This window comes from Paraburkholderia polaris, from assembly GCF_012927345.1.
Taxonomy (GTDB): domain Bacteria; phylum Pseudomonadota; class Gammaproteobacteria; order Burkholderiales; family Burkholderiaceae; genus Paraburkholderia; species Paraburkholderia polaris.
This window is the reverse complement of sequence record NZ_JABBGJ010000014.1, coordinates 57672-173014: the sequence shown is the minus strand read 5'-3', so window position 1 is coordinate 173014 and position 115343 is coordinate 57672. Positions and strand designations below refer to the sequence as shown.

Here is a 115343-nt window from a genome sequence, read left to right as displayed (position 1 = left end):
AGGTGAGCGTGGCCTGCAACATGGACAGCACGGCGATCAGCAGCAGCAGGTTGACCGACAAGCCGATCATCGAGATCACGCCGAACAGCATGTAGTACGCGATCATGAAGACGGCGATTGCCACGAAGCCCCACACCACCGAGTGGAAGCCCTTCTTGATGTTGTCCGCGCCGAGGCTCGGGCCGATCGTGCGTTCTTCGATGATGTCCATCGGCGCGGCGAGCGAACCGGCGCGCAACAGCAGCGCGAGGTCGGCGGCGCCTTGCGGCGTGGCCTGGCCGGTGATCTGGAAGCGGTCGCCCAGTTCCGACTGGATGGTCGCCACCGTCAGCACTTCGCCCTTGCCCTTTTCGAACAGCACCATCGCCATCGGTTTGCCGATGTTGTCGCGCGAGACGCTGCGCACCGCGCGGCCACCCGCCGAGTCGAGGCGGATGTTGACCGACGGACGCTGATGTTCGTCGAAGCCGGCCGACGCGTCGATGATGCGGTCACCCGTGAAGATGATCTGCTTGCGCAGCAGCACCGGCGTCTGGTTGCCTTGCGTGAACAGCTCGTCACCCGGCGGGACCGGATCGGACGGGTTCGGATGCGTGTTCACCGGGTCGGCGAGGCGCGCTTCGAGCGTTGCCGTGCGGCCGATGATGTCCTTTGCCTTCGCCGTGTCCTGCACACCCGGCAGTTCGACGACGATACGGTCCGAGCCTTGCTGCTGGATCACCGGCTCGGCCACGCCGAGTTCGTTCACGCGGTTATGCAGTGTGGTGATGTTCTGCTTGAGCGCGGCGTCCTGCACGGCTTTCTGCACCGCCGGCGTGAACGTGCCGACCAGTTGCACACCGCCGTCCGGGTTCGCTTGCGAAGCCCACTGGAGTTCGCTGATGCCGCGGCCCAGTTGCTTGGATGCCGCGTCCGCCGTGGCCTGGTCGGCGAAATTGATCACCACCGTCTGGTTGACGCGGTTCACGCCGCCGTCGCGGATGTTGTTGTCACGCAGCATGGTGCGTGCATCCGAAGCGTCGGAGTCGAGCTTCTTGTTGAGCGCGCCGGCCATGTCGACCTGCAGCAGGAAGTGCACGCCGCCGCGCAGATCGAGACCGAGGTACATCGGCAGTGCATGCAGTGCGGTCAGCCAATGCGGCGACGCGCTTTGCAGGTTCAGCGCAACGATGAACTGCGGATCGGTCGGGTCGCTGTTCAGCGACTTCTGCAGCAGGTCCTTCACGCGCAACTGCGTGTCGGTGTCCGGCAGACGCACGCGGATGTTCGCGTTGGTCGACGAGTTGTCGAACGTGACGTCGTCAGGCTTGATCTGATTGGCAGCAAGCGCCGCTTCGACTGCCGACAGCGTGGTCGAGTCGAGCTTGACCGTTGCCTTGCCGCTCGACACCTGCACCGCCGGCGCTTCGCCGAACAGATTGGGCAGCGTGTACACGAGGCCGATGACCAGAGCCACCAGCATCACGGCATATTTCCAGAGGGGGTAACGATTCATGAGTGGTCCAACGGGAAGGTTGGCTTGGAAGCGATGCGTCCGGCGATGAGCGCGGGCAGTTCAGCGTTGTTCTGCGAGAACCGCCGGCGAGGCCGCGCCGGACGCGAGAGAGCAGGCCTTACAGCGACTTGATCGTGCCCTTCGGGAGAATCGTCGTGACCGACGCTTTTTGCACGGTGATTTCCGTGCCTTCCGAGATTTCGACGCCGACGTAAGCTTCACCCACCTTGGTCACCTTGCCGACGATGCCGCCGTTCGTGACCACTTCGTCGCCCTTCGCCATCGCGGAGAGCATGTTGCGATGTTCTTTCTGGCGCTTCATTTGCGGGCGAATCATGATGAAGTACAGCACGCCGAACATGAGGATCAGCGGCAGGAAGCTCATCAGGTTCGATTCAATGCCACCTGTTGCTGTGCCTTGGGCGAAGGCATCTGTAATGAACGACACGTTGGTCTCTCCGTTATAAATCGAAACAATCAAAAAAATCAGCCGGTTATTCTACCACCGGCCTGACAGGGGTCGGCGCGGCGAATCGGCTTTCCGATCAACCGTTTAAAGCCTTTTTCACTGCACGCGAAAGTTAATTGTAAGGTTTTCCGCGCCAAGCCGATGGATTCCTCCGGCCAATTCGTCAGCTGATTCCCGATTGCCGGCTAATCGATGCCGCGCGCGCGGTTCTCGTGGAAGCGCTTGCGGAAAGGCTCGAACAGCTTTGCATCGATCGCGTCGCGCATTTCCTGCATCAACTCGAGGTAGTAGTGCAGATTGTGAATCGTGTTCAACTGCGCACCGAGGATTTCCCCTACACGATGCAGATGGTGCAGGTAGCCGCGGGTGAAATTTCGGCAGGTGTAGCAACCGCATTGCTCGTCGAGCGGGCGCAGCGAGTTCTTGTGTGCGGCGTTGCGGATCTTGATGTCGCCGAAACGGGTGAAAAGCCAGCCGTTGCGCGCGTTACGGGTCGGCATCACGCAGTCGAACATGTCGACGCCGGCGGCCACACCTGCCACCAGGTCTTCCGGCGTGCCGACGCCCATCAGGTAGTGCGGTTTGTCGGCCGGCAGCTTCGGGCCGATATGGTTCAGCACGCGCATCATGTCTTCTTTCGGCTCACCGACTGAGAGTCCGCCGATTGCGAGACCGTGGAAATCCATCTCCGCGAGACCCGCCAGCGACTCGTCACGCAGGTCTTCGAACATGCCGCCCTGGACGATGCCGAAGAGGGCGTTCGGGTTGCCGAGGCGGTTGAATTCGTCGATCGAGCGTTTGGCCCAGCGCATCGACATGCGCATCGAATCGGCGGCTTCCTGATGCGAGGTCGGCACGTTATTGGTCGCGTACGGCGTGCACTCGTCGAACTGCATGACGATGTCCGAGTTCAGCACCTTCTGGATCTGCATCGACACTTCCGGCGACAGGAAGAGCTTGTCGCCGTTGATCGGCGATGCGAACGTGACGCCATCTTCGGTGATCTTGCGCAGATCGCCAAGCGAAAACACCTGAAAACCGCCGGAGTCCGTCAGAATCGGCTTCTTCCAGCCCATGAAGCTGTGCAGTCCGCCGTGCGCCTCGATCGTTTCCAGGCCCGGGCGCAGCCACAGGTGGAAGGTGTTGCCGAGGATGATCTGCGCGTGCATTTCTTCGAGCTCGCGCGGCTGGACCGCCTTCACCGTGCCGTACGTACCGACCGGCATGAAGATCGGCGTTTCGACCACGCCGTGATTCAGCGTGACGCGACCGCGCCGGGCTTGACCGTCGGTGCCGAGCAGTTCGAATTTGAGGCCGTTTTCAGGACGCTCGGGGCTGCTCGCGCAGGTGTTGCAGGTACCGCTTGTATCGTGGGTATGACCGTCGGTCATGGGGACTCCTGTGCTACCGGAAAACAGTCCGGCGCAAATGATGAATGCCGCCGGGTAGGCCACGGCGGCTGGGTAAAGAAAACTCAAGATGCAGCATGAATCTGCCGCTGCACGCCGGGGCAGGAGGGCAGCAGCAACTGCCGCTACATCAACGCAGCGAGGAGCGGCAGACTACCGCGCCCGCTGCTAGCGCGCAACGCTATCCGGCGGTACATCGCCGCACGACCTGGAACGTATCAGGCGTCGCGGCGCGTAAGGAGCATCGCATCGCCGTAACTAAAGAAGCGATAACGCTGTTCGATCGCATGCCGGTACGCCTCGCGAATCGTCTCGACACCGGCGAACGCCGACACCAGCATCAGCAACGTCGACTTCGGCAAATGGAAATTGGTCACCAGCCGGTCGACCACGCGGAATTTGTAGCCCGGCGTGATGAAGATGTCGGTTTCCGTGCTGGCCGCGCCGAGCGGGCGGCCGACCGCTTCAGCATCACGCGCGGCGGCTTCCAGCGCGCGCATCGACGTCGTGCCTACCGCGATCACGCGGTTGCCGCGTGCACGGGTCGCCGCGATCTTCTCGGCGAGCGATTGCGGCAGGTGATACCACTCGCTGTGCATCTTATGCTCGGCCAGATTCTCCACCCGCACCGGCTGGAAGGTGCCCGCGCCGACGTGCAGCGTCAGCGTTGCGCGCTCCACGCCGCGGGCGTCGAGCCGCGCGAGCAGCGCTTCGTCGAAGTGCAGGCCGGCGGTGGGCGCAGCCACGGCGCCCGGGTTTTGCGCGAACACCGTCTGGTAGCGGGTTTCATCCGTTGCATCGGGATCGTGCTCGATGTAAGGCGGCAGCGGCAGGCGGCCGAATTGCTCGATCAGCGTCAGACAGTCGTCCGGGAAATGCAGCGTATAGAACGGCTCGACGCGTTCGCCGATCGTCACGTCGAAAGCGTCGGCGAGACGGATCGTGGTGCCGGGCTGCGGGCTCTTGCTCGCCCGGATCTGCGCGAGCGCCGTGCGTTCGCCGGTCAGACGCTCTACCAGCACTTCGACCTTGCCGCCACTGGCCTTCTGGCCGAGGAAGCGCGCCTTCAGGACTTTGGTATCGTTGAAGACCAGCAGATCGCCGGCCGCGATGCACTCGGGCAACTCGGCAAAACGGCGATCGATCAGGCGTGCGGCGTCGGCTGAGCCGGCCGGGTTGGCCACTTCGAGCAGACGGCTGGCGCTGCGCTCGGGCAGCGCGACTTGTGCGATCAGCTCGGGTGGCAGATCGAAATCGAAATCGGAAAGCGTAAACATGCGGACGACTGGGAGCGAATTGGGACTGAATTGAGCCGAAGCCGGAGCCGGGCGGCTATGATTGCGGGACGCCAGAGCGGCCCGCGAGCCCGCGCGCTGTATCGCGGCGACACCTTTGACAGCCGATATTGTACTTGCGAAGCAACCCATGCCTTTGTCCGAACGCCGATTGCCCTCCGCTACCGATGAAGTGAGCGCCGAGCCGAAGCGCCGCGTCTCGCGGGGCAAAGCAGCGGCGGCGGACGTGAACGACCTCGGCGCGGGTGTCGCGCTGGAGAGCGACAACGCCGCGCGTGAAGGTGAAATTGTTGACCCATTCGGTGACAAGCCCGCCGGCAAACCCGCGGGCAAAGCCACCGGGAAGCCTGCTGCCAAGGCCGCCGCCAAAGCCGCAGCCAAACCCGCCGACAAGCTCGCCAAACTCGGCCTCACGCGCGACATCGATCTGGTCCTGCATCTGCCGATGCGCTACGAAGACGAGACTTCGCTGACGCCGATCGGGCATCTGCTGCCGGGCGGCATCGCGCAAACGGAAGGCGTGGTGTTCGACAACGAGATCGCCTATCGCCCGCGCCGGCAGTTGCTGGTGAAACTGCGCGACGACGCCGGCGACGAGCTCGTGCTGCGCTTTCTGAATTTCTACGGCTCGCAGGTCAAGCAGATGGCGATCGGCGCGCGCTTGCGAGTGCGCGGTGACGTGCGTGGCGGTTTCTTCGGCATGGAGATGGTGCATCCGGCGGTACGCGTAGTCGACGAAGACACGCCGCTGCCGCAGGTGCTGACGCCGGTGTATCCGAGCACCGCGGGCGTGACGCAGGCGTATCTGCGCAAGTCGATCGATAACGCGCTGTCGCGCACGTCGTTGCCGGAGTTGCTGCCCGGGCCGATCGCGCAAACTTATATGCAGCCGCTCGGCGTGCCGACGCTGATGGACGCAGTGCGCACGCTGCATCATCCGGGCGTGCAATCCGATGAAACCGCGTTAATCGACGGCACGCATCCCGCGTGGGTGCGTATCAAGTTCGAAGAATTGCTGGCGCAGCAAATGTCGTTGAAGCGCGCACATGAAGAGCGCCGCACGCGCGCGGCGCCGGCTATGCCACGCCGGAAGCTGGGCGATGAATCGGCGCTGGTGGCGCGCTTGCTGAAGGCGTTGCCGTTTTCGCTGACGGCGGCGCAGGAGCGCGTGGGCGGCGAGATCGCGCTCGATCTGACGCAGCCTCATCCGATGCAGCGGCTGCTGCAGGGCGATGTCGGCAGTGGCAAGACGATCGTGGCCGCGCTGGCTGCGGCACAAGCGATCGACGCCGGCTACCAGGCGGCGCTGATGGCGCCGACCGAAATCCTCGCCGAACAGCACGCGCGCAAATTGCGCGGCTGGCTGGAGCCGCTGGGCGTGAGCGTCGCGTGGCTCGCCGGCAGTCTGAAGACCAAGGAAAAGCGCGCCGCGATCGAAGCGGCGGCGCTCGGCACGGCGCAACTCGTGATCGGTACGCACGCGATCATCCAGGACGCGGTCGAGTTCGCGCGGCTGGGGCTGGTGATCGTTGATGAGCAGCATCGCTTCGGCGTGGCGCAGCGTCTCGCCTTGCGCGCCAAGGCGCAGAACGCCGCCGACGGCGCGAGCGATTTCCAGCCGCATCAATTGATGATGTCTGCGACGCCGATTCCACGCACGCTGGCGATGACCTATTACGCCGACCTCGACGTCTCGACCATCGACGAACTGCCGCCTGGGCGCACGCCGATTCTGACCAAGCTGGTCTCCGACGCGCGGCGTGCAGAGGTAATCGGCCGAGTCCGTGAGGCCGCGCTGACTGGGCGGCAGGTGTATTGGGTGTGTCCGCTGATCGAAGAAAGCGAGACCTTGCAGCTGCAGACGGCGGTGGAAACCTACGAAACGCTGGTGGCCGCGTTGCCCGAGTTGAATGTCGGTCTGGTCCACGGACGTCTCGCGCCGGCGGAGAAGGCTGCTGTGATGGATGCGTTCACGCGCAACGAGGTGCAGTTGCTGGTGGCGACGACGGTGATCGAGGTGGGTGTCGATGTGCCGAATGCGTCGCTGATGGTGATCGAGCATGCCGAGCGGTTCGGCCTCGCGCAGTTGCACCAGTTGCGCGGGCGGGTGGGGCGCGGAAGTGCGGCTTCGGTTTGCGTGTTGCTGTATACCGGGCCGCTGTCGATGACGGCGCGGGCGCGCTTGCAGACCATGCGGGAGACGACTGACGGGTTCGAAATCGCCCGGCGCGACCTTGAGATTCGTGGTCCGGGGGAGTTCCTTGGTGCCCGGCAGTCGGGTGCGGCCATGTTGAGGTTTGCCGATCTCGAGAATGATCAGTGGCTCATCGAGCCGGCCAGAGAGGCCGCCGCGGCTTTACTCCAGAAGTATCCCGAGGTGGTGATGCAGCATCTGGCCCGGTGGCTTGGTGCCCGCGAGCAGTATTTGAAGGCCTAGGATGCGCCATTGGTCGCGGGGCGCCTGCCGCCAGGAGGACCAAAAGGTTGGCGAACCGACCCTATAGGTGTATAACTAGAACCTATCGAACTCATCGCACTGATTGGTCCCCCAATGACGCTCACCGAATTGAAATACATCGTCGCGGTCGCCCGCGAGCGGCACTTCGGCCGGGCCGCCGAAGCGTGTTTCGTCAGCCAGCCGACCCTGTCGGTGGCCATCAAAAAGCTCGAAGACGAGCTCAACGTGCAGATTTTCGAGCGCGGCACCAGCGAAGTCAGTGTCACGCCGATCGGCGAACAGATCGTCACGCAAGCCCAGCGCGTCCTCGAACAGACGCTCGCCATCAAAGAGATCGCGAAACAGGGCAAAGACCCGCTGGTCGGACCGCTGCGCCTCGGCGTCATCTATACGATCGGGCCGTATCTGCTGCCTACGCTCGTCAAGCAGATGATCAAGCGCGTCCCGCAGATGCCGCTGATGCTGCAGGAAAATTACACGGTCAAGCTGATCGAACTGCTCAAGCAGGGCGAAATCGACGTCGCCATCATGGCGCTGCCATTCCCGGAAACGGGCCTGATGCAACGCCCGCTCTATGACGAACCGTTTGTTGTCGCACTGCCGTCCGGTCACGCGTGGGAAAACCGCGCGAAGATCGATGCCGAGGATCTCAAGCAGGAAACCATGCTGTTGCTCGGCAGCGGCCATTGCTTCCGCGACCACGTGCTGGGCGTTTGCCCAGAACTGATGCGTTTCTCGCAGAATGCGGACGGCATCCAGAAAACCTTCGAAGGTTCGTCGCTGGAAACGATTCGGCATATGGTGGCGAGCGGCGTCGGCATTACCGTGCTGCCGCGCATGTCGGTGCATGAAGTCAAGCCGCACGCTGGCGGTATCGACGCGGGCTTGCTCAGTTACGTCGCATTTGACGAGCCGGTGCCGGATCGCCGCGTCGTGCTCGCCTGGCGCAAGAGTTTCACGCGGATGCCCGCCATCGAGGCCATCTGCGACGCCATCAACTCCTGCGATCTGGCGGGCGTCAAAAAGCTCGATCTGCCGGTCGCTGTCAATTAAGAGCGCGCTCCGCGCTTAAGCCGGCCGGCCGCGTACTCGCGGCTGCCGGTCCGGCGACCGCCCAAGGTGCCGATAGTCGCAGTCCCTATCGAATAGATAAAATTAATCAAACACGAAAACTCGATAGGATTGTTATAGTTTCCTCCATGGATCGCCCGATCCGATCAGACCCGGAGGAAATCATGACGCAATCGAACTCGCAGCAAGTCCAACCCGCCGCTGCCCCATCCGCCCGCGTGACCACCGGTAGCTTCGCCGCCTCGGTGAGCAGCCTGCGCACGGTTGCGCTGTCCTTGCTGGTCGATCGGGCCTTGTCCGCATGAGCCGTAGGCCTCAGCGCGCCGCACCTCTCCCCACATTCTGTTTCCGATAAAAGCCATTCAGGAGTCACGCATGTCCGAACATAAGCTCACCACCGCAGCCGGCGCACCTATCGCCGACAACCAGAATTCGATGACCGCCGGTGCGCGCGGTCCGGTCGTCCTGCAAGACGTCTGGCTGCTCGAAAAACTCGCTCATTTCGATCGCGAAGTGATTCCGGAACGTCGCGTTCACGCCAAGGGTTCGGGCGCATTCGGCACGCTGCAGGTCACGCACGACATCTCGCGTTACACGAAGGCGAAGGTGTTCGCCCAGGTCGGCAAGGACACTCCGGTCTTCATGCGCTTTTCGACGGTGGCGGGCGAACGCGGCGCCGCCGACGCGGAACGCGACGTGCGCGGCTTCTCGATCAAGTTCTACACGGAAGAAGGCAACTGGGACGTGGTCGGCAACAACACGCCGGTATTCTTCATCCGCGATCCGCTGAAGTTCCCGGACTTCATCCACACGCAAAAGCGCGACCCGTACACCAACATGCGCAGCAATATCGCGGCATGGGATTTCTGGTCGCGGCATCCGGAGTCGTTGCATCAGGTCACCATCCTGATGAGCGATCGCGGCATTCCGCAGAACTACCGCAAGATGCACGGCTTCGGCTCGCACACGTATTCGTTCATCAACGCGAACAACGAGCGCTTCTGGGTGAAGTTCCACTTCAAGTCGCTGCAGGGCATTGAGAACTTTACCGATGCCGAAGCGGCGCAAGTGGTGGCACAGAACCGTGAAAGCGCGCAACGCGATCTGCTCACGAGCATTGAAGCAGGCAACTTCCCGAAATGGCGTTTTGCCATTCAGGTGATGCCGGAAGCGGAAGCCGCGAACTATCGCTTCAATCCGTTCGACATCACGAAGGTGTGGTCGCAGAAGGACTACCCGTTGATCGACGTCGGCACGATCGAGTTGAACCGTAACGCGGCGAACTACTTTGCGGACGTAGAGCAGGCAGCGTTCACGCCGGCCAACGTGGTGCCGGGGATCGGCTTCTCGCCGGACCGTCTGTTGCAGGGCCGTTTGTTCTCGTATGGCGACACGCAGCGCTACCGTCTCGGTGTCAATCACCATCAGATTCCGGTGAATGCAGCGCGTGCGGCCTGCCCGTATTCGTTCCATCGCGACGGCGCGATGCGCACGGACGGCAACCTCGGCGGCAACGTGAACTACGAGCCGAATCGCTTCGGTGACTTCGCGCAGGACGGCAACGCGTCGGAACCGCCGCTCGCAGCGGGTACGGTCGATCGTTACGACCATCGCCTGGACGACGACTACTACACGCAGCCGGGTATGCTGTTTGCGCTCTTCGACGCGGCGCAACGCCAGCGTCTGTTCGGCAACATCGCACGCCATATCAACGGTGTGCCGCAGGAGATCGTCGCGCGTCAGATCGAGCATTTCCGCCGTGCCGATCCGGCCTATGCGGAAGGTGTGATCGCCGCGATGGCCGACCTCGCTGAAGGTAGCAAGAAGTGAGCAGTTGAAGTGAATTGATGCAGCAGGACGGGGCGCATCGGCGCCCCGCCGGTAATGATACGAATCGAGGAAGCACGATCATGATCCAGATGATGATGTCCACCATTGGCGGCTCGTCGGCCGAACGCGGCGCGCAACAGCGGCAAGCTTTGATGCTGCGCAAGTTAGTGGGATTCGCGATCGTCACTAGCGGATTGGCCGTGATCGTCGCGCAAGCCCTCCAGCACACGCTCGGCGGCTGATTGAGCACGAGACCGTGGGTGCGGCAAGTGACCACGCGTCACACGAACGCAGCTGCGTTCTAAGATAAACTGGCGGGCGCTCGATGTGCCGGATTTGCTATCCGCACACGGTCACTTTACCGACCGGTTCGTATCACTCTTTAAAGGAGTCATCATGGCCAAGAAAGAAGCCGTACAGCACGTCAATATCGGGATCAGCGACAAGGATCGCAAGAAGATTGCAGAAGGGTTGTCGCGACTGCTCGCCGACACCTACACGCTGTACCTGAAGACCCACAATTTCCACTGGAACGTGACGGGTCCGATGTTCAACACGCTGCATCTGATGTTCGAAACGCAGTACAACGAGTTGTCGCTCGCGGTCGATTCGATCGCTGAACGTATTCGCGCGCTGGGCGTGCATGCGCCGGGCAGCTACAAGGAATTCGCGAAGCTGTCGTCGATTCCGGAAGCGGACGGCGTGCCGGCTGCGGAAGAGATGATCCGCCAACTGGTGGAAGGTCAGGAAGCCGTGGTGCGTACCGCACGCGCGATTTTCCCGTCGACGGAAGCCGCCAACGACGAGCCGACCGCCGACCTGCTGACGCAACGCATGCAAACGCACGAAAAGACTGCGTGGATGCTGCGCTCAATGCTGGCTTAAATGCCTTGGCGTTCTGGGCGTTTCGCCTGGGTTCAACGTAGCGCATCGGCACTTGCGGTGAACTGAAACACACACAAAGCCTCCCCTCGCGGGAGGTTTTGTTTTTGCGGCGCCGGTTTTGCACGCTAACGTGGGCTTTGATCTCGGACTCGGACCCGGACCCGGACCCGGACCCGGACCCGGACCCGGACCCGGACTTGGACCCGGACTTGGACCCGGACCCGGACCCGGACTTGGACTTGGACTTGGATTCGGACTCGGACTCGGACTCGGACTCGGACCCAGATACGGCATCAGCATCAGCATCAACTTCGGCTTCGGCGTCTGCCTCGGTTTGCGAGCTAAGCTTTTTGAGCCCCGCCCGGCCGTCGAGTGCCGGCCACCCACATCCCGTAAAATAGCAGCACCGTCTGCACTTCACCGAATCCGCCCATGTTCGCCCGACTTCCTCTGTATCTGCGCCTCGTCCGTATGGACAAGCCGATCGGCAGCCTGCTGCTGCTGTGGCCGACGCTCAACGCTTTGTGGATTGCGTCCGACGGCCATCCTTCGTGGCCGCTGCTGGTGATCTTCACGGTGGGTACGGTGCTGATGCGCTCGGCGGGTTGCGCGATCAACGACTACGCGGATCGCGACTTCGATCGCTACGTGAAGCGCACGGAAAACCGTCCGATCACGTCGGGCAAGATCAAGGCATGGGAGGCAGTGGCGCTGGCGGCCGGTTTGTCGCTGCTGGCGTTTCTACTGATCCTGCCGCTGAATACGTTGACGAAAGAGTTGTCGGTGGCAGCGCTGTTCGTCGCCGGTTCGTATCCGTTCACGAAGCGCTTCTTTGCGATTCCGCAAGCGTACCTTGGCATTGCGTTTGGCTTCGGCATTCCAATGGCGTTCGCCGCGATTCAGGACCACGTGCCGATGCTCGCCTGGGTCATGCTGCTGGCTAACGTGTTCTGGTCGGTTGCGTACGATACCGAATACGCGATGGTCGATCGCGACGACGACATCAAGATCGGCATCCGCACCTCGGCGCTGACATTCGGCCGCTTCGACGTGGCGGCGATCATGCTTTGCTATGCGGTGACGCTGGGAATTTACGTTGGCATCGGCGTGATGCTCGGCTTCGGCGTGTTGTATTGGCTGGGATGGGCGGCGGCGGTGGGCTGCGCGATCTATCACTACACGCTGATCCGCAATCGCGAGCGGATGGCGTGCTTCGCGGCGTTCCGTCATAACAACTGGTTGGGCGGCGCGTTGTTTGTCGGCATTGCCGCGCATTACGCGGCTGCTTCGTTTTAATCTTCCGCGCCAACCCGACCGCCAACCCGACCGCCAACCCGCCGCTAACCCGATCGCAAACCAACCGCTAACCGCGCTTACAGCTTGCCGAACTCGTCGCCCATTTCCTTGGCGCGCGCATCGGCAGCGAGCGCGCCGCGCACGATCGCATCCTTGATCCCGCTTGCCTCGAACGACGCCAGCGCGGCCGCTGTGGTGCCGCCCTTCGACGTCACACGTTCGCGCAACAGGCTCGGCGGCTCGTCCGAGTTCGCGGCCAATTGTGCCGCGCCGGTGAAGGTCGCGACCGCCAGCGCGCGGCCTTGCGCTTCATCCATGCCGAGTTGGCGCGCGGCTTCCTGCAACGCCTCGATGAAATAAAACACGTAAGCGGGACCACTGCCCGAGATCGCAGTGACGGCGTCGATCTTCGCTTCGTCGTCGAACCAGACTGTTTCGCCGACTGCGCCCAGCACCTGCGACGCGAGCGCGCGGCCGGTTTCGTCGACGCTGCCGGTCGCGACGAGGCCGGTTACGCCCATGCCGATTAGCGCCGGCGTATTCGGCATCACGCGCACGATGCGCGCATGGCCGTTCAGCCAGCGCGACATGTCATCCATGCGAATGCCCGCGACGATGCTGATTGCCAGTTGCGCGGCCTGCAGATGCGGCGCCAGTGCCTCGGCGACGCTCTTCAGAATCTGCGGCTTCACCGCCAGCACGACGGCGTCGTATGACGCGAGCTCGGCGTCCGCAGCGGCGCCGGTCTTGATGCCGAATTGCTGCTCATTGCGCTTGCGCGCGTCTTCGTTGGGGTCGATCGCGTACAGGTCAGCGGGCGCGACGCCGCGCTTGATGAGACCGCCGATCAACGCGGCCGCCATGTTGCCACCGCCAATAAAAGCAATTTTCATGATGTTCCGAAAGATGTCCCGCGGGGCCCACGAAAGGCCGAACGGTTAGTTGGAGTAATCTCGCGCGCCGAAGATCGCGGTGCCGACGCGCACGATCGTCGCGCCTTCCAGCACGGCGGCTTCGAGGTCGCTCGACATGCCCATGGAGAGCGTATCGAGTTCGAGGCCGTCGTTGCGCAGGCGCTCGAACAGTTCGCGTAGTTGCCGATGCGGCACACGCTGTTCTTCGATGCTGCCGCCCGGCTCCGGAATCGCCATCAGACCGCGCAGATTCAGCTTCGGCAGCGCGGCAATCTCCTGCGCGACTTCCACGGCCTCGGGAATGCTCACGCCGCTTTTCGACGCTTCGCCGCTAACGTTGACCTGCAGGCACACGTTCAACGGTGGCAGGTTGTCCGGGCGTTGCTCCGACAGCCGCTGCGCGATCTTCAGGCGGTCGACCGAATGTACCCAGTCGAAATTCTCGGCAACCGGCCGCGTCTTGTTCGATTGCAATGGTCCGATGAAATGCCATTCGAGCGCTGCCCGCAGATCGGCCAGTGCTTCGATTTTGGTGATGGCTTCCTGCACATAGTTCTCACCGAACGCGCGTTGACCGGCTGCGTGGGCGGCGCGCACGTCTTCGGCGGGAAATGTCTTCGAGACCGCGAGCAGGGTGATCGAACGCGGGTCGCGTGCGGCCAGCTGCGCGGCAAGGGCGATGCGCTGCTGCACCGCTTCGAGGTTGTGAATCAGATCGGGCATGGAACGGAACCGGAAGTCCAGCGAAAGGCAATGGTCGAATTATACGGACGCCGCCGCTTCATGCCGCCGCAGGATGGGCGAAGGCGCTTGCGGCGATGTACCGCAAGCCATCTGCCGCGCTTCTCGTCAAAATCGATCGCCTCAAGCGGACATCATGTGCTCCACCAGTTCGATCCAATGCGCGACCGGCGTGGATGTGCCGCTTTGCAGATGCGCAATGCAGCCGACGTTCGCCGACAGGATCACCTGCGGCTCCTGCGCCTGCAGCCGCTCGAGCTTCTGATCGCGCAATGCGTACGAGAGCTTGGGCTGCGTCAGCGAATAAGTGCCGGCCGAGCCGCAGCAGAGATGATTGTCGGCGGGCAGGCGCACTTCCACGCCGAGCGCTGCCAGCAGATGTTCGACCTTGCCGCGCACCTGCTGACCGTGCTGCAACGTGCACGGCGGATGGAACGCCACCGTATGGATCGCGCGGCGGCGCGTCACGGCGACGAGCGCCTCTTCGAACTCCGGCAGGATCTCCGCGACGTCGCGTGTCAGTTCGGTCACGCGGCGCGCCTTCTCCGCATACGCGGGATCGTTGCGCAGCAGATGTGCGTACTCCTTGACTGTCGCGCCGCAGCCGGACGCGTTCATCACGATCGCTTCCACGCCTTGCTCGACATAGGGCCACCACGCGTCGATGTTGGCGCGCAGGTCGTCGAGCGCTTCGTCGTTGTAGCCCAGGTGCAGACGGATCGCGCCACAACAACCTGCTTCGGGCGCGACCAAGGTTTCCACGCCGAGCGCGTCGAGCACCCGCGCGGTGGCGACGTTGACGTTCGGCATCATCGATGGTTGCACGCAGCCCACGAGCATCAGCATCTTGCGCGGATGTTTCGCGGTCGGCCATTCGAGCGGACGCTGCCGCGCGGGTACCTTGTCGCGCAGTTTTTTGGGCAGGAGCGGGCGGATGTGCTGACCGAGGCGCATGGTCGGCGTGAACAGCGCGCTGTTCGGCACGAAACTCGCGAGCAGCCGGCGCACCATCCGCTGACCGAACGGACGCGTGACTTTTTCCTCGGTGATCTTGCGGCCGATCTCGACCAGCCTGCCGTATTGCACGCCGGATGGGCAGGTCGTCTCGCAGTTGCGGCAGGTGAGGCAGCGGTCCAGATGGACTTGGGTGCTGCGCGTGACCGCCGCGCCTTCCACCATCTGCTTGATCAGATAGATGCGTCCGCGTGGGCCGTCGAGTTCGTCGCCGAGTATCTGATAGGTCGGGCAGGTCGCCGTGCAGAAACCGCAATGCACGCAATTGCGTAGGATGGCGTCGGCTTCGTCGCCATCGGGCGTGTTGCGAATGAAGTCCGCGAGGTTGGTTTGCATCCCGTCGCTCAGAAGTCGGGGTAGAGACGGCCGCGATTGAAAATGCGGGCTGGGTCGAAGGCGGTTTTCAGGCCGCGATGGATTTTCATCAGCGGTGCGGGCAGTGGCGTGAATACCCCGGCGCTGCGATCGTAGCCGTGGCCGGTCCGGAAGATGGTGGCATGGCCGCCGGCCTGTTTGGCGCTGATACGCACGGTTTGCGCGTCGGTATCAGTGATCCACCAGCGCTGGCTGCCGCCCCATTCCATCAGTTGCGCGCCAGGTAATTGCAGCGGCTCGGTGATCGACGGCAGCGCGAGGCGCCACAGCGCGGCCTTTGGCGGGATGGCCGCAAAGAACGAGTCCGTCTGTTCACGCAGGCCGGCCCAGAAACGCTCCGCCTCGACGGCGTCGACGACTTCGCCGCCAAGCGCCGTGCGTGCCGCCTTGACCGCGGCTTCCGCGCCGGCCATCCGCACGGCCAACGTGCCGTGACGCCATGCGCTCGCCGTGATCGGCAGCGGCCGGCCGCCCCATTCGTTGAGCTTGCGGACCGCGTCTGTGCCGTTCATATCGAATTTGAGCGTGGCTTCGGCCTGCGGCAGCGGCAGCACTTTGACTGACAACTCGAGGATCAGCCCAAGGGTGCCGAGCGAGCCTGCCATCAAACGGGAGACGTCATAACCGGCGACGTTTTTCACCACCTGGCCGCCGAAATGCAACTTCTGGCCCTGGCCGTTCATGACGACGGCGCCGAGCACGAAGTCGCGCGCCGCACCGGCGGAAGGGCGGCGTGGACCGGCGATGCCCGCCGCGACGCAGCCGCCGAAGGTGGCCTGCGGCCCGAAATGCGGCGGTTCGAAGGCGAGCATCTGATCGTGTTCGGCGAGCGCGGCCTCGATCTCCAGCAGGGGCGTGCCCGCGCGCGCCGTGATGACCAGTTCGGCCGGATCGTAAGCGATGATGCCGCGGTAAGCGCGCGTGTCGAGGATGTCACCTTCCAGCGTCTGGCCGTACCAGTCTTTGGTGCCGCCGCCACGGATGCGCAATGTGCGCCCTTCGGCGCTGGCTGAACGCACGCGTTCAGACCAAACGGCGACGATGTCGTCCTCTTCCATGGTGTCCTGCTTCGTTGTGTTTCGACTGATTGTACCGGGCGGCGGCTCGCTGGCAACCCGGAGCGGACCCGCATCGGGTAATCAGGGTGGGAGCCGGGAAGAAGCGCGGGCGCGGGCTATGCGCGGTGCGTCGGAGGGAGATAGCGAGCGGAGAGGGCGGCTGAAGGAACTGCGAAGGGCAGAGGAGAATAGGTGGCGCGGGCCGTGCGACGGTGGAGTAGTGGGGGAACGGCCAAGGGCAACTGGCGCCGCACGAGTGACGATGGCGCATCCCGTGATGTGGACGGGTGTGACGCGGCCTGTGGTTCGCTGTCGGCAGCGCGCCGCCGACAGCGTCATAGATTCCTAGTCGCGCGGGCAAGCCCGCAGACGCCTTAAAACCGCGGCAGGTCCGGATGCGGCAGCAAGCCGCCGCGCACATGCATCTTGCCGTACTCGGCGCAGCGCGCGCGGGTGGGAATGCCCTTGTCGGGATTGAGCAAGCCCGGCGCGTCGAAGGCGCGTTTGACCGCATGGAATGCGTCGCGCTCTTCGGGCGAAAACTGCACGCACATCGAATTGATTTTCTCGATGCCCACGCCGTGCTCGCCGGTCACCGTGCCGCCCAGTTCGACGCACGTTTCGAGAATGTCACAACCGAAGGCTTCGGCCCGATGCCACTCGTCCTGATCGTTGCCGTTAAACAGGATCAGCGGGTGCATATTGCCGTCGCCGGCGTGGAACACGTTGATGCAGCGCAGGCCGTATTTCTTCTCCATCACTTCGATGCGCGCCAGCAGCGGCCCGATACTGCGGCGCGGCACGGTGCCGTCCATACAGTAGTAGTCAGGCGAAATGCGGCCTGCCGCCGGAAACGCATTCTTGCGCCCGGACCAAAAGCGCAACCGTTCATTTTCCGAGCGTGAAATCTGGATGCGGGTTGCGCCCTGTTCTCGCAGCACCGCGGTCATGCGCACGATTTCGTCGGCCACTTCTTCAGACGTGCCGTCCGATTCGCACAGCAGGATCGCCGCTGCGTCGAGGTCGTAGCCAGCATTGACGAACTCTTCAACGGCGCGCGTAGCCGGTTTGTCCATCATCTCCAAGCCGGCCGGAATGATGCCCGCTGCAATGATGCCGGCGACTGCATTACCGCCTTTCACGACGTCGTCGAAACTAGCCATGATGACTTGCGCCATTTGCGGCTTCGGGATCAGCTTGACGGTGACTTCGGTGACGATCGCGAACATGCCTTCGCTGCCGATCAGCACCGCGAGCAGATCGAGCCCCGGCGCGTCGGGCGCGAGCGAACCGAATTCGACGATTTCGCCTTCCATCGTCACGGCGCGCACACGCAGCACGTTGTGCACGGTGAGGCCGTATTTGAGACAGTGCACGCCGCCTGAATTCTCGGAGACGTTGCCGCCGATCGTGCAGGCGATCTGTGACGAGGGATCGGGTGCGTAATAAAGGCCGTAGGGCGCGGCGGCTTCGGAAATCGACAGATTGCGCACACCCGGTTGCACCGTGGCGGTCCGGGCGTACGAGTCGACTTCGACGATCTTCCTGAAGCGCGCGAGCGACACCACCACGCCGTGACGAATCGGCATCGCGCCGCCGGATAAACCGGTGCCCGCGCCGCGCGGCACGATCGGCACGTCGAGCCGGTGACAGATTTGCACGATGCGCTGGACCTGCGATTCCGTCTCGGGCAATGCGACCGCGAGCGGCAGACGCCGATAGGCGGCGAGGCCGTCGCACTCGTAGGCGACGGTGTCTTCTTCGCGATACAGCAGACAGTGGGTCGGCAGCACCGCCATCAGCGCTTGCACGACTTCGCGCTGGCGCTGGGCGAGCACTTCGGCCGTCAGTTCGACGGGTGCGTTCATATGACTTGTCTCCTGATGTCTTTCACCCTGCGTGCCCGTTCTAGCCCGGTTGTGCGGCAGCAGGCGTTGCTGCTGCCGCCGCTGCCGCTGCCGCTGCCGCTGCCGCTCCGGACACTGAACTGAGCTGAGTTGAGTGTCGATGACGCCTCAAGCTGCCCAGGAAAAGATCTTGCCCGGGTTCATCAGATTATGCGGATCGAGCGCGTGCTTGATGGAGCGCATCGTGTCGACGGCGACTTCACCGTGTTCTTCGAGCAGGAAATTCATCTTGTGCAGACCGACGCCGTGCTCGCCCGTGCAGGTGCCGTCCATGCGCAGCGCGCGCTGCACGATGCGATGGTTCAGGCGCTCAGCTTCGACGAGCTCTTCCGGCTTGTTCGGGTCGATCAGGATCGCGACGTGGAAGTTGCCGTCGCCGACATGCCCGACGATCGGGCAGGGCAGCGGCGACGCGTTCAGATCCTGCTCGGTTTCCACGACGCATTCCGCGAGGCGCGAGATCGGCACGCAGACATCGGTCGTGACGGCGCGGCAGCCGGGCTTCAGTTGCAGCATCGCGAAATAGGCGTTGTGGCGCGCGTTCCACAGGCGGCTGCGGTCTTCCGGCCGGGTCGCCCATTCGAAGCCTTCGCCGGCATTCTGTGCGGCGATCTCCTGCACCAGTTCGGCTTGCTCTTTCACACCGGCTTCGGTGCCATGGAATTCGAAGAAGAGCGTGGGCGCCTCGCGCAACGTGAGATTCGAATGGCGATTGATCGAGCGGATCGCGAGCGAGTCGACGAACTCGACGCGCGCAATCGGCACGCCCATCTGAATCGTTTCGATGACCGCGCGCACCGCATCGCCCATCGACGGAAACGTGCAGACCGCAGCCGAGACCGCCTCCGGCTGCGGATACAGCCGAACAGTGATTTCGGTAATCACGCCGAGCGTGCCTTCCGAGCCGACGAACAGACGCGTGAGGTCGTAACCCGCCGACGACTTGCGCGCGCGCGTGCCGGTTTTGATCACGCGGCCGTCGGCGAGAACTACCGTCAGCCCGAGGACGTTTTCGCGCATCGTGCCGTAGCGCACGGCATTGGTGCCCGAGGCCCGCGTAGCCGACATGCCGCCGATACTCGCGTCAGCACCCGGGTCGATCGGGAAAAACAGGCCGGTGTCGCGCAGCGCTTCGTTCAACTGCTTGCGCGAGATGCCGGGTTCGACCGTGACCGTCAGGTCTTCGGCGTTGATCGACAACACGCGGTTCATTTCCGACAGGTCAATCGATACGCCGCCTTGCACCGCCAGCAGATGCCCTTCGAGCGACGAACCGTTGCCGTAGGGAATGATCGGTACGTTGTATTGGCCGCACAGCCTGACGATGGTTTGCACGTCTTCCGTATTGCGCGCGAACACGACGGCATCGGGTAGCTGGGGATCGAACGGTGACTCGTCGCGGCCATGGTGAGCACGCACGGCTTCTGCCGTGGACACGCGTTCGCCGAAAGCGGCTTTGAGGGCAGTCAGCAACTCGGCGGGAAACGGCCGGCGCAGCGGGGCCGGCGGCACGGGATGATTCACGCATGTCTCCTGATATTGGGGCGGAGCTGTTCTACAGCATGTGCTTCATTTTACGCCGATCGCCTGCGGGCCGGCGTCGGGCCCGCCTGCCGCTCCTATAATGGCGGCGACCTCACGATGCGCGCAATATGGATAAACGCGGTGGCCAACCTGGTGGTGGCTTACCCACCGGATTCGCCGGATGGATTCAACGGCGCCGCGCTGACGCATCGTCACTGAAAGAATGCATGGGAGACATCATGGGCAACCGCTTGAGCAAGATCGCCACCCGCACGGGCGACGACGGCACCACCGGTCTCGGCGACGGCCGCCGCGTGCGCAAAGACAGCGCGCGCATTGCCGCAATCGGCGACGTCGATGAACTCAATTCCAATCTCGGCGTGTTGCTGTGCGAAACGCTGCCCGACAACGTGCGGGCGGCGCTGGTCGCGATTCAGCACGACCTGTTCGATCTCGGCGGTGAGCTCTGCATTCCCGGCCATACGATGATTACCGACAAGCATCTCGGCCAACTCGACGACTGGCTGGCCGACTACAACACGACCCTGCCGCCATTGAAGGAGTTCATTCTGCCCGGCGGCTCACGCGCAGCCGCGCTTGCGCACGTATGCCGCACGGTGTGCCGACGCGCCGAACGGTCGATCGTCGCCCTGGGTGAAAGCGAGGCGGTCAATGAGGCGCCGCGCCAGTATGTGAACCGGTTGTCCGACCTGCTGTTCGTGCTGGCGCGCGTGCTCAATCGCGCGGACGGCGGCAGCGACGTGCTATGGCAGCACGATCGTAGCGCCGGCTAATACCGCGCTTCGGTCCCTTTAAGAGCTGTGACAATCTGTCCGGGGCAAAACGCCTCCTTGAAGATGTATTTTAAATGCATCTTTAAGGAGGAATCGTTATGACCGCTCTCACCGCCGACCAGATCGCCCGCGTCAAAGCCACCGTTCCCGTGCTCGCCGTACACGGTTCGACCATCACCAAACACTTCTACAAGCGCATGTTCGCGCATCATCCCGAGTTGAAGAACGTGTTCAACCAGACTCACCAGAAGAGCGGCAATCAGCCGGAAACGCTGGCGAATGCAGTGTATGCGTATGCTGCCAATATCGATAACCTCGGCGCGCTGGGCCCGACCGTCTCACGAATTGCTCATAAGCACGTGAGTCTGAATATCCGGCCGGAACAGTATCCGATCGTGGGGCGCCACCTGCTGGGCGCAATCGTTGATGTGCTCGGTGACGCAGTCGATCAGGAAACGCTCGGCGCATGGGAGGTCGCTTATGGGCAGCTCGCGGATATCTTCGTCGGCGCGGAGGCAAAGCTCTACGAAGGTGCGGCGTGGAGCGGCTACCGGCCGTTCAAGGTTGCACGCAAGGAAGTGGAGAGCGATGAAATCACCTCGTTCTATTTGACGCCCGCCGACGGCTCGCCAGCCTGCGGCTTCGAACCCGGCCAATATCTGAGCGTGAAGCGTTTCGTGGATGAACTCGGCGTCGATCAGCCGCGGCAGTACAGCTTGTCGGATGCACCGAACGGTAGCTGGCTGCGCATTTCGGTGAAGCGCGAGGCCGGCCGCGAAGATACGGCGCCCGGCCATGTATCGAACCTCCTGCACGACGGTGTGGAAGTGGGCGCGGTAGTACATGTCAGCGCGCCAATGGGTGATTTCACGCTGGAGCGCAAGAAGACGACGCCCGTGGTGCTGATGAGCGGCGGTGTGGGCGTGACCCCGATGACCTCGATGCTGTCCACATTACTCGCCGAGCAGAGTGAGCGCAGCGTGACTTTCGTGCATGCCTGCCGGAATGGCCGCGTGCATGCGTTCCGGCAGTGGCTTAACGATACGGTCGCAGCTCATCCCAACATCGCGCGTGCGGTGTTCTACGAAGCCCTTGAAGCGTGCGATCGCGCTGGGGTCGACTATGATTTCGAAGGTCGCCTCGACCTCGCGAAAATCGCCGACAAGGTGATCGTTCCCGAAGCGGATTACTACATCTGCGGGCCGGCGCCGTTCATGCGCGCGCAATGCGAGGTGTTGGCCTCGCTCGGTGTGGATGCGGCGCGGATTCACACCGAAGTGTTCGGTTCGGGCGTGGTGCAGTGAAGCGAGGGCGCATGGCGAGCTACGTGTGAAAGCACGCGATGACGTGCCGTGCGCCTCACCCAACAGCCAGGGTGACCGGTTTGCCGATCCGGCTCATCATTTCAACCAGGGTATCGATAGTGAACTTGGTGGTCTTCTTGTTGACCACGTCTGACACGCGCGGACGCGACACCATCAGAATCTCAGCCACCTCGGCCTGCTTCAGATGATGTTGTTCGATCCAGCTGGACAACTCGGTCATCAACTGCTCCTTGAGCAGCCGCGTGTCGTTGATCTGTTTTTGCGACGCGGCGTGCAAGCGCTTCGCTTCTTCGGCGGAGAAGCCGAGTTCGAGAAACAGATTTGCGCCGGGTTTTGTTACGTGACGGATTTTCGTGTCGATCGTCATTTGTTAAGTTTTCCTATCATTAATAATGGCGCGGTACCGCGTCTCGGCAATCTTTCTATCCTGCGGCCCTAGCTTCTGCGTCTTCTTCTGGAAGCAATGCAGCACATACAACGCCTCCACGAATTTGGTGACATACATCACGCGGTAAATACCGTCAGCTTCCCTGATGCGAATCTCGCGTGTTCCAGCGCCGATTGAATCAAACGGCTTCCAGTCATCAGGGTCCAGTCCTGCCTGAATCTTGCCAAGCTGAAACCCGGCCCGGCGACGTGGCTCTTCGGGAAAGGCGAGTAAATCGTGATAGCTGGAGCCCATCCAGCGAATTTCTTTTTCCTGCTCCATAGCCGCCTTTCGTGTACAAAATCTTATACGCAACACTCAGCCTGGTCAAGTCGTATCCGACCCGGCAACGAGTTGTTACGGTACAGAGGCGGCTCGTCGAACACCATTCGTCCGTTTGGCTAACAACTAACAAAAAACCCGGCTGGATGAGCCGGGTTTTCGTTGAGTCAACTACAGCAATCGCACGAAGGTGCGCAGAGACTTTTTAATTGCCGCTGCCGCGCGCCACACGCCGTTGCTTGACCGCTTCGGCAAGACCTTCCAGCACAGCAACGCTTTCATCCCAGCCGATGCAGGCATCGGTGATGCTCTGGCCGTACGTCAGCGCGCAGCCTTCCTGCAGATCCTGGCGGCCCGCGATCAGATGCGATTCCACCATCACGCCGACAATCCGTTCGTCACCCGAAGCAATCTGGCGCCCGATGTCCGCGCACACCGGAATCTGGTTCTCGTGCTTCTTCGAGCTGTTCGCGTGGCTCGCGTCGATCATCAGACGCGCCGCGAGACCCGCCTTGCCGATGTCGGCACATGCCGCATTGACGCTGTCCGCATCGTAGTTCGGCGTCTTGCCGCCGCGCAGGATGATGTGGCAGTCCTCATTGCCGGCGGTCGAGACGATCGCCGAGTGGCCGCCCTTGGTGACGGACAGGAAATGGTGCGGCTGCGACGCGGCCTTGATTGCGTCGACGGCGATCTTGACGTTGCCGTCCGTGCCGTTCTTGAAGCCGACCGGGCACGACAGTCCCGAAGCCAGTTCGCGATGCACCTGCGATTCGGTCGTACGCGCGCCGATGGCACCCCACGAGATCAGATCGGCGATGTACTGCGGGCTGATCATGTCGAGGTATTCGGTGCCGGCCGGCAGGCCGAGTTCATTGATACGCAGCAGCAACTCGCGCGCCGTGCGCAGGCCGTCATTGATCTTGAAGCTGTTGTCCATGTGCGGGTCGTTGATGAGACCCTTCCAGCCCACCGTCGTACGCGGCTTTTCGAAATACACGCGCATCACGATTTCGAGTTCGCCGGCGAAGCGCTTGCGCTGTTCGACGAGACGTCCAGCGTATTCCAGCGCCGCCTTCGTATCGTGAATCGAGCACGGTCCGATGATGACGATCAGACGGTCTTCCATGCCGTGCAGGATGCGATGCATCGCGTTGCGCGAGTTGTAGATCACGTCGGACACCGTTTCGTCGCAAGCGAATTCGCGGATCAGGTGAGCGGGCGGCGTGAGTTCTTTCAATTCGCGGATGCGGACATCGTCGGTGTTGTGCGGGGGCATGCTTGTTCTCCTGAATCGGGTCGTAGCGTGTTCGCGCGGGCAACGAAGGCTGGGATCAGACAGCGATCAGGCAGCGATGCCAGGGCGGACAACAATCAAAAAGGTTTCAACGGCAAAAGTTTCAAAGGCGTGAGGCGAAAAAAAACCGCCAGGCTAGCTGGCGGTTTTCGTGAATTCTGGGTGTCTTGCGTGCACTAACACCCCTCTCGATCCGCCAGCGGTCTGAGATGCCAAAAAAAGTAAAAGTAAAACTTGGCGGACATGGCGAAATAGGTCGCTGGTCAAAAAGGGTGAGTGACTTTATAACCCGTGCAAGCTCGGCTGGCAAGCCGCGGGGTGCAAAAATGCGGTAAATCCGCATACTTCGCACATTGTATGCACGAAGTATGCGCCTACGCCAAAATCAGGCCGTGCCGCCGACCGTCATCCGGTCGATGCGCAGCGTCGGCTGACCGACGCCGACCGGCACGCTCTGGCCTTCCTTGCCGCATACGCCGACGCCCGAATCGAGCTTCATGTCGTTGCCGATCATGCTGACGTACTTGAGGGATTCCGGGCCGCTGCCGATCAGCGTGGCGCCCTTGACCGGGTAGGTGACCTTGCCGTTTTCGATCATGTACGCCTCGGAGGCCGAGAACACGAACTTGCCGTTCGTGATGTCGACCTGGCCGCCGCCGAAATTCACCGCGTACAAACCGTTCTTCACGGACGCGATGATTTCCTGCGGGTCCTTGTCGCCGTTGAGCATGTACGTGTTGGTCATGCGCGGCATCGGCAGCGCGGCGTACGATTCGCGGCGCGCGTTACCCGTGACCGGCATTTTCATCAGGCGCGCGTTCAGCGTGTCCTGGATGTAGCCCTTCAGGATGCCGTCCTCGATCAGCGTCGTGCACTGGGTCGGATTGCCTTCGTCGTCGATATTCAGCGAGCCGCGGCGATTCGGCAGCGTGCCGTCGTCGACCACCGTCACGCCCTTCGCCGCAACCCGCTCGCCGATTTGACCCGCGAATGCCGACGATCCCTTGCGGTTGAAGTCGCCTTCGAGGCCGTGGCCGATCGCTTCGTGCAGCAGTACGCCCGGCCAGCCCGGCCCGAGCACGACGGACATCGCGCCGGCCGGAGCCGGGCGGGCGTCGAGGTTCACCAGCGCCGCATGCACGGCGTCGTCGACGTAACCCGACAGCACTTCGTCAGTGAAATATCCGTAGTCGAAGCGGCCACCGCCGCCGCCGCTGCCGATTTCGCGGCGACCGTTCTGCTCGGCGATCACCGTGACCGACACGCGCACGAGCGGACGGATATCGGCCGCAAAGCCGCCGTCGCTGCGCGCGACCAGCACCACGTCGTATTCACCGGCGAGGCCTGCCATCACTTGCTGAATGCGCGGGTCACGACCGCGCGCCATCTGTTCGATGCGCTCGAGCAGCTTGACCTTGGCGGTTGCGTCGAGGGAGTGCAGCGGATCGGACGGCAGGTACAGATCGCGCCCGGCAATGCCGGTCAGCGACGAGGCCGCCTTGATCTTCTGCTTGCCGCCGCCCGCCTTGGCAATCGAACGGGTGGCGAGCGCCGCCTGACGGATCGCTTCGGGCGACAGATCGTCCGAATACGCGAAAGCCGTGCGATCGCCCGACACGGCGCGCACGCCGACACCCTGGTCGATGCTGAAGCTGCCCGACTTCACGATGCCTTCCTCGAGACTCCACGCTTCGCTGCGCGTGTACTGGAAGTACAGGTCGGCGTAATCGATCTTGTGCGTGAAGATGTCGGCGAGCGTGCGGGTGAGCAGGGATTCGTCGAGACCGTAGGGCGTCAGGAGGATGTCCTTGGCGGTGGCGAGATTACGGATACCGGGTTCGATGATGTTCATGCGAAGTATGTTCTGCTCGATACGAAGGATTCGGTTAGCGCTTCTATCACTCTATGAGTTGATATATGAGTGACAAGCGCCGCACTTTCAATGTCAGGTAACACATCAGCAACTCAGCACGCGGTGACGCCAGGCGGGCAGACTCTGCCGCACTTCGTCGATGCGCGCACGCTCGAGGTTGCCGGCCACCACGCCGGCGCCTTCGTCGCGCACCGCGACGATTTCGCCCCACGGGTCGATCAGCACGCTGTGGCCCCATGTCCGGCGGCCGTTTTCATGTTTGCCGCCTTGCGCGGCGGCCAGCACGTAGCACTGGTTTTCGACCGCCCGGGCGCGCAGCAGCATTTCCCAATGCGCGCGGCCGGTGGTGTAAGTGAACGCCGACGGCACCACGATCAGCGCGCAGTCGCCCATGCGCCGGTACAGCTCGGGAAAGCGCAGATCGTAGCAGACCGATAAGCCGACCCGGCCGAACGGCGCTTCAAAGGTTCGGACCTCGCCGCCGGGGCAGATGGTGCGTGCCTCGTCGAACGATTCCGCGCCCTTTTCGAAGTTGAACAGGTGGATCTTGTCGTAGCGCGCGGCCTCGTTGCCTTGCGGGTCGAATACCAGCGTGGTGTTCAGCACGCGCGCCGGTTCCTGCGACATCAACGGCAAGGTGCCGCCGATTACCCACACCTTATGGCGGCGCGCGGCGTCGGCGAGAAAGCGCTGGATCGGGCCGTCCTGGTAGGGCTCGCGCACGGCGAGCTTGTCCGTGTCCTTGAAGCCCATAAAGCAGAAGTACTCGGGCAGCAGGACGAGTTGCGCGCCGTCGGCGGCGGCTTCGGCGATCAGGTGTTCCGCTTCGGCGAGATTGCGCTCGCGATCCGGCGTGCTCACCATTTGCAGCGCGGCAACGCGGAAGGTGCTTTCGGAAGACCCGCTGGACGCCGCAACAGGCGAGGCGGTGGACGAAGATGGAGAGACGTGTGTTTCGCTCATGAGCGTTTCGAAAAACTCCCGGCAAGGCGGCGGCGCGAACCGCTGGCGCCGCATACGTCGTTCAAGGCTGGCTTGGGCCTGCGGCGCGGCACGGCGCTCTTCTGATCAAACAAAGGATCGGATCGGGCTTAGTGCGCTTCCACGGTCGAAGCCGGAGCGTCCATCTTACCGCGATCGCTCTTCACCCGCTCGATGTGCGGTTTCGACCACGGACCGGTAATCGCGTATTCGCGCGCAAACGCCGTGGAGACCGATTTGCTGAACGCCAGATCGGCCACCAGCGCGCCAAGCCCGAGCAGCGGATTGATCACGGTCGCGGCGATCACGGCGGCGCCGGCGCTGACGGTCGGCACGATCTGCACGTGCAGATCCTGGGTTTCCTGCGCAAGGTCCACCGAGCCCTTCATCTCAGCGCGGGCCGGCGCCGTCACCATCTCAAAGTTTTCGGTGCGGCCAATGCCATTGTTGATCTGGCCCGTGCCGGTGACGCGCTCGAACGGCAGCCCTTCGCCGATCACGTCGCGGAAGTTGAGCGTGGCGAAGCGCGCGAGGCTTTGCAGGCTGAGCACGCCGAGCAGTTTCGCGACGCCCGGGTCGACCTTGAGAATCTGCCCGTGACGCAGATCGACGGCCAGATTGCCGTTGAGCGTCGGGTAGTCGATGGTGGTCGGGCCGCCGCGCCACACGACCTTGCCCGACAGCGTGCCGCTACCGGCCTTGAGCGTGTGCGGCTGGCCGAAGCGCTCCAGCAGCGCGCCCGCATCCTTGATGTCGAGTTTGAAATCGAACACGGTACGGCGCGGCGTTGTTTCGTCGGCGGTGTTGCCGAGGCCCGTCGAGGTGCGCCAGTTCGCGGTGGCGGTCAGCGTGGCGGCGGGGTTGGTGATGTCGAGCTTGTCGAGTTGCCAGACTGGTACACCCTCTTCGTCGAAGTTGTGTGCGTCGACTTCGAGCCGGCCTATGTTGCGATCGCGCACGATCAACTCATTGACCACCAGATCGATCGACGGCATGTTCTGTGCCGGCGCCGACATGGCCTGGCCGAGCAGGTCTTTGTCGGTGGCGGAGGGAATCACCACACGGGCGAAGCGCGCCTGTAGCGTACCCGGTGATTCCTTATTGGCGCCCGGCAGCCAGGAAACGTGACCCGACACCTGGTTCGACGCAATGTTGGCCTGCCATTTACCGTCCGCATGCGACGCGCCGACGATCACGCTGTCCCAGTGCCGTTTGAGCAGCGTCAGCGTGCCGATGTGCAGCGCGAAGCGGCTCGGCAGGAATTGCGCGAGGGTCGGATTTGGCGCAGCCGGCGCTGCTGCGGCGGCGGGCAGGGGTGTTGGCGCTTCCTTGCTGCGCATCTGTGCGACGAGCGCGCGCCAGGCGTCGGCGTCGAACGCCTCGACGTCGACGGCGGCGATCACGCCACCGGACGGCAAGTCGGCGGGTTTGTTGACGCCGATCGCGCCGCTCACGACCGTCGGTGGCGTTTTTGGCTGGTAACGCAGCAGATAGGTGGCGGCGATCGGGCCGAAGGTGAGGTCGGCGCGTTCCAGACCGGCTTCGCTCGCGTCGGTCGACGGGCTGACCGCGAAGTGCAGCGGCATTGGCGTGCCGACCGGTTTGTCGAACGGCGCGGGGAAGTCGAGCGCGAGGCCGGTCAGATCGGAGTTCGCCGTAACCTCCGGCAACCGCCCCTTGGCGCCGCGCAGGTTGAGCGCGTAGGGCGCGCTGCCGCTCATGCGCGTCAGCACCTGTGCGGCCGGGCCATGCAGATTCAGGCCGCGCGCGGCATCGACGGCGATGTGGCCGCCGAGATCAAGTGCATACGTGCCGTCCTGCTTCAGGCCACCGTTCGCGTGCACGTCGCCGCCGAGGAACTGGCCCGAGAGCCGGTCGAGCTGCGCCGTATGTTCAGTAAAGCGCACCTTGCCGTTCAGTTGCGACAACGGCGGCACGTTATCGACCGTCAATCGATTGTTCTGGAAGCCCACCGCGCCTTCCACGCCGATATGCGGCTTCGGCGTGCGCGGCACGGTCAGCTTGAGCGCCAGCGACGCCGGCCCTTCGGCGCGCACTTTCTCGGTCTCATGTTTGGCCATGATGCCGAGCGAGCTTTCGTTGACGTAGTCGAGCATGTCGGCAAGCGGACCACGGCCGTTGCCATCGATGATCAGGTCGGACGCCCTGGTGCCGAGATCGTCGATCTTGCCGTTTACACGGGTCAGCGCGACCTGCTTGTAATGGGCGCGGTCGATATCGAAGCGCAGGACGTTCTGCTTGAGTTCGAACACGCCGTCAATGCCGTCCAGCGGCGGCCACACGTTCGGTGTGCCGTTCTTCATCTTGCGCGGCGGGTACGGCGACGGATCGAACTTGCCGCCCTTGAACGGCGCGACGATATGGAAGATCCCGGCCTCCGGGGCGCGGGAGTACGGGAATTTGGTCAGATCGCCGCGTATTTCGATCGTCGCGCCGTGCGATATGCCGGCTTGCAGCCCATGGCCCAGATAGATGCGCAGCTTTTCGCTGATGCTGGTCGGCAGATAGCGGACGATGCGCGTGACCTGCGCCCGCTGGAAATCGGCCTTCAGATCGAGCGAGCCACGCCCATGGCCTGGGTTGCTGTAATCGGCGGTGGCGGTGGCGTCAGCGTCCGCGTTCGAGATGCCGAAGTCGGCCAGCTTGACGGCGAAGGCCGGGTGATTTTCGCCCGGCGCCTTCGGTGTGATGGTCCAGTCTGCCCGGCCATGCAGATGGTCGAGTTTCAGGCGCGGGTCGTCGAACACCCCCGGCAGCGTAATCGCGACGTTGGAGGTGTTGAGTGTCGCCGTGCCGTGGTTTTCGTCGGCATCGACGCTGCCCCACAGGTTTTCGATGCCGGGAATCCCCGCGCGCGGGTGATTCAGCGGGGTGAGCCCCGGCGGCGGTTCCTGCGCGGCGAAGCTGATGCCTTGCAGGTCGCCCTTGAAACGGTAGCGCTCGATCGGCTCGGCGCCGCTTGGACGGTGGTCGCTGCCCGCTTCGCCCGACTCGGGTTTACCGCGTTCGACTTCGATCACATAGTTCGACACCATGCCGCGTGGATTGAAGCGCACCAGATTGTTCAGCAGGGGGCGCGGTAATGGCAGCGCGCGGCTGAATTCGGCGAGGATGCCCAGGTCGACGCGGTCGCCACTGACGCTGACGAGTTGCCCATGCTGCAGCGAGGCGGTCCGGTAGCGGCCGTTCAGCGTGGATAGCGCGAGGGTGCGGGTGAGGGGGGTGCCGTCGTCGAGCGGCGGCTGGCCGAGCTCGGCGTGCAAGTCGTTCAGTTGCAGCGTGTAGTCGCCCTGGTCGACTTCGACATGCCACGAGAAATTGGCGATCGGCACGACCAGCTTGGGCTGGGTCGGGCGGACCCGCATCGAGACGTCCGTGCCGGCTAGTTGTCCGCTCGCCGACTTCATATGGCCATCGGCGAAGTCGGCCCAGATCGCATTGTCGATGCGGCCGGCGAACATCTCGATCGGGAAATTGATGTAGCGCGCAAGGGTCGGCAGATTGACCGGACCTGTCGACATATAAACCTGGCCGGCCCAGTTGATCGGCTTGCCGATCGCGGAGAGCCGGGCGTGTTTGAAATGTGTGCGGAAGTCGATCGGCCCGTCCAGGACATGGCCGTCGGCGGGCGCTTGCAACGCGAGCCGGTGATCGTAGCCCTCGTTGAGAATTGCGATCCGGATGTCGCGCAAGGCGAGTTCCGGCGCGTCATGCTGGGCATCGCGCCAGCGCAGCACGCCGCCGCGCACCACGATCGCCTGTTGGCGCAACAACCACGTGGACAGGGTGTCATTGCCGCTGTGGCGGGTCGGCACCGGCACGCCGGCCACCGAGATCACGCCGTCGCCGCTGCGCGACACCAGCACGTCGGGCTGATCGACGATCAGGCTGGAAAGCGCGGGATGGAATTGCCAGAGCGACTTCCACGAGAGCGTGGCGGTGGCGTGCGGAATGGTCAGCGCCGCTTTGCCTTCTGGGTCGCGGATGACGATATCGGTAGCATCGAGGCCCGGCTGAAAGCCGCTCCAATGCGGCGCCAGCTTACCGATGGTGAACTGCGTGTGCAGCTTGTCGGAGACGGTGGCTTCGATGCGCGGCCGGAACGAGTCGATGTGCGGCAGCAGCACGTAACGCAAACCGAGAAGCAGACCCGCCGCGATGAAGTAGAAGGCGAGTGCGAGCGCCATCACCACATGGGACGTCCGATGCAGCACCACATGGGCGCTTCCGCTCGCGGGCCGGACCTGCCTGGTTTCGTGCGGGTCGGCGGATTCGTTTCGCTCGGACATGCTGCGGCGGGTGGGCGTATGGTAGTTTTGCGAATTAACGACGAAATGTAACACACGGGAAAGCGTCGGCGGACCTCCGGCAAACCCTTTCTGCATGCCGTCTCGCGACCTGCGCGAGGCCGCCGGACCCCGCATGGACCGTGTGTTGCAGCGAACTGAACAACGCTGATAAAGCAACGAGCGAGCCAGACCCTTGATGACCGACGCCACTCTCCTGAGTTCCAGCTATTCACATTACGCGGCGCGCGCCGCTGCGGCCCGTCCGCAAATCGTGGCGCATGTGGCGGCGCTCGCGTCCGCACCCCTCACACGCGAACGGATCGACGCGCGCTTTGACGTGCTGTGCGCCGAGGCAGCCGGCGCGGGCGGCGGCCCGTTAAGCGAGGATGCACTCAAACGGGCCTTGCGCCAGTTGCGCACCGAGGTATTTTGCGCCGTGATGGAGCGCGACCTGGCGGGCGAGGCGGATATCGCCGAAGTCACCGGCGCGATGACCGATCTGGCGGAGACGACGATCCAGCGTGCTCTCGCGGTCGTGTCCGCCGAGCTCGAAACGCTTTACGGCGAGCCGCGCGGACCGCAGGGCGAGCGGCTCGCGCTCGGCGTGGTCGGAATGGGCAAGCTGGGCGGGCGTGAGCTGAACGTGTCGTCGGATATCGACCTGATCTTCATCTATGAAGAAGACGGTGAGACCGCGGGCGGTCAGCGTTCGCCGATCGCGACACAGGATTTTTTTACGCGCCTCGGTAAGCGCCTGATTGGCGCACTAGCCGAGGTGACTGCCGACGGTTATGTGTTCCGGGTCGATATGCGCTTGCGGCCAAACGGCGATTCGGGACCGCTCGTGTGCAGCCTCGGCATGCTCGAAGAGTATTTCTACGTGCAGGGCCGCGAGTGGGAGCGCTATGCGTGGATCAAGGGCCGGCTCGTATCCGAAGGCGCGAGCGAGGCGGCGCGGCGGTTGCAGAAGCAGCTCGACGCGATCGTCACGCCGTTTGTCTATCGACGTTATCTCGACTTTGGCGTGATCAGCGCGATTCGCGCGCTGCATTTGCAAATTCGCCAGGAAGCGCAGCGGCGCGCCTCGATGCGGCCCGACAAGGCCGACGACATCAAGCTGGGCCGCGGCGGCATCCGCGAAATCGAATTCAGCGCTCAGGTATTTCAGCTGATACGGGGCGGCCAGGATGCCGGCTTCCGGGTGCGTCCGACGCTCGCCGTCTTGCGGCACGCGGCCACGCACGGGCTGATCGATACCTCGGTCTGCGTGAAGCTTTCACAGGCGTACCGCTTCCTGCGCGAGCTCGAACACCGCCTGCAATACCGCAACGACGCGCAAACCCACGCGATGCCGGTCGATCCCGAGGAACGTGTGGCGCTCGCGCACGCCATGGGTTGCGACGACTATGCCGCGCTGATGCTCAAGCTCGACGCGCACCGCGAATTCGTCGAACAGCAGTTTGACCAGATTTTCGCCGACAAGGTGAGCGGACGCGACGGCTGCGGCGCACCGGAAGACGGCGCGGCGGCATGGGTCTGGAGCAGCGCGCTCGCCGACGACAGCGCTGACGAAGCGCTTGCGACGCGCCTGATCGAGCTGGGTGTGCCCGAGCCGGGCGAACTGCTGGCGCGCTTGCGCGGGGTGTGGCAGTCGTCGCGTTATGCAGGGCTCGCCGAGCGTAGCCGGCAGCGCTTCGACATCGTCGCGCAGCGTGCGCTGGAAGCCGCGCGTACGTTGGAGCCGCCCGAACGGCGCGGCGATACGGTGGCGCGTTTCTTCGACCTGCTCGAAGCCGTGAGCCGGCGCGGCGCGTACCTTGCGCTGCTGACTGAATATCCGCAGGCGCTGCATCGGGTGCTCTCGGTGCTGGGTGGTTCGCGCTGGGCCGCCGGCTATCTGATCCGCCATCCGCAGTTGCTTGACGAACTTCTCGATGACGAGGCGATGGACAGTCCGTTCGACTGGCCTGAATTCAAGCGCACGCTGCGCTTGCGGCTGGCCGCAGCGGATGGCGTCGAGCAACAGATGGACCTGCTGCGTCATGCGCACCAGGCCGAGGTGTTCCGCATCCTGTTGATCGATCTGGCCGGCAGGCTGAGTGTCGAGCATGTGAGCGACCGTCTGTCCGAACTCGCCGACGCCGTGCTCGACGTCACGCTCGAAGCCGTCTGGAAGCAGTTGGCCAAACGTCACCGCGAGATGCCGAAGTTTGCGGTGATCGCGTACGGCAAGCTGGGCGGCAAGGAGCTCGGTTACGCGTCCGACCTCGACGTCATCTTCCTCTACGACGATCCGGACGATGCCGCCGCCGACGTCTACGCCACCTACACCCGCCGTCTCATCACCTGGCTGACGACGGCGACCGGCGCGGGCACCTTGTTCGATGTCGACTTACGGCTGCGGCCGAACGGCGAGTCGGGCCTGCTTGTCACCGATCTGGATGCGTTCCGCCGTTATCAACTGCGCGAAGGCGATGCCGCCAATACAGCCTGGGTGTGGGAGCATCAAGCGTTGAGCCGGGCGCGCTACTGCGCAGGCGACGCCGAAATCGGCGCGAAATTCGAGCAGATCCGCGAGCAGGTGCTGACCACGCCGCGCGAAGCCGGGCCGCTCGCGAAGGAAATCGTCGAGATGCGCGAGCGCGTCGAGGCGGGGCATCCGAACCATACGGCGTTGTTCGACCTGAAGCACGATCGCGGCGGCATGGTCGATATCGAATTCACCGTGCAGTACTGGGTGTTGCTGCATGCGGCGAGCGATCCTGAACTGATCCGTAATACCGGCAACATCGCGCTGCTGCGTGAAGTGTCGCGCTTCGGCCTGATGAGTGAGGCGGAAGCGGAGACGGTCGGCGCGGCTTATCGGACCTACCGGAAGTTGCAGCACAAGCTGCGGCTGGATGGGATGGAGAAGGCGCGGGTCGATCCGGCGCTGGTGGTGACTGAGCGTGAGGCGGTGCTGGGGCTGTGGAAGCGGGTGTTTGGCTGAGGCTGAAGGGGGTGAGGTGCCAGACGCCAAGGGCCAGCTACCGGTGCGTCGCGCTGCCCGGCGCGCCGCGGTTCACTGAGTTCGCTTGGCACTGCCCGTAGCGGCGGCACGCGTCACGGCTCAGCGTGCGCCGCTCGGGCGGCCGGTGGCGGATTTGCACCTCGTGCCGACGCTTGAGTCGCGGGTCCGCAATTCCTCACGCGCTGCCCGTGGGCGTTGCCTTGGATTCGCAGAATGCCGCGATGATGTCCAACCCGAGTTCCTAAGCTGCCAGCATTTCCTTCGCATGCTTGCGCGTAGTCGCGGTGATCTCCAGTCCGCCTAGCATCCGCGCGACTTCCTCGACACGGCTTGCGCGGTCCAGCGAAGTCACGCTGCTAACCGTGCCGCCCTTGCCGTTGCCCGCCTTGGCCACCTGGAAATGATGGTCGCCACGCGCGGCGACTTGCGGCAAGTGCGTGACGCACAGCACCTGACGCGCCTGTCCCAGTTGATGCAGCAGCCGTCCAACCACTTCAGCGACGCCGCCGCCGATCCCCGTATCCACTTCGTCGAAGATCAGGGTTGGTGTCGGACTCGCGGCGCTCGCGATGACAGCCAGGGCGAGACTGATCCGCGCCAGTTCGCCACCTGAGGCAACCTTCGCGAGCGGCCGCAGTGGCACGCCGGCATGACCGGCGACGCGGAACTCGACCTGCTCGAGCCCATGCGCGCCGCCTTCCGGCAATTGCACCAGCGCCACTTCGAAGCTGCCGCCTTTCATCGACAGTTCCTGCATGCCAGTGGTGACAGCAGAGCCCAGAGCCTTTCCGGCCTTGGCGCGCGCCTTCGATAGTTTTTTCGCTTCACTAAGGAAGGCTTCTTTAGCTTTGCTTTCGGCCGCGTGGAGGCTGTCGAGATCGGCGGCGGCGTCGAGCGCGGCAAGTTGGGCGCGGCGCGCTTCGTGTTCTTCCGGCAGTGTCTCGGGTTGCAAGCGGAATTTGCGCGCGGCAGAGTGCAGCGCGTCGAGACGCTTTTCGACCTGGGCGAGCCGGTCCGGATCGAGATCGAGCTTCTGAGCGTAGTGACTGAGCGAATAGGCCGCTTCCTGCAACTGGATTTCGGCCGGCTCCAGCGCCGCGAGCACGTCGTTCAGCGCCGGGTCGATCTCGGCCAGGTCGCGTACCTTCGACACGATCGAGGCGAGATGCGTGATCATTGCCTCGTCCGATTCGGACAGCGCGCTGAGCGCCCCTTGAACGCCGTCGATCAGATTGGCTGAATGCGACAGGCGCCGGTGCTCGGTGTTGACTTCTTCCCATTCGCCCGGTTGCGGCGAAAGTTTATCCAGTTCGGTGAGCTGCCAGGCGAGGCGCTCGCGCTCCAGCTGTAGTTCGCGGTCGCGCGTTTGCGCATGTTCGACGGCCTGAACCTTTTCGCGCCACGATCGCCATGCGCGCGTGACGGTTGCCGCGGTTTCCGTGAGGCCGGCATGGGTGTCGAACAGTTCGCGTTGTGCGTCCGGGCGCATTAGCAACTGGTGCGCATGCTGCCCGTGAATATCCACCAGCATCTCGCCGACTTCGCGCAACTGCGCGAGCGTGGCCGCCGTGCCGTTGATGAACGCACGCGAGCGGCCGTTCACATCCAGCACGCGACGCAGCATCACGGTGCCGCCGTGGTGGCCGTCGTCGGCGGTCGTGCCGAGCGCTTGCTCGTCGAGCCATTGCTCGACTTGCGCATGCGTCTCGAACTCCGCCGTAATGTCGGCGCGGCTCTCGCCGGTGCGCACCACGCTCGCATCGGCACGGGCGCCGAGCGCGAGGGCCAGCGCGTCGATCAGGATCGACTTGCCGGCGCCTGTTTCGCCTGAGAAAACGGTAAAGCCGCTGTCGAATTCGAGATCGAGCGCGGCGACGATGACGAAGTCGCGTATCGAGAGGTGGCGAAGCATGGAGGTCGTCTGATGAGCTTGATATTCAGGGTTCGGCAGCGGTGGCGTTCGCGTTCCGGGGGCCGGCCTTCCGGGGGCCGGCCTTCGGAAGGCCGGCGTTCCAGGGTTCCGGCGGTCCGGCCGCTCAGGGCTTGGTATCTTCTTCGTGCGACGGGTATTCGTTCCAGTGCAGCTTCTTGCGCAGCGTGGCGAAGTGGCTGTAGCCGACCGGGTGCAACATCGGTACCGTATGGCGCGAGCGCCGCACTTCGATCGTGTCGCCTAATTCCAGCGAGGTGAACGACTGCATGTCGAAATTGACGTTTACTTCGCGGCCCGAGACGATCTGGATGCTCACCTTCGAGTCGTCCGGCAGCACGATTGGCCGGTTCGACAACGCATGCGGCGCGATCGGCACCAGCACGATGCCTTGTAATTGCGGATGCAGGATCGGCCCCTGCGAGGACAGCGCGTAGGCGGTCGAACCCGTAGGCGTGGCGACGATCAGGCCGTCCGAGCGCTGGTTGTACATGAAGCGCCCGTCCACCGAGACATGCAGTTCCGCCATCCCGGAGAAACCGCTACGGTTGACCACCACGTCGTTGAAGGCAAGCGCGTGATAGATCGGGTTGCCGCCGCGCATGATGCGCGCTTCAAGCAGCATGCGCTCTTCGCGCTCGAAGTTGCCGGAGAGCATTTGCGGCACGATCTCGCGCATGTCGGAGATCGGAATGTCGGTAATGAAGCCGAGCCGCCCGTGGTTGATGCCGATCAGCGGCGTGCGGTAAGGCGCAAGCTGGCGGCCAATGCCTAGCATCGTGCCGTCGCCGCCAAGCACCACGGCAACGTCGGCACGCGCGCCGATCTCGGCGGGACGCAGCGCCGGATAGTCGGTGATGCCGATCTCGGCGGCGGTGTCGGCTTCGAACACGACCTCGAAGCCGCGCCTCGCGATGCACGAGGCGAGCGCGGTCAGCGGCTCGCCGATGCCCGGGGTATTGTTGCGCCCGACGAGCGCGACGGTCTTGAACTGGCTAGTCACTTGCATGCCGGCATTACACCATAGGTAGGGCCTGAAAAGAACCGTAGACAGACCCGGTAGCGGGCCTGCGCGAGCGGGCTGCCAGCGCATTGGGCGATTATCGTTAGAATGGTGAAACCTTGATGACATGCGCGCCGGTTGTGGTCCGGCGGCTTGCCGCTAGCGGACCCGCCGGAATGGTGGCTGGCGAGCCGCGGGGTTCGAACCTCGGCGGCGCGCTGACAATGATGCTGAACACAGCGCCAGTCAAGGCGCCGCACAGAATACCAGGCGCCGCCCCGCCAACCGGCGGCGCGATAGTCAGGAGTTGGCGCCGTTAGCGCTCGCTGTAGTCGCTTCATTAAGCTAAAATTTTCCGTCATGCTAGATCCCCGCGCACAAACCCTCCTCAAAACGCTGATCGAGCGCTACATCGCCGAAGGTCAGCCGGTCGGCTCGCGCACGTTGTCACGCTATTCCGGCCTCGAACTGAGTCCGGCGACGATCCGCAACGTGATGTCCGATCTCGAGGACCTGGGGCTTGTGATCAGTCCGCATACTTCAGCGGGCCGCATTCCGACGCCGCGTGGCTACCGGCTGTTCGTCGATACCATGTTGACGGTGGAATCCGCCGCGGACGAAGAAGCGGTAATGCGTATCGTCAAGACTACGCTGCAGGCAGGCGAACCGCAGAAAGTCGTCGCCGCGGCGGCCAGTGTGCTGTCCAATCTGTCGCAGTTCGCCGGTGTGGTGCTCACGCCGCGCCGCAGCCACGTGTTCAAGCAGATCGAATTCATGCGCCTGTCCGACAAGCGCATCCTGCTGATTATCGTGACGCCCGAAGGCGACGTACAGAACCGCATCATGGCAACCCAGCGCGACTTTTCGCCGTCGCAGCTGGTGGAAGCCTCCAATTACATCAACGCGCACTTCGCGGGCCTCTCGTTCGACGACGTGCGCCGCCGCCTGCGCGAAGAAATCGACGAATTGCGCGGCGACATGACCACGCTGATGCATGCCGCGGTCACGGCCAGCACGGATGAATCCGACACCGGCGAGACCGTGCTGATTTCCGGCGAGCGCAACCTGCTCGAAGTCGCCGACCTTTCGTCGGACATGGCGCGCTTGCGCAAGCTGTTCGATGTGTTCGACCAAAAGACCAGTCTCCTTCAGTTGCTCGACGTGTCGAGTCACGCCGCGGGCGTGCAGATTTTCATCGGCGGAGAGTCGAATCTCGTGCCGATCGAGGAAATGAGCGTGGTGACCGCGCCTTATGAGGTGAACGGCAAGATCGTCGGCACGCTCGGCGTGATCGGGCCGACCCGCATGGCCTACAACCGCGTGATTCCGATTGTCGACATCACCGCGCGGCTGCTTTCCCTCACGCTTAGTCAACAGTAACCAGTAGTCACTACCGGTCACTGCCGGCTGCGGCACTTCATGCTGCAAATGATGCGCGACGGCGCGCGGCTTGCCAATTGGCCGAATGGCCAGGGGTCCCTGGCGGACCTCGCAATAGACCGCGCCGCTATAATGAATTCCACCTGAACCGACTCTCCGCCTAAAGCGGTTATCTCTGTTGCCTATGCGCTTCGACCTCGAGCGGCCTTCACAGAACGCCACGTCACACCGTGTCGCCGTGCTGCTGATCAATCTCGGCACGCCCGACGCGCCGACGCCGCGTGCGGTCCGTCGCTATCTTGCGCAGTTCCTGTCCGATCCTCGCGTGGTCGAAATTCCGGCGCTGCTCTGGCAGGTGATCCTGCAGTTGTTGATTTTGCCGTTCCGCAGCCGTGCGTCTGCGAAGAAATACGCGGCCGTATGGATGCCGGAAGGCTCGCCGCTGCGTGTCTTCACGGAGAAGCAGGTGGAGGGTTTGCGCCATCTGCTGCAATTGAACGACTACACGGTGCTGGTCGACTACGCCATGCGCTACGGCACGCCCGGCATTCCGGCCATGCTGAACCAGCTGAAGCTGGCGGGCGCCGAGCGCGTGCTGCTGATGCCCATGTACCCGCAATACTCGTCGTCGACCACGGCCACGGCTTTCGACGACGTTTTTTCGGCTCTCAAGCGCATGCGCAACCAGCCGGAAATCCGCACGGTGCGCCAGTACGCCGATCATCCGGCGTATATCGCCGCGCTCGCTGCTCAAGTGCATCACTACTGGCATCACCACGGCCGGCCGGACTTCGCGGCAGGCGACAAGCTGGTGCTGAGTTTTCACGGCGTGCCCAAGCGCACAATGGATCTCGGTGATCCGTACCACGAGCAATGCCAACAGACCGGCGCGTTGTTGACGCAGGCACTGGGATTGACGCAGGTGGAATGCCGCATCACGTTTCAGTCGCGCTTCGGCAAGGCCGAATGGTTGCAGCCGTACACTGCCCCCACGCTGAAGGAATTGGGCTCGGCGGGTGTGCGGCGGGCCGACGTGTTCTGTCCGGGCTTTACCGCCGACTGCCTTGAAACGATTGAAGAAATTGGCATGGAAGTACGCGACGAGTTCCTGCTGGCGGGTGGCAAGGAGTTTCATCGAATTCCCTGCGTGAACGCCTCGCAACCGTGGATCGCCGCGCTAGGCGAAATCGTCGCGCAGAATCTGCAGGGCTGGCCCGTGCAAGCGGTGCCGGTGCCACACACGAGCGGGGCTTAAGCAGGCTCATGAACTACAGGATTTCAACTGAACCGGGCGCGAAGCTGCGCATAGACAAATGGCTTTGGGCGGCGCGCTTCTTCAAGACCCGCTCACTCGCGGCGGATGCGGTCGAGAAAGCCCATGTGCGCATCGGCGGCGCCAGCGTCAAGCCGGCCAAAGATGTGCGCGTCGGCGACCTGGTGGAGATCGAGATCGAGCGGATTGTGTGGCAGGTGGAAGTGCTGGGTGTGTGCGACGTGCGTGGCCCAGCCAGCGTCGCGCAGACGCTTTATGCGGAAACCGAAGAGAGCAAAGTGAAGCGGCAGGTCGAGCAGGAGCGGCGCAAGACATACCGCGAACCGGCCGCCGCTTTACACGGCAGGCCGACCAAGCGCGACCGGCGCATTATCGACAAACTTTCAGGTGGGGATTGAACAACTGTTCCATCGTCGCGTGCACACCGCCGTACTCGGTGGTGTGATCGTTGACGGCCCCGGACATGCAGATGGTCGTGGTGCCCGCGATCAGTACCAATGCGACCACCGATATTGCAAAGGTCAGTTTCACGGTACTCCCCTTGGGAAGATTCAGGACGGAAACAGGCGAATCAGGTGGAATTGAAAAATGTCGGTAAGGCTTACGTTAGATTAGGGTTAACGTGTCTTTTTCGACGCTTTATTGGAGCATAGGCCACTTGTCGGGCGCACTCAATCTCAATCTGATTGCGACGCAATAACGGTTGTAACCGGGCATTTCTGCCGCACGTCCGCGGTGCGAAAAGTTCCGGGAGATGCGCTTGAAATGGGTCTTTCCGGCCCCATCTGCCGTTTCGATACGCGTTAACGCACCGAGTTGTGCACCAAGTTGTCTGTGGCAATTTTGCAACGCACAAATTGCGCCAGCTTTGACGCGTTGCCGCCACCGTTAGCTTTAACTTTTTAACGACTTTCAGCGACATGGAAAACACGCAAGAGAACCCGACGAGCCAGAATCCCACGCCCGCCGACGAAACCGCGCGCCAGGCCGCCGAGGCCGCAGCATCCCAACAGGACGCGGCTGCAAACGCTGCGCCTGAAGCGCTGGTATCCGGCGCGGAAGCCGCATTGGCCGAAGCAGAAGCAAAGATCGCCGAGCTGCAGGAAAGCTTCCTGCGGGCGAAGGCTGAGACTGAGAACGTGCGCCGCCGCGCCCAGGAAGATGTCGCCAAGGCCCACAAGTTCGCGATCGAAAGCTTCGCTGAGCATTTGCTGCCGGTGGTCGACAGCCTCGAAGCAGCGGTTGCCCATTCGTCCGACGATCTGCAAAAGGTCCGCGAAGGCGTCGAACTCACGCTGCGCCAGCTCTCCGGCGCGCTGGAGAAGGGCCGCGTCGTCGCCCTGAACCCGGTCGGCGAGAAGTTCGACCCGCACCGTCACCAGGCTATTTCGATGGTGCCGGCCGATCAGGAACCGAACACCGTCGTTGCTGTGCTGCAAAAAGGCTTTGTGATCGCCGACCGCGTGCTGCGTCCGGCCCTCGTGACCGTCGCGGCGCCGAAGTAAGTATCACAAGCCGCGTCATAAGCCGACTATCAGCCTTTCCGCCTGACAGGCACCGTCATGGCCAACATTCCGGTCGACGCCACTGCGTTCGCCGTTTTGGGCATGCAGGAACTCAGCGCCGAGTCATTTGACGCCGGGCTGGCCGAAGCCGGTGATGAGCTGGCTGTGGTGTTTTTCTAGGGTCTCGACTGCTTTAACTGCGAGATCGCCAAGAAGGCCATGCTGGCGCAGCCGGACGCGATTCGTGCGCTTGGGCTCAGATGGTTTCGCTGGAACGTCTACGAGCATCATGAACTGGGCCGGCGTTTCACGCTTCACGGCGTGCCCACCTGGTGCTTCTTTTACCGAGGCAAGCGGCTCGGCCGGGCAACCGGCTGGCACGGCCTTGGGCAGTTCGAGGCGGCGGTCGCGGTCGCGCGGGAAAAGTTCCGGGCGGCCAAGACGGTCGGCAGCGCGACAAATGGTGAAAAAAGCGGCAAAAGTTCGGCTGATTGAAAAAAATTAAAGACCGCATCGTAAAAGAGGTCTTGAAAACGATGCGGACGCACTTATGTTCAGTGCAGGTAGGAATTGAGAGCGGATCGCCGTACCGCCAGATGGGCAAAAACGGCGATTCCCGCAGCGATCAAAGTCAGGAGATTAGTAAAAATGGGCAAAATCATTGGCATCGACCTCGGCACGACCAACTCGTGCGTGGCGATCATGGAAGGCAATTCGGTCAAAGTGATCGAGAACTCGGAAGGTGCGCGCACCACGCCGTCGATCATCGCTTACATGGAAGACGGCGAAATTCTCGTCGGCGCGCCGGCTAAGCGTCAGTCGGTCACGAACCCGCGTAACACGCTGTACGCCGTTAAGCGCCTGATCGGCCGCCGCTTCGAAGAAAAAGAAGTGCAGAAAGACATCGGCCTGATGCCGTACAAGATCATGAAGGCCGACAACGGCGACGCATGGGTCGATGTGCGCGATCAGAAGCTGGCACCGCCGCAAATCTCGGCAGAAGTGCTGCGCAAGATGAAGAAGACCGCTGAAGACTACCTCGGTGAGCCGGTCACGGAAGCTGTGATTACGGTTCCCGCGTACTTCAACGACAGCCAGCGTCAGGCTACCAAAGACGCAGGCCGCATCGCCGGTCTGGAAGTGAAGCGAATCATCAACGAACCGACCGCAGCCGCTTTGGCATTCGGTCTGGACAAGGCCGAAAAGGGCGACCGCAAGATCGCGGTGTATGACCTGGGCGGCGGTACGTTCGACGTGTCGATCATCGAAATCGCAGACGTTGACGGTGAAATGCAGTTCGAAGTGCTGTCCACGAACGGCGACACGTTCCTCGGCGGTGAAGACTTCGACCAGCGCATCATCGATTACATCATCGGCGAGTTCAAGAAGGAACAGGGCGTCGATCTGTCGAAAGACGTGCTCGCGCTGCAACGCCTGAAGGAATCGGCTGAAAAGGCGAAGATCGAACTGTCGTCGAGCCAGCAAACCGAAATCAACCTGCCGTACATCACGGCCGACGCGTCGGGTCCGAAGCACTTGAACCTGAAAATTACGCGTGCGAAGCTGGAAGCGCTGGTTGAAGAGCTGATCGAACGCACGATCGAACCGTGCCGCACGGCGATCAAGGACGCAGGCGTGAAGGTCGGCGAAATCGACGACGTGATTCTGGTCGGCGGTATGACCCGTATGCCGAAGGTCCAGGAAAAGGTTAAGGAATTCTTCGGCAAGGATCCGCGCCGTGACGTGAACCCGGACGAAGCCGTGGCCGTTGGCGCCGCGATTCAAGGCCAGGTTCTGTCGGGTGACCGCAAGGACGTTCTGCTGCTCGACGTGACCCCGTTGTCGCTCGGCATCGAAACGCTCGGCGGCGTGATGACGAAGATGATCAACAAGAACACCACGATCCCGACCAAGCACGCACAGGTCTACTCGACGGCTGATGACAATCAGGGCGCCGTGACGATCAAGGTGTTCCAGGGCGAACGCGAAATGGCAGCGGGCAACAAGCTGCTGGGCGAGTTCAACCTCGAAGGCATTCCGCCGGCACCGCGCGGCACGCCTCAGATCGAAGTGAGCTTCGACATCGACGCGAACGGCATTTTGCACGTCGGCGCGAAAGACAAGGCGACCGGCAAGGAAAACCGCATCACGATCAAGGCGAACTCGGGTCTGTCCGAAGCTGAAATCGAAAAGATGGTGAAGGACGCCGAAGCGAACGCGGAAGAAGATCACAAGCTGCGTGAACTGGCCGATGCCCGCAACCAGGGCGACGCGCTGGTCCACAGCACGAAGAAGGCGCTCACCGAATACGGCGATAAGCTGGAAGCCGCTGAGAAGGAAGCGATCGAAACCGCGCTGAAGGACCTCGAAGAAACGCTGAAGAGCGGTTCGAGCGACAAGGCCGCGATCGAAGCCAAGATCGAAGTGGTGGCGACCGCCTCGCAGAAGATGGGCGAGAAGATGTACGCCGACATGCAGGCTGCACAAGGTGCTGAAGCTGCGGCAGCGGGCGCGGCAGGTGCGGGCGCATCGGCAGGTGGTGCGAGCCAACAGCAGCAGGACGACGTGGTCGACGCCGAGTTCAAGGAAGTGAAGAAAGACTAAAGCCAGGTCGCATTTCGACCGTAAAGCCGCACACAGCGATGTGTGCGGCCCGGCTGCACAACGGTATGCGCCCATTCGGGTGGCATGAACGTGCAAGAGCGGTTATCGCGCCTGGCGAGCCTTTTGGGGCTCTCCGGGCACATTTGTTTTATGGAGGGCGTTGTTTGAGCCGCTTAAAAGCGGTGCAAACAGCGGCCGGACGAGTCGCAAGACTCCAGCATTCAAGAGGAGCCACCGCGCCCCATTGCGCGAGTGGCGTTGAACCGATATGGCGAAACGGGATTACTACGAGGTTCTGGGCGTCGCAAAGAACGCGAGCGACGACGAAATCAAGAAGGCGTATCGCAAGCTTGCGATGAAGCACCACCCCGACCGCAATCCGGGCAACAAGGATGCGGAAGAGCATTTCAAAGAGGTGAAGGAAGCCTATGAAATGCTGTCGGACTCGCAAAAGCGTGCTGCGTACGATCAGTACGGCCACGCGGGCGTCGATCCGAACATGGGCGGAGCCGGTGCGCAAGGTTTCGGCGGTTTTGCCGATGCGTTCGGCGATATTTTTGGCGACATCTTCGGCCAGGCGGCCGGCGGCGCTGCACGCGGCGGTGGCGGCCGCGCGGGCCCGCAGGTGTATCGCGGCGCCGATCTGCGCTACAGCATGGAAATCACGCTGGAACAGGCCGCACATGGCTACGACACGCAGATTCGCGTGCCGAGCTGGGTGTCGTGCGAAATCTGTCACGGCTCGGGTGCCAAGCCCGGCACCAAGCCGGAAACCTGCCCGACCTGTAGCGGCTCGGGCTCGGTGCGCATGTCGCAGGGCTTCTTCAGCATTCAGCAAACTTGCCCGAAGTGCCACGGCACCGGCACCTATATCCCTGACCCGTGCGGCCACTGCCACGGCGCGGGCAAGGTGAAGGAAACCAAGACGCTGGAAGTGAAGATCCCGGCAGGTATCGACGACGGCATGCGCATCCGCTCAGCCGGCAACGGTGAGCCGGGTATCAACGGCGGTCCGTCGGGCGATCTGTACGTCGAGATTCATATCAAGCAACACTCGGTGTTCGAACGGGACGGCGACGACCTGCATTGCCAGATGCCGATTCCGTTCACCACGGCGGCACTCGGCGGCGAAATCGAAGTGCCGACCCTCGCGGGCCGCGCGAGCTTCACGGTGCCGGAAGGCACACAGTCGGGCAAGACTTTCCGTCTGCGTGGCAAGGGTATCAAGGGGCTGCGTTCGAGCATTGCCGGCGATCTGTACGTGCACGTGCAAGTCGAAACACCGGTCAAGCTCACCGAGCCGCAGCGCGAGTTGCTTCAGCAATTCGAGAAGGCACTCGTGGAAGGCGGCGCGCGGCATAGCCCGCAGAGCAAGAGCTGGTTCGATCGGGTGAAGAGCTTCTTCGATTAATAGCAGTTTGATTTGGCGGTAAGCATGACGGCAGATGAGCGCGACGCAGTTTTCGCGTTGCTCGACGATTGCGACGCGACGGCGGCGCGCCGTTCGAGTCGTCTGTACACGGGTTTTGTCCATGAACGGGTTTGCGCGGACGCCGCGCAACTTGAAGTCGTGTGCGAGGCCGTGGCCGCGGACACACGGCGTGGTTTGCATGCCGTCGTGCTCGCCGACTATGAGTTTGGCCGGCATCTTCTCGATGGCGGCCTTTCTCACCGGGCATTGAAAGAAACGCAGCGTGGCGATGCCACGCTGCGTTTTTTATTGTTCGAACGTTGCGAGAAGCTGTCGCGCGACGACGTAGATGCGTGGCTCGTGGAACGCGACGGTGGCGCGGGCGAGGCGTCTGTGGCGGGCACGGCGAACGTGCGCGCGAGCGTCGATCCAAAGCAATTCAACGAAGCGATCGACGCGATCCATGCCGCTCTGCGCGCGGGCGACTCTTATCAGGTTAACTACACATATCGGCTTGGTTTCGATGTATTCGGCTCGCCGAGCGCGCTTTATCGGCGGCTGCGGGCCCGTCAGCCGGTGCCGTACGGTGCGCTGATCGCGTTGCCGGGCGACGAGTGGGTGCTCTCGTGCTCGCCGGAGTTGTTCATCGAGAAGGAAGGCGCCAGGTTGCGCGCCCGGCCGATGAAAGGCACGGCGCCGCGATCAGCCGATCCCGTGGCCGATCGTCATGCCGCCGAGTTCCTTGCAAACGACCCGAAGAATCGCGCCGAGAACGTGATGATCGTCGACCTGTTGCGCAACGATCTGTCGCGCGTGGCGCAGACGGGCTCGGTCAATGTGCCGGCGCTGTTTTCGGTCGAACCGTATGCGTCGGTCTGGCAGATGACATCGACCGTGCATTCGACGCTGCGCGCCGGCACGTCTTTCGCCGGGATCATGCGCGCACTGTTTCCATGCGGCTCGATCACCGGTGCGCCGAAGCATCGCACCATGCAATTGATTGAGGAACTGGAAAGCACGCCGCGTGGCCTCTATACCGGCGCGATCGGTTGGCTCGACGCTCCTGCGATTGCTGTCGATGTCGCTGGTGCTCCTGGCGCCTCAGACGATGCCACCCCTGCTATCAGTGCTGCTGGCGTCACAGTTGCCGCCACCGCCGAGGCCACTGCCCGCACAGCCACCGCTGCCGATACCCTCTCAGCGGCTGCAAGCAACACCGCCTGCGGCGACTTCTGCCTGTCCGTCGCGATCCGCACATTGACCTTAAGCCCGACCGCGCAGCCAGGTGAGCTGCAAGGCAAGATGGGCGTCGGCGCGGGCATCGTGCTCGACAGCGTCGCCGCCGACGAATATGCGGAGTGCCAATTGAAGGCCAGCTTCTTGACCGGCGCGGAGCCGGGTTTCGAGCTCTTCGAAACGATGTATGCGACGCGGGAAGAAGGCGTGCGCCATCTGTCGCGCCATCTCGCACGACTCTCGGCGAGCGCCGCGACGCTGGGTTTCAAACTCGACGATGAAGGTAAAATTCGCGCACAAATTGCAGAGAAATGTGCGGCGTTGCCTGCGCAAACCCCGCACCGTGTGCGCCTCGCGTTGAGCAAAAATGGCGCGGCACATATAACAGCGGCAGTGCTGACGCCGCTGCCCGACTCGACCGTCGGCGTGCTGCTCGGGCCGGACCACGAGTTCCCCGCGACGGATGCCAATGATCCGCTGCTGCGGCACAAAACCACGCACCGCGCCGAATATGACCGCGGCTGGCGCGAAGCGGAAGCGAAGGGTGCTTTCGACACGGTGTTCTTTAACGAGCGCGGCGAGTTGACCGAAGGCGGCCGGTCGAACGTGTTTGTGAAGTTGGGGGGACGGTGGTGGACGCCGCCATTAAAGTCAGGCGTACTGCCCGGGATCATGCGGGGCGTGCTTCTTGAGGACGCCAACCTTCACGCTGCCGAGCGCGTGTTGACCCGATTCGATGTGCAGGATGCCGAAGCGCTTCTGGTTTGCAATGCGCTGCGAGGCGCGGTACAGGCGCACGTGCTGGGCTAAGGACGATATCAGCCTAGTCCCAGGCAGGCGCAACTGCGCCCCCTCGACCTGGTCCGCGATCAGACCGCTTGTTCAGAACGTGTGCTCCGGCCCAGGGAACGAGCCGTCCTTCACGGCACGCACATATGCTTCAACTGCGGCCTGGATGTTCGGCTGCCCCTGCATGAAATCCTTCACAAAGCGCGGCCGCTTGCCGGGGAAAATCCCTAGCATGTCGTGCAGCACTAATACCTGACCCGAGCAGTCCAGGCCCGCCCCGATGCCGATTGTCGGAATTCGCAATTGCTTTGTAACTTCACTGCCGAGCAGCGTCGGAATCGCTTCTATCACGATCAACTGGGCGCCCGCGTTCTGCACGGCGAGCGAATCGCGCAGTACCTGGCTCGCGCCGGCGTCGGTCTTGCCCTGCACCTTGAAGCCGCCAAACGCATGCACCGATTGCGGCGTCAGACCGACGTGCGCGCACACCGGAATCGACCGTTCGACCAGAAAGCGCACTGTGTCCGCGAGCCATTCACCGCCCTCGAGCTTCACCATCTGCGCGCCGGCGCGCATCAGTTCCACCGAGCTCCTGAAGGCGTCTTCCGGCGTGCCGTACGTGCCGAACGGCAGGTCGGCCACCACCAGCGCAGAGGGCCGCGCCCGCGCGACGCTCGCCGTGTGATACGCGATGTCGGTGAGCGTCACCGGCAGGGTGGTCGTCTGGCCTTGCAGCACGTTGCCGAGCGAATCGCCGATCAGCAGCACGTCGACGCCCGAGCGATCCAGCAGCGCGGCGAAGCTCGCGTCGTAACAGGTCAGCATGGCGATCTTTTCGCCGGCGTCGCGCATTGCCTGCAGTTTCGGCACGGTGATGGCGTTCCGGCTCGCTTCCTGCAAATAGGTCATGGGGAAATCCGTTGGAAAAAGGAGGGGGCGCGCCGCTTAAAGCGACGTGCCTTTGACAAAGAATTCCTTGCGGCCGCGCATGGTTTCGATGCGTTCGGCGAGTAGCGCAAGGTCCGCGTCCGAGTCGAGCGGATTCAGATGTTCAGCGTTGACCGTCAGCACGGGCGTGCGGTCGTAGTGATAGAAAAACTCGTTGTAGGCGTCGCAGAGTGCGTGCAGATACGCATCGGAAATCTGCAGCTCCATTGGCACAGCCCGCTTCTGGATGCGCGCGAACAGCACTTCAGGACTGGCTTGCAGATAGACCACGAAATCCGGTGCCGGCGCGCTCACGTCGAGTCGCGCGGCGAGGGCGCGATAAAGTTGCCACTCGTCTTCCTGCAGCGTCAGACGCGCGAAGATGTCGTTCTTCTGCGTCATGAAATCGGCAATAAGCGGTGTGCCTGCCACATGCGCGGCCGCCACGTCCTGGGCTTGCTGCGCGCGTTGCAAGGCGAAATGCAATTGCGTAGGCAGCGCATAACGCGCGGTGTCGCGATAAAAGCGTTCGAGAAAGGGATTGTCCTGTGGCCGTTCGAACAGCTCGTGCATCGACCAGCGCTGTGCGAGCCGCCGTGCGAGCGAGGTCTTGCCGACGCCGATCGGCCCTTCGATCGCGAGATAGCCGAAAGGGGGCCGTAGTTGGGGTGCGGTGACAGTGAGCGGCGGCGAATTCATTCGCAACGGCCCTTGTCCGCAGCGGCGGCAGCACCGGCATTCAATGCATTGAGCATGGGGCACTGGCAGGGTCCCTTCACCCGCTCGATACGTTGATCGCTCACGCCGTCAAGCAGCGCCTCGGCCCGGCCGTGTTGCGGGATGATCAGCGCTGCGTCGATCTCGACGAGCGGCACAAGTGCAAACGCGCGTTCGATCAAACGCGGATGCGGCACGATCAGATCGGCTTCGTCGATCGATTGATCGCCGAACAGCAGGATGTCAAGATCAAGCGTGCGCGGGGCGTTGCGAAACGGCCGCTCTCGGCCGAACTGGTGCTCGATCTTGTGGCACAGCGCGAGCAGATGCCGCACGGGGAGCGTCGTATCGACCTTCACGACGCAGTTGAAATAATCATCGCCGCCCGCGTCGATCGGGGCGGTGCGATACAGGCTCGACTTGGCGAGCACGGTGATGGTGTGCTGTTGTGCCAGGCACACCACCGCGTCTTTCAGGGTCTGGCGCGCGTCCCCGAGATTCGCGCCGAGGCCGAGATAAGCAACCGTCATGGCATAACTTCCTGCGACTATCGTTCGACGGTAACAGCCAACGCTGCGTCAGTCTTCGTGCGAGCCGTCATGGCCCGCGTCGTTGGCTGCGCGTTCTGGCGAACCGCCCTCCATTCCTTCGCCCGGTTTGCGGGTTCTGGCGCCACTGCTGCGCCGCCGTCGTTTTCTGGGGCTTCGGTCCTTCCCGCCTTGCGTGAGCAATGTCTCACGCGCAGCGACGTCTCCTTCGATGAACTCCGTCCACCACGCACCGACCGACTCATCGAGTTCGCCCGATTCGCAGCGTAACAGGAGGAAATCATACCCCGCTCTAAATCTTTGGTGTTCCAGCAGCTTCAGCGCGCTTCTTCCCGAGCGTTTCTCGAGGCGCAGCTGCAGGCCCCAGATCTCGCGCATATCCGACGAAAAGCGCTTGTGGATCGCGAGCTTCTCGGTTTGCATGTCGAGGACTTCGTCCATCGCGCGATGCAGCGCCGGCACCGCATATTCACCGTTCGCTTCAAATTGTTGCGAGCGCGTCTGGACGTCGTGCCACAGCAGCGTGGCAAACAGGAAGCCCGGTGAAACCGGCTTGCCGGCACGCACGCGGCTGTCCGTATTGGTCAGCGCGAGCGTGATGAATTTCTCGCCGATCGGCTGCTCCAGCACCACATCGAGCAGCGGCAGCAGCCCGTGATGCAGGCCCTCCTGGCGCAGACGTTTCAAACAGGCGAGCGCGTGGCCCGACAGCATTAGCTTGAGCATCTCGTCGAACAGACGCGCGGCCGGCACGTTGTTGATCAGATCGGCCATGTTGGCGATCGGCGCGCGGGTCGTGTCTTCGATCTCGAACTCGAGCTTGGCGGCAAAACGCACCACACGCAGCATGCGCACCGGATCCTCGCGATAACGCGTGGCCGGGTCGCCGATCATGCGCAACAGACGCGCGCGCATGTCGGCCATGCCGTTGTGATAGTCCAGCACGGTTTGCGTGGCCGGATCGTAGTACATCGCGTTGATCGTGAAGTCGCGGCGTGTGGCGTCTTCGTGCTGCTCGCCCCAGACGTTGTCGCGCAGTACGCGGCCGCTGGCATCCACCGCATGCGTGCGGCGGTCGAGCTCGTCGCGCTTCAGGCGGCGCGGCGGCGCTGCGTCGGCTGCGGGCGGATCGACCAGCGCGCGGAACGTCGAGGTTTCGATGATTTCCTGGCCGAACTGCACGTGCACGATCTGAAACCGGCGGCCGATGATGCGGGCGCGGCGGAACAGCTTTTGCACCTGTTCGGGCGTGGCGTCGGTTGCGACGTCGAAGTCCTTCGGCTTGATGCCGAGCAAGAGATCGCGCACCGCACCGCCGACGATAAACGCGCGATGCCCTGCCTCTTGCAGGCCCTCGGTGACGCGAATTGCGTTCCTCGAGATCAGCGACTGATCGATGCCATGCGCGTCGTGCGGAATGATGACCGGCACGTCGGGGTCCCGCACGGCTTTGACGGCTGGGCGTGCGGGTTTGCGGCGCGCTTTGCTGGCGCTGGACGCGTTGCGTGCCGGTGCCTCGCCGGCTTCGTCTGCTTCGGCTTCGGCGGGCGGGGTGTCGTCAGCGGGCGCCGAGTCCTGGCCGAATAGCTTGCGGATAAGTTTTTTGATCACGAGGGTTGAAAGAGTTCGAGGATGCGCCAGCCTTTGGCCTGCGCATGGGCGCGCAATGTGTCGTCGGGATTGGTCGCGATCGGATCGGTGACCTTTTCGAGCAGCGGGATGTCGTTGTGCGAGTCGCTGTAGAAATAACTGTGCTCGAAGTCGCTCCAGGTCTTGCCGAGCGAAGCCAGCCACGCCTCGGTACGGACGATCTTGCCTTCCTTGTAGCTCGGCGTGCCGGTGGGGCGGCCGGTGTACGGCGAATGCGGCTGGCCGTCGACAGTTTCCGCTTCGCAGGCGATCAGCGCATCGACGCCGAACGCCTGAGCGATCGGGCGGGTAATGAATTCGTTGGTCGCGGTGACCACGCAGCAGAGATCGCCGGCTTCACGGTGCTCCCTGACCAGCTCCAGCGCGACCGGAAAGATCGCCGGCTTGATGACTTCATGCATGTACTGCGCGTGAAGGTCGGCAAGCTGAGCGCGCGTGTATTTCGCGAGCGGCGTGAGCATGGCGATCAGATAAGCGTGAATGTCGAGCTTGCCGGCTTTGTAGTCGGCGAAAAAGCGGTCGTTTTCACGGGCGAAGTTTTCCGCGTCGACCATACCTTGTTTCACCATGAAGCGGCCCCATTCGTGGTCGCTGTCGGTGGGAATGAGCGTGTGGTCGAGGTCGAAGAGTGCGAGGTTAGCCATGGGGGCCTATTTTACTTGAAGCGGCGGCGGGGGATGCGGATGAGGCGGATGAGCCGGGCGCCGTTCGCCGGTCATCGGCTTCAGGCGAGGCCAGCATGGTGCGTAGAAGCGGCAGCGTGACCGCGCGTTTCTGTTCGAGCGAGAAGCGGTCGAGCGCGTCGAGCAACGCCATCAGGCTCGGCATGTCGCGGCGAAAATGTGTCAGCAGGTAGGCGGGGACGTCGTCGGCAAGCATGATGCCGCGCTCGCGCGCCGCGTGTTTCAGCACCGCGGCCTTGCCTTCGTCCGGCAGCGGCGCGAGGTGAAACACAAGGCCCCAGCCGAGGCGCGTGCGCAGATCTTCGCGTACCGTCATGCCGATCGGCGGCGCATTGCCCGCGGCGACGAGCGCGCTGGTGGGATGCGCGCGCACTTCGTTGAACAGGTTGAACACGGCAATCTGCTGCGCGGCGGACAGGCTGTCGCAATCGTCGATCGCATACAGCGCGACGCGCGGGTCGAACGTGAAGGCGGCGAGGCTGCTCTGCGGGCCGGCAAAGCGCGCATGGCCCGGCGGCGCTTCGTGGACCAGCGCCTGCAGCAGATGCGTGCGGCCGCTGCCGGCTTCGCCCCAGAGGTAGAAGGTGCGGTCGGCCACTGGCCCGGCCGCGAGCGCGTTGTCGAGCTCGCGCAGCCGCGTGACCAGCTCGGCGTTGGCGCCGGCGAAGAAATTGTCGAATGTCGATGGCGGCGGGGTGCCGAGATCGAGCGTCAGTTGACGAAGCACAGTAGGTTAATGCCGAAAATGAGGCTCAGGCCGCAAATGGCCCGAATCTCGGGCCCTAAAACGTCAATGAACAGTCAGTGACTCAGTTGTTGTAAAGCGTGCTCGCCAGATAGCTTTGACGCAACTCGCGCATCGCTACTGACAGAATGGCGCTGACCGGCAGCGCCAGCAACACGCCGAAAAAGCCGAACAGCTGGCCGAACGCGAGCAACGCGAAGATTACCGCGAGCGGGTGCAGGCCGATCCGTTCGCCGACGAGGCGCGGCGTGAGATAAAAGCTCTCCACGATCTGGCCGACACCGTAAATCAGCGCGACCGCGCCGAAGCCGTACCAGTCGCCGAACTGTAGCAGTGCCGCGAGCAGCGCCAGTACGAGTCCGGTTGCAAAACCGATGTACGGGATGAACACAGCGAGGCCCGTGAAAATACCCACCGGCAGCGCGATCTCGAAGCCCGCGACGGTCAGCGCAATCGCATAGTAGACCGCGAGCACCGCCATCACGAGCAATTGGCCGCGCAGGTATTGCGACAGCATCTGGTCCATGTCGCGCGCGAGTTGCAGCGTCTTGTCGAGCCAGCGGCGCGGCACCACGATCTGCATACGCGCGAGCATGCGGTTCCAGTCATACAGCAGATAAAACAGCACGAGCGGCACCAGCACGACGTTGCCGACCACCGTCATCATCACGTTGCCGCTGGTGCGAATGTAGGTCCAGGCATACAGCGCGACGGTCTGCGCGCTGCCTTCCAGTTGCCCCATCACGAGATCGCGGATGCTGGCGAAATCGAGCGAATCGGCGAGGCCCAGCATGGCGAGCTTGGGTTGCAGCCAGGCGCTGACATGCGCGAAGAAAACCGGCACCTGCTGCCGTAACTGCGGACCTTCTTTCTGGATGACGGCCAGCACCAGCAGCACGAGCAGCGTCACCAGCAACGAGAAGAACAGCATCATCAGCAAGGCGGCGAGGGCGCGCGGCACACGCCGGCGCACCATCCACGCGACGCCCGGTTGCAGAATGTACGCGAGAATGGCGCCGAGCAGGAACGGCGTGAGGACCGGACTCAGGAGCCAAAGCAGAATGCCGACGCCCAGCGCGATCGCCAGCCAGATAAAGGCGCGGCGCTGCACAGGCGTCAGGATCGAGGAGTTCTGTTGCAAAGTTGTTTCCCTGGTGTCGTCGCGACCGGATGAGTAAGGATGATTCAAATTCCAGCCAGACGGCCGGCAACTCTGTATGGGACCCGAGTAAGCGCTGAAGCGCCAACTCTGGTCGGCATCGGGTAAAATCGCATTTTACCGACCTTCTTGCCCTTCCCCATGAATCAACCGAAATCCGCCCCTGACACCCAAGGGTTGTCGTATCGCGACGCCGGCGTGGACATCGACGCGGGCGACGCCCTTGTTGACGCGATCAAGCCCTTTGCCAAAAAGACGATGCGCGACGGCGTGCTGGGCGGCATCGGCGGGTTCGGCGCGCTGTTTGAAGTGCCGAAGAAGTACAAGGAGCCGGTGCTGGTTTCGGGCACCGACGGTGTCGGCACCAAGCTTCGCCTAGCGTTTCAACTGAACAAACACGACACCGTCGGCCAGGATCTGGTGGCGATGAGCGTGAACGATATTCTGGTGCAGGGTGCCGAGCCGCTGTTCTTCCTCGACTATTTCGCTTGCGGCAAGCTGGACGTCGCTACGGCGGCGACGGTCGTGAAGGGTATCGCGCATGGCTGCGAACTGTCCGGCTGCGCGTTGATCGGCGGCGAGACGGCTGAAATGCCCGGCATGTATCCGGACGGAGAATACGATCTGGCCGGTTTTGCGGTCGGTGCGGTGGAAAAGAGCAAGATTATCGACGGCAGCACGATCGCCCCGGGTGACGTGGTGCTGGGTTTGGCTTCCAGCGGCATCCATTCGAACGGTTTTTCGCTGGTGCGCAAGATCATTGAGCGTGCACAGCCTGATCTGAATGCGGATTTTGATGGCCGTTCGTTGGCCGACGCGTTGATGGCGCCTACGCATATTTATGTGAAGCCTTTGCTGGCCTTGATGCAGCAGATCGCGGTTAAGGGTATGGCGCACATCACCGGCGGCGGGCTGGTCGAGAATATTCCGCGCGTTCTGCGTGAAGGTCTGACGGCTGAGCTGGATCACCGCGGCTGGCCGCTGCCGCCGCTGTTCTCGTGGCTGCAGAAGCACGGCGGCGTGGCGGATGCTGAAATGCACCGCGTGTTCAACTGCGGGATCGGGATGGCGGTGGTTGTGTCTGCTGCTGATGCCGATGCGGCGATCGGGCTTTTGTCGGCGGCTGGCGAGCAGGTCTGGAAGATCGGCGTGATTCGCGAAAGTGCGGCCGGTGAAGCTCAGACGGTAGTCGTCTAACCAGCCAGCTTGATTCAAAGCTGGTTTGCCTGCGCGGCGTACAGAAAGAAGGCGTCGCGTGGGTGAAAACCTCAAATCACCGCTTCAATCAAGCTGACGACCTGCGCAGTTGCGTTGGGATCGCAGCAATCAACAACAACCCGCTCTGTCATGCTGCGCAGCCAAGTGAGCTGCCGCTTGCACAATTGCCGGGTCGCAAAGACCCCCTTGTCCCGCATGGTCGAATAGTCGACGGCCCCGTCGAGATATTCCCAGACCTGCCGGTATCCCACGCAGCGCATGGACGGCATCTCGGGCGACAAATCCCCGCGTTCGCGTAATTTCACCACTTCGTCGATAAAGCCGTTGGCCAGCATGGCGTCGAAGCGATTTTCGATGCGCGCATGCAGCACGCTCCTCTCAGAGGGTTCGAGCGCAATCGGCACGAAGCGCCACGCCAAAGCGGCGTCATCCGTTCGGGCGGGCGCGGCCAGCAAAGCAGACATCGCTTGCCCAGTCAGCGTAAAAACTTCGAGCGCCCGCTGAATTCGCTGCGAATCGTTCGGTGCCAGGCGCGCAGCCGTAACGGGGTCGACAGCGGCAAGCCGCGCATGCAGCGCCGGCCAGCCGTCGCGTGCAGCGTCGGCATCGAGCGTCGCGCGTACGTCGGCATCGGCGGCGGGCAGGTCGTTTAGCCCCTGAGTGAGCGCCTTGTAGTACAGCATGGTCCCGCCGACCAATAACGGCAGCCGCCCGCGCGCGCTGATCTCGCCGATCAGGCGCAACGCGTCGCTGCGAAATTCCGCCGCCGAATACGCGTCCGCCGGATCGACAATGTCGATCAGATGATGCGGCGCCACCGCGCGTTCTTCCGGCGTCGGTTTGGCGGTGCCGATATCCATCTCGCGATAGACCAGCGCCGAATCGACACTGATGATTTCCACCGGCCGCCGTGCGGCCAGCGCCAGCGCGGCGGCGGTTTTGCCGGATGCGGTCGGGCCGAGCAGGCACGGGATCGGCGCGGGAGTGCGTGAAGTCATAGGCAAGACGGCGCGCGCCGAATCAGCGTAATCAGGCGCACCGTCATTGCCCACGCATGAACAGCCGATCGAGATCGGACAGCGTCAACTGGTACCACGTCGGACGCCCGTGGTTGCATTGGTCGGCGCGCTCGGTCGCCTCCATCTGGCGCAGCAGCGCATTCATTTCATCGAGCGTCAGACGCCGGTTCGCGCGCACCGCGTGATGGCACGCGAGCGTGCCTAGCAGTTCGTGCTGACGCTCGGTCAACACGCGTGAACCGCCGAACGCGTGCAGGTCGGAGAGGACCGCGCGTGCCAGCGCCTGCAGATCGGCGTCTTTCAGCAACGCAGGCACGGCGCGGATCGCGAGCGTGGTCGGCGACAGCACGGCGAGATCGAAACCGAGTGCGTCCAGCGTGTCGCGCTCTTCCTCGACCGTGCCAATTTCGATTGGATCGGCCTGCATCGTTTGCGGGATCAGCAGCGGCTGCACAGCAATCGTGCGATCGGCCAAGGCGTTCTTGAACTGCTCGTACAGGATGCGTTCGTGCGCGGCGTGCATGTCGACAATCACGAGTCCGTGCGCGTTCTGCGCGAGCACATAGATGCCGTGAATCTGGCCGAGCGCGAAGCCGAGCGGTTGCTCGTCTGAGGCATTGAACGCGGGCGATGCGTATGACCCCGAGGTGTTGTACGGGGACGGCGCTTCTGCAGCCGAGTCGCGCGCTTCGAACAACGTCGCGCCTTCCGCTGTGCCGGTGTTCGTGTCTTTACGGCCGAAAAGCGCGTCATAGAACGCCAGCGGTTGCGCAACCGGCAGCGTGCCCTGCGTCATGCGCGCCTGACGCATCCAGGTATTGCCGGGCTGCGAGGATCCGAATCCGCTGGCCGTGCCACCGCCAAAGCTGCCTGCGCCGGTGCCGAAGCCGCCACCGCTTCCAGCGCCCGCACCGCCTGGCGGCGTAGCGCCGAACGATGCCGGCCCGCCCGTCGACGCTTCCAGATGCGCCGCATGCCCACCGGCGGTTGTTTCCGGCGAGGCGCCCGCGTGCCGCGCCAACGCACGTTGCACGGCATGGAACACGAACTGGTGAATCGACCGGGAATCGCGAAACCGCACTTCGATTTTGGACGGATGCACGTTCACATCGACCGCTTCTGGCGGCAGATCGAGAAACAGCACGTAGGACGGATAGCGGTCGCCGTGCAGCACGTCTTCGTAGGCGGCGCGCACGGCGTGCGTGAGCAGCTTGTCGCGCACGAACCGGCCATTGACGAAGAAATACTGTTGATCGGCGCGCCCGCGGCTCGCGGTCGGCAGGCCGGCGCACCCGTAGACGGCGAGCGGTCCGGCGGATTCGTCGAGCGGCAAATGAGCCGTCGCGAAGGTTTCGCCAAGAATCTTCGCGACCCGCGCGGGCGGCTCGCTGGCGTTCCAGTGTTCAACCGCCTTACCGTTATGCAGCACCGAAATCGCCACATCCGGCCGCGCCAGCGCAGCGCGGCGAATCTGTTCGAGGCAATGGCCAAGTTCGGTCTGCTCGCTTTTCAGGAATTTGCGGCGCGCGGGCGTATTGAAGTACAGCTCGCGGACTTCGATCGTGGTGCCTTGGGTGCCGGCGGCGGGACTCAGCACACCCGTTTGCGCGTCGACGCGCACGGCGTGCGGCGCGTCAGCAGTGCGGCTCGTGATGCTCATCTGCGCGACCGACGCAATCGACGCCAGCGCTTCGCCGCGAAACCCCAGCGTGGCGACCGCCTCCAGTTCGGCGAGCGAGCGGATCTTGCTGGTCGCGTGACGCATCAGTGCGAGCGCGAGTTCGTTTTCGGGGATGCCACAGCCGTCGTCGGTGATCGAGATGCGTTTGACGCCGCCCTCGTCGAGGAGGATGCGCAGCGTCTGCGCGCCAGCGTCGAGCGCATTTTCCAGCAATTCCTTGACCACCGAGGCCGGCCGCTCGACCACTTCGCCGGCGGCAATCTGGCTGATCAACTGATCGGGCAGGGGCTGGATCGCCCGCAACGGGCGTGGGACGGGCGTGGCGGCGGAAACTGCGGCCGCGTCGACGGTGCCGGCAGGTGTTTCGGAGAATTCTGACATGGCGAAATTATAGCGATTCGGCGCGAGCAGATTTTTAATCGCAACCGGGCACTTTCGGTATCATGACGCGGTCAATTTCCGGCGGCGAGCACGCGCTCGCTGCCCATCGCCCGCAAAGCTGCTGACGCGGCCGCTCCCGCCACGCTCACATTCGCTCAATAAAGGACGCTTTTTGGACACGCTGCTACAGTTCGCCAACCTTGTCTTGCACATCGACAAGTTTCTGGGCGTCTTTATTCACGAGTACGGCGCCTGGGTCTACGCGGTGCTCTTTCTGATTGTGTTCTGCGAAACCGGGCTGGTCGTTCTGCCGTTCCTGCCTGGCGATTCGCTGCTGTTCATCGGCGGTGCCTTTTGCGCGACCGGTGAAATGAACCTCGGTTTGCTGATCGTGCTGCTGCTCGTCGCAGCGGTCATTGGCAACACGGTGAACTACATGGTCGGGCGGTCCATCGGGCCTCGGGTGTTCAATTCACACATCCCTTTTCTTGAGCGCTTCCTTGACCGCACCGCGCTGCAGAAAACTCATAACTTTTATGAAAAGCATGGCGGCAAGACCATCGTGCTGGCGCGTTTCATTCCGGTGGTACGGACCTTTGCCCCGTTCGTTGCCGGTGCATCGGAGATGACGGTTAGCCGGTTCCAGTTGTTCAACGTTCTCGGTGCGCTGTTCTGGGTGTTGCTGCTGGTGTTCCTCGGTTACTTCTTCGGCAACATTCCGTTCATCCGGCAGTATCTGAACTTGATCGTGCTGGTGGGTATCGGCGCGGCCGTGGTGCCGGTTGTGCTTGGTGCGCTATGGAAAATGACGCGCAAGAACGCCGCGGCCAAATCGGGTAGCCGCTAACGCTTCACGTAGTCCGAAGGAAGATGAGAAAACGGCGTCGCGAATCTCGCGACGCCGTTTTCGTTTTGCGGTCCTGATTCCGATGAGCCGATAAGCCGATGAGCCGGACCGCTGAGGCACCGAAAAAACGCTTCGCCTTAGCGAACGTCAACCTCAGTCCAGAGACCTGAGCCCCGGTCGCGCTCAACTGACGATACGCGGCGCAAGCGGGGTTTCCGGTGTCGGATAGCCTGCATCCTTGAAGGTCTGAATGATCGCGCGGTTGGTATCGAAGTAGACCTGCCAGTAATGGTCGGTGTGCGTGTAGGGCCGCACGCACAGCAACGGTCCTTCCGGCGTGAAGCTCAGCACTTCGATATCCGGTGCGGGACTTTCGGCCACGTTCGGAATCTGCGTAACGGCCGCCTTCAGCCGGTTCATCGCATCCGTAGGATCGACGCCGTTCGCAATCTTCGCGGTCAGCTCGACGCGCCGCACCGGCAATGCGCTGTAGTTCGAGATCGTGTCCGAAAAGATCTTGTTGTTGCCGACGATGGTCGTCACATTGTCGGGCGTCACGATGGTTGTGCCGAACAGCCCCAGTTCCGAGACCGTGCCCGTGACGCCGCCCGCCATGACGAAATCACCCACCTTGAACGGCCGCAGTACCTGCATGAAGATGCCTGCCGCGAAGTGGGCGAGCAATCCACCCCACGCAGTGCCAATCGCAAGACCGAGGCCGGCGAGCAATGCGGCGAACGAGGTAGTCTGGACGCCGAACACTTGCAGGATCGCGAGAATCAGCAGCAGGTTCAGCAGCGCGCCGAGAATCGAACCGAGGTAATGCGCGAGCGTTGGATCGACCCGGCCGTTTTTCGAAAGCAGTTTGCGAAGCAAGCCGGTGATCAGGCCAATGACCCAGCGGCCAACGACCCACAACACGATCGCACCGAGTACCTTGGTGCCGAGGTCGATGCCTCGGGTCATGATGAACACGCGTACGGTTTCGAGATCCAAGATGTTCCTCGTTGGTTAAGTTGCCTTCGACTGATTGAACGGCGGTAGTGCAATACAGCGGCAAATGCCCGGTGGCGGGCGCGAACGGTAACCCTCGGTCATCGGAAGTTATAGGCGACGGCGCGCCCATACGCAAGGTCCGTTCCTGATGATGATGCGGATTGCGTGACGAGGAGAAAGTGGGCCGCGTGGAGTTACATCGGCAGATGTGATTCGGAATACGGGGACGTGCGGATGACCAGCGCGTGGTTGTTAGTTTTGGCGGGGCGGGCGCAACGTGCGGCGTACTGCCACGCGAATGCGGCAATGGCTGCCAGCACGTACGCGCTGGCGCGCTCGAAGAATGCGCTCGACGTGCTGAACTTGCCATAGCGGCTCTGCGCATCGGCGAACACGAGAAAGGTCAGCGCGGCATCGAGCAGCAACGCGGCCGAAGCCAGCGCAACGAAAATGTGCGCGCCATTGAGCGCGGCACCGGGTACGAGCCGGTTGCACAGATGACACGCGCTCAGCACGATAGCCAGCAAAGCAAGGTTCGAGACAAGGTCGAACAGAAAATTGGTCATATTGACGGAATGAAAGCGCAGGGATCTGCGGTGTTGTCCGAGCGTCTGCTCACGCAGCGTTGCAGCGTGATTCGCAGAATCGGCGGCGATCATTGCACGTCTTTACGTCTCAATAAATATCAATGTTCGGAGTCCGTTGTATCCGTTCCGTATCGAAGAAGCGTGATGTAAGACAGACCTCATGGTCGCGTGGGTCGTTATGATTTGCGCTGTCAGAATCTTTTGCGCCAAAGCGAAAGATTGAGGCCAACTGATCAGAAGTGGTACGAAAGGCCAATTTGCAGCGTCGGATACCATCGGTAGGGCGAGGCCTTGTCCCTCAGTTGCTGCAAGCCGGTCGCGATAATCTCCTGGCTCATGGCGGGACCCGCAGCCTGAGCCAGGGCCGGTGACAACGTATAGGACGAGCGCGGTACGCCATAAGCGACGCCGAGATCGACCACGAGGCCAAATCCTTTGGCTGTGGGTTGCAAACCATAGCCCACCCCCAGATAAGGCATCACGGTCGGGTACTTGACCGTGGCGGTCGCATACTCGCCTGGAAAGGCCGGTGTGGTCTGGCCTTTGAATGTGTAGGTGCCGTTCGTGGGAACGGAATTGCCGCTGACCTCATCGTCCGTGAAGCGAAGGCCGGCGGTGACGCGAAAGCCGCTGTTCGACCACGGGAACAGATCGCCGTAGAGACCTCCCTGGCGAAGACGCACGCCGTCGGCATAACGATTTCCCCCCACCGTGAAGTCATGCGACAAGTTGATCGCGTTGAAGTCCGCGTGCAAGCCGAACCAGGACGTGACGTTCAGCGCCGCGCCAATGCCGACACCAAGCGTCCCGCCCTCCAGGAATACTTCCTGAGCGTGCGCCGTTTCGATCGAGATTGCCAAACCTACTACCCAGATTACTTTTGCAGTGTTCATGGGCGCCCCCCTGGGCGGGTTGGGCGGCGGAGTCGTTTGTCCAGGCAGCCCTGTTTTATGGTCTTTTTTGCGGCGCTCTTCCGGCGCCGTGAAGCGATAATGCTTGCGCAAGACGCGGGCGGTCTGTGGGGTGTCGAACTATTTGGGGGATCGAGCGGAGAGGGCGGCGCGCGGGCCAGAAAAAGAAAAGGGCTTGCGACGCTGACGCGTGCAAGCCCTTGAATCTTTTGGTAGGCCGTACGGGATTCGAACCTGTGACCAACGGATTAAAAGTCCGCTGCTCTACCAGCTGAGCTAACGACCCAAAAGAGAAGCGAGATTATAGCGATAGCCTCTATGGGCTGTCAACCCATGGTGGTTAGTCGAGCGATCCGCACTTCAGATAGTGAAAAGCCCGAGGTATCTACCCCGGGCTTTTCAGCGAGAGGCGCGCGTGGCCATTGATTTGGGGACTGCGCAGCCACTGCGCGTTACATCAACTGCTAAACGCTGTACGACTACTTGATCTGCGACAGCTTGCTCTGAGCCGATTGCGCGACGTCCGAGCCGCTGTACTGCGCGACGATCTGCTCCAGCGTCTTTTTGGCTGCAGCCTTCTGACCTTGCTCGAGCTGATTGTTCGCAATCGCGAGCAGCGCTTCCGGTGCGCGCGGATGCTGCGGGTAGTTCTTCACCACACCTTGCCAGGTCGCCGTCGAACCCTTGTAGTCACGCAGCGCATACAGCGCATTGCCGAGCCAGTACTGCGCGGTCGGCTGGTAAGGGCTGTTCGGGAACTTGGAGATGAAGCTGCGGAACGACGCAGCCGCATTCTTGAAGTCGCCGTTGCGGAACTGCTGTGAAGCCGCATTGAACGAATCGGTTTCACCCGGCTGCACCTCGCCCTGGACGCCGTCCACCGTCTGTTGCTGCGGCTCGAATTTCTTCAGCCGCGTGTCCAGATCGGTGTAGTAGTCCTTCTGCTGTTTTTGCAGCGTGGTGAGTTGGTTGCCCATGTCTTCGTTCTGCCCACGCAACGTCGCGACCTGCTGATTCAGCTGATCGAGGCGGTTGGACTGATCGAGGATCGTGCGCTGTGCGGCCGACAGTTGGCTCGACAGGCTATCGGTCTTCGAGCGCAGATCGAGAATGGCCTGACGGGCCTGATCGTCGTCGAAGATGCCCGCATGCGCGGGCACAGCCGCGAAGGCCGTGCCTGCGACGCAGGCCGCTGCGGCAAACCGCAGCCAGGAGAAACGATGCGTCATTCGGCTCATCACCCGTTACTTACTGTTGGTACACGAGGTCGGCGCGGCGGTTTTGTGCCCACGACGATTCGTCATGACCGTCAGCTTGCGGCTTTTCCTTGCCGAGGCTCACGGCTTCCATTTGCGAGTCCGTCACGCCCATCAGCGACAACGAACGGCGCACAGCTTCAGCACGCTTCTGGCCGAGTGCCAGGTTGTACTCGCTGGTGCCGCGTTCGTCGGTGTTGCCCTGGATCAGGACGTGGCGTTGCGGATGGCTCTTCAGGTATTGCGCGTGTTGTTGCAGCAGCGATTGGTAATCGTCCTTGACCGAGTAGCTGTCGAAGTCGAAGTAGATGCTGCGCTTGGCGAGCGGGCTGTTCGGATCGTTCAGCGGATCGACGTTGACCTGAGCGACATCGGTCGGATTCGGTTGCGTCGAAACTGCACCACCCTTGTTAGCGTTTTCGTCGAGCTTGACGCCCGAGTGACATGCGGCCAGCGCACCGACCATCAGTACGGCAAATGCGAAACGAAGTTTTGACATCATTTTGTTACTCTCCTTGTGTTGTTGCATGAACGTTACTGCATAAACGGGCCCCAGGATGGCTCGCGTACGCTACCACCCTGAACGGACAGGACCTGCCGAGTGCGACCGTCGGTCGATACTGCCGCCAACACGCCACGGCCGTTCACCTGTGTGGCGTAAAGAATGTACTGACCGTTCGCCGCGAAGCTCGGCGATTCGTCGTGTGTGGTGTCCGTCAGGCCCGTGGCCGTATTGCCTTGCAGGTCTTGGATATAGAGCTTGAACCCGCCGCCGACGCGCGAGATATAGGCGAGCTGCTTGCCATCCGGACTCACGCGCGGGCTGGTGTTGTAGCTGCCCGTGAAGGTCACGCGTTGCGCGGCGCCGGCGTTCTCGCCCTGGGCCGACATCTTGTAGATCTGCGGTTGGCCGCCACGGTCGCTGGTGAAATAGATCGACTGGCCGTCAGGAGAGAAGCACGGTTCAGTGTCGATCGAACTGCCTTGCGTGAGGCGGCGCAGGCCGCTGCCGTCCGCATTGACGGCGAAAATCTGCGTGTTGCCGGTGCGCGAGAGCGCGACGGCCAGCGTGCGGCCATCCGGCGACCAAGCCGGCGCACTGTTGTTACCCTTCTGGTCCGATACGACCACGCGACGGCCCGTAGGCAAATCGTGGATGTAGACGATCGGCTTCTTCTTTTCGAACGAAACGTAAGCGACCTTGGTGCCGTCAGGCGACCATGCCGGCGAGATGATCGGCTCGGGGCTCGACAGCGCGATGTGCGCGTCCTGGCCGTCCGAATCGGAAATCTGCAATTGATAACGGCCGCCCGTCTTGATGACGTACGAAAGGCGCGTGGCGAACACGCCGCGGCCGCCCATCAGCTTCGCGTAGATGTAGTCCGCGACCTTGTGCGCGCTCATGCGCAGCCCGCTTTCCGGGCTCACCAGCACGAGACCGCCGAGGCTTTCGCCCTTGACGGTGTCGTACAGCTTGAAGCGCACTTCGTACTGGCCGTTCGGCAAACGGTTCACGCTGCCGGACACGAACGCGTTGGCGCCCTTGGCTTTCCAGCTGCCGAGGTCGACGGAATCTGTTTCAGAGACCGGCGTGCTGCCCGCGTCGATATTCGTGAATTTTCCGCTGCGTTGCAGATCCTGGCGCACGATCGTGCTGACCTGCTGCGGCGAGTTCGCTTCATTGGCGAAATTCGCCGTTGCGATCGGAAACTGTGTGGACCCGACGCCCGTTACGAGGACGTTGAGTTGTGCGTTGGCGGCGCCGCCGACGGCGATCAGGCACGACGCTACAAGTGTCCGCAGGCCTAGCTTGGTCATCAAACTCATGCTGAATGGTTTCCCCAAAAACGGTTTTACTAACACTTCATGACAGCAGAGAGACCCGCGAATATCTAATTCGTTCCCGGGTCGGCCGCGCTGGGCGGGGCGCTGCGTCTGCTGTCAACGGACTGTCAAATTGTTGCAATCAACCTGCCGGGCGCAACGTAATCTTGAAGCTGGTCGGCGTCTTTCCGTCGATATCCTGAGGCATCGGATTGGAACGCTGGACGGCCCGCAGTGCCGCGTCATCCCACGCCGAATTGCCGCTGCTGCGCGAGATCTGCGCATCCAGCAGCGTGCCCGTCGGCGAGCAGCGTACGGAGATGACGGTCTCCAGACCTTCCGTTTCGCCGCCCCACGAGATGTTCGGGCGAACCACACGGCGCACCTTGTCCGCGTAACCCGCCGATGCCGCCGTGCCACCCGAGCCGCTACCCGTGCCGCTCTTGCCAAGTCCATCGCTGCTGGAACTCGTGCCGCCGGCCGAACCTTGCATCATCTGCGCGAGGCGCGCGCGACGCTCCGTGTCGAGCTTTTTGGCTTGCGCAGCAGCATCGGCTTGAGCCTTGGCTTTCGCTGCCTTTTGCGCATCGGCCTTCTTCTGCGCCTCGGCCTCAGCCTGTTTCTGCTGTTCCTGCTGCTGCTCTTTAAGTTGCTGCTGCTTTTGCTGCTCGGCCAGTTGCTGTTGCTTCAGCTTCTCGGCCTGCTGCTGTTGCTGTTGTTGCAGCTGTTTTTGCTTGGCCGCTGCGGTTTTCTGCGCGGCGAGCTGCGCAGCCTGATCTGCGGCCAGTTGCTGCTGACGCTTCGCCTCGGCTTCCTGCTGCGCTTGCAGCTTTTGCTGACGTTGCTGTTCAGCCAGTTGCGCTTCGCGAGCCGCTTCCTGTTGCTGACGCTTCTTTTCCTGCAGCGCGATATCGGCCTGCTCGTCCCGCACCGGCGGGGCAGGGGCCACTGGCACGGGAGGCGGCGGAACGGCACGAGGAATCGCCGTGTCCGGCACTTCGGTCCAGAGTTCGGCTTCCGCGCCTTCGGGCGTGCTGTTTTGCCATTGAATGCCGTGATACAGGAAGAACCCCAGCAGCGCGTGCATCACCAGGGCGAACGCAAAGGCTCGCCAGGTGCCGCGTTCACGCGGTGGTTGAAGCGGGTATTCGGAGTTCTTGCGGATCATTGTGATTTGACGAGCAATCCAACGCGCTTGACGCCCTGAGCTTTCAATTCGGACATCACGTTCATCACGACTTCGTACTTCACGGTTTTATCGGCGGCGATCACGACGGGCTGGTCTGGATGTGATTGCGCGCGGTCGGCGATAAAGCCGTGCAGATCGGCCTTGGTCATGTCTTCCTGCTGCTGCGCGCCGGAATCGTCCTTGTATTTGACGTTCATATTGCCGTCCGCGCGGATGTTTACGATCACGGGCGGCGTTTGCTGCTGAGGCGCGGCGCCGCCGACGGTCGGCAGATTGACGATCGACGGGGCGACGAGCGGCGCGGTCACCATGAAGATCACGAGCAGCACGAGCATCACGTCGATGTACGGCACGACGTTGATGTCGGCCATCGCGCGGCGCTGACGGGAACCGCGCATGCTGGAGGAAGAGCCTGCCATCGTGGACTCCTTACTGTGCCTGACGCTGCAAAATGTTCGAGAACTCTTCGATGAAGGTCTCGAAGCGGATCGCCAGACGGTCGATGTCGTGCGCGTAGCGGTTGTAGGCGACCACGGCCGGAATCGCGGCGAACAGGCCGATTGCCGTGGCAGTCAGCGCTTCGGCAATGCCCGGCGCGACGTTCGCAAGCGTAGCCTGCTGCACGTTGGCGAGGCCGCGGAACGCGTTCATGATCCCCCACACCGTGCCGAACAGACCGATATACGGGCTGACCGAGCCAACCGACGCGAGAAACGCCAGATTTGCCTCGAGCACGTCCATTTCACGCTGGAACGCGGCGCGCATGGCACGACGTGCGCCGTCGAGAATCGCACCTGAATCGTTCAGGCGCTTTTCCTTACCCTTCAGGAATTCGCGCATGCCGGACTCGAAAATCCGTTCCAGTGCGCCGATCGTGTGGCGGTTGTTCGCGGCGCTCTGATAGAGGGCCTGCAGGTCGCCGCCCGACCAGAAATCGCGTTCGAAGCGCTCAGTTTGCGCGCGTGCGCGGCGGATCGCAAACCACTTGCGGAAGATAAAAGTCCACGACAGTAGCGACAGCAGAAGCAGCAGCGCCATGACGGCCTGCGCCAGCAGGCTCGCATTGAGTACGAGAGAAACGATCGACAGATCTTGTGTAGTGTTCATAAAGGTTCGTTTTAACGTCCCGGAAGGGGGCGTCCGGCTGCAAGGTCACTTGAAACTTGCCGTGGGCAAAATGGAAGCATCGGCGATATTGCAAGCCGAACCATGCTTTGTGTTGCTTGATCGATATGAGTTCACTGGCCCCGTAACAACGGGGTTCAGTCGTTGTCCGTTGACATGCCGCCGCGGTTCACGCTCGGCCCGCGCCGCAAAGCAGCGAGAACCGGTGGAGGAATCGCGGCCGGCCGCAGCGCAATGCGGTCGACGCAACCGACCCGGATGGAGCCGGTAGCAAGCAGCGTGCCGTCACGCCACGCTTCCTGCGCAAAATCGACGGATGCGCGGCCAAGACGCTCGATTCGGCTTACCACATTGACGACATCGTCGAGCCGGGCTGGCGCCCGATAATCGACTGCGGTGCTGCGCACGATGAAGATTGCGTCCGCTTCGTCGGCGAGCCGGTTCTGGTCGACGCCGCACGCGCGCAGCCATTCGGTGCGCGCCCGTTCAAAAAATTTCAGGTAATTCGCGTAAAACACGATGCCGCCGGCGTCGGTATCTTCGTAGTACACGCGGATCGGCCACGTGAAGCCGATTTCCGTGCCGGGCTGGCTGGTCGACATATTCATGCGGCGCATTTTACCGGAACGCACACCCCGAGGTCTGTTTCAAGATGTGCGCCCCGCCCGGCGGGCCTCAGCCGGAATTTCACCCGCGATGTACCGACAAAGCAGAGAACGATTGGGCCACCGGCATCAGCTCGATCGTGTTGATGTTGACGTGGGCAGGCCGGGTGGCGATCCAGTAGATCGAGTCGGCGATATCTTCAGGTGTCAGCGGTTGTACGTTCTCGTACATTTTGGCCGCTTTTTCGTCGTTCCCGCGGAAACGCACGTTCGAGAACTCGGTGCCGCCGCACAGGCCCGGCTCGACGTTGGTCACGCGCAATGCTGTGCCGGTCAGATCGGCTCGCAGATTCAGACTGAACTGGTGCACGAACGCCTTGGTTGCGCCGTACACGTTACCGCCGGCGTATGGCCAACTGCCGGCCGCCGAACCCAGATTGAAAATGTGCCCGCGATTGCGTTCCAGCATGCCGGGCAGGAGTGCATGCGTGACTTGCACGAGGCCCGTGCAGTTGGTCTCGATCATGGTGTTCCACTCGTCGAGGCTTGCCTTTTGCGCCGGCTCGACGCCGAGCGCGAGGCCCGCGTTATTGACGAGCACGTCGAGCGCGGCGAAATCGGCGGGCAGCGAGGCCGGCACAGCCTCGACGGCGGCGCGGTCGCGCACGTCGAGCTCATACGGCAGAAGGGCGTCGCCGAGTTCGTCGGCGAGTGCCTGCAGGCGGTCCTTGCGGCGCGCGGTGGCGACGACACGATGGCCGCCCTTGACGAAAGCGCGAGCGATAGCGGCGCCGAACCCCGCGGACGCTCCGGTTACGAACACGATCATTGCAGTTCCCTGGCTAGTAAAAGAGAAAGGTCCCAAGCCTACTTCCAATGCGGCGCTGCGGCAAGGATGAACCAGCCGTACCAATGGCTTGGGCAGGCACGCAGAACGGATTCCGGGTCCGCTTTGATCAGACGTTTGCGCGCTGCTCGCGGCGCCGCCGCAATCGGCTTCGCGAGCGCCCGCCGGCCCGCCAGGAAGCCGGTTGCCTATTCGATCCTCTTCCAATAAACTAACGCGCTCATCCCTGCGTGACTGGCGATAGAACCGGTTCAAGCAATCGGGTTCAAGGTGGAACAACCCACCGTGAAGCGCAGGGTGCCGTTTTGCCGTTCGCCTGGGCAGCCGTGATCCGCGCGCATTGATCTGCGCTGGCGGTGGCTGTCCTGCCTCGCGTGTGCGGCGACTCTCTATCCGCCACGTCAGGGCTGGCCCAGTCGCCAGCAGCGCTGCGTACCCTCTACGCAAGATTCGGCGCACGATCCGGTCAACCTGAACACACTCAACGGAATCCGTATGTTTGACAGAGCCCAAAGTACCATCGCCAACGTCGATCCTGAACTCTGGAAGGTCATCGAGCAGGAAAACCGCCGTCAGGAAGAGCACATCGAACTGATCGCGTCGGAAAACTACACGAGCCCGGCCGTGATGGCTGCGCAAGGCTCGCAACTCACCAACAAGTACGCCGAAGGGTATCCGGGCAAGCGCTATTACGGCGGCTGCGAATACGTCGACGTCGCCGAACAGCTGGCGATCGACCGCGTCAAGCAACTGTTCGGCGCCGAAGCCGCCAACGTGCAGCCGAACTCCGGCTCGCAGGCGAACCAGGGCGTGTTCTTCGCCATGCTCAAGCCGGGCGACACGATCATGGGCATGAGCCTCGCGCACGGTGGTCACTTGACGCACGGTTCGCCGGTCAATATGTCGGGCAAGTGGTTCAACGTGGTTAGCTACGGCCTGAACGAAGCCGAAGACATCGACTACGACGCGGCTGAGAAGCTCGCACAAGAACACAAGCCGAAGCTGATCGTGGCTGGCGCGTCGGCGTTCTCGCTGCGCATCGACTTCGAACGGATGTCGAAGATTGCGAAGTCGGTGGGCGCGTACTTCATGGTCGACATGGCGCACTACGCCGGCCTGATCGCCGCGGGCGTTTATCCGAACCCGGTGCCGCACGCAGATTTCGTCACCACCACCACGCACAAGAGCTTGCGTGGCCCGCGCGGCGGCGTGATCCTGATGAAGGCTGAGTTCGAAAAGCAGATCAACTCGGCCATCTTCCCGGGCATTCAGGGTGGTCCGCTGATGCACGTGATCGCCGGTAAGGCCGTCGCGTTCAAGGAAGCACTGTCGCCGGAGTTCAAGGCGTATCAGCAGCAAGTCGTCGAGAACGCGCGCGTGCTGGCTGAAACGCTGGTCAAGCGTGGTCTGCGCATCGTCTCGGGCCGCACCGAAAGCCACGTGATGCTGGTCGACCTGCGTGCGAAGAAGATCACCGGCAAGGCAGCGGAAGCTGCGCTTGGCGCGGCGCACATCACGGTCAACAAGAACGCGATTCCGAACGACCCGGAAAAGCCGTTCGTCACGAGCGGTGTGCGTCTCGGCTCGCCGGCCATGACTACGCGTGGCTTTGGCGTCAAGGAAGCGGAGCAGGTGGGTAACCTGATCGCCGACGTGCTGGACAACCCGGAAGACGCGGCTACGATCGAACGTGTACGTGCGCAAGTTGCCGAGTTGACTCAGCGCTTCCCGGTTTACGGCTAAGCCGACATGCACTGCCCCTTCTGCCGTCACGCCGATACGCAAGTTGTAGACTCCCGCGTGTCCGAAGACGGCGCGACGATTCGCCGGCGCCGCCGCTGCCCGGCCTGCGACAAACGTTTCACGACGTATGAGCGGGTCGAGCTGGCGTTGCCGTCGGTCGTCAAGAAGGATGGCAGCCGCACGGAATTCGATCGCCGCAAGATCGTCGCAAGCATGCAACTGGCGCTGCGCAAGCGCCCGGTGGCAGCGGACGCGATCGACGCGGCAGTCGCCCGCATCGAGTATCAACTGCTCGGCAGCGGCGAGCGTGAGGTGCGCAGTGAGCGCCTCGGCGAACTCGTGATGAACGAGTTGCGTGCGCTCGATACCATTGCTTATGTTCGTTTCGCCTCTGTCTACCGGCGCTTCGAAGACGTCTCCGAATTCGAGGACGTGATCGAAGAATTTCGCCGCGCCTCTTCTCCTCCCAAGCCGTCCCGCAAGCGCTGATTGCTGTCGCGCCTGAAGCTGCGTTCCAAGTTCTGTTTTCCACTGCGTAGGTTCACGCATCTGCATCTCCGCTCCCGTTATGGTTCGTCACGCGTGCATTTTTGCGCGGGATAGCGTCTGAGTGCCACCTGGCCATTCGGCCGATTGTTGACCCGTTTGCGAATCGCTAGATTGGCTGCATTCTTTGAAACGATCAGGGATGCAGATGAAATGGGATGCAGTTTGTTTGAGGCCGCGCCGCGGCTTTACGCTTGTCGAAACACTGGCCGTTGTCGCACTGCTGGCGGTAATTGCGGTGATGGCGACGCCGTCGTTCGTTGCATGGCACCTGCGGGACCAGGTCGACGCACGCGCGAAAGCGCTTGCCGCAACGCTCGCCTATGCGCGCAGCGAAGCATTGCGCCGCGGTGCTCGCGTCACAGTGTGCAGAATCGACGCGGCGCGACATTGCCTTGCTGCAGGGCAAGCTTGCGGCAACGGCGTCACCGACTGGTCGTGCGGCTGGGCCGTATTGGCCGAACGGGGTGGCACGCTCTCGCTGCTGCGAGCACATCCTTTGCTGGCAGCGGTCAGCATCACCGGGACGCAGACAAATCTCACGTTTACGCCGCCGGCGGGCCAGTTGATCGGCACCTTTCGCAGCTTTGATATCGCGCCGCGCGTGCCGTCGAAAGCGACTCAGGGCGACAAGTGGCGGCGCTGCATCCGCATCGCGGCGGGCGGGCGCGTGCGGATTATCGAGGGCGCGTGTGGAGCGGCATCATGAGCCGATATCCGTCGAACCCGTGCGCACGCTGTTGCCCAGCAAGGCGCTTAAGAAAGCACAGAGGCAGTTCGCTGATCGAAGTGATGCTGGCCGTTGCCCTGATGGCAGTGACGGCGCTCGGGTTGATCGCCGGTCAATTGTGGACTGCGCGCGAAGCCCGTGCGATGGCAATGCGCGAGCACGCGGCATGGATCGCCGATTCCGTCGCCGAAGCGATGCGCGAGCCCTCGGCCGGCGATTCTGCGATCAGACAATTGAGCGCGCGCGCAACTGCTCTGTTGCCGCACGGCGAAGCGTCGGTAGCGGAAAGCAGCGGTGTGTCTGCAGCACGTGTCACGTGGACGGCCCTGCGTAACACGCCGCGCGCCGGCGATGTTATCGACACGCCCGAATCGTGCGGTGGTGCGGATGTTCCCACCGGCGCCTCATGCGTTGCGCTGGCGTTTGCGAAATGACGCAACGTATATATATCGCGCGTGGCCATACGCTCGTCGAGTTTGTGATCGCCATTGCGCTGGGACTGGTGGTGACCGCCGGCGCGGTTTCGCTCTATACAACTCAGCGTGACGTGTTCGAGCGCGCGGGCGATGCGATGCGGATTCGCGAAGCCGGCTTGACCGCGCTTACGCTGATGGGCCAGCAGCTTCAAATGGCCGGCTTCGTGCCCGCGGACGTCGTGAGGTTCAATAGTCCGCCACCCTTTTTCGGCTGTTCGGGGGGGCGCCCGACTGGTGCGGACGACAGCGTTGTCTGCGAGGCGTTGCCGAGCCGCTCGGACGGCATCGTGGTTCGTTATGCTGGGGACAACGTTTCGACGTGGCCATCAACGACCGGTCAATCGACCGACTGCCTCGGTCAGGCTGTAACGAACAACAATGCGGCACTCGACGGGCAGGGCGTGTTGGTGGTCAACCGGTACTTCGCCAGGGTCAGCGGGTCGACGGGCGAGCCGGAACTTTACTGTGAAGGCAATGGCAAGGCGGGGTCCGCGCAGCCGCTGGTCGAAGGCGTCGAGCGCGTGCGGCTCAAGTACTGGCTGGCCGGCGGGCTGACCGCAATCGACGCGTCGGCGGTGACGACCGGTCAATGGGCCAAGATCGTCGCCGTCGATCTCTGCGTGCTCGTCCGCGGCGCTCCGCAGGGACGGCGTTTGCGCTATGTCGATTGCGATGGCGTGAGCGCGCTTGGTGCCGACATGCGGGCGCGGCAGGCTTTCTGGCGGCGGGTAGCGATACGCAATCACGCAGAGGATTCCCTGTGACAAGAGGACCTTGCAATCCAGCGCACCGCGCGTCGTCGAAACATTTGACACGTCTTGTCCGTGCCGGTCGTAGATCATGCGTTCGCAATCGCGGTACTGTCCTGCCGATCGTCCTGCTGATTTCCGCGATGATGTTGACCACCTCCGCAGCCTGGTTCGAAACATCGCTTGCAGCGGCGCGCGGCGCCAGCAACGTGCGCGACTATTTGCAGGCATTTCATGCTGCGGATTCGGCGCTGACCTTATGCGCCCGGAGCGCGGCCGCTGCGGCAGCTTTCGAACCGCAGCCCGTGGCGTCGCTCTCACCCGGCGAGCCGACGCAATGGAAGCACGAAGCCGCTTTTGAAGCCGGCGCCGTTGCGCCTGTCGCGCAATGGCCCGGGTCGCTGCGTGCGCCGCAATGTTTGATCGAAGCGTGGCGTCTGGGCACTCGCGCCGATGCCCGAGCCTATTTGTTGACTTCACGTGGCTTCGGCCGGACCAAAGAGTCGCAGGTGTGGTTGCAGATGGAACTCGTGATCGCAGGTGAGCAAATCGAGCGCCATTGGCGTCGCGTCGCCGCACGCCCATTTTGACGGGAGGTTCATGAGGAGGCGGCATACATCCGCATTTACGCTACTGGAGTTGATGATCGCGCTGGCGATAGCTGCCACGCTGGTCGTGTTTGCCGTGCCCTCATACCGGAGCCATGTCGCGCGAACACATAGGATCGACGCGGCGTCCGCCCTTTTTCGGGCAGCGCAATTTGTCGAGGGAGCGGCGAGCGATGGCACCGCGACACTTCCGCCGGGTCTGGATCAGGCGCCGCAATTTGGCACGCCGATCTACCGGTTGCAAGTGCTGCCGGCAGACGACGCAAATGGTGGCTATTCGGTAGAAGCAGTGCCAACTGAAATCGGCCCTATGCGCGACGATGCTTGCGGCACTTTCACGCTGGACGCGACAGGGTTGCGAGGCAATAGAAACGGTGCAAACGGCACAGCGCCGGCTAGCGGCGAGTGCTGGAATACGAGCTAGGGAATGCTACAAGCGAACGAGCCGACTTGAGCCGACCAGGGAATCAAAACGCAATGACGTGTAAAAGACGTTCTTGTGCCGTGCTTCAGTACCCGCTATCAACAGCCCTTTCCTTGTCGACGGCAGACGTGGCGGAATCGCGCTTCATCTGCTGCCAGATTCGATACGCTTCCCAGCCCGCAAGCGCAAGGCTGCCCCATTTGAGCACGGGTTTTGCACCCGCTGCAATAGTCGCGCGCAGTGGTTTGGCCAACAGAAGCGAAGCGATCGAACTGATGAGCGGATATTGTTTCAGAAGCGCACCGATGCTCCCTGCGTTAAGGAAGCTCGCTTTCGATCCGCGGCCCACGCGCATGCCACCGAAGCCTGGCAGAATGAATTTGAGCCAGCTGAAGTGCGTGACGGCCTGCCGCAATTCGATGGTCGCCTGAGCAAGTTCCATGCGTTCGACGTCCGCGCGCACCAGCAGCAATTCCTTGCGCAGCGCTCGCAGATGCGGCGCACTCAGATCTTTGGCCTGGTAGCGTTTGTTGCGGAATGCGGTATCGGAGTGGGTTTGGCTCATGGCGTGTCTGCGGCAGTGGAAGTGGGGCGGTGAAACAGTGCTGCAAATCGTTCGAGGTGTCTGCGACGTATTGCAAAGGCGCAGGGCGGTTGAGGCACGCCCATGGGCCCGTTACGCCTGCCGTATCACGGTTTGCGGAACACGTCGCGGTCTTTTTCGAACTCAGCAAGCGTGGCCTCGAACACCATTGGGGCATTGCGCAAACCGCTGCGCGCTTTCAGTGCACAGGCTATTCCCGCAATGGCATAAACCGCTGTGATGCCAGCGAGCGCCTGCCATCGGTAGGTGTCCCAGAACGCGATGGCGATCAGCGCCGTCAATGCGATCAAGGCCATCGTCGCGAGCATCATGGCGGCGAGGCCGAGGAACAGCACACCGAGCAGACGATCTTTTTCTTCGGCGAGTTCGATGCCGACCAGTTCAAGCCGCGTTTGCAAAATGGCAAACACGGATCCGATGATACGGCGCAACGGACTATGTTCGCCGTGCTGCGATTGTGTTTCGATCGTCATGGCTTTGGGCGTTGCGCGTGAAGGCCTAACCGGCGCCCGAAAAGGAGCGCGCCAAGAGAAGCGGACCGGCCAGACGTGCGCCGGTCAACTTGATTCGCTGGTGTGCCGGAAGCGATGCGCCCCGGCAGCGTCACCAGTGTCAGCAGTGTTACTTGCGGTTGATCAACAGCCCCAGCAGTACACCGGCGCCCGCGGCGATGCCGATGGATGCCCACGGATGCTCATGCACGTAATCGTCGGTGGCCCGTGCGGCCTTCTTGCCTTTCTCGACCACCACGACCTGCACGTCAGCCGCCTTTTCCTTAGCCTGCTTGAGGCGCGTAAGCGCCGTTTCACGCAGTTCCGAAGCGCGCTCGCCCGTGGCGCTCGCGGCCTGTTTCAGCAAATCTTCAGCGTCCGCGAGGACGGTTTTGATATCCGACATCAATCTCTCCTTGTTGATTTCCGACATTGACAGCTCCCCTTCGTCTCACGCCACGCGTGAATCGTAACCAAAGAAACGGCCGCTGGCGAGCGCAGTGCTCGATTTATGAAAACGAATGCACGAACCGTTCCCGGTTGAAGCAGAGCCTTAAAACTCCACGTTTGCGGCACCGTGCGGCAAAGTTCGCCTAAGATGGAGTTGATCTGTCCCGCAAAGTTTCCACTAAATTGGTGAAAATTACAAAAACGCATAACGTAGTGACGCGATGTTGGTTCGTTGTGTACCGTCACTCCCTTATGCTGTATTTTTGCTTGCCGTCGCGGGCGAATGCTCGCGCAGAATGTCCGAATACAACCTAGGAGCATGCACTATGAGTCTACGTCTTGGCGATATCGCACCGGATTTCGAACAGGAGTCGAGTGTCGGCCGCATCAAGTTCTACGAATGGCTGGGCGATAGTTGGGGCGTGCTGTTCTCGCACCCTGCCGATTTCACGCCGGTCTGCACGACGGAACTGGGTTTGACGGCGAAGCTGGCTGGCGAATTCGAAAAACGCAACGTGAAGACGATCGCGTTGTCGGTCGATAGCGCCGAGTCGCACAAGGAATGGATCAAGGACATCAACGAGACGCAAGCTGCCAATGTCGGCTTTCCGATTCTCGCCGACGGGGATCGCAAGGTCTCTGAGCTGTACGACATGATCCACCCGAACGCCAATGAAACCTTCACGGTCAGGTCGCTGTTCGTGATCGATCCGAAGAAGAAGGTGCGTTTGATCATTACATACCCGGCCAGCACCGGGCGTAACTTTGATGAAGTGTTGCGCGTGATCGACTCGCTGCAACTCACCGACAACCACTCGGTAGCCACGCCGGGCAACTGGAAGCAGGGCGAAGACGTGGTGATCGTGCCGTCGTTGAAGGACGAAGAAGTCATCAAGCAGAAATTCCCGAAGGGCTACAAGGCGCTCCGCCCGTACCTGCGTTTGACGCCGCAGCCGAACAAGTAAGCGGCTGATGTGTCATGAAGCGCGCCGTTAGCTTCAACGCGGCGCCGCAACGAAAAAAGGCCGGTTCAAAAGAACCGGCCTTTTCCTTTCCTGCTGTCCCACTTTTTCCATCCGGCGGCCAAGACGAAACGCCGCCATCAAGACAATCAGCGCATCAGAAAAACGCCTGAATGCCTGTTTGGGCGCGCCCGAGAATCAGCGCGTGAATGTCGTGCGTACCCTCATACGTGTTCACGACTTCCAGATTGACCAGATGCCGCGCGATGCCGAACTCGTCCGAGATACCGTTACCGCCGAGCATGTCACGCGCGAGCCGTGCAATGTCCAGCGCCTTGCCGCACGAATTGCGCTTCATGATTGACGTGATCTCGACGGCGGCAGTGCCTTCGTCCTTCATCCGGCCGAGGCGCAGCACGCCTTGCAGGCCGAGTGTGATTTCGGTTTGCATGTCGGCGAGCTTTTTCTGGATCAACTGGTTCGCGGCGAGCGGCCGGCCGAACTGCTTGCGATCCAGCACGTATTGACGCGCGGTGTGCCAGCATGCTTCAGCCGCGCCGAGCGCGCCCCAGGCAATACCGTAGCGCGCCGAGTTCAGGCACGTGAAGGGACCGCGCAAGCCGCTGACTTCGGGGAAGCGGTTCTCTTCCGGCACGAACACTTCGTCGAGCACGATTTCGCCGGTGATCGACGCGCGCAGACCCACCTTGCTATGGATGGTCGGCGCCGACAGCCCTTTCCATCCCTTCTCGAGAATGAAGCCGCGGATCGAATCCTTGCCGTTCTCTTCGAGCTTCGCCCACACGACGAACACGTCGGCGATCGGCGAATTGGTGATCCACATCTTCGAGCCCGACAGCGAATAACCGCCATCGACCTTTTTCGCCCGCGTGACCATGCTGCCCGGATCGGAGCCGTGGTTCGGTTCGGTCAGGCCGAAGCAGCCGATCCATTCGCCGGTGGCGAGCTTCGGCAGGTACTTCTGCTTTTGCGCTTCCGAGCCGAATTCGTAGATGGGCACCATGACGAGCGACGACTGCACCGACATCATCGACCGGTAGCCGGAGTCGACGCGCTCCACTTCACGCGCGATCAGACCATACGCCACGTAGTTCAGACCGGGGCCGCCGTATTGCTCGGGAATCGTCGGGCCGAGCAGGCCGAGTTCGCCCATCTCGCGGAAGACCTCGATGTCGGTCTTCTCGTGACGGAACGCTTCGAGTACGCGCGGCTGCAGCTTGTCCTGCGAGTAAGCGGCGGCGGCGTCGCGCACCATGCGTTCGTCTTCGGTGAGCTGCTGATCCAGCAGCAGCGGGTCTTCCCAGTGAAACTGCGCGGCCTCTGCCATGACGTATCTCCTGATTCCTTGCTTGGCTAAAACTCGTTTGAGCTTGACTTAAGTTCCGCTATGCGAAACAATGTTTTGCAAACCACGTCCGAGTGTACCACCCCATGACGCCCATATCTACTCTCTCCGACCCGCTCGACGAGCGCAAATTTGTCGTTGCCCTCGCACGTGGGCTGGACTTGCTGCGCGCGTTCAAGCCGGGCGAAACGATGCTCGGCAATCGCGATTTCGTCGAACGCACGGGTTTGCCGAAGGCGACCGTCAACCGTCTGGCTTACACGCTGACTGTGCTCGGCTATCTGCGGCTCGACGAAACCCTGGGTAAATATGCGCTCGACGCCGGCGTGCTGTCGCTAGGTTTCGCGCTGCTCTCGGGCACCGACACGCTCGAACTCGCGCGTCCGCATATGCGCACCTTCGCCCGCGAAGTAGGCGCGGCGGTGTCGCTCGGATGCCGTGACGGCCTCGACATGATTTATCTGGAGACGATCCGCAGCGAAACCGCGCTGACCCTCGGACTCGCCTCCGGCTCAAAACTGTCGATGCTGACGAGTTCGATGGGGCGCGCGTATCTGGCGGTGCAGCCGTTGGACGTGCGCGCCGCATTGCTGGCCGAGCTTAAGAAGGCCGCGGGCAAAGAGGGCGCTGCGTTGCTGGCAGACGCCGAAAAGGAAATCGAAGCCTTCGCGCGGGAGCGCTGCTGCTATTCGTTCCGCGCGTGGCACGATGACGTGAACGCAGTCGCGGTGCCGTTTCGCGAGCCACGCGAAGGTCGTTGGCTGGTGCTGAGTTGCAGCGGGCCGGCGTCGTCGATGGGGGAGGATGTGTTTCGGGAAAACGTGGCCCCCCGCCTGAAGGCGCTGGCGCGCCGCCTGGGGGATACCGCTTAAAGCGCTTGGCGGCCAAACCAAACCCAAGCTAACTCTTAATCACACCGCACGATCATGATAATGCGCGTTGAACAACGGCCCTTGCACGAAGCGCACATCGTACTGTTGCAACGCGTCGAACTGCGGCTCATCCACCACCCGATTGAAGATCAGCGGAATCCGCAGCCGGCTCGCATAGCCGACTAGCGGCTTTACCATCGCATCGCGCAACGCGATCGCCGCATCCATCTTGATGAAGTCGAGCCGCGCCGTTTCGGATACCGACAGAATCTGCCCCGCGTTCGAAAGATTCCCCGCCACCTTGAAGCCGTAGCGCTGATAACTCTTGGTCAGATAGCCGAGGAATGTCTTATGCGCGACCGCTGCCGCCGGCAACTCGATGACCACTCGCGATGGATTCAATCCGAACGACACCAGCACGCTCGAGAAATGCCGGCCGTGGTCGTACTTGACGCTCTTGAGCAGGCGCTCGTGCACGCGCAGAAACAGTAGTCCGTGACGCTGCGCACCGAAGAAATTGATCGCGTGCAGCGCGCGCGACATGCGGTCTAGCGCGACCAGTTCCTGATCGTCGGCGATACGGTCGAACGGATCGAAGGCATCAAAGGGCGCGCCGTCGAGGCGCTGCGTGACCGCCTGAAACCCGAGCTCATCGCCGAACCGATCCACGCCTTCGGCGCCCGACGACAACGACTGCGCCAACGCATGCACGCTGATATCGAAGATCGGCTCATAGGCGCTGGCGAGCTCGACGCCGCCAAACTGCGCCAGCGCGATCTCGCTATGCACGCCTGTTCCCATCACCAGATGTTCGCCGAGAAACGGGTGATCGGCGGCGCGGGCAATCAGGTTGGGGATGGTCGGCGGAATCATGTAGGCGAATGGATGTCGGTAGGTGCGCACTCGGCGCTCGGCAACGCGACTCGGTTGCGTCATCCACTGATGGTAGCAGTCCGCGCCACGCGCACTTGAACAAAATGCTCATAACGTTATCGGCCGAACGCTTGTCGCCACGGGCTGCCAGGGTTTTCGCGACTAGTTTTCAGGGTATACGTTAATTTCACTATTCGTAATTGGTTTTACTATACGTAAATTGCAGCGCGGCTGCGATGGCGGTTGCGTCTATGTTTCCTTCGCGGGAAAAGGCGCGTTTCCTGATCGCCGGCTGAACCCGCGCCGCGACCGAACAATCCAGTCAGGAAGAGGGGACGCCCCAATGAGTGCCAAACCGGCCGCGGCCGCCGCCAATGTGATCGAAGTCGAGCGCGTGCTCGGCGAAACGCATCACCCCGCATTTCAGTTGATGCTGCTCGTGCTATGCGGGCTGTGCCTCATGATCGACGGCTTCGACGCGCAAGCGATGGGCTACGTCGCGCCGAGCGTGATCGGTGAATGGCATGTCTCGAAGGCGGCGCTCGGGCCCGTGTTCAGCGCCAGTCTGTTTGGCATGTTGCTGGGCGCGTTGAGTTTGTCGGTGCTGGCTGATCGCATTGGGCGGCGTCCGGTATTGATCGGCGCGACGTTTTTCTTCGCGTTGTCGATGCTGGCCACGCCCTTCGTCGCGACGATCCCCGCATTGATCACGCTGCGCTTCATCACCGGCCTCGGGCTCGGCTGCATCATGCCGAACGCGATGGCGCTGGTGGGCGAGTTCTCCACTCCCGCGCATCGCGTCAAGCGCATGATGCTGGTGTCATGCGGCTTCACGCTGGGCGCGGCTTTAGGTGGTTTCATCAGTGCCGCGCTGATTCCGGCGTACGGCTGGCGCGCGGTTTTCTGGGTGGGCGGCGCGATGCCTTTGCTGCTCGCGTTCGCGATGCTGGCGGCGTTGCCGGAGTCGCTGCAATTCCTCGTTCTCAAAGGACGCAGCGATCGCGCGTTGCGCTGGCTCGCAAAGTTCGATCCGACGCTGCCGATCGATGCGAACACGCGTGTTGTCGTGCGTGAGAAGGGCAACGGCGGCGCACCGGTCGCTGAACTGTTCCGTGCGGGCCGTGGCCCTGTGACGCTGATTCTGTGGTCGATCAGCTTCATGAACCTGATCGATCTTTACTTCCTGTCGAACTGGCTGCCCACTGTGATGCGCGATGCCGGTTATTCGCCGGGCACGGCGGTGATCGTCGGCACGGTGCTGCAAACCGGCGGCGTGGTCGGCACCTTGTTGCTCGGCTGGTTCATCGAGCGGTTTGGTTTTGTGCGCGTGCTGTTCGTGTGTTTCGCGGGCGCGGCGCTGGCGGTCGGCACCATCGGTACGGTGGCGCATGCGCTGCCGTGGCTGTTGCTTGTCGTGTTCGCGGGCGGCTTCTGCGTGGTCGGCGGACAGCCGGCGGTCAACGCGCTGGCCGGCCATTTTTATCCGACCACGGTGCGCTCCACCGGCATCGGCTGGAGCCTGGGTATTGGACGCATCGGTTCGGTGATCGGGCCGCTGGTCGGTGGACAGCTGATCGCGCTGAACTGGTCGAACGAATCGCTGTTTCATGCGGCCGCAGTGCCGGTGCTGTGCTCCGCGCTGCTGGTGATCGCGCTAGCGGCGGCGACACGTCAACGCGGCAGCCCATCCGAGCCGCGGACGGCCTGAGATAGATAGCTCACGCCGACAGATCAAGTATTAACGGAGAACCTTGCATGGATACCCCAACCCGCACACCGAATACCGCTAGCTCGCGGCTCGAAATCGAGCCGGGCTATCAGTCGGGCTTCGCCAACGAATTCGCCACGGAGGCCTTGCCGGGCGCGCTGCCCGAAGGCCGCAATTCGCCGCAACGCGCGGCTTATGGCTTGTACGCCGAACAACTGTCGGGCACCGCATTCACTGCGCCGCGTGGACATAACCGCCGTTCGTGGCTGTACCGGATTCGTCCGGCGGCAGTTCACAAGCCATTCACGCAGCTACCGTCGGACCGGCTCGTCGCCAACTTCGCCGAGGTGCCGCCGACGCCGCCCAACCAGTTGCGCTGGGATGCATTGCCGACGCCCGTCGAGCCGACCGACTTCGTGGACGGCTGGGTGACGATGGCGGGCAACGGGTCGGCCGAAGCGATGAACGGCTGCGCGATCCACCTGTACGCAGCGAATCGTTCGATGAAGGACCGCTTCTTCTACAGCGCAGATGGTGAATTGCTGATCGTGCCGCAGGAAGGCCGCCTGCATATCGCCACCGAAATGGGCCAACTCGATGTCGAGCCGTTCGAGATCGCCGTGATCCCGCGCGGCGTGCGCTTCGCGGTAAGCCTGCCGGACGGCACCGCGCGCGGTTATATCTGCGAGAACTTCGGCGCGCTGCTGCGTCTGCCGGATCTCGGCCCGATCGGCTCGAACGGCCTTGCCAATCCGCGCGATTTCCTCACGCCGCATGCCGCGTATGAAGACCGCGAAGGCGACTTCGAACTCGTCGCCAAAATGAACGGCAACCTGTGGCGCGCGGATATCGGTCATTCGCCGCTCGACGTGGTCGCGTGGCACGGCAATTACGCGCCGTACAAATACGATCTGCGCCGCTTCAACACGATTGGATCGATCAGCTTCGACCATCCGGACCCGTCGATTTTCCTGGTGTTGCAATCGCAAAGCGATACGCCGGGCGTCGACACGATCGACTTCGTGATTTTCCCGCCGCGCTGGCTCGCGGCCGAAGATACGTTCCGTCCACCCTGGTTCCATCGCAATGTCGCGAGCGAATTCATGGGCCTCGTGCACGGCGTGTATGACGCGAAGGCCGAGGGCTTCGTGCCGGGCGGCGCGAGTCTGCATAACTGCATGTCGGGCCATGGGCCGGACGCGGACACCTTCGAGAAAGCGTCACATAGCGATACGACCACGCCGAAGAAAGTCGGCGACACGATGGCCTTCATGTTCGAAACGCGCACGCTGATCAAGCCGACCCGTTTCGCGCTCGAAACGGCGCAACTGCAGGCGCATTACTACGAGTGCTGGCAAGGTCTTAAGAAACACTTCAACCCGGAGCAACGATGAACGCTTTGAGCGATCTTCAGGCGACGCTCGATCCGTCGCGCAAGAGCTGGGTCGAGTCGGCGAACGACTCGACCAACGATTTTTCGATCCAGAATCTGCCGTTCGGTATTTTCAGCGATAAGACCAACGGCGCGCGGCGCGTGGGCGTAGCGATTGGCGACGAGATCGTCGATCTGAGTGTCCTCAAGTCTGCCGACTTGCTCAAACTCCCGATCGCCGCGGCCGACCCATTGATTGCGGCGAAGGACCGGGCGTTTGAGCAGGACACCCTCAACGATTTCATCTCGCTCGGCCGCGATGCATGGCGCAGCGTGCGCATCCAGCTGAGCAATCTGCTGACGCGTGACACCGCGACCTTGCGCGACGACGCCGCCTTGCGTTCGAAAGCACTGGTGCGTCAGTCCGATGCGCAACTGCATCTGCCCGTGCAAATCCCGGGTTACACCGATTTCTATTCGTCGAAGGAGCATGCAACGAACGTCGGCTCGATGTTCCGCGATCCGAAGAATGCGCTGTTGCCGAATTGGTCGGAGATGCCGATCGGTTACAACGGCCGCGCATCGTCGGTGGTGGTGAGCGGGACGCCGGTGCGCCGGCCCAACGGTCAGTTGAAACTGCCGGATCAGGAACGTCCGGTGTTCGGCGCATGCCGCAAGCTGGATATCGAACTTGAGACGGGTTTCGTGATCGGTGGCGGCAATGCACTGGGCGAGCCGATTGCCTGTGCCGATGCCGAGGCGCACATCTTCGGCATGGTGCTGTTAAACGACTGGAGTGCGCGCGATATTCAGCAATGGGAATACGTACCGCTCGGTCCGTTCAACGCGAAGACATTCGCGACCACAATCTCGCCGTGGATCGTGACGCTCGAGGCGCTCGAACCGTTCCGCGTAGAGCAGCCGGCGCAGGAGCCGCAACCGTTGGCGTACTTGCGCCACGAAGGCAAGCACGCGTTCGATATTTCGTTGGAAGTGACGCTGCGGCCGCAAAAAGCCAAGCAGGCCACCACCATCTCGCGGACCAACTTCAAGCACATGTACTGGACGATGGCGCAACAGCTCGCGCATCACACGGTATCGGGCTGCAATACGCGAGTTGGGGATCTGATGGGTTCTGGGACGATCAGCGGCCCGACGGCAGACTCGTGCGGCAGCCTGCTCGAGTCCACATGGAACGGCAAGAATCCGTTGGAATTGAAGGAAGGCGGCACACGTGGGTTTATCGAAGACGGCGACGAACTGACGCTGGCTGGCTGGTGCCAGGGTGATGGGTACCGCGTGGGCTTCGGCACATGTGTCGGGGAGATTCTGCCGGCGCAGCGCTAAAACTGCGAGCTTAGGCGGAAGGCCGGCGAACGTGAACTGCAACAAGTTGGGCAGAGATCCGACTTTTGGGGCGCAGTTCAACGACGCCGGCCTTTTCCTTTGATGCGCCTTGCTCATTCGGGAAGCTGGCCTATAAGCTAGCGAACGTACCAAAGGCCGTGGTCGTAGAGAATCGACAGAATTTTGTGATCGTCTGTAGCGCCGCGCGCCAGTGCGTTCGCCACGTAAAGGCATGCGGCAGCAGTATTGCCCGCGAGAAAGCCCGATGTCCGTGCGAAGACTTTGCGCGTCTCCACCACTTCTTCAAATGACACGGTCCGGATGTCGTCAATCAGACTCCAGTCGAGAAACGGCGGTGTGACGCCTACCGCCATTCCTTCGAGCTTGTGATCGGTAAAGATGCCGTTGCGCGAGTCGCATCCTTGCGGTTCCACCAGCACGACCGCGACCGCATACCCTGCCGACTGAAGCGCTTTGGTGATGCCGACCAGACTCGCCCCGGTTCCCGCACATGCCACAAAGGTCAACTTCTTCACTTGAGGCCATGCCTTGAGTTGCGCGGTAATCTCGGGTCCGGTTTCAAATTCATGCGCGGCGACGTTTGCAGCATTGCGAAACTGATCGGTGTAGAAGTAGCTTCGCTCACGCTCTTCCGCGTGGAGTAGATGCCATTCCACGACCTCGCGCGGCGTAGCGCCTCGTTCGAGCATCTCGAGGCCAATGAGACGAACGCCGAATAGTTCGAGGCAGCGGCGTTTGACGGCGCTGAATCCCAACCCGACCGCAAGTTCGACACCGACGCCGTGCGTGTGACATGCGATCGCGAGTCCAAAGCCGAAGTTGCCTCCGGTCTTTTCGATCACCGTGGTCTGGCCAGGAACAATGTTGCCGTTGGCGATCGCATGCCGAACGATAAAGCGGGCCGCCCGCACTTTGTGGCTGCCGCCCGGGTTGTCGCATTCGAACTTGACGAGCAAACCGGGGCGCACTTCGCGAAGCGGTGTGGCGGGGCCAGCTTGCGTGTCGACGGGGATGCAGGCCGGCCGAAGTCTGTCAACCAGCTTCAGCGTCATGTTCGAAGCGCCTCGCCCACAGTCGACCGGGTCTCTCGCATGCAGATCCATGTCAGACAGGCTGCGGCCAGGCACAGCGCCAGGCAGAGCAGGTTGGTGTTCTGCCAACCGATCCAGGCCTGCAGCGGGGCCGGGGAAAACGCACCCGCCGTTGCGAAGATTGCGATAATGGAGTCGTTAATGCCCTGCATGCGGTGGCGATTATGCTCGGTTAGCGTATAGGCCAACAGCGCACCACCGCCGACGTAGCCGAAATTCCAGCCCACGCCGAGCATGATCAGGCCGGCGACGACCGCGCTCAGACCCGAACCCCAAATACCCAACACCGCTGAGCCGGCCAGCAACGCATAACCAGCGAGCAGCGTATTGCGGTGGCCTGCGCGGATCAGAATCGTGCCGGTCACGAAGGATGGCGCGAACATGGCGATGACGTGTCCCTGGATCGCCAGGGAACTCATGTCAAATGACACGCACATTGACTCCATCAGCAGCGACGCTTGAACCATCAGCATATTCATGATGAAGTAGCTGAGCGCCGACGCGACGATTGCGACGATGATGGGTGCAAGACTCATGACGGAGCCCGCCTCGACCGGCTGCACGCCAGTGGCCGCCGCCGCAGCCGGGCGCCAGAGCGCGATGAGCGCGATGGTGGCTAGTCCGAGCAAAACAAAGGATGCGTAGCACAAGGAGAAGGTCGCAAAACCGCTGACATCGCGCAGACCGATCGACAGAAACGGGCCGCTGATTGCGGCGATGATCCCGCCGGCCACGACAAGCGAGACGCCTTTGGGCCGCATCTCGGGTGCGAGTCCGTCAACGGCGGCAAAGCGGTAGAAGTTCGCGAACGCTACATAGACTCCAAGCAACGCGTGTGCGACGACCAGTTGCGCAAAGCTGGCGTGCCTAACGGCGTCGTAGCCAACGCAGCCGGCCGCTATGAGACAGATTGCGCCGAGCAGAAAGCCATTTTTCCGCCCGTAACGACGCATGAAGGTCGCGGCGGGATACGTGGCGAGCGCGACCGCTGCAAACTGGCAGCCGTATGGCACCGTGGCCCACGCGTGGTTCGGCGCGAGCTTGCCGCCGACTAGCGCGGCAATCGTGACGGACACCACGGCGGCTGTCAGGTTCATAGCCTGGCAGAGCGTCAAAAGGTAGGTTGTGCCGGGCAGTTTGCCGAGTCCGATCGAGGCCGGATGTGGCGTGGCGAGAACGCGTTTCATGACGGCTCTCCGCCTGAAGCAATGCCACACGAGCCTGCGTGGAACGACGCGACATTGAAGCGTGCTTCGTCGAATTGACACGACAGGCGTTCTTTGCCCGTGCCCATGCTCTTGCGGCGAACGGCTATGCGTCCGATCGGAGCCGTGTCACCGATGTGCGTGCCGCCGCACGGGATGACGTTGCCTTCGCATGCCCAATATCGCGCGTCGATATGATCGGGGTGTGCGTAAGTCAGAACCGTGCTGCCGCGGGTGACGAAATCATTGGCGATCTGCTCGATGGCTTGCACTTCCTCGGATGTAAAGCGCCGGCTAACCCCGAAATCGAAACGCGCTCCATCGGGGCGAATATGGCAACCGAGTGTCCACGCGAGCGCGTCGGATCGAATTTGTCCGACGCCCAGATACAGCAGGTGCGACGCCGTGTGGCTCAAGGACAACTGTGCTCTGCGGATGCGGTCGATGCCAATCTGCACGGCGTCGCCCGTACGCAGGCTCGCGAGATGCTGAACGTCGTCGGGATGAATCACGTGTTCGACGACCCCGCCTGTTTGAATATCAGGGAAGCCGGCGATGTTCGCTCGTTGCCCGTACATCTTCCGCGCGTGAATGAACCGAATTGCCCTGCCGTCAGATAACGTCAATGTGCCCATGTCGGCCTCCTGGCCGCCACCTTCGGGATAGGCGACGGTGGCAGCCAGTTCAACATAGTTGTTGCCGACCTTTGAAACGAGCGAATCAGTCTGATATAAGAAGGTGTCCGAATAATAGAGTTTTTCGGTCGACCTTGGGAATGAAAGCATGGAGTGAGTAACCTCGCCTTAGAATGTTCGGTCTGGCGCGTGTGGGGCCGCCCCATCACGAACGACTTGTGTCTCTGACCGAAGCGTTACTATTGAACCTGACGCAATGCTGTGCGTGACACAGCAATGGGTGCCGATGAAGACATCGTTTCCGACATGAATGTTGCCGAAAATGCGCGCGAATGCGCCGATCTGTACGCGATCACCCAGCGTGGGATGGCGCTTCACGGACGAATTGCCGGCGATACCCGCTGCCCCTAACGTGACGCCGCCAAGCATGTAGCAATCGTCGCCGATCACGCTGGTCTCGCCGATGACTACTCCCCAGCCGTGGTCAAGAATGAATCGCCGGCCGATTTCGCTGCGGGGATGAATTTCTGCACCGGACAGAAGCTTGCCGCGATTACAGATGAGCGAGGCGTAGGCTTCCCATTCCTGGCGTGAGAAGGTGTCGAGACTGTTGATAGTCAGCAACGCGTGGGCGAGGCGGTAATGCAGCGTCGCTTTGTATGACGTGGATCCTGCTAGCGTGGCATGCCATGAGCCTCGCTGGGCAGGGTCTTTGGAAACGAATGCATGCAGATCTTCGTGGGCGACATTGCAGGCGTGGGTAAAGCAGGGATGCGCCAGAATCGCCCTGGTCAGCTTGGGCGGCGTGCACTCCATCAAAGCGGCCCGCAGCAGCGTGGCTACGGCTTGGTACGATTCCGAGCTTGCGTGGCCGACCCGATCGTCTGCATCACCGTCTGCGACCGATACTTCTCTGGTTCCCTGCGAAGCAAGACGAATGGGTCGCAGCGCTTCAGAATCTCCAGCTGAAACTAAGACATCTCTCATACTTTCTTAATTTATATAGGAATGCGTATGGATGAGTGTGCCTGACTCTGCCACGATTTTGTTGTGAGAAATTTCCCAAAATGACTGAGCGTTGAGTTCCCCCTCAACGGGGGCAGGGGTGCCGCTGTTCACCGCCTATCTAACCATTCCCCGCGCAAGGCTCCGTCGCCGCTCCCATCCAACCGCCGCCAGAAATGCCACTGCCCCGGCGAGCAGCACCCCCACCATCGCATCGTTGCCTACTCCCTTCATCAACGCCCCAGCCACCAACGGCCCACCGAAACTGGCCGCGCTCCACGACGCCCCCACCAGCGAACTCGCCGACACCAGCGCGACGCCGCGAAACCGCTCGCCGCAGGCGACCAGCGACAGCGTATAGATCGCCCCAGCCGCCGCGCCGAGCACATACAACAGTGGCCAGCACAGCCACGGCGACGTAATCGCCCAAGGCAGGAACGGCAGCAACACCACGACGATCAAACCGCAGCCGATATGCACGCGTTCGCGGCCAAGCCGGTCGGCGAGCCAGCCGATCGGAAACTGCATCGTCGTATCGCCGAGCAGAAGGGCTGACGCGAACAGCACGGCCACTTCGCTCGTGATGCCATGCGACATCGCGAAGAGCGGCAGCAGCGACAGCGCGATCGTGTCGAACAACGCGAAAAACCCCGTGCCGATCACGAGTGCGGGCATCTGCGGCAACACATGGCGCCAGCTGCCGTGAGCGGCGTGTTCATCCTCCGACGCTTGCGGTGTCTTGCGGATGCTGGCGAGCGCCGGCAAAGCCAGCAGGAAGATCGCGCCGCAGATCAGGAAACGCCAGTGTATGAAGTCGTCGATCTGGCTCACCAGCACCGGGCCGGCCATCTGGAACAGCGTGAAGTTGGTTGCGTAGATCGCGACGACGCGGCCGCGCGTGGCGTCGTCGGCGAGTTGGTTGACCCATGCTTCGCCGATGGTGAAGAGCAGCATCAGCGCCGCGCCGCACATCACGCGCAGCACCGCCCATAGCCACAGGTTCGAGGTGAGTTGCATCAGCGCGGTTGCCAGCGCAACCACCAGCACCGCGCCGACGATCACCTGGCGGCCGCCGAAGCGCGCCGCAATCCAGGCTGCCACCGGCACGACGATAAGGCCGCCGCCCGCTTGCGCGGCGGTCAGCAGGCCGACCACGTCGGTACCGTAGCCAGCTTGCGTGAGCGCGAGGGCGGTGAGCGGAAGCGTGGCGCCGCTGCCGAGTCCGACCACGGCGACGCTGAGAATGAGAGCGAGGAAATCGCGCGTGAGAATGACTTTCATCGGGCGAGATGCTACTACGGTCTCACCCCAAGCGATCGACCATTCCGTCGCAGCTTCAACCAACGGGCATAAGCGCGGAAAGGGTCTACCCCGCCACCGCCATCCGTTGCGCGCGCCGGTCGATCGACACCGACCACAGCGTCAGCGCTAGCGCACCGATCGAAATCGCCACGCCGACCCACGGCAGCGTGGTGAGTGGCGCGCCTGCGCCGATCGCCATGCCGCCGAGCCACGCACCCGTTGCATTGCCGAGGTTGAACGCGCCTTGATTCAGGGTCGAGGCCAGATTCGGCGCATGGCTCGCGCGGTCGACGATCAACATTTGCAGCGGCGGCACGATCGCGAAGGCCAGAATGCCCCACACGAAGATCGTGATCATGGCCGGGATCTCAGCGTGCATCGTGCCGGCGAAAATGGTCAGGATCACGACGATCGCCAGCAGAAACGCAACCAGCGAGGGCATCAGCCGCCAGTCCGCGAGCTTGCCGCCGAGCGTGCTGCCCACCGTCAAGCCGAGGCCGAACAGCAACAGCACGAACGTGACCGCGTGCGGCGTGAAACCGCTCACGTCTTCGAGAATCGGCGTGATATAGGTGAAGGTGGAAAACAGGCTGGCCGACGCGAGCACGCTGATGCCGAGCACCATCAGCACTTGCGGGTTCTTCAGCACGCTGAACTCGCGCACGAGGCTCGCCTTCTGCATTTCAATCTTCGCCGGCAGGCATACCGCGAGCGCGAGCGCAGCGAGGATGCCGATGCCCGTGACCGCCCAGAAGGTGGCGCGCCAGCCCACCGCCTGACCGAGCGCGGTGCCGAGCGGCACGCCGAGCACGTTGGCGAGCGTCAAGCCGGTGAACATCAGCGCAATCGCCTGCGCGCGGCGGTTCGGCGCGACCAGACCGGCCGCGACCACCGAACCGATGCCGAAGAACGCACCATGGCAAAACGCCGTGACGATGCGCGCGGCCATCAGCACCGCGTAGCCTGGCGCGATCGCGCACAGCAGATTGCCGACGATAAACACGCCGATCAGGCTCATCAACGCCTTCTTGCGCGGCATGTTGGCCACGGCGATCGCGACGATCGGCGCGCCGATGGTGACGCCGAGCGCATAAGCCGACACCAGCATGCCGGCCGCCGGGATCGACACGGACAGATCGCGCGCGACATCGGGCAGCAGCCCCATGATCACGAATTCAGTGGTACCGATTCCAAAAGCGGCAACGGCGAGGGCGAGCAGAGGTAAAGGCATGGTGACGGAGCGTGAATCGGCGCGACGGGAAGCGTCGTGCGGCAGGCGCGCATTTTTCGGGGCGAGAACGCATGCGCCATGCGAGGGGAAAGCAGTAGGGGATTCTACCTAAGTCAAAACACCCTTGCTGAGCGTCACGCCGGTTGTTGTTTTTCGCTGAAAGCTACCTTGGAGTGTGCTTTGAAGCGCCGCTTTGCCGTGCCGCCTTCCCGTTCACCGTTCCAGCCGAATGGCATTGTTTTACGGCGCGCTTTCGTCTGACTTGAAAGTATTGCCATGACGGCCGGCGCCGTCGGCGAAACGTGCGGCGCCTGTAACGCCCTCGTCGAATACCGCCTGATAGCCGCCGGCGCTTTCTCGCCGCAGCGCGAGAGCGAGATCCTCTAGCGTGCTGTTTTCCAACGCGGAGCGGCGGTCCGCCAGCAGCGCCGCCTGCGGAAAGGCCGCCAGTTCAGCGGCCAACCGTTCCGCCGCCGACCGGGCTTCGCCCTTGCGCACGACACGGTTGGCGAGACCGAAGCCGAGCGCTTCCTGCGCGTCCACCGCGCGGCCGGTCAGAATCAGGTCGAGCGCCCGCGACAGCCCGATCAGACGCGGCAAACGGATCGTGCCGCCATCGATCAGCGGAATCCCGATGCGCCGGCAGAACACGCCAAGCACGGCATCTTCTTCGACGACGCGCAGATCGCACATCGCGGCCAGTTCGAGGCCACCCGCGACCGCATACCCGGCAATCGCGGCGATCACCGGTTTGTTGAAGCTCATGCGCGTCGGCCCCATCGGGCCAGCACCGCTGCCGTCGGCGTGCAGTTCATTGCGGCGGGTCTCGTCGGCGAGCGCGGTGAGATCCGCGCCGGCGCAGAAAGTGCCGCCCGCGCCGAACAGCACGGCCGCGCGCCATGCCGGCTCCGCTTCGAAGCGACGGAAGGCGGCGCTGAGCGCATCCGCGGTAGGGCGGTCGACGGCGTTACGCCGCGCGGGCCGTTCGAGCACGATAGTGGCGACGCCGGTGTCCTCATTGGCTTCGATGCGCACGTGTTCATTTAAATTTTGCGTGGTTATCATCGTTGTGTCCGTAAAGGTTTGCGTCCGGTCACTCGGGCCGGGTGCTCATGCAGTGCGATTAATAGCGTTGGTTGTCATGCAACTTTCACAATCGGCTCGTAGCGTTAGCGCTCTCTTAACGCGCTGGCGTTTTTTTGCTGGCTTATCGAGCCTGCCTTTGCCCTTGTCCAATTCATCGCCCGCAGCCGTGCCGGCCTCTGCCGAGACGGTCTGGACCGTGCCCCTGCATGAACATCCATGGTACGACCATGTGCGCCTGAAACGCGTCTTCGTGGCTGACGGTACGCGCCATCAAGTGGTCATGGTCGACGTGCGCAAGCTGCTGGAATGCGCGGATCGCGACAACACCGATTACGTGCTGAAGCCGGTTGCCGAATGGCATGCGGGCAAGGTGCGTGGCATTCGCGAGTTTCTCGATCCGGACAACCCGCGCATCCCGCAGATGCCGTACGTGACGATCTCCGCGCGTCGCGCACCGGGTCTGCTGGGCTGGTTCGGTCTCGAGCGCGAAGGCGTGGTGGCGTTTCGCAACGGACAGCATCGCGCGCGCTATCTGGCCGATGCGGGCGCGCGCTGGTTTCCGGTGGAAGTGCACGAGCGCGAGGCGGCCTTGCTGCGTGAGATGTGCGGCGCAGCGGACGACGCCCGCACGGCGATCCGCCCGACCACGGTGGATGGCGGCGCGGATGCGGTGGCCGGCGACAGTCCGCCCCGGTGAAGCAGATGCGAGGCGGGGTGTAGGACGACTCCCCGCTCGCACTATCAATGCCGGGACGGGCAATGGGAGGAGGCCTGGCTAGCCGCGCGCCTGCACGACATTGCGCGGCGTGCCGGCCTGCCATGCCGCGACGTTATCGAGCGTGGTCTGCGCGATCTCGTTCATCGCCTCGCGCGTGAAGAATGCCTGGTGCGCGGTGACGATCACGTTCGGGAACATCAACAGACGTGCCAGTACGTCGTCCTGCAACGGCAGGTTCGAGTGGTCCTCGAAAAAGAGGCCGCCTTCTTCCTCGTACACGTCGAGCCCGAGATGGCCGAGCTGGCCGTCCTTCAACGCGCCGATCAGCGCATTGCTTTCGACAAGGCCGCCGCGCCCGGTATTGATCAGCATCGCGCCACGCTTCATTTTCGCGAGCGCGGACCCGTCGATCAGATGGTATGTGCCGGACACCAACGGACAATGCAGGCTGACGACGTCGCTTTCAGCCAGCAGCGTGTCGAGCGGCACGTAGCGCGCACCGAGCGCGAGCAGATCCTCGGCCGGTGTGCCGGGATCATGGGCGAGCACCTGCATGCCGAAGCCCGCCATGATGCGGCCGAACACGCGGCCGATCATGCCGGTGCCGATCACGCCCACCGTCTTGCCGTGCAGGTCGAAGCCGAGCAGCCCGTGCAGCGAGAAATCGCCTTCACGCGTGCGCGCGACCGCGCGCGGCAAACGCCGGTTCAGCGCCAGAATCAGGCCAACCGCATGTTCGGCAACCGCGTGCGGCGAGTAGGCCGGCACCCGGGCAACTGTCATGCCGAGGCGCTCGGCCGCAGCCAGGTCGACGTGATTGAAGCCCGCCGAGCGCAGCGCGATCATGCGCGTGCCGCCGGCATGGAGGCGCTCCAGCACCGCGGCGTCGACGTTGTCGTTGACGAACGGGCAGACCACTTCATAGCCCCGCGCCAGGACCGCGGTTTCGACATCGAGGTGCGATTCCTGGAAGTGCAGTTCATAGCGATGCGTGCCGTTGGCCTCGGCGAACGTGTCGCTGTCGTATTGGCGGCTGCTGAACAGGATCATGCGCATGAATGGCTCCAGAGAAAGCGTGCCGCCGTGGCGAATATCGAGTCACGGCGCAGCATGCGGGCAGGTCAGTATATCGGCGCTTTGTGGTAATTTCCGCCGCTTGCGATGCGCGATCCAAAAACCATTTCGACCTTTACTAAAGATCATCTTTTGCGTAGTGAAAACGTCCGCAATTCAAAATCATATTGACGGCGATGCCGAACTACAATATTTTTTAAAAAAGAAGTCTCAAAAATGCATGAACATATCGTGTTGAAAATTGGCCATTAGTAGGGTATGGCATTTTTCACTGCGTTAGACAACTTCGCGAGGAATGTGTGACTGTCGAGCTTGCTGAAAAGTATTTCGTTTTTCGTCGCTGCATTGCAGCATGTCTTTTCTGACGCCAAGTCGCGTCATGCCATTGCCATAAAGTTTCCATTCACCGGAATCCGCTTATGCCGGATGCTTCATTTCTGAGTCATGGCGGCCCGGATCGAATTCGCTTCAAATTCCAGAGAGATTTTTTCAGCTTTCTGCTAATAAACCGTAAATCGGCGAGCCAACATGATCGGTGAATTGCTGAGGTCTCAACCGGAGATCGCGCTGTTCGCAAGCCTTGCAATCGGATATTTCATTGGTTCGTTTCGTGTGGGGCCAATTCAACTCGGGGGCGTTTGTGGCACGTTAATCGTGGCCTTGTTATTGGGTCAGACCGGCGCGCGGCTTGCCCCCGACCTGAAGAACATCGCGTTTGCGCTGTTCATCTTCGCGCTGGGCTTCACCGGCGGGCCGCAGTTCTTTGCCAACATTGGCCGGGGCTGGCGCTATGGCTTGCTGTCGGTGGTCGAGATCGTGTCGGTGCTGGTGCTGATCATGATCGCGGTCCTCGTGATGCGGCTCGACGCCGGCACGGCGGCCGGCTTGCTGGCCGGCGCCGCGACGGAGTCGGCCGTGATCGGCACGGCTTCAGAGGCGATTGCCAAACTTGGCTTCAGCGACGCAGAGACGCTGCGTCTGCAGGCCAACATCGTGACCGCGTACAGCGTGAGCTACCTGTTTGGCCTGATTACCATCGTCCTGTTTACCAGCCAGTTCGCGCCGCTGCTGTTGCGCGTCAACTTGCGCGAAGAAGCCGAGCGCGTGTGGCGCAAGCTCGGCGGCGACGGTGCCTTCGGCGAGGGGCAGCGGGCCGCGGCGCCGGCGCTTGTGGGCCGCGCGTTCCGGGTCGGCGCGACGGCGGCCGGTGGGACGATCCATGTATTCGAACAGACGCATGGCTTCAACCTGACCATCGAGGGGGTCCGGCGCAACGGAGCCAACGTGCCGGTCGAGCCGCAACTGTCGTTGGCCGCCGGCGACCTGATCCTCGTGGCCGGGCGGCGCGAAGCGATCGTGGCCGCGGCTGCCAGCCTCGGCGAAGAAGTGGCGGATGCCGGCTTCGGCCAACTCATTGCGGAGAAGCTCGATGTCGTGCTCACGCGCAGCGAGGCGCACGGTCTGACGGTCGCGCAGGTGCGCGAACGGGCAAAGCCGGAAGAAGGGCGCGGCGTCTATATCGCGGCTGTCACGCGGCTCGAAACCACGGTGCCCGCACTGCCCGGCACCGAGCTCAATCGCGGCGACGTGCTGACGCTGGTGGGCGCGAAGGCCGACGTCGAGCGTGGTGCGCGGCGTCTGGGCTACGTGCTCCCTGCGACACAGAAAACCGACTTCGTTTATCTCGGCCTGGGTGTGCTGGTCGGCATGGCGATCGGCCATATCGGCGGACGCATCGGCGGTGTATCGATCGCGCTCGGCACGGGCGGCGGCTGCCTGCTGTCGGGGCTGTTCTTCGGCTGGATCCGTTCGCGCCATCCGTTAGTCGGTTCGTTGCCTTCGGCTGCCGCGCAGATTCTCAAGGACTTCGGTCTTGCCACCTTCATTGCCGCCGTCGGTCTGTCGGCGGGACCCGATGCCATCAAGCTGGTGCGCGAATACGGTCTGGCGCTGCCGGTCGCCGGCATCCTGATGGTGCTCGTGCCCGGTTTGCTGTCGCTCTGGATCGGCCGCGTATTTCTCAAGCTCGAAGCACCCATGCTGCTCGGCGCCATTGCCGGACAGCAATGCAGCACGCCGGCGATCAGCGCGCTGGTTGGCGTGACCGGCAATTCGACGCCTGTGATCGGCTACACGATCACCTATGCACTCTCGAACATTCTGTTGCCGTTGATGGGGCCGGTCGTGGTCGGCCTCGCCGGGAAATTCGGCTAGACGGCTAGGGGCTTCGCGCGGCGTGGCGCGCAGTCGACCGCATGCGGATGCCGTGAGGTCCGTATGCACATGCAGCACGCAGCACGCAGCACGCAGCACTCAGTATCGCAAACTATCCAGCGAGGGCACGATGGACTGGCTACACCATATTTTTCAGAAATCACCCGAGATCGCGCTGTTTCTGTCGCTTGCAGTCGGTTACTTCATCGGGCAGATCAACTTCGGCAAATTCCAGTTAGGCGGCGTAGGCGGTTCATTGCTGGCCGCGGTCGTGATCAGTCAGGCGGGCGTGACGATCGACAACGGCGTGAAATCGGTGATGTTCGCCGTATTCATTTACGCGGTCGGCTACGACTCCGGGCCGGGCTTCTTCAACTCGCTGAACCGCAAGACGCTGCGTGAGATCGCGATGGCGGTGTTTCTTGCCGTCTCCGCGCTGATCACCGTGGTGGTTTGCGCGAAGCTGTTCCATCTGAACAAGGGTCTTGCTGCAGGGCTCGCGGGTGGTGCGCTGACGCAGTCGGCGATTATCGGCACGGCCGGCGACGCAATCGCGCGTCTCGGTCTGCCCGCCGATCAGGTCAAGTCGCTGCAATCGGACGTGGCGATTGCCTACGCGGTGACCTACGTGTTCGGCTCGCTCGGCGCGATTATCGTCTGCGTGAACATCCTGCCGAAGTTCATGGGGCAAGGGTTGCGAGAGGCGTCGATCGAAGCGGAGCGTGAACTGTCTTCAGGTGCGTCTTCACTCGGCGTGGGGCAAATTCGTGCGTTGCCCGAACTGGTGGGGCGTGCGTACAAGATCGATGTCAGCGCCGGCAAAACGGTCAAGGCAGTCGAGACACAGCATCAGGACATGTTGACGATCGAGCGGATCAAGCGTGATGGTAAGAACCTCGATCCGACGCCCGATCTGGCGTTGCAACTTAACGACGAAGTGCTGGTGGTGGGGCGCCGTGAGGCAGTGGTCGCATTCGGCGCGAACGGCAACGAGATCGCCAACGTCGACGACATTGGCGTCGTGATGCAGACGCGCGAAGGCGTGTTCACCCGCAAGGGCATGAACCACACGACGATCGCCGCTGCACGCGAAGTCGTGGATCGCGACATGCGCCACGGCGTCTATCTCCAGAGCGTCTCGCGTGCCGGCCAGCCGCTGCCGGTCCTGCCCGAGACCAAGCTCGAGCACGGCGACGTCATCACCTTCTACGGTTCGCCTAAAGACACCAAGCGCGCCGTCGATGCAGCCGGCTACGAACTCCCGTACAGCAACAAAACCGACTTCATCTACATGGGCGTCGGCCTTGTACTCGGTCTGCTGATCGGCCTGATCGTCCTCAACGTGGGCGGTATTCCGCTCACGCTCGGTTCGGGTGGCGGCTGTCTGCTGGCCGGTTTGCTGTTCGGCTGGATGCGCGGCAAGCATCCGATGTACGGCGCGATGCCGGCGGCGGCTTCGCAGTTGCTGAAGGACTTCGGTCTCGCGGCGTTCGTCGCGGTGGTCGGCCTGAATTCCGGCTTGCAGGCGGTTGTGACGGTCAAGCAGAGCGGCATGACGATCTTCCTGCTCGGCGTGTTCGTGACGTTGTTCCCGTTGTTGCTGACCATGCTGTTTGGCCGCTACGTGCTCGGCTACAAAAACGCGGCGATTCTGGCCGGCGCGCTATCCGGCTCGCGCAGTGCCAACCCGGCATTCGGCGGTGTGCTCGACAAGGCGGAAAGCGCCGTGCCGACCGTGCCGTTCGCAATCACGTATGCGATTGCGAACGTCGCATTGACGCTGCTCGGACCGCTCGTGGTCGGACTGGTTTAGCCTGGTTTAGCTCACGTATTTATCGATTTCTCTGACGCCGGCGGCAACAGAACGTGTCACTCGCGACGCCGGCGTCATTCACTTGCACATTGGAGAACGCATCATGGCAAAAGAGAAAAGCGGCAAGAAACAAGGCGACATGGCTCAAGCCGGCTTTGCGGCGCTCAGCCCGTTCGAACTCAAGGACGAACTGATCAAGGCCGCCGGTGGCGGCGCGGTAGAGCGTGCCGCTAATGCTTCGATGCTCAACGCCGGGCGCGGCAATCCGAACTTCCTCGCGACGATTCCGCGCCACGGCTTCTGGCAACTCGGTCTCTTTGCAATGCGCGAATCGGAGCGTTCGTTCGCCTACATGCCGGAAGGCGTAGGCGGCTTCCCGCGCCGCGAAGGGCTCACGGAGCGCTTCGATCTGTTCCTGCGCGAAAACAAGGGCGTACCCGGTATCGACTTTCTGCGCGGCGCGATCTCGTATGTGCGCGACCAGCTCGGACTCTCCGCGGGCGACTTCCTCTATGAAATGTGCGAGGGGATTCTCGCATCGAACTATCCGGTGCCGGACCGGATGCTCAAGTTGTCCGAACTGATTGTCGGGCAGTATCTGCGCAAGGAAATGATCGGCAACCATCCGTTTGTCGGCGAGTTCGACGTGTTCGCCGTGGAGGGCGGCACGGCGGCGATGACGTACATCTTCAACACGATGCGCGAGAATCACCTGATCAAGCCGGGTGACACGATTGCGCTCGGCTTGCCGATCTTCACGCCGTACATCGAAATCCCGCGCCTCAACGACTATCAGCTGAACGTCGTCAATCTCGAAGCCACGGTCGAAAGCGGCTGGCAGTATTCGAAGAAAGAACTCGACAAGCTGCGCGATCCGAAGGTGAAAGCGTTCTTCCTCGTGAACCCGAGCAACCCGCCTTCGGTGAAGATCAACGACGAGAGCCTTCAATACATCGCCGACATCGTCAAGGAACGTCCCGATCTGATTCTGTTGACCGACGACGTGTACGGCACCTTTGCCGATGACTTCGTCTCGCTGTTCGCGCTCGCGCCGAAGAACACCATCCTCGTGTACTCGTACTCGAAGTATTTCGGCGCGACTGGCTGGCGTCTGGGCACCATCGCGACGCATCGCGACAACGTGCTCGACAGGCTGATTGCCGAATTGCCGAAGGACGCGAAGAAGCAGTTGCACGAGCGCTACGAGTCGATCACGACCGAACCGGACAAGCTGAAGTTCATCGATCGCCTGGTCGCCGACAGCCGCACCGTCGCGCTGAATCACACGGCGGGTTTGTCGACGCCGCAGCAGGTGCAGATGGTGCTGTTCTCGTTGTTCGCGCTGATGGACACGCCCGATGCGTACAAGAACGCGTTGAAGCGCCTGATCCGCAAGCGCAAGCAGGCACTGTATGAAGAGGTCGGCATTTCGTTTGAGGACGACGATCCGAACCAGGTCGATTACTACACGATTCTCGACATCGAGTTTCTCGGCGAGCGCATGTTTGGGCGCGAGTTCGTCGACTGGCTGCTGAAGAACACCGAGCCGTCCGAACTGTTGTTCCGCCTCGCGCGTGAGGCGCGCGTGGTGCTGTTGCCGGGACGCGGCTTCGGTACGCAGCATCCGTCGGGACGGGTGTCGCTGGCGAATCTGAACGAGTCGGACTATCGGCAGATCGGCCGCGCGATGCGCAAGCTGATCGAGGAATATGTCGAGCGGTATAACGCGGCAACCGGCAAGAAGCTCGATAAGACCAAGGTGAAGTGACAAACTCCTTGCGCAATTGCGCGGATCGGTGAATGATCGGACAAGCGGCCCCGCCAGTGTCATTGCTGGCGGGGCCGCTTGTCCCTTTGCGCCCTGACATTCACGTACCGATCATGCCGACTTCATCCACATCTGCCGTACCCGTTTCCTACGCTGTGCCCTGTCCGGTTGTCGAATCGCTCGACGCCATTCTTCCCGAAGAGCCGTTGCTGATGATGGGCGCCGGCCCCGTGCCGATTCCCGCGGCGGTTGCCAAGGCCAACACGATCGTGATCAATCACCTGGGCGGCACGATGGTGAAGGTGATCGGCCAGGTGAAGACCATGGCGCGCTACGTATTCCAGACGAATTCGAAGTGGGTGCTGGGCGTGGCCGGTCCGGGTTCGGCCGCGATGGAAATGGCGATCTCCAACCTCGCGTGGGAAGGCACGCGGGTGCTGAGCATCAGGAACGGTTTTTTCAGCGAGCGGATGGCGGAGATGGGACGGCGCGTCGGCGCGCACGTCGCGATGCTCGACGTCGAGGACGGCACGGTGGCGAGCCTCGAAAAGGTCGCCGAGGCGATTCGTCGCGAGCGGCCGGAGATCGTCACGGTGGTGCAGGGCGAGACGTCCAATACCGTGTGGAACCATCATTTGAAGGACATTGCGGCGCTCGCGAAAGCAGCCGGTGCGCTGGTTATTGTCGATGCTGTGTGTACGCTGAGCACGATGCCGCTGGAGATGGACGCGTGGGGTATCGACGCGGTGATTACGGGTGGGCAGAAGGGCTTGTCTTCAATCCCGGGTGTCTCGCTGATCGCGTTTTCGGATGAGGCATGGGCGCGGGTGAAGGGCCGCACGGCGCCGAATGCGCATTGGTGTCTTGATGCATCGCTGGCGGAAAATTTCTGGCACAACGCGGGCTATCACTACACGGCGCCGGTGTCGGGCGTGCTCGCGTTGCATGAGGCGTTGCGGCTTGTGTGTGCGGAGACGCTCGAAAAGCGCTTTGCGCGGCACTTGAAGTGCTCGGTGGCGCTTCAGGCGGGGATCACCGCGCTGGGCTTGCAACTCTATGCCCCGGCGCCTTGCCGCCTGAACTCGGTGGTCGGCATCGTCGTGCCGGAGCGGTTAAGTCCTGCTGATATCTGTGGCCACATCTCGCGGCATCACCAGGTGGAAATCTCGGGTTCGTTTGGTTTGCCGATCGTTCGGATTGGGCAGATGGGCGAGCAGTGCCGGGAGCACAACCTGTTCAGAACCTTGCACGCGCTCGGGCGAACGATGGTGGATCTTGGGGTTAAGGTTGAGTTGCCGGCTGGCGTGGCGGCGCTAGAGCGTGGGTTGTCGGAAGGGAAGTGAGGGTTTTGCCTTTGGCGGCGCTTGTTCGTCTGTATGCCTAAGGCGGTGGCCTTTCCTTGATCTGGTTTTGGTGCCTTTCCTTGAAGCGAGATCGTACGTAAACGCGAACGCGCGCACCGCACCGAACACGCCGCGAAGGTCGTGCCGACGATCGACGGATTCATTGATGGCCACTACGGCAAGCGCCTGCGCGCAACCATCAAGACCGCGCCGAGGACCATTACCGAACTGCGCAAGCTGGGTAAGGCTTTTCCTGGCACGATGAACCGCATCAGTGTGCAGCAGGTGCTGGAGTGGGCCTATGCGGAACTGGAAAAGGAGGTCGGCGAGGACCGCATCATGTGCCCGGCGTCGGTCCGGCGCAAGCTGACCGCGCTGCGCGGACTATTCTCCCACGCGATCAGGCTCGACTTCATCACCGCAAATCCGGTCGCCCAGGTGATGAACGATAACAAGGCGCTGTTCGACGAAGGCGAAGGTCGCGACCAGTGGCTGCGCCCGGACATGGAAATCCGGTTGCGCGCGGCGCTCGATGTACGTGAGGCGCGGCTGCGCACGAGTCATGCGCAGATCGACTCAGATGCGCGCTGTGACGTCGTCTATGGTCCCGATGCTGCCTACGTCGATCATGTCAAGCCAGCGGTGCTGGTCGCGCTTGGCACCGGCCTGCGTCGCGGCGAACAGATGCAACTTCAATGGCCCGACGTCGATTTTGACAACGAGCGTATCCGCGTTCGCAAGGCAACCAGCAAGGGCGACCGCACGCGCTATGTGCCAATGTGCGACGAAGTCATCCAGGTGCTGAAGGCATGGAAGGCGCAGACCTGTAGCGGCCCGGTGCAGCCGATCCTTGGTGGGGGAGCGCTCGCGCTCGCCGGTTTCCTTTTGCGCCGGTACGCCAACCCTGCCTTGTGCCCGGCCACCCGATTGGCGTCGGAGCCGGGTCATGCAACCCGCAAAAGGAAGCCGCACCATGCATGCAATCCCCGCCCATTCCAGGCTGACGCAATTCGCCTGTCGCGAGTCCATCAATACGCGCCGCGCCCCAGTACGCGCCTTAATCGAGCCTTGTAACAGCGCAACTGAGGTGCGTCATGGCTAAATTTCTGCACCCAGACCGGCAGCAAAATGACGCCGCATTCGACGCCGCTGTTATCCGCGTTGACCAGCTGCAGGCTCTGGCGGGACTTTTGAGCCTTGAAGAAGTAGCCGAGCAGTTCTCCGGACTTGACCTGGTCGGACAGGTTTCGATTTTCGGTCTGTTCGAAGCAGCCCTGTCTGATGTACGTGCCGCTCTTGCTCGAGCGGCGCACAACGAGTCAGCGGATGACATCGCGCGTTAGACGGACCCGACAGGCGCCCAGGATACCGGGAAGCATGCCTTGCTGTTCTGGATTGCGGGTCGCTTTGTGCACCTGAATTGATAACTCTTAAGCCCGCCAAGTGCGGGCTTTTTTTGCGCTGCTTCATATCCGTTCGACGATCGATAGGACGAGTCTGATTTGATGTGAAGCGTTGTATCTGGCTCAAGTGTGGTGAGAACTCCGACCCTGATCGTTTCATCTGGCGCTAGTTTACCGCTCACTAGAAATTAGCATAACGAACGGGCCAGATGAACAGGAACAACTACCGGCTGGTATTCAGCCGACTGAGAAACATGCTTGTAGCCGTCGAGGAAACTGCCACGGGGACAGGGAAACAAAACGGAGAGACCAGGGCATGCAACCGCGATAACCCGGCAGGTCATTCAGCGCTGTTCACCTTGCGGCAAATCGCGTTCGCCGCACTTGCGCTACTCGGCGCGCTGCCGTCGTGGTCAGGCGCACAGATCGTACCGGGTGGCGCACACGCGCCTTCAGTCATACAGACACAGAACGGACTCGACCAGGTGAACATCAACCGGCCTTCGGGCGCCGGTGTGTCGATGAATACCTACGGCCAGTTCGACGTGCAGCAGAAAGGCGCAATTCTGAACAACTCGCCGGCAATCGTGCAGACGCAGCAGGCCGGCATGATTAACGGCAATCCGAATTTCGGTCCCGGCCAGTCGGCGCGGGTCATCGTCAACCAGGTCAACAGCAGCGCGGCGAGCCAGATCAACGGCCATCTCGAAGTTGCGGGACAACGCGCGGAAGTCGTCATCGCGAACGGGTCGGGTATCAGCGTGAACGGCGGTGGCTTCATCAATACGTCGCGCGCAATCCTCACGACCGGCACGCCGAACTTCGCGTCAGACGGCTCCCTTTCGGGCTTCAACGTGACGGGCGGGAGTATCACGATTCAGGGCGCGGGGCTGAACACGACCGATGTCGACCAGGTGGACCTGCTCGCGCGAGCCGTGCAGGCCAACGCGGCGATCTACGCGAAAAACCTGAACGTCGTGACGGGCGCAAATGCCATCGACCACGACACGCTCACCGCCACGCCAATCGCGGGCAACGGTCCAGCGCCGGGCGTCTCCATTGATGTGAGCAGCCTCGGCGGTATGTATGCGAATCGGATCGTTCTGGTGGGCACGGAAAACGGCGTTGGCGTGTCCACCAAAGGCGTGCTTGCCGCGCAGGCGGGCGATCTGACGCTGACCACACAGGGCAAGCTCGTCCTCACCGGACAGACCAGCGCGAGCGGGAACCTCGCGCTGTCCGCGCGTGACGGCATTGACAACAACGGGACGACCTACGCCCAGCGGAACGTCAGCGCGACCACGTCGGGCGCGCTCACGAATAGCGGCCTGCTTGCCGCTCAACAGAACATGACCGTTGGTGCGGGCAGTATCGCATCAACGGGTACGCTCGGCGCGGGCGTGAACGGCGACGGCAGCCTGGCGCAATCGGGCAACCTGTCGGTAACAACAGGCGGCGCGCTTGCGTCGACCTGCCGCAATGCAGCGGGTGGTAACGCGAACCTGCAAGGTGCATCCATCAATCTCGCCGGTAGCAGCACCTCAGCGAATGGCAACCTCGTCTCGACCGCGACAGCGGGCGACCTGAACACTTCAGGCGCGACGGTCACGGCAGGCGGCACGCTCACGGCCGATGCAGCGGGTACGCTGACCAATGACAACGGCACGCTGTCGTCGGACGGCACACTGACGGTCAAAGCGGGTGCGCTGTCAAACCGCAACGGCCAGATCGTATCGGCCGGCACGCTCTCGGTAAACGTCACGGGTGCAGTCTCGAACGCGGGCGGCACGATGCAGGCGGCGGGCGCGCTGACGGCGAGCGCGGGCTCGTTTGATAACACTGCCGGACGTGTTGCGTCGCTGAACGGTGACGGGCTGACGCTCTCCGCGGCCGGCCTGCTGAACAATGGAATGGGCGGCACCGGGGCTGGCACCATCGGGGGCAACGGCAATGTGACCGTGCAGGCCGGACAGATCGCAAACGCGGGTTCAATCACGGCCGTTCAGAACCTGATAGCGGCTGCTGTGCAAACGCTGTTCAGCAGCGGCACGCTGGCGGCGAACGGCAACGTCAACGCATCGGCCGGCACGATACTGACGAACGCGGGTCAATTCGGCGCGGCCGGTGCGCTCACGCTCTCGGCGGCCACCTTCGACAACAGCCACGGCTCGGCCAGCGCCAACCAGTTCACGCTGCACGCGGCGAACCTCGTCAACCACGCGGGCACCATCACGCAGACCGGAACCGGCGCGACGACGCTCGACGTAACGGGCACACTCGACAATTCGGCAGACGGCACGCTGCAAAGCAACAGCACGGACCTGACCATTGCACCGGCCACGCTCGACAACGACGGCGGCACGATTACGCACGCCGGCAAAGGCAAACTGACAATCAACACGGGTAATGGCGCGGGTGCCGTGTCCAACGTTGGCGGCGCGATTACCACCAACGGCCAGGCCGCGATTCAGGCCGGGACGCTCAACAATACGGCGGGCTCTGTCATCGGCCAGAACGGACTGACGGCGACAACCATTGGCGCACTGAACAACACAAATGGCAAGCTGCTGTCGAATACCGACCTGAGCGTGGCCAGCGGCACGCTGAACAACAACGGCGGCCAGATCGGCGCGGGCATGAACGCATCGGTCCGGGCGGGATCACTGACCAACAGCGGCGGCTCGATTGTCGCGCCGAACCTCACGGTGACGACCGGCAGCACGCTCGACAACAGCGGCGGCGACATTGAGGCGAACCAGCTTGCGCTGAACGCGACGGACCTCGTCAACCACGGCGGCACGATCACGCAATACGGCCTGTCGTCGATGGGCTTCAATATCAGCGGCACGTTCGACAACTCGAACGGCGGCACATTCCAGACCAACAGCACCGACCTGACACTTGCCCCTGGTGTGCTCATCAATGACGGTGGTTCGATCCTCGATGCCGGAACGGGCAGGCTGACCATTGCACCGGGCAACGGCGCGGGCACCTTCTCGAACGTCGGTGGCAGGATCATCACCGCAGGCCAGCTTGCCGCGCAGGCCGGCAGCCTGAACAACTCGAATGGCGTGCTCGCCGCTCAGGGCAATATCGCGGCGAACATCACGGGCAACGTGAACAACACGCAGGGCGCAGTTCGCTCGCTCTCGTCCCTCTCGCTCGATAGCGGCGGCACGCTGACGAACACAAACGGACAGATCCAGTCCGGCACGGGTGCGGCGAGCGACGCGAGCACACTCGGCATACAGGCCGCGTCCGTCGATAACACGAACGGGCTTGCCGGCAATCTCGGCACAGGCGACACGACCATCCACGGTGGCAACCAGACCGTGAACACTGGCGGCGTAATGACGGGTAACGGCAATGTGGCCGTCGATACCTCGGCACTCGTGAACACGCAGAACGGCCAAGTGAGCGGCGCGAACGTTACGGTGCAGGCCGGTACGGTCGATAACACCGGCGGCCAGATCGGCAACCTGACCGGCTCGAATGGCAATGTCGCGATCACGACCGCCGGCGCCGTCACGAACACGAACGGCCAGATCGGCGCGACACATAACCTGTCCGTCAGTGCTGCGGCACTCACGGGAGGAGGCGCATACAGTGCGGCCAATGATGTCGCGGTAGCCGTACAGGGCGATTTCGCGCCCACGCCAGATTTGCAGTTCGCCGCAGGCCACGACGTGACCTTTACCTTGCCGGGGACATTCCGCAACGGCGCGACGCTGGAAGCGGCGAACATTACCGGGGCCAATGCGTCGGGAAACAAGGTATCGACGTGCTCACCAAGGGACTGCAACAGGCAATTCTGAGCCGCGGCTACGTCACCACGCGCGTACTCGTGCAGCCGCAAGACCTGACGGGCGGAAGCCTCACGCTTACGCTTGTGCCGGGTGTCTTGCGTAACATCACTTTCGCCGACAATTCGGTGTGGGGCACATGGAAGACTGCCTATCCGACGCGCGGCGGCGATCTGCTGAACCTGCGCGATCTTGAACAGGGTCTGGAGCAGATGAAGCGCGTCAGCAGCCAGGACGTGAGCATGGAAATCCGCCCGACCGATGTACCGGGCGAAAGCGATGTGGTGCTGTCGGTCAAGCGAGCGAAGCCTTGGACCTTCGTCGCTTCGGTCGATAACTCGGGCACCGAGTCGACGGGTAAATGGCATGGTAACGTCAGCCTTGGCATCGACAATGCACTCGGCCTGAACGACGTGTTCACGGCTGGCGCGAATCAGGATCTGTCGTTCGGCAACAAGTCACTTGGCTCGCATGGGTTCAGTGGCTCGTATTCAATCCCCTGGGGCTACTGGACCGCGACACTGTCGGGCAACACCAACACGTACTACCAGAACATCGCGGGGGTGAACCAGACGTTTGTTTCAAGCGGCAACTCTCAGACGGCTGCGTTGCGACTCGCACGTGTTATCACGCGTAGCCAGAGCGACGTGCTTGGTGGCTACGTGCAGCTATCGAAGCGCTTCGGTGCCAGTTTCATCGACGACACGGACTTACCGCAGCAGCAGCGTGACAACACGTTTCTGGAATTGGGCATGACCGACCGACATTACTTCGGTGCTGCACAGTTTGACGGGACGCTCGCCTACCGTCAGGGTATCGGTGGGCTCGGCGCGACGCCCGACCCGAACCCGGGCGGCCCCACATACCGGTTCCACATGGCTGTGCTTGATGCGAACCTGTCGGTGCCGTTCGCCGTTGCGACACAGAACTTCCGCTATGTGACGACCGTACACGGGCAGTTCACGAACGACACGCTGTTCTATCTGGACGACCTGACGATCGGCAGTCGCTACACAGTGCGCGGCTTCGACGGCGAGACAATGCTGGCGGCAGAACGCGGTTTGTACTGGCGTAATGAGCTACAGGTGCCGCTCGGGCAGACCGGGCAGACGCTATACGCGGGGATCGACTATGGGCGCGTGTTCGGGCCTAACACGGCATTTCTGGCGGGCACGCAACTGGCGGGTGCCGTGGTCGGGATTCGCGGCGGCATTCCATCGCGGTATATGGGAGTCTCGTATGACCTGTTTACGGGGACGCCGATCTACAAACCGGCTGGCTTCCCGACCGCACGGGCGATGGTCGGGTTTCAACTGACTGCCCAGTTCTGAAGCGCAGGGGCACGGGCAGCGTGGCGCGAGCAAAGTCCCGTGGCAATCAATGTAAGCAACCAGCTCGAACGCTCGCGCAGGGTTCGGAAACAGGGGCCGTGCAGATTCCCGCAAGACTTCCGCAAATTCCCCACTGACTCCCCACGGAACGTATTTGGATGGACGCCGCAACGGAGCTAACCGCTGCAACCCTTGCCTGGCAAGGGTTGCAGGGAATACGGGTTTACCTGCATAATGCCTCTGTGCGGGGCGGCGCTAATAGGCCATTAACAAAACAAGGAAAGGCCCCAAAGCCAGAGCAAGGAAAGGCCAATCCCTTAGGCATACAGACGAACAAGCGCCGCGAAGGCACAAAGATCAAGAAAAGGCACCCAAACCAGAACCACAGACGAACAACACGCCGAGCGAGCAAAAAAAATCAAGTAGCAGCAGGCGCATTCGGCGCCCGCGAATTGCGCAGATACATCATGGTCGACAGCACGACTGCCAGCGCTGAAGCCACCGCTGCAAAGAGAAACACTTGCGCATAGCCGAACTCCCCAGCGATATACCCGGCCAGCGGCCCGGTAATCCCCAGCGAGAGATCGAGAAACACCGAATAGGCCGACAAAGCCGCGCCACGGCTAGCGGGCGGCACAAGCCCAACCGCCTCAACACCGAGAGCCGGGAACACCAAAGCAAACCCAAACCCGGTCAACGCCGCCCCAGCAAGAGCGATATGCGGCTCAGGCGCCAGCCACAACATCAACAGCCCGGCGCATTCAAACGAAAACGAAGCAATCGCGACCCGGAACCCGCCGTAGGCCTTGATCGTGTTGGCGAACAGCAAGCGCGCGCCGATGAACAGCGTGCCGAAAACAGTCAACGACAAAGCCGCATTGGGCCAATGCCGCGCGGCATAAAACAGCGTGATGAACGTCGCAATCGACCCAAAGCCGGCCGACCCCAGCGCCAACCCGATCCCATGCGGCAGCACCCGCGTGAACACGCTCCGGTACGACATCCGCTCGCCATGCACGATCGGCACCGGCGCAATGGGCCGCGCCAGATAAAAGCCGAGCGCCGCCAGCAGAATCACCAGAATGCCCAACGCGGCGAACCCAACCGAGTGCGCAATTGCCACACCGAGCGGCGCGCCAATCGCGAGCGCGCCGTAAGTCGCGATGCCGTTCCACGAAATCACCCGCGCATTGTTGCTCGTACCCACCCGGCCAATGCCCCACAAAATCGCGCCGGTGCCGCACAGGCTTTCGCCGAAACCGAGCACGAGACGGCTGCACACCAGCAATCCCAGGCTCAACACCGGCCAGCGCCCGCACAACACGGCCAGCAGCAACAAAATCCCGCTCGCGCCACAGCCCAGCAAGCCGATCGTCACCGTCCGCTTCGGCCCCAATGTGTCGGCCGAACGGCCGGCCAGCGGCCGCGATGCCAGCGTCGCCAGGTACTGCACGCTGATCGCCGCGCCGGCCAGGATCGCGCTGTAACCCAGGTCGTCGTGGACGTAGCCAGGCAGCACCGCGAGCGGAATGCCGATCGTCAGGTAGCAAAGAAACGTGAAAAAGACGACCGGAATGATCTGCATGGTCGTCGCAAATTCGCTGCGAGGTGTCGCTGAGTCGGTGGACATGGGGAAAACGAGACTTGAAAACGGCGGGAAGGCGTGATTTTCCCATGGAACCGATTCCCTTGCAGGGATTGCTTAATAATTTTGGCGACTAAAAAAGGGTGCCAGAGTCATTTAGTCGTTCGTTTTCACCCAGCACGAGCGGTCTTTTCATGCGCAGCAAGTCAATGGACCGTAACCAGAAGTGGTTATAAAGCTGCAATTGTTATGAAAATATGGCAAAACAGTCACGTCAACATAAGCCGGCCGACCCTCAAACCTATCTCTATATCGTTTTGTGAATATGTCCCGCATGCGATCCCTGCTATGGGTTGTATTTATTGACGGTGATAGTTTTCGAACCATCATCGCAGCACGTCCCACGGACACAGAACATTGAGAGTAACGAGACATGACTGAGCCGATTCGCTTCTACCACCGCAACGCAATCCGCGAGATCAAGGATGCGCCTGTCACCCGCACCGTCCTGCAGTATTTGCGCGAGGACGCGCATTGCACCGGCACCAAGGAAGGTTGCGCCGAAGGCGACTGCGGCGCGTGCACGGTCGTGATCGGCGAGCGCAACGAGGCGGGCGGCGTCGATTTCAAGGCGGTGAACGCCTGCATCCAGTTCGTGCCGACGTTGGACGGCAAAGCGCTTTTCACCGTCGAAGACCTGCGTCAGCCGGATGGCTCGCTGCATCCGGTGCAGGAAGCGATGGTCGAGTGCCACGGTTCGCAGTGCGGCTTCTGCACGCCGGGTTTCGTGATGTCGATGTGGTCGCTGTACGAAAAGCACGGCCATGAACATAGCTGCGCGAACAAGACCGTGCCGTCGCGCGACGCGATCAGCAACGCGCTGACCGGCAATCTGTGCCGCTGCACCGGCTATCGTCCGATCGTCGACGCCGCTGTGCGCATGTTCGAAGCCCCCGCGCCGAAAGCGCCGGTCAATGTCGACGCGTTGTCGAAAACGCTCGCTACGCTCGAGCGCAAGGACACGTTTCACTATCAGCACGCCGGCCAGCAGTTCGCCGCGCCGCGCACCGTCGACGCGCTCGCGAAAATCAAGGAAGCCGAACCGGCTGCCCGCATCCTCGCCGGCAGCACGGACATCGGCCTGTGGGTCACCAAGCTGATGCGTGATTTGGGCAACATTGTCTACGTCGGCCAGATCGCCGAGCTGCAAAAGCTCGAAACCAATGACGACTGGATCGAGATCGGCGCGGGCGTGACCGTCGAAAAGGCTTATGCGGAAATCGCGAAGCAATATCCGGAACTCACCGAAATGTGGCAACGCTTCGCGTCGCTGCCGATCCGCAATGCCGGCACGCTCGGCGGCAACATCGCCAACGGCTCGCCGATCGGCGATTCGATGCCTGGCCTGATCGCACTCGGCGCGCATGTGATCGTGCGCGGCGGCGAGATCGAACGCGAAATGCCGCTCGAGGATCTGTACCTCGCGTATCAGAAGAAGGACATGGCGGAGCATGAGTTCGTCGTCGGACTCAAGGTGCCGACCCGCACCGGCGCGCGCAAGAACCTGCAGTTCCGCACCTATAAGCTGTCGAAGCGTTTCGACTCGGACATCTCGGCCGTGTGCGCCGCGTTCTCCTTCATCGCCGACGGCAACGTGATCCGCGAGCCGCGCATTGCGTTCGGCGGCATGGCTGCCACCTCGAAGCGCGCGACGCATGCCGAAGCCGTGCTGCGCGACGCCGAATGGCACGAAGCGACCGCGCAGGCCGCGATGCTCGCGCTCGGCAACGACTACGCGCCGCTTAGCGACATGCGTGCGACCAGCAACTACCGCCTCGAAGCGGCGAAGAACACGTTGTACCGCTTCTGGCTCGAAACGCGTCCGAACAATCCGCTGCCGAAGAGCGCACTGGATGTTCGTGCGGTTGCCGCTGCTTGCGCACCTGTCGGCGCAAGCGCCTGAGACGCCACAAGGATACGGAGAACATTAGAATGAATCAGCATGCCGAACCGTTCCTGAAAGACCTTCAGGATCTCGACGACTTTACCCAGGTCCACATCTCGCGTCCGCACGAGTCCGCGCATCTGCACGTGAGCGGCCGCGCCACTTATACCGACGACATCCCGACGCTCGCTGGCACGCTGCACGCCGCGCTCGGCCTGTCGCCGAAAGCGCACGCGAAGATCGTCTCGATGGCGCTCGACAAAGTGCGTGCCACGCCCGGCGTGGTCGCGATCTTCACTGCAGGCGATATCCCCGGCGTCAATGACGTGGGTCCGATCATCCACGGCGACGATCCGATTCTCGCCGACGGTGTCGTGCAATATGTCGGCCAGCCGATGTTCATCGTGGTTGCGACCTCGCATGAAATCGCGCGTCTGGCTGCGCGCCGTGCCGAAGTCGTCTATGAAGAGTTACCCGCGATCCTTACCGCACAACAGGCCCGCGCCGCGAACCAGCACGTCCTGCCGCCGATGAAACTCGCGCGCGGCGAAGCCGGCACGAAGATCGCCCGTGCGGCACATCGTGAAGCCGGCGAGATGCTGCTCGGCGGCCAGGAACAGTTCTATCTGGAAGGCCAGATTTCGTACGCGGTGCCGAAGGACGACGACGGCATGCACGTCTACTGTTCGACGCAGCACCCGACCGAAATGCAGCACATGGTCGCGCACGCGTTGGGCGTGGCGTCGCACAACGTGCTGATCGAATGCCGCCGCATGGGCGGTGGCTTCGGCGGCAAGGAATCGCAATCGGGTCTGTTCGCATGCTGCGCGGCGCTGGCTGCATGGAAGCTGCTGTGCCCGGTCAAGCTGCGTCCGGACCGCGACGACGACATGATGGTCACCGGCAAGCGCCATGACTTCCACTACACGTATGAAGTGGGCTATGACGACAAGGGCGTGATCGACGGCGTGACGGTCGACATGACCTCACGTTGCGGCTTCTCCGCCGACCTCTCCGGTCCGGTGATGACGCGCGCGCTGTGCCACTTCGACAACGCGTACTGGTTGTCCGACGTGACGATCGACGGCTTCTGCGGCAAGACCAACACGCAGTCGAATACCGCGTTCCGCGGCTTCGGCGGTCCGCAAGGCGCGTTCGCGATCGAGTACATCATGGACAACGTCGCGCGTTCGGTGGGCGAAGATTCACTCGACGTGCGCCGTCGCAATCTGTACGGCAAGACCGAGCGCAACCAGACGCCGTATGGGCAGGTGGTCGAAGACAACGTGATTCACGAGCTGATTGACGAACTTGAGGCGACCAGCGAATACCGCGCGCGCCGTGCGGCGATCAACGAGTTCAATGCGAACAACGAAGTACTGAAGAAGGGTCTGGCGCTGACGCCGGTCAAGTTCGGTATCGCGTTCAACGTGACCCACTTCAATCAGGCCGGCGCGCTGGTGCACATCTACACCGATGGTTCGGTACTGGTGAACCACGGCGGCACCGAAATGGGCCAGGGTTTGAACACGAAGGTCGCGCAGGTCGTCGCGCATGAACTGGGCATCGGCTTTAACCGCATCCGCGTCACGGCGACCGATACCAGCAAGATCGCCAATACGTCGGCGACCGCTGCGTCGACCGGTTCGGACCTGAACGGCAAGGCTGCGCAAGATGCCGCGCGCCAGTTGCGTGAACGCCTGTCAGCCTTTGCCGCCGAGCGTTTCGGCGCAGGGCAGGTGACTGCCTCGGAAGTGCGTTTCGTGCACGACCGCGTGGCGGTCGGCGAGGTGATCGTGCCGTTCGAAGAAGTGATCGCGAAGGCCTACGTCGCGCGTGTCCAGCTCTGGTCGGACGGTTTCTACGCAACGCCGAAGCTCTACTGGGATCAATCGAAGCTGCAAGGCCGCCCGTTCTACTACTACTCGTACGGCGCGGCCGTGTCGGAAGTGGTGATCGATACGCTGACCGGCGAAATGCGCGTGCTGCGCGCGGACGCTTTGCATGACGTGGGCGCATCGCTGAACCCGGCGCTCGACGTCGGCCAGGTGGAGGGCGCGTTCATTCAGGGCATGGGGTGGCTCACGACTGAAGAGCTGTGGTGGAACGCGGGCGGCAAGCTGATGACGCACGCTCCGTCCACCTACAAGATTCCGACCGTCAACGATACGCCGCCCGATTTCCGTGTGCGTCTGTTCAAAAACCGCAATGCGGAGGACAGCATCCATCGTTCGAAGGCGACCGGCGAGCCGCCGCTGCTGCTGCCGTTCTCGGTGTTCTTTGCCGTGCGCGATGCGGTGTCGGCCGTGGGTAACCACAAGGTCAATCCGCCGCTGAATGCGCCCGCGACCAGCGAGGAAATCCTCAAGGCCGTCGGCGCCGTGCGGGCGGCGACTGCGGCGACTGCGGCGGCGCGGCAGTAAGCGTTGCCATGAGCGCGTGACGCTGGCGTAGCCGCCGCGTTACGCGTGAAATTGCGAGGAACTGTCTGTAGCCGCGAGGGCCGTCAGTGCAGCCAGCAGTCGCGAGCAACCGTTAGAAATCTTCAGGCAACGTCATCGTGCAAATATCGAAACCAACTGGATTGATCGCCATGAACGACTTTTCATCCGTTCAGATCGGCCGGCGCAGCGCCGTGCAAGCGCCGCGTCCGGCACCGATGCACATCGTGCTGTTCGGCGCGGGGCACGTCGGCCACGCGCTCGTCACGCTGCTTGGCAGCCTGCCGTGCGTCGTCCAGTGGGTCGATGAGCGCGACGAACTGTTCCCCGACGAAACGCCGGCCAACGTGCAGATCGAAGCAACCGATACGCCCGATGCGATCGTCGACACGGCGCCGCCCGGCGCGTATTTTCTTGTGATGACGCATAACCACGCGCTCGATTTCTCGCTCGCCGCGCGCATCATGCGGCGGCGCGATTTCACCTACTTCGGCATGATCGGGTCGAAGACGAAGCGCGTGAAATTCGAGCGTCGATTGCTGGATCGCGGCGTGGATCTGGATCGGCTGGTGGAGATGACCTGCCCGATCGGCGTGACCGGCATCGTCGATAAGGCGCCTGCGGCAATTGCAGTCGCGGTATGTGCCGAGTTGCTGCAGATCCGTACGCGCGAGGCCGCGGCGCAGGCGGTGGCACAGAAGCTTTGCGCGAGCGTCTAAGCGGAAAGCGGTCAGTCCGCCGCGGCTGACGTTTCTTTTTTCGCCGGCCGTTTCGCGCGCCGCACCTTCTGCGCGACCAACTCGTCCGACACGTGCGACATCAACGTACGCAGCCAGCCGACATCGCTCGGCCGATCCGGCTGCGGATGCCATAGCTGATAGCACTTGATGCGTGGAAACGGAATCGGCACTTCGACCACGGCGAGCGGCAGGATGCTCGCATAGTGCATCGCGAAACGGCGCGTGGTTGTGAAGATCAGATCCGATTGCAGCAGCGTTTGCGGCACGAGCCCGAAGTAGGGCAGCGTGGCTACGATGCGCCGCTCGGCGCGGGCCCGCGCGAAGCCGATGTCGACGGCGCCGCCGCTCGCGCCGCTATAAGGCGTCGGCGCGAGATGCGGCGCGGCGAGATACGCCTCGCGCGTCATCGGCGTGCGCGTGAGCGGATGGTCGGCGCGCATCAGGCACACCACGGTATCGGAGAACAGGTCGCTGCGCTCGAAACGCGGATCCGGCTTCGGCCAGTTGCCGATCACCAGGTCGAGTTCGCCCGCATCGAGCGCGGCCGAATGGTCGAGCATCGGGCTCAGCGAATCGATCTCCAGACGCGCATGCGGCGCCGCTTCGCGAAACTCCGCGATCACGGTGGGCATGAAGAAATCGTTCAGATAGTCCGGTGCGGCCACGCGGAAGGTGCGGCGCGAGCGGCCGGGATCGAAGTCGCCGTGCGGCGTCGCAACGAAATCGACTTCGCGTAGCACACGTTGCGCCGAGGCGAGCAACGATTCGCCGTATTCGGTCGGCACCATGCCCGACTTGCCGCGCACGAGGATCGGATCGTTCAGCGTCTCACGCAGTTTGCGCAGCGCGGTGCTGATGGCGGGCTGGGTCTGGTTCAGACGCAGTGCGGTTTGTGTGACGCTGCGCTCGACGATCAGCGTGCGCAGCACGCGCACGAGCCAGATATCGAGGGAGGCGGCGGAGTCGTCCATGGTTTAGGCGAGGCGGTGCAAGCAGGTCGGGTCCGGATGAAGCGTCGTACGGAGCCGCCCGCGAGCCGGACCGCGAGAGCGAGGCGCAAAGGTTATAACCTTAGGCCCGTTTGCGGTGTGGCGGCATAGCAGGCACGGTATGGCCAGCATCAGGACAGCCTTTTTGACGCTATCACGTCGAAAAAGGCATGCGCAGATGCAAGCACGGCGTGCCTGTTTTCACGAATATTACGTCTTGCTTTCGCTCAGTTGTCCGCAAAGCCGGAAGGCAGCGAACTAACCCGCTTCACTTCCTTCGACTCGAGCCAGTTCGGCGTGCGTGCGCAATACAGCACCATGGGCAACGCGTCTTCGCCCCAGAACAATTGGTCGTTCAGACGGAAAGTCGGCACGCCGTAGACGCCTAGACCGATTGCATCCGCGGTGTTGCGCTGCAATTGCGCTTTCACTTCCTCGCTTTTGATGAGTTCCGGGCCGTCCGGCATCCCGACGCGCTCGCACAGTTCGGCGAATGCTGCAACGCTCGACGGATCGCGGCCTTCACGCCAGATGAAACGGAAAATCTCGCGGACGAAGCTGATGTCGCCCTTCGCCGCGGTGGCGAGCAGGAGCGGCTTCATCGAGTCGAACGGATGGGCCGGCGGCATCTTGAACGGAATGCCGAGTTGCTCCGCGCGAAACAGCGCGTGGCGGTACAGGAAGGTGCGTTTGGCGGGCACGCTATAAGCGGGCCGCTGGCCCCAGTGGCTATACAGATCGTTCAGCACAACCGGCGTGAACGCGAAGTCGAAGCCCGGCCATTTGTCGTGTTGCTCGAGCAACAGGTACGTGAACGGCGAGACAAAATCGTAAAACCACAGCGGTTGCCTGGGGTCGATGCCAACAGTCATAAATGTCTCCCGGATTGCCCTTTCCGAACGGTGTCGTCTGCTGGACCGTCGGAATTGTAATGATCTTACGCGGTGCAGCCGCTGCTTGCACCGGTGAATATGCTTTCGGGCCGGCGACGGCCGAGATGGGGACGTCGAACCCGCCTGGGGCGCTGCCGTTGCGATCGATGTCAGCGCCCAGTTGGGCGCGCGCCAGCGGCGGACGTCGAATTCGACTTGTCGGGTCGATACGGGCCCCTACGCGTGGCGGCCGGCCGAAGGCTCGTCGGCCTCGGCGGCTCCCCGTGCTTCAGGTGATTCCGTTGCGTCATCGGCTTCTGG

At 62.5% G+C, this 115343-nt stretch carries 97 protein-coding genes, 1 tRNA gene, 3 pseudogenes and 1 riboswitch (2 of these 102 cut by a window edge); of the genes and pseudogenes, 44 read left to right on the top strand and 57 right to left on the bottom strand.

Going from position 1 to position 115343, the window contains the following annotated elements:
• The 4 genes from secD to queA form a co-directional block, all read right to left on the bottom strand.
• Window positions 1–1495, bottom strand: the 5' portion of a protein-coding gene (secD, locus tag HHL24_RS15145) for a protein translocase subunit SecD (RefSeq protein ID WP_169486260.1). It extends 545 nt beyond the left edge of the window; only the first 1495 of its 2040 coding nucleotides appear in the window; its start codon is at window positions 1493–1495; its stop codon lies beyond the left edge, outside the window.
• Between the two features lie 118 nt (window positions 1496–1613).
• The gene (gene yajC / locus HHL24_RS15140; RefSeq protein WP_169486259.1) at window positions 1614–1943 is read right to left on the bottom strand and encodes a preprotein translocase subunit YajC; all 330 of its coding nucleotides are present in this window, start codon (window positions 1941–1943) and stop codon (window positions 1614–1616) included.
• Between the two features lie 206 nt (window positions 1944–2149).
• Window positions 2150–3355 carry a tRNA guanosine(34) transglycosylase Tgt gene (gene tgt, locus HHL24_RS15135; protein ID WP_169486258.1) on the bottom strand — a complete coding sequence of 402 codons (1206 nt, stop codon included), beginning with the start codon at window positions 3353–3355 and terminating at the stop codon, window positions 2150–2152.
• 236 nt (window positions 3356–3591) lie between these two features.
• Window positions 3592–4650 (bottom strand): tRNA preQ1(34) S-adenosylmethionine ribosyltransferase-isomerase QueA, encoded by a 1059-nt coding sequence (queA, locus tag HHL24_RS15130; protein WP_169486257.1) that lies wholly within the window; start codon window positions 4648–4650, stop codon window positions 3592–3594.
• A gap of 148 nt (window positions 4651–4798) precedes the next feature.
• On the opposite strand from queA, the gene recG reads away from it, so the two are divergent.
• The 7 genes from recG (at window position 4799) to ubiA (ending at window position 12208) form a co-directional block, all read left to right on the top strand.
• A complete protein-coding gene (gene recG, locus HHL24_RS15125) occupies window positions 4799–7105 on the top strand; it encodes an ATP-dependent DNA helicase RecG (protein WP_169486256.1) in 2307 nt (768 codons plus the stop codon).
• 114 nt (window positions 7106–7219) lie between these two features.
• Window positions 7220–8179, top strand: a complete 960-nt coding sequence (locus HHL24_RS15120) for a hydrogen peroxide-inducible genes activator (RefSeq protein WP_169486255.1) — start codon at window positions 7220–7222, stop codon at window positions 8177–8179.
• A 182-nt stretch (window positions 8180–8361) separates the two neighbouring features.
• Window positions 8362–8502, top strand: coding sequence for a hypothetical protein (locus HHL24_RS15115; RefSeq protein WP_169486254.1), 141 nt, complete (start codon window positions 8362–8364; stop codon window positions 8500–8502).
• A 70-nt stretch (window positions 8503–8572) separates the two neighbouring features.
• On the top strand, window positions 8573–10027 hold the full coding sequence (locus HHL24_RS15110; RefSeq protein ID WP_169486253.1) for a catalase: 1455 nt from the start codon (window positions 8573–8575) through the stop codon (window positions 10025–10027).
• Between the two features lie 80 nt (window positions 10028–10107).
• Window positions 10108–10269, top strand: a complete 162-nt coding sequence (locus HHL24_RS15105; protein ID WP_169486252.1) for a hypothetical protein — start codon at window positions 10108–10110, stop codon at window positions 10267–10269.
• A gap of 154 nt (window positions 10270–10423) precedes the next feature.
• Entirely contained in the window at window positions 10424–10912 is a 489-nt protein-coding gene (locus HHL24_RS15100; RefSeq protein ID WP_169486251.1) for a Dps family protein, read from the top strand.
• A gap of 432 nt (window positions 10913–11344) precedes the next feature.
• The gene (gene ubiA, locus HHL24_RS15095; protein WP_154566676.1) at window positions 11345–12208 is read left to right on the top strand and encodes a 4-hydroxybenzoate octaprenyltransferase; all 864 of its coding nucleotides are present in this window, start codon (window positions 11345–11347) and stop codon (window positions 12206–12208) included.
• A gap of 77 nt (window positions 12209–12285) precedes the next feature.
• Here ubiA and proC read toward each other — a convergent pair whose 3' ends face one another.
• The 6 genes from proC to HHL24_RS15065 form a co-directional block, all read right to left on the bottom strand.
• Window positions 12286–13101 (bottom strand): pyrroline-5-carboxylate reductase, encoded by an 816-nt coding sequence (gene proC / locus HHL24_RS15090; RefSeq protein ID WP_169486250.1) that lies wholly within the window; start codon window positions 13099–13101, stop codon window positions 12286–12288.
• A gap of 45 nt (window positions 13102–13146) precedes the next feature.
• Window positions 13147–13845, bottom strand: coding sequence for a YggS family pyridoxal phosphate-dependent enzyme (locus tag HHL24_RS15085; protein WP_169486249.1), 699 nt, complete (start codon window positions 13843–13845; stop codon window positions 13147–13149).
• A 141-nt stretch (window positions 13846–13986) separates the two neighbouring features.
• Window positions 13987–15213 (bottom strand): glycolate oxidase subunit GlcF, encoded by a 1227-nt coding sequence (glcF, locus tag HHL24_RS15080; RefSeq protein WP_169486248.1) that lies wholly within the window; start codon window positions 15211–15213, stop codon window positions 13987–13989.
• A gap of 8 nt (window positions 15214–15221) precedes the next feature.
• Entirely contained in the window at window positions 15222–16310 is a 1089-nt protein-coding gene (glcE, locus tag HHL24_RS15075) for a glycolate oxidase subunit GlcE (protein WP_169486247.1), read from the bottom strand.
• Window positions 16311–16684: 374 nt separating this feature from the next.
• The gene (locus tag HHL24_RS15070; RefSeq protein WP_169486246.1) at window positions 16685–18178 is read right to left on the bottom strand and encodes an FAD-linked oxidase C-terminal domain-containing protein; all 1494 of its coding nucleotides are present in this window, start codon (window positions 18176–18178) and stop codon (window positions 16685–16687) included.
• A gap of 147 nt (window positions 18179–18325) precedes the next feature.
• Window positions 18326–19741 (bottom strand): FAD-linked oxidase C-terminal domain-containing protein, encoded by a 1416-nt coding sequence (locus tag HHL24_RS15065; protein ID WP_169486245.1) that lies wholly within the window; start codon window positions 19739–19741, stop codon window positions 18326–18328.
• 239 nt (window positions 19742–19980) lie between these two features.
• Between HHL24_RS15065 and HHL24_RS15060 the strand changes: the two genes are divergently transcribed.
• Window positions 19981–20535 (top strand): cob(I)yrinic acid a,c-diamide adenosyltransferase, encoded by a 555-nt coding sequence (locus HHL24_RS15060; RefSeq protein WP_169486279.1) that lies wholly within the window; start codon window positions 19981–19983, stop codon window positions 20533–20535.
• A 98-nt stretch (window positions 20536–20633) separates the two neighbouring features.
• The gene (hmpA, locus tag HHL24_RS15055) at window positions 20634–21839 is read left to right on the top strand and encodes an NO-inducible flavohemoprotein (RefSeq protein WP_169486244.1); all 1206 of its coding nucleotides are present in this window, start codon (window positions 20634–20636) and stop codon (window positions 21837–21839) included.
• A gap of 55 nt (window positions 21840–21894) precedes the next feature.
• Here the strand turns inward: hmpA and HHL24_RS15050 are convergent, their stop codons facing one another.
• The 6 genes from HHL24_RS15050 to HHL24_RS15025 form a co-directional block, all read right to left on the bottom strand.
• Window positions 21895–22227 carry a helix-turn-helix domain-containing protein gene (locus tag HHL24_RS15050; protein WP_169486243.1) on the bottom strand — a complete coding sequence of 111 codons (333 nt, stop codon included), beginning with the start codon at window positions 22225–22227 and terminating at the stop codon, window positions 21895–21897.
• A gap of 3 nt (window positions 22228–22230) precedes the next feature.
• Complete coding sequence (locus tag HHL24_RS15045; RefSeq protein WP_169486242.1) at window positions 22231–22569, bottom strand: type II toxin-antitoxin system RelE/ParE family toxin; 339 nt, start codon at window positions 22567–22569, stop codon at window positions 22231–22233.
• A 205-nt stretch (window positions 22570–22774) separates the two neighbouring features.
• On the bottom strand, window positions 22775–23848 hold the full coding sequence (gene aroG / locus HHL24_RS15040) for a 3-deoxy-7-phosphoheptulonate synthase AroG (protein WP_169486241.1): 1074 nt from the start codon (window positions 23846–23848) through the stop codon (window positions 22775–22777).
• Window positions 23849–24251: 403 nt separating this feature from the next.
• The gene (gene tldD, locus HHL24_RS15035; RefSeq protein ID WP_169486240.1) at window positions 24252–25718 is read right to left on the bottom strand and encodes a metalloprotease TldD; all 1467 of its coding nucleotides are present in this window, start codon (window positions 25716–25718) and stop codon (window positions 24252–24254) included.
• A 105-nt stretch (window positions 25719–25823) separates the two neighbouring features.
• Entirely contained in the window at window positions 25824–26702 is an 879-nt protein-coding gene (locus HHL24_RS15030; RefSeq protein WP_169486239.1) for a carbon-nitrogen hydrolase family protein, read from the bottom strand.
• Between the two features lie 128 nt (window positions 26703–26830).
• Window positions 26831–31030, bottom strand: coding sequence for a YhdP family protein (locus HHL24_RS15025; protein WP_230417473.1), 4200 nt, complete (start codon window positions 31028–31030; stop codon window positions 26831–26833).
• A 196-nt stretch (window positions 31031–31226) separates the two neighbouring features.
• Between HHL24_RS15025 and glnE the strand changes: the two genes are divergently transcribed.
• A complete protein-coding gene (gene glnE, locus HHL24_RS15020) occupies window positions 31227–34019 on the top strand; it encodes a bifunctional [glutamate--ammonia ligase]-adenylyl-L-tyrosine phosphorylase/[glutamate--ammonia-ligase] adenylyltransferase (protein ID WP_169486237.1) in 2793 nt (930 codons plus the stop codon).
• A 262-nt stretch (window positions 34020–34281) separates the two neighbouring features.
• Here glnE and recN read toward each other — a convergent pair whose 3' ends face one another.
• The gene (gene recN / locus HHL24_RS15015; protein WP_169486236.1) at window positions 34282–35952 is read right to left on the bottom strand and encodes a DNA repair protein RecN; all 1671 of its coding nucleotides are present in this window, start codon (window positions 35950–35952) and stop codon (window positions 34282–34284) included.
• A gap of 124 nt (window positions 35953–36076) precedes the next feature.
• Window positions 36077–36979, bottom strand: a complete 903-nt coding sequence (locus HHL24_RS15010) for an NAD kinase (RefSeq protein ID WP_169486235.1) — start codon at window positions 36977–36979, stop codon at window positions 36077–36079.
• Between the two features lie 354 nt (window positions 36980–37333).
• On the opposite strand from HHL24_RS15010, the gene hrcA reads away from it, so the two are divergent.
• The 3 genes from hrcA (at window position 37334) to HHL24_RS14995 (ending at window position 40024) form a co-directional block, all read left to right on the top strand.
• Window positions 37334–38353 carry a heat-inducible transcriptional repressor HrcA gene (hrcA, locus tag HHL24_RS15005; protein WP_054040981.1) on the top strand — a complete coding sequence of 340 codons (1020 nt, stop codon included), beginning with the start codon at window positions 37334–37336 and terminating at the stop codon, window positions 38351–38353.
• Window positions 38354–38537: 184 nt separating this feature from the next.
• Complete coding sequence (hemH, locus tag HHL24_RS15000; protein WP_169486234.1) at window positions 38538–39608, top strand: ferrochelatase; 1071 nt, start codon at window positions 38538–38540, stop codon at window positions 39606–39608.
• 8 nt (window positions 39609–39616) lie between these two features.
• Window positions 39617–40024 carry an RNA-binding S4 domain-containing protein gene (locus HHL24_RS14995; protein WP_169486233.1) on the top strand — a complete coding sequence of 136 codons (408 nt, stop codon included), beginning with the start codon at window positions 39617–39619 and terminating at the stop codon, window positions 40022–40024.
• On the opposite strand, the gene HHL24_RS14990 is transcribed toward HHL24_RS14995, so the two are convergent.
• Window positions 39996–40157, bottom strand: a complete 162-nt coding sequence (locus HHL24_RS14990) for a hypothetical protein (protein ID WP_012431795.1) — start codon at window positions 40155–40157, stop codon at window positions 39996–39998. The two genes, HHL24_RS14995 and HHL24_RS14990, sit on opposite strands and share 29 nt — an antisense overlap.
• Window positions 40158–40546: 389 nt before the next feature.
• Between HHL24_RS14990 and grpE the strand changes: the two genes are divergently transcribed.
• The 5 genes and pseudogenes from grpE to HHL24_RS14965 all read left to right on the top strand — a co-directional run bounded on the left by grpE (window position 40547) and on the right by HHL24_RS14965 (window position 47192).
• Entirely contained in the window at window positions 40547–41131 is a 585-nt protein-coding gene (grpE, locus tag HHL24_RS14985) for a nucleotide exchange factor GrpE (RefSeq protein ID WP_169486232.1), read from the top strand.
• 57 nt (window positions 41132–41188) lie between these two features.
• A pseudogene (locus tag HHL24_RS14980) lies at window positions 41189–41626 on the top strand (thioredoxin family protein).
• A 153-nt stretch (window positions 41627–41779) separates the two neighbouring features.
• Window positions 41780–43735 carry a molecular chaperone DnaK gene (dnaK, locus tag HHL24_RS14975; RefSeq protein ID WP_169486231.1) on the top strand — a complete coding sequence of 652 codons (1956 nt, stop codon included), beginning with the start codon at window positions 41780–41782 and terminating at the stop codon, window positions 43733–43735.
• Between the two features lie 268 nt (window positions 43736–44003).
• On the top strand, window positions 44004–45146 hold the full coding sequence (gene dnaJ / locus HHL24_RS14970; protein ID WP_169486230.1) for a molecular chaperone DnaJ: 1143 nt from the start codon (window positions 44004–44006) through the stop codon (window positions 45144–45146).
• A gap of 24 nt (window positions 45147–45170) precedes the next feature.
• Window positions 45171–47192 (top strand): chorismate-binding protein, encoded by a 2022-nt coding sequence (locus HHL24_RS14965; RefSeq protein WP_169486229.1) that lies wholly within the window; start codon window positions 45171–45173, stop codon window positions 47190–47192.
• A gap of 72 nt (window positions 47193–47264) precedes the next feature.
• Here HHL24_RS14965 and panB read toward each other — a convergent pair whose 3' ends face one another.
• The 7 genes from panB to HHL24_RS14930 form a co-directional block, all read right to left on the bottom strand.
• A complete protein-coding gene (gene panB / locus HHL24_RS14960) occupies window positions 47265–48080 on the bottom strand; it encodes a 3-methyl-2-oxobutanoate hydroxymethyltransferase (RefSeq protein ID WP_169486228.1) in 816 nt (271 codons plus the stop codon).
• A gap of 36 nt (window positions 48081–48116) precedes the next feature.
• The gene (locus HHL24_RS14955; RefSeq protein ID WP_169486227.1) at window positions 48117–48797 is read right to left on the bottom strand and encodes a deoxynucleoside kinase; all 681 of its coding nucleotides are present in this window, start codon (window positions 48795–48797) and stop codon (window positions 48117–48119) included.
• Window positions 48794–49345, bottom strand: coding sequence for a 2-amino-4-hydroxy-6-hydroxymethyldihydropteridine diphosphokinase (gene folK, locus HHL24_RS14950; protein ID WP_169486226.1), 552 nt, complete (start codon window positions 49343–49345; stop codon window positions 48794–48796). Before folK ends, HHL24_RS14955 begins: the two co-directional genes overlap by 4 nt.
• Before the next feature lie 48 nt (window positions 49346–49393).
• Window positions 49394–50974, bottom strand: a complete 1581-nt coding sequence (gene pcnB / locus HHL24_RS14945) for a polynucleotide adenylyltransferase PcnB (protein ID WP_169486225.1) — start codon at window positions 50972–50974, stop codon at window positions 49394–49396.
• Window positions 50971–51657, bottom strand: coding sequence for a histidinol-phosphatase (locus HHL24_RS14940; RefSeq protein ID WP_097391368.1), 687 nt, complete (start codon window positions 51655–51657; stop codon window positions 50971–50973). The genes pcnB and HHL24_RS14940 overlap by 4 nt, the downstream gene beginning before the upstream one ends.
• Window positions 51650–52423 carry a DnaA regulatory inactivator Hda gene (gene hda / locus HHL24_RS14935; protein WP_169486224.1) on the bottom strand — a complete coding sequence of 258 codons (774 nt, stop codon included), beginning with the start codon at window positions 52421–52423 and terminating at the stop codon, window positions 51650–51652. The genes HHL24_RS14940 and hda overlap by 8 nt, the downstream gene beginning before the upstream one ends.
• A gap of 82 nt (window positions 52424–52505) precedes the next feature.
• Entirely contained in the window at window positions 52506–53582 is a 1077-nt protein-coding gene (locus tag HHL24_RS14930; RefSeq protein ID WP_169486223.1) for an AI-2E family transporter, read from the bottom strand.
• A gap of 159 nt (window positions 53583–53741) precedes the next feature.
• Here HHL24_RS14930 and purM point away from each other — a divergent pair, with 159 nt between their 5' ends.
• Window positions 53742–54797, top strand: a complete 1056-nt coding sequence (gene purM, locus HHL24_RS14925) for a phosphoribosylformylglycinamidine cyclo-ligase (protein ID WP_169486222.1) — start codon at window positions 53742–53744, stop codon at window positions 54795–54797.
• Window positions 54798–54868: 71 nt separating this feature from the next.
• On the opposite strand, the gene miaA is transcribed toward purM, so the two are convergent.
• Window positions 54869–55816: a tRNA (adenosine(37)-N6)-dimethylallyltransferase MiaA gene (gene miaA, locus HHL24_RS14920; protein ID WP_169486221.1), complete on the bottom strand. Its 948-nt coding sequence runs from the start codon at window positions 55814–55816 to the stop codon at window positions 54869–54871.
• A gap of 43 nt (window positions 55817–55859) precedes the next feature.
• A complete protein-coding gene (gene mutL, locus HHL24_RS14915) occupies window positions 55860–57899 on the bottom strand; it encodes a DNA mismatch repair endonuclease MutL (RefSeq protein ID WP_169486220.1) in 2040 nt (679 codons plus the stop codon).
• Between the two features lie 172 nt (window positions 57900–58071).
• Between mutL and HHL24_RS14910 the strand changes: the two genes are divergently transcribed.
• Window positions 58072–58746, top strand: a complete 675-nt coding sequence (locus HHL24_RS14910; RefSeq protein WP_169486219.1) for a DedA family protein — start codon at window positions 58072–58074, stop codon at window positions 58744–58746.
• A 183-nt stretch (window positions 58747–58929) separates the two neighbouring features.
• On the opposite strand, the gene HHL24_RS14905 is transcribed toward HHL24_RS14910, so the two are convergent.
• The 12 genes from HHL24_RS14905 to ydfG form a co-directional block, all read right to left on the bottom strand.
• Window positions 58930–59742 (bottom strand): mechanosensitive ion channel family protein, encoded by an 813-nt coding sequence (locus HHL24_RS14905; RefSeq protein ID WP_169486218.1) that lies wholly within the window; start codon window positions 59740–59742, stop codon window positions 58930–58932.
• 194 nt (window positions 59743–59936) lie between these two features.
• The gene (locus HHL24_RS14900; protein ID WP_329606656.1) at window positions 59937–60401 is read right to left on the bottom strand and encodes a hypothetical protein; all 465 of its coding nucleotides are present in this window, start codon (window positions 60399–60401) and stop codon (window positions 59937–59939) included.
• Window positions 60402–60562: 161 nt separating this feature from the next.
• Window positions 60563–61222: a hypothetical protein gene (locus tag HHL24_RS14895; protein WP_169486217.1), complete on the bottom strand. Its 660-nt coding sequence runs from the start codon at window positions 61220–61222 to the stop codon at window positions 60563–60565.
• A 228-nt stretch (window positions 61223–61450) separates the two neighbouring features.
• Window positions 61451–61526, bottom strand: a tRNA-Lys gene (locus tag HHL24_RS14890).
• A gap of 193 nt (window positions 61527–61719) precedes the next feature.
• On the bottom strand, window positions 61720–62469 hold the full coding sequence (gene ybgF / locus HHL24_RS14885) for a tol-pal system protein YbgF (RefSeq protein WP_169486277.1): 750 nt from the start codon (window positions 62467–62469) through the stop codon (window positions 61720–61722).
• A gap of 19 nt (window positions 62470–62488) precedes the next feature.
• The gene (gene pal / locus HHL24_RS14880; protein WP_169486216.1) at window positions 62489–62998 is read right to left on the bottom strand and encodes a peptidoglycan-associated lipoprotein Pal; all 510 of its coding nucleotides are present in this window, start codon (window positions 62996–62998) and stop codon (window positions 62489–62491) included.
• Window positions 62999–63030: 32 nt separating this feature from the next.
• Window positions 63031–64323, bottom strand: coding sequence for a Tol-Pal system beta propeller repeat protein TolB (gene tolB, locus HHL24_RS14875; protein WP_169486215.1), 1293 nt, complete (start codon window positions 64321–64323; stop codon window positions 63031–63033).
• 139 nt (window positions 64324–64462) lie between these two features.
• Window positions 64463–65488, bottom strand: coding sequence for a cell envelope integrity protein TolA (gene tolA, locus HHL24_RS14870; RefSeq protein ID WP_169486214.1), 1026 nt, complete (start codon window positions 65486–65488; stop codon window positions 64463–64465).
• Window positions 65485–65928: a protein TolR gene (tolR, locus tag HHL24_RS14865; RefSeq protein WP_169486213.1), complete on the bottom strand. Its 444-nt coding sequence runs from the start codon at window positions 65926–65928 to the stop codon at window positions 65485–65487. The genes tolA and tolR overlap by 4 nt, the downstream gene beginning before the upstream one ends.
• 10 nt (window positions 65929–65938) lie before the next feature.
• Window positions 65939–66616, bottom strand: a complete 678-nt coding sequence (gene tolQ, locus HHL24_RS14860; RefSeq protein WP_012431821.1) for a protein TolQ — start codon at window positions 66614–66616, stop codon at window positions 65939–65941.
• A gap of 155 nt (window positions 66617–66771) precedes the next feature.
• On the bottom strand, window positions 66772–67251 hold the full coding sequence (gene ybgC / locus HHL24_RS14855; protein ID WP_169486276.1) for a tol-pal system-associated acyl-CoA thioesterase: 480 nt from the start codon (window positions 67249–67251) through the stop codon (window positions 66772–66774).
• A gap of 70 nt (window positions 67252–67321) precedes the next feature.
• Window positions 67322–68068: a bifunctional NADP-dependent 3-hydroxy acid dehydrogenase/3-hydroxypropionate dehydrogenase YdfG gene (gene ydfG / locus HHL24_RS14850; protein WP_169486212.1), complete on the bottom strand. Its 747-nt coding sequence runs from the start codon at window positions 68066–68068 to the stop codon at window positions 67322–67324.
• A gap of 238 nt (window positions 68069–68306) precedes the next feature.
• A riboswitch (ZMP/ZTP riboswitch) is annotated at window positions 68307–68415 on the top strand.
• 166 nt (window positions 68416–68581) lie between these two features.
• Here ydfG and glyA point away from each other — a divergent pair.
• The 7 genes from glyA to HHL24_RS14815 all read left to right on the top strand — a co-directional run bounded on the left by glyA (window position 68582) and on the right by HHL24_RS14815 (window position 73362).
• Entirely contained in the window at window positions 68582–69829 is a 1248-nt protein-coding gene (gene glyA / locus HHL24_RS14845) for a serine hydroxymethyltransferase (RefSeq protein WP_169486211.1), read from the top strand.
• Between the two features lie 6 nt (window positions 69830–69835).
• On the top strand, window positions 69836–70318 hold the full coding sequence (nrdR, locus tag HHL24_RS14840) for a transcriptional regulator NrdR (RefSeq protein WP_027799387.1): 483 nt from the start codon (window positions 69836–69838) through the stop codon (window positions 70316–70318).
• A gap of 199 nt (window positions 70319–70517) precedes the next feature.
• Complete coding sequence (locus HHL24_RS14835; protein WP_407947505.1) at window positions 70518–71084, top strand: GspH/FimT family pseudopilin; 567 nt, start codon at window positions 70518–70520, stop codon at window positions 71082–71084.
• Window positions 71081–71539 (top strand): type IV pilus modification PilV family protein, encoded by a 459-nt coding sequence (locus tag HHL24_RS14830; protein WP_169486210.1) that lies wholly within the window; start codon window positions 71081–71083, stop codon window positions 71537–71539. Before HHL24_RS14835 ends, HHL24_RS14830 begins: the two co-directional genes overlap by 4 nt.
• A complete protein-coding gene (locus HHL24_RS14825) occupies window positions 71536–72345 on the top strand; it encodes a PilW family protein (RefSeq protein ID WP_169486209.1) in 810 nt (269 codons plus the stop codon). Before HHL24_RS14830 ends, HHL24_RS14825 begins: the two co-directional genes overlap by 4 nt.
• A gap of 128 nt (window positions 72346–72473) precedes the next feature.
• Window positions 72474–72920: a pilus assembly PilX family protein gene (locus HHL24_RS14820; protein WP_169486208.1), complete on the top strand. Its 447-nt coding sequence runs from the start codon at window positions 72474–72476 to the stop codon at window positions 72918–72920.
• Between the two features lie 10 nt (window positions 72921–72930).
• On the top strand, window positions 72931–73362 hold the full coding sequence (locus HHL24_RS14815; protein ID WP_169486207.1) for a type IV pilin protein: 432 nt from the start codon (window positions 72931–72933) through the stop codon (window positions 73360–73362).
• Between the two features lie 85 nt (window positions 73363–73447).
• Here HHL24_RS14815 and HHL24_RS14810 read toward each other — a convergent pair whose 3' ends face one another.
• The 3 genes from HHL24_RS14810 to HHL24_RS14800 form a co-directional block, all read right to left on the bottom strand.
• Window positions 73448–73927 (bottom strand): DUF3318 domain-containing protein, encoded by a 480-nt coding sequence (locus tag HHL24_RS14810; protein ID WP_169486206.1) that lies wholly within the window; start codon window positions 73925–73927, stop codon window positions 73448–73450.
• A gap of 125 nt (window positions 73928–74052) precedes the next feature.
• Window positions 74053–74439 (bottom strand): phage holin family protein, encoded by a 387-nt coding sequence (locus tag HHL24_RS14805; RefSeq protein ID WP_169486205.1) that lies wholly within the window; start codon window positions 74437–74439, stop codon window positions 74053–74055.
• 148 nt (window positions 74440–74587) lie between these two features.
• Window positions 74588–74890, bottom strand: coding sequence for a DUF883 family protein (locus HHL24_RS14800; protein WP_007179108.1), 303 nt, complete (start codon window positions 74888–74890; stop codon window positions 74588–74590).
• Between the two features lie 343 nt (window positions 74891–75233).
• Here HHL24_RS14800 and HHL24_RS14795 point away from each other — a divergent pair, with 343 nt between their 5' ends.
• Window positions 75234–75872: a peroxiredoxin gene (locus HHL24_RS14795; RefSeq protein WP_169486204.1), complete on the top strand. Its 639-nt coding sequence runs from the start codon at window positions 75234–75236 to the stop codon at window positions 75870–75872.
• Between the two features lie 154 nt (window positions 75873–76026).
• On the opposite strand, the gene HHL24_RS14790 is transcribed toward HHL24_RS14795, so the two are convergent.
• On the bottom strand, window positions 76027–77217 hold the full coding sequence (locus tag HHL24_RS14790) for an acyl-CoA dehydrogenase (RefSeq protein ID WP_169486203.1): 1191 nt from the start codon (window positions 77215–77217) through the stop codon (window positions 76027–76029).
• 104 nt (window positions 77218–77321) lie between these two features.
• On the opposite strand from HHL24_RS14790, the gene HHL24_RS14785 reads away from it, so the two are divergent.
• On the top strand, window positions 77322–78107 hold the full coding sequence (locus HHL24_RS14785) for an IclR family transcriptional regulator (protein ID WP_169486202.1): 786 nt from the start codon (window positions 77322–77324) through the stop codon (window positions 78105–78107).
• Window positions 78108–78146: 39 nt separating this feature from the next.
• Here HHL24_RS14785 and HHL24_RS14780 read toward each other — a convergent pair whose 3' ends face one another.
• Window positions 78147–78980: an EAL domain-containing protein gene (locus tag HHL24_RS14780; protein WP_169486274.1), complete on the bottom strand. Its 834-nt coding sequence runs from the start codon at window positions 78978–78980 to the stop codon at window positions 78147–78149.
• 343 nt (window positions 78981–79323) lie between these two features.
• Here HHL24_RS14780 and HHL24_RS14775 point away from each other — a divergent pair, with 343 nt between their 5' ends.
• Genes HHL24_RS14775 through fahA form a run of 3 tightly spaced genes read left to right on the top strand, consistent with a single transcriptional unit; the run spans window position 79324 to window position 83407 of the window.
• Complete coding sequence (locus HHL24_RS14775) at window positions 79324–80688, top strand: MFS transporter (RefSeq protein WP_169486201.1); 1365 nt, start codon at window positions 79324–79326, stop codon at window positions 80686–80688.
• A 47-nt stretch (window positions 80689–80735) separates the two neighbouring features.
• Entirely contained in the window at window positions 80736–82082 is a 1347-nt protein-coding gene (gene hmgA, locus HHL24_RS14770; protein ID WP_169486200.1) for a homogentisate 1,2-dioxygenase, read from the top strand.
• Window positions 82079–83407: a fumarylacetoacetase gene (gene fahA, locus HHL24_RS14765; RefSeq protein ID WP_169486199.1), complete on the top strand. Its 1329-nt coding sequence runs from the start codon at window positions 82079–82081 to the stop codon at window positions 83405–83407. The genes hmgA and fahA overlap by 4 nt, the downstream gene beginning before the upstream one ends.
• Window positions 83408–83544: 137 nt before the next feature.
• Here fahA and HHL24_RS14760 read toward each other — a convergent pair whose 3' ends face one another.
• From HHL24_RS14760 to HHL24_RS14730, 7 genes are all read right to left on the bottom strand, one after another.
• Window positions 83545–84480, bottom strand: a complete 936-nt coding sequence (locus HHL24_RS14760; protein ID WP_169486198.1) for a PLP-dependent cysteine synthase family protein — start codon at window positions 84478–84480, stop codon at window positions 83545–83547.
• Window positions 84477–85706, bottom strand: a complete 1230-nt coding sequence (locus HHL24_RS14755; RefSeq protein WP_169486197.1) for an MFS transporter — start codon at window positions 85704–85706, stop codon at window positions 84477–84479. Before HHL24_RS14755 ends, HHL24_RS14760 begins: the two co-directional genes overlap by 4 nt.
• Window positions 85703–86509, bottom strand: a complete 807-nt coding sequence (locus tag HHL24_RS14750; RefSeq protein ID WP_169486196.1) for an alanyl-tRNA editing protein — start codon at window positions 86507–86509, stop codon at window positions 85703–85705. The genes HHL24_RS14755 and HHL24_RS14750 overlap by 4 nt, the downstream gene beginning before the upstream one ends.
• An 18-nt stretch (window positions 86510–86527) precedes the next feature.
• Complete coding sequence (locus HHL24_RS14745) at window positions 86528–87346, bottom strand: serine O-acetyltransferase (RefSeq protein ID WP_169486195.1); 819 nt, start codon at window positions 87344–87346, stop codon at window positions 86528–86530.
• Window positions 87347–87481: 135 nt separating this feature from the next.
• Window positions 87482–88645: an MFS transporter gene (locus tag HHL24_RS14740; protein WP_329606654.1), complete on the bottom strand. Its 1164-nt coding sequence runs from the start codon at window positions 88643–88645 to the stop codon at window positions 87482–87484.
• Between the two features lie 85 nt (window positions 88646–88730).
• Window positions 88731–89897 (bottom strand): MFS transporter, encoded by a 1167-nt coding sequence (locus HHL24_RS14735; RefSeq protein ID WP_169486193.1) that lies wholly within the window; start codon window positions 89895–89897, stop codon window positions 88731–88733.
• Between the two features lie 240 nt (window positions 89898–90137).
• Complete coding sequence (locus tag HHL24_RS14730; protein WP_169486192.1) at window positions 90138–90962, bottom strand: crotonase/enoyl-CoA hydratase family protein; 825 nt, start codon at window positions 90960–90962, stop codon at window positions 90138–90140.
• 76 nt (window positions 90963–91038) lie between these two features.
• Between HHL24_RS14730 and HHL24_RS14725 the strand changes: the two genes are divergently transcribed.
• Window positions 91039–91680: a plasmid fertility inhibition factor family protein gene (locus HHL24_RS14725; RefSeq protein WP_169486191.1), complete on the top strand. Its 642-nt coding sequence runs from the start codon at window positions 91039–91041 to the stop codon at window positions 91678–91680.
• 78 nt (window positions 91681–91758) lie between these two features.
• On the opposite strand, the gene HHL24_RS14720 is transcribed toward HHL24_RS14725, so the two are convergent.
• Window positions 91759–92757: a 2-hydroxyacid dehydrogenase gene (locus tag HHL24_RS14720; protein WP_169486190.1), complete on the bottom strand. Its 999-nt coding sequence runs from the start codon at window positions 92755–92757 to the stop codon at window positions 91759–91761.
• A 546-nt stretch (window positions 92758–93303) separates the two neighbouring features.
• Between HHL24_RS14720 and aspT (HHL24_RS14715) the strand changes: the two genes are divergently transcribed.
• The 8 genes and pseudogenes from aspT (HHL24_RS14715) to HHL24_RS14680 form a co-directional block, all read left to right on the top strand.
• The gene (aspT, locus tag HHL24_RS14715) at window positions 93304–94989 is read left to right on the top strand and encodes an aspartate-alanine antiporter (protein ID WP_169486189.1); all 1686 of its coding nucleotides are present in this window, start codon (window positions 93304–93306) and stop codon (window positions 94987–94989) included.
• Between the two features lie 130 nt (window positions 94990–95119).
• Window positions 95120–96802, top strand: a complete 1683-nt coding sequence (gene aspT / locus HHL24_RS14710; protein WP_169486188.1) for an aspartate-alanine antiporter — start codon at window positions 95120–95122, stop codon at window positions 96800–96802.
• 103 nt (window positions 96803–96905) lie between these two features.
• Window positions 96906–98570 (top strand): bifunctional aspartate transaminase/aspartate 4-decarboxylase, encoded by a 1665-nt coding sequence (locus HHL24_RS14705; protein ID WP_169486187.1) that lies wholly within the window; start codon window positions 96906–96908, stop codon window positions 98568–98570.
• Between the two features lie 113 nt (window positions 98571–98683).
• Window positions 98684–99913 (top strand): pyridoxal-phosphate-dependent aminotransferase family protein, encoded by a 1230-nt coding sequence (locus HHL24_RS14700; RefSeq protein ID WP_169486186.1) that lies wholly within the window; start codon window positions 98684–98686, stop codon window positions 99911–99913.
• A 141-nt stretch (window positions 99914–100054) separates the two neighbouring features.
• Complete coding sequence (locus HHL24_RS44785; RefSeq protein ID WP_169486185.1) at window positions 100055–100987, top strand: tyrosine-type recombinase/integrase; 933 nt, start codon at window positions 100055–100057, stop codon at window positions 100985–100987.
• A gap of 20 nt (window positions 100988–101007) precedes the next feature.
• Entirely contained in the window at window positions 101008–101256 is a 249-nt protein-coding gene (locus HHL24_RS14690) for a hypothetical protein (RefSeq protein WP_169486184.1), read from the top strand.
• 269 nt (window positions 101257–101525) lie between these two features.
• Window positions 101526–104402 (top strand): annotated as a pseudogene (locus HHL24_RS14685) (two-partner secretion domain-containing protein); the annotation flags it as partial.
• Window positions 104403–105055: 653 nt separating this feature from the next.
• Window positions 105056–106450 (top strand): annotated as a pseudogene (locus tag HHL24_RS14680) (ShlB/FhaC/HecB family hemolysin secretion/activation protein); the annotation flags it as partial.
• A gap of 418 nt (window positions 106451–106868) precedes the next feature.
• Here HHL24_RS14680 and HHL24_RS14675 read toward each other — a convergent pair.
• Entirely contained in the window at window positions 106869–108080 is a 1212-nt protein-coding gene (locus tag HHL24_RS14675; RefSeq protein WP_169486182.1) for an MFS transporter, read from the bottom strand.
• 388 nt (window positions 108081–108468) lie between these two features.
• Between HHL24_RS14675 and xdhA the strand changes: the two genes are divergently transcribed.
• From xdhA to xdhC, 3 genes are all read left to right on the top strand, one after another.
• Window positions 108469–109998 (top strand): xanthine dehydrogenase small subunit, encoded by a 1530-nt coding sequence (gene xdhA, locus HHL24_RS14670; protein WP_169486181.1) that lies wholly within the window; start codon window positions 108469–108471, stop codon window positions 109996–109998.
• A 29-nt stretch (window positions 109999–110027) separates the two neighbouring features.
• Window positions 110028–112403, top strand: coding sequence for a xanthine dehydrogenase molybdopterin binding subunit (xdhB, locus tag HHL24_RS14665; protein ID WP_169486180.1), 2376 nt, complete (start codon window positions 110028–110030; stop codon window positions 112401–112403).
• A gap of 170 nt (window positions 112404–112573) precedes the next feature.
• Window positions 112574–113140, top strand: a complete 567-nt coding sequence (gene xdhC, locus HHL24_RS14660) for a xanthine dehydrogenase accessory protein XdhC (protein ID WP_169486179.1) — start codon at window positions 112574–112576, stop codon at window positions 113138–113140.
• Between the two features lie 11 nt (window positions 113141–113151).
• Here xdhC and HHL24_RS14655 read toward each other — a convergent pair whose 3' ends face one another.
• From HHL24_RS14655 to HHL24_RS14645, 3 genes are all read right to left on the bottom strand, one after another.
• Entirely contained in the window at window positions 113152–114132 is a 981-nt protein-coding gene (locus HHL24_RS14655) for a LysR substrate-binding domain-containing protein (protein ID WP_169486178.1), read from the bottom strand.
• 245 nt (window positions 114133–114377) lie between these two features.
• Window positions 114378–115022, bottom strand: a complete 645-nt coding sequence (locus HHL24_RS14650; RefSeq protein WP_169486177.1) for a 2-hydroxychromene-2-carboxylate isomerase — start codon at window positions 115020–115022, stop codon at window positions 114378–114380.
• Window positions 115023–115259: 237 nt separating this feature from the next.
• Window positions 115260–115343, bottom strand: the end of a protein-coding gene (locus HHL24_RS14645) for a TAXI family TRAP transporter solute-binding subunit (RefSeq protein WP_169486176.1). It continues 1413 nt past the right edge of the window; the window shows 84 of its 1497 coding nt (coding positions 1414–1497); its start codon lies off the right edge, out of view; its stop codon occupies window positions 115260–115262.

Coding starts and splice junctions, on each gene's coding strand:
- HHL24_RS14965 (WP_169486229.1), top strand. CDS start 45,171: ATGACGGCAGATGAGCGCGACGCAGTTTTCGCGTTGCTCGACGATTGC.
- HHL24_RS15070 (WP_169486246.1), bottom strand. CDS start 18,178: ATGAACGCACCCGTCGAACTGACGGCCGAAGTGCTCGCCCAGCGCCAG.
- HHL24_RS15060 (WP_169486279.1), top strand. CDS start 19,981: ATGGGCAACCGCTTGAGCAAGATCGCCACCCGCACGGGCGACGACGGC.
- HHL24_RS14835 (WP_407947505.1), top strand. CDS start 70,518: ATGCAGATGAAATGGGATGCAGTTTGTTTGAGGCCGCGCCGCGGCTTT.
- HHL24_RS14940 (WP_097391368.1), bottom strand. CDS start 51,657: ATGGCTAACCTCGCACTCTTCGACCTCGACCACACGCTCATTCCCACC.
- HHL24_RS14700 (WP_169486186.1), top strand. CDS start 98,684: ATGCCGACTTCATCCACATCTGCCGTACCCGTTTCCTACGCTGTGCCC.
- nrdR (WP_027799387.1), top strand. CDS start 69,836: ATGCACTGCCCCTTCTGCCGTCACGCCGATACGCAAGTTGTAGACTCC.
- purM (WP_169486222.1), top strand. CDS start 53,742: ATGAATCAACCGAAATCCGCCCCTGACACCCAAGGGTTGTCGTATCGC.
- hmpA (WP_169486244.1), top strand. CDS start 20,634: ATGACCGCTCTCACCGCCGACCAGATCGCCCGCGTCAAAGCCACCGTT.
- fahA (WP_169486199.1), top strand. CDS start 82,079: ATGAACGCTTTGAGCGATCTTCAGGCGACGCTCGATCCGTCGCGCAAG.
- tgt (WP_169486258.1), bottom strand. CDS start 3,355: ATGACCGACGGTCATACCCACGATACAAGCGGTACCTGCAACACCTGC.
- HHL24_RS15100 (WP_169486251.1), top strand. CDS start 10,424: ATGGCCAAGAAAGAAGCCGTACAGCACGTCAATATCGGGATCAGCGAC.
- HHL24_RS14810 (WP_169486206.1), bottom strand. CDS start 73,927: ATGAGCCAAACCCACTCCGATACCGCATTCCGCAACAAACGCTACCAG.
- xdhA (WP_169486181.1), top strand. CDS start 108,469: ATGACTGAGCCGATTCGCTTCTACCACCGCAACGCAATCCGCGAGATC.
- pal (WP_169486216.1), bottom strand. CDS start 62,998: ATGATGTCAAAACTTCGTTTCGCATTTGCCGTACTGATGGTCGGTGCG.
- glcF (WP_169486248.1), bottom strand. CDS start 15,213: ATGCAAACCAACCTCGCGGACTTCATTCGCAACACGCCCGATGGCGAC.
- HHL24_RS15030 (WP_169486239.1), bottom strand. CDS start 26,702: ATGAGCGAAACACACGTCTCTCCATCTTCGTCCACCGCCTCGCCTGTT.
- HHL24_RS15045 (WP_169486242.1), bottom strand. CDS start 22,569: ATGGAGCAGGAAAAAGAAATTCGCTGGATGGGCTCCAGCTATCACGAT.
- HHL24_RS14820 (WP_169486208.1), top strand. CDS start 72,474: ATGATGTTGACCACCTCCGCAGCCTGGTTCGAAACATCGCTTGCAGCG.
- hemH (WP_169486234.1), top strand. CDS start 38,538: ATGCGCTTCGACCTCGAGCGGCCTTCACAGAACGCCACGTCACACCGT.
- HHL24_RS14730 (WP_169486192.1), bottom strand. CDS start 90,962: ATGATAACCACGCAAAATTTAAATGAACACGTGCGCATCGAAGCCAAT.
- HHL24_RS14780 (WP_169486274.1), bottom strand. CDS start 78,980: ATGATTCCGCCGACCATCCCCAACCTGATTGCCCGCGCCGCCGATCAC.
- recN (WP_169486236.1), bottom strand. CDS start 35,952: ATGCTTCGCCACCTCTCGATACGCGACTTCGTCATCGTCGCCGCGCTC.
- HHL24_RS14735 (WP_169486193.1), bottom strand. CDS start 89,897: ATGCCTTTACCTCTGCTCGCCCTCGCCGTTGCCGCTTTTGGAATCGGT.
- HHL24_RS15085 (WP_169486249.1), bottom strand. CDS start 13,845: ATGCCCGATCTGATTCACAACCTCGAAGCGGTGCAGCAGCGCATCGCC.
- HHL24_RS14815 (WP_169486207.1), top strand. CDS start 72,931: ATGAGGAGGCGGCATACATCCGCATTTACGCTACTGGAGTTGATGATC.
- aspT (WP_169486189.1), top strand. CDS start 93,304: ATGATCGGTGAATTGCTGAGGTCTCAACCGGAGATCGCGCTGTTCGCA.
- HHL24_RS14705 (WP_169486187.1), top strand. CDS start 96,906: ATGGCAAAAGAGAAAAGCGGCAAGAAACAAGGCGACATGGCTCAAGCC.
- HHL24_RS14830 (WP_169486210.1), top strand. CDS start 71,081: ATGAGCCGATATCCGTCGAACCCGTGCGCACGCTGTTGCCCAGCAAGG.
- HHL24_RS14745 (WP_169486195.1), bottom strand. CDS start 87,346: ATGAGAGATGTCTTAGTTTCAGCTGGAGATTCTGAAGCGCTGCGACCC.
- grpE (WP_169486232.1), top strand. CDS start 40,547: ATGGAAAACACGCAAGAGAACCCGACGAGCCAGAATCCCACGCCCGCC.
- HHL24_RS14760 (WP_169486198.1), bottom strand. CDS start 84,480: ATGACGCTGAAGCTGGTTGACAGACTTCGGCCGGCCTGCATCCCCGTC.
- queA (WP_169486257.1), bottom strand. CDS start 4,650: ATGTTTACGCTTTCCGATTTCGATTTCGATCTGCCACCCGAGCTGATC.
- proC (WP_169486250.1), bottom strand. CDS start 13,101: ATGAAAATTGCTTTTATTGGCGGTGGCAACATGGCGGCCGCGTTGATC.
- tolR (WP_169486213.1), bottom strand. CDS start 65,928: ATGGCAGGCTCTTCCTCCAGCATGCGCGGTTCCCGTCAGCGCCGCGCG.
- tolB (WP_169486215.1), bottom strand. CDS start 64,323: ATGAGTTTGATGACCAAGCTAGGCCTGCGGACACTTGTAGCGTCGTGC.
- HHL24_RS15115 (WP_169486254.1), top strand. CDS start 8,362: ATGACGCAATCGAACTCGCAGCAAGTCCAACCCGCCGCTGCCCCATCC.
- HHL24_RS14755 (WP_169486197.1), bottom strand. CDS start 85,706: ATGAAACGCGTTCTCGCCACGCCACATCCGGCCTCGATCGGACTCGGC.
- xdhC (WP_169486179.1), top strand. CDS start 112,574: ATGAACGACTTTTCATCCGTTCAGATCGGCCGGCGCAGCGCCGTGCAA.
- HHL24_RS14790 (WP_169486203.1), bottom strand. CDS start 77,217: ATGGCAGAGGCCGCGCAGTTTCACTGGGAAGACCCGCTGCTGCTGGAT.
- folK (WP_169486226.1), bottom strand. CDS start 49,345: ATGACGGTTGCTTATCTCGGCCTCGGCGCGAATCTCGGGGACGCGCGC.
- HHL24_RS15105 (WP_169486252.1), top strand. CDS start 10,108: ATGATCCAGATGATGATGTCCACCATTGGCGGCTCGTCGGCCGAACGC.
- HHL24_RS14740 (WP_329606654.1), bottom strand. CDS start 88,645: ATGAAAGTCATTCTCACGCGCGATTTCCTCGCTCTCATTCTCAGCGTC.
- mutL (WP_169486220.1), bottom strand. CDS start 57,899: ATGTCAGAATTCTCCGAAACACCTGCCGGCACCGTCGACGCGGCCGCA.
- dnaK (WP_169486231.1), top strand. CDS start 41,780: ATGGGCAAAATCATTGGCATCGACCTCGGCACGACCAACTCGTGCGTG.
- HHL24_RS14785 (WP_169486202.1), top strand. CDS start 77,322: ATGACGCCCATATCTACTCTCTCCGACCCGCTCGACGAGCGCAAATTT.
- ydfG (WP_169486212.1), bottom strand. CDS start 68,068: ATGATCGTGTTCGTAACCGGAGCGTCCGCGGGGTTCGGCGCCGCTATC.
- hrcA (WP_054040981.1), top strand. CDS start 37,334: ATGCTAGATCCCCGCGCACAAACCCTCCTCAAAACGCTGATCGAGCGC.
- xdhB (WP_169486180.1), top strand. CDS start 110,028: ATGAATCAGCATGCCGAACCGTTCCTGAAAGACCTTCAGGATCTCGAC.
- glnE (WP_169486237.1), top strand. CDS start 31,227: ATGACCGACGCCACTCTCCTGAGTTCCAGCTATTCACATTACGCGGCG.
- ybgF (WP_169486277.1), bottom strand. CDS start 62,469: ATGACGCATCGTTTCTCCTGGCTGCGGTTTGCCGCAGCGGCCTGCGTC.
- glcE (WP_169486247.1), bottom strand. CDS start 16,310: ATGGAAGAGGACGACATCGTCGCCGTTTGGTCTGAACGCGTGCGTTCA.
- HHL24_RS15120 (WP_169486255.1), top strand. CDS start 7,220: ATGACGCTCACCGAATTGAAATACATCGTCGCGGTCGCCCGCGAGCGG.
- aroG (WP_169486241.1), bottom strand. CDS start 23,848: ATGCCCCCGCACAACACCGACGATGTCCGCATCCGCGAATTGAAAGAA.
- HHL24_RS14720 (WP_169486190.1), bottom strand. CDS start 92,757: ATGCGCATGATCCTGTTCAGCAGCCGCCAATACGACAGCGACACGTTC.
- HHL24_RS14655 (WP_169486178.1), bottom strand. CDS start 114,132: ATGGACGACTCCGCCGCCTCCCTCGATATCTGGCTCGTGCGCGTGCTG.
- HHL24_RS14955 (WP_169486227.1), bottom strand. CDS start 48,797: ATGAATTCGCCGCCGCTCACTGTCACCGCACCCCAACTACGGCCCCCT.
- tolA (WP_169486214.1), bottom strand. CDS start 65,488: ATGATCCGCAAGAACTCCGAATACCCGCTTCAACCACCGCGTGAACGC.
- HHL24_RS14895 (WP_169486217.1), bottom strand. CDS start 61,222: ATGAACACTGCAAAAGTAATCTGGGTAGTAGGTTTGGCAATCTCGATC.
- HHL24_RS14675 (WP_169486182.1), bottom strand. CDS start 108,080: ATGTCCACCGACTCAGCGACACCTCGCAGCGAATTTGCGACGACCATG.
- miaA (WP_169486221.1), bottom strand. CDS start 55,816: ATGACTTCACGCACTCCCGCGCCGATCCCGTGCCTGCTCGGCCCGACC.
- HHL24_RS14775 (WP_169486201.1), top strand. CDS start 79,324: ATGAGTGCCAAACCGGCCGCGGCCGCCGCCAATGTGATCGAAGTCGAG.
- tldD (WP_169486240.1), bottom strand. CDS start 25,718: ATGAACATCATCGAACCCGGTATCCGTAATCTCGCCACCGCCAAGGAC.
- ybgC (WP_169486276.1), bottom strand. CDS start 67,251: ATGCGCCGCATGAATATGTCGACCAGCCAGCCCGGCACGGAAATCGGC.
- HHL24_RS14995 (WP_169486233.1), top strand. CDS start 39,617: ATGAACTACAGGATTTCAACTGAACCGGGCGCGAAGCTGCGCATAGAC.
- HHL24_RS14650 (WP_169486177.1), bottom strand. CDS start 115,022: ATGACTGTTGGCATCGACCCCAGGCAACCGCTGTGGTTTTACGATTTT.
- hmgA (WP_169486200.1), top strand. CDS start 80,736: ATGGATACCCCAACCCGCACACCGAATACCGCTAGCTCGCGGCTCGAA.
- HHL24_RS14800 (WP_007179108.1), bottom strand. CDS start 74,890: ATGTCGGAAATCAACAAGGAGAGATTGATGTCGGATATCAAAACCGTC.
- glyA (WP_169486211.1), top strand. CDS start 68,582: ATGTTTGACAGAGCCCAAAGTACCATCGCCAACGTCGATCCTGAACTC.
- HHL24_RS14750 (WP_169486196.1), bottom strand. CDS start 86,509: ATGCTTTCATTCCCAAGGTCGACCGAAAAACTCTATTATTCGGACACC.
- HHL24_RS15025 (WP_230417473.1), bottom strand. CDS start 31,030: ATGTCCGAGCGAAACGAATCCGCCGACCCGCACGAAACCAGGCAGGTC.
- aspT (WP_169486188.1), top strand. CDS start 95,120: ATGGACTGGCTACACCATATTTTTCAGAAATCACCCGAGATCGCGCTG.
- HHL24_RS14725 (WP_169486191.1), top strand. CDS start 91,039: ATGCAACTTTCACAATCGGCTCGTAGCGTTAGCGCTCTCTTAACGCGC.
- dnaJ (WP_169486230.1), top strand. CDS start 44,004: ATGGCGAAACGGGATTACTACGAGGTTCTGGGCGTCGCAAAGAACGCG.
- HHL24_RS15110 (WP_169486253.1), top strand. CDS start 8,573: ATGTCCGAACATAAGCTCACCACCGCAGCCGGCGCACCTATCGCCGAC.
- HHL24_RS14825 (WP_169486209.1), top strand. CDS start 71,536: ATGACGCAACGTATATATATCGCGCGTGGCCATACGCTCGTCGAGTTT.
- HHL24_RS14805 (WP_169486205.1), bottom strand. CDS start 74,439: ATGACGATCGAAACACAATCGCAGCACGGCGAACATAGTCCGTTGCGC.
- HHL24_RS15050 (WP_169486243.1), bottom strand. CDS start 22,227: ATGACGATCGACACGAAAATCCGTCACGTAACAAAACCCGGCGCAAAT.
- HHL24_RS14795 (WP_169486204.1), top strand. CDS start 75,234: ATGAGTCTACGTCTTGGCGATATCGCACCGGATTTCGAACAGGAGTCG.
- HHL24_RS14900 (WP_329606656.1), bottom strand. CDS start 60,401: ATGATCGCCGCCGATTCTGCGAATCACGCTGCAACGCTGCGTGAGCAG.
- recG (WP_169486256.1), top strand. CDS start 4,799: ATGCCTTTGTCCGAACGCCGATTGCCCTCCGCTACCGATGAAGTGAGC.
- ubiA (WP_154566676.1), top strand. CDS start 11,345: ATGTTCGCCCGACTTCCTCTGTATCTGCGCCTCGTCCGTATGGACAAG.
- HHL24_RS15010 (WP_169486235.1), bottom strand. CDS start 36,979: ATGCAAGTGACTAGCCAGTTCAAGACCGTCGCGCTCGTCGGGCGCAAC.
- HHL24_RS14690 (WP_169486184.1), top strand. CDS start 101,008: ATGGCTAAATTTCTGCACCCAGACCGGCAGCAAAATGACGCCGCATTC.
- tolQ (WP_012431821.1), bottom strand. CDS start 66,616: ATGAACACTACACAAGATCTGTCGATCGTTTCTCTCGTACTCAATGCG.
- panB (WP_169486228.1), bottom strand. CDS start 48,080: ATGACCTATTTGCAGGAAGCGAGCCGGAACGCCATCACCGTGCCGAAA.